The 106,397-nt window shown below is 62.4% G+C and carries 94 protein-coding genes, 5 tRNA genes and 3 pseudogenes (1 of these 102 running past the window's edge); 58 read left to right on the forward strand and 44 right to left on the reverse strand.

Translation table 11 applies throughout. From position 1 onward, the window contains the following. Both hrpA and CKW35_RS20705 read left to right on the forward strand, forming a co-directional pair. A protein-coding gene (gene hrpA / locus CKW35_RS20700; RefSeq protein WP_060519169.1) for an ATP-dependent RNA helicase HrpA crosses the window boundary here: on the forward strand, positions 1–2,159 show its 3' portion. The gene continues 1,747 nt to the left of window position 1, outside the view; the window shows 2,159 of its 3,906 coding nt (coding positions 1,748–3,906); its start codon lies off the left edge, out of view; its stop codon occupies positions 2,157–2,159. A gap of 174 nt (positions 2,160–2,333) precedes the next feature. After that, entirely contained in the window at positions 2,334–3,455 is a 1,122-nt protein-coding gene (locus tag CKW35_RS20705; RefSeq protein ID WP_016488556.1) for a beta-ketoacyl-ACP synthase III, read from the forward strand. A 214-nt stretch (positions 3,456–3,669) separates the two neighbouring features. Here the strand turns inward: CKW35_RS20705 and CKW35_RS20710 are convergent, their stop codons facing one another. Then, positions 3,670–4,914, reverse strand: a complete 1,245-nt coding sequence (locus CKW35_RS20710) for a putative porin (protein WP_016488555.1) — start codon at positions 4,912–4,914, stop codon at positions 3,670–3,672. Positions 4,915–5,176: 262 nt separating this feature from the next. On the opposite strand from CKW35_RS20710, the gene CKW35_RS20715 reads away from it, so the two are divergent. After that, the gene (locus CKW35_RS20715) at positions 5,177–6,304 is read left to right on the forward strand and encodes a GNAT family N-acetyltransferase (protein WP_016488554.1); all 1,128 of its coding nucleotides are present in this window, start codon (positions 5,177–5,179) and stop codon (positions 6,302–6,304) included. Positions 6,305–6,467: 163 nt separating this feature from the next. Here the strand turns inward: CKW35_RS20715 and CKW35_RS20720 are convergent, their stop codons facing one another. The 4 genes from CKW35_RS20720 to CKW35_RS20735 all read right to left on the reverse strand — a co-directional run bounded on the left by CKW35_RS20720 (position 6,468) and on the right by CKW35_RS20735 (position 10,664). Next, on the reverse strand, positions 6,468–8,300 hold the full coding sequence (locus CKW35_RS20720; RefSeq protein ID WP_016488553.1) for an ABC transporter ATP-binding protein: 1,833 nt from the start codon (positions 8,298–8,300) through the stop codon (positions 6,468–6,470). Between the two features lie 63 nt (positions 8,301–8,363). Next, the gene (locus CKW35_RS20725; RefSeq protein ID WP_095116776.1) at positions 8,364–8,921 is read right to left on the reverse strand and encodes a peptidylprolyl isomerase; all 558 of its coding nucleotides are present in this window, start codon (positions 8,919–8,921) and stop codon (positions 8,364–8,366) included. Continuing rightward, a complete protein-coding gene (locus tag CKW35_RS20730; RefSeq protein WP_016488551.1) occupies positions 8,915–9,727 on the reverse strand; it encodes an alpha/beta fold hydrolase in 813 nt (270 codons plus the stop codon). The genes CKW35_RS20725 and CKW35_RS20730 overlap by 7 nt, the downstream gene beginning before the upstream one ends. A gap of 13 nt (positions 9,728–9,740) precedes the next feature. After that, positions 9,741–10,664, reverse strand: coding sequence for a LysR family transcriptional regulator (locus CKW35_RS20735; RefSeq protein WP_016488550.1), 924 nt, complete (start codon positions 10,662–10,664; stop codon positions 9,741–9,743). Between the two features lie 48 nt (positions 10,665–10,712). Here CKW35_RS20735 and CKW35_RS20740 point away from each other — a divergent pair, with 48 nt between their 5' ends. The 4 genes from CKW35_RS20740 (at position 10,713) to CKW35_RS20755 (ending at position 13,776) form a co-directional block, all read left to right on the forward strand. Further along, positions 10,713–11,027: a hypothetical protein gene (locus CKW35_RS20740; protein WP_024717905.1), complete on the forward strand. Its 315-nt coding sequence runs from the start codon at positions 10,713–10,715 to the stop codon at positions 11,025–11,027. Positions 11,028–11,134: 107 nt separating this feature from the next. Then, positions 11,135–11,734, forward strand: a complete 600-nt coding sequence (locus tag CKW35_RS20745) for an FMN-dependent NADH-azoreductase (RefSeq protein ID WP_016488549.1) — start codon at positions 11,135–11,137, stop codon at positions 11,732–11,734. Positions 11,735–11,963: 229 nt separating this feature from the next. Continuing rightward, entirely contained in the window at positions 11,964–12,839 is an 876-nt protein-coding gene (locus tag CKW35_RS20750) for a carboxylate/amino acid/amine transporter (protein WP_016488548.1), read from the forward strand. Between the two features lies 1 nt (position 12,840). Next, positions 12,841–13,776, forward strand: coding sequence for an AEC family transporter (locus CKW35_RS20755; RefSeq protein ID WP_016488547.1), 936 nt, complete (start codon positions 12,841–12,843; stop codon positions 13,774–13,776). Between the two features lie 108 nt (positions 13,777–13,884). Here the strand turns inward: CKW35_RS20755 and CKW35_RS20760 are convergent, their stop codons facing one another. Next, positions 13,885–15,186 carry a mechanosensitive ion channel family protein gene (locus CKW35_RS20760; RefSeq protein ID WP_095116778.1) on the reverse strand — a complete coding sequence of 434 codons (1,302 nt, stop codon included), beginning with the start codon at positions 15,184–15,186 and terminating at the stop codon, positions 13,885–13,887. Between the two features lie 103 nt (positions 15,187–15,289). Here CKW35_RS20760 and CKW35_RS20765 point away from each other — a divergent pair, with 103 nt between their 5' ends. Next, positions 15,290–16,651: a DEAD/DEAH box helicase gene (locus tag CKW35_RS20765; protein WP_023047768.1), complete on the forward strand. Its 1,362-nt coding sequence runs from the start codon at positions 15,290–15,292 to the stop codon at positions 16,649–16,651. Positions 16,652–16,772: 121 nt separating this feature from the next. Here the strand turns inward: CKW35_RS20765 and CKW35_RS20770 are convergent, their stop codons facing one another. The 3 genes and pseudogenes from CKW35_RS20770 to CKW35_RS20780 form a co-directional block, all read right to left on the reverse strand. Beyond that, a complete protein-coding gene (locus tag CKW35_RS20770) occupies positions 16,773–17,045 on the reverse strand; it encodes a hypothetical protein (protein ID WP_060519159.1) in 273 nt (90 codons plus the stop codon). Positions 17,046–17,134: 89 nt separating this feature from the next. Next, a complete protein-coding gene (locus CKW35_RS20775) occupies positions 17,135–17,428 on the reverse strand; it encodes an addiction module antidote protein (protein ID WP_016488543.1) in 294 nt (97 codons plus the stop codon). Then, positions 17,421–17,685, reverse strand: a pseudogene (locus tag CKW35_RS20780) (type II toxin-antitoxin system RelE/ParE family toxin). The gene CKW35_RS20775 and the pseudogene CKW35_RS20780 overlap by 8 nt, the downstream one beginning before the upstream one ends. Positions 17,686–17,860: 175 nt before the next feature. On the opposite strand from CKW35_RS20780, the gene CKW35_RS20785 reads away from it, so the two are divergent. Continuing rightward, positions 17,861–18,256, forward strand: coding sequence for a hypothetical protein (locus tag CKW35_RS20785; protein ID WP_016498447.1), 396 nt, complete (start codon positions 17,861–17,863; stop codon positions 18,254–18,256). A 106-nt stretch (positions 18,257–18,362) separates the two neighbouring features. Continuing rightward, the gene (locus CKW35_RS20790) at positions 18,363–19,289 is read left to right on the forward strand and encodes a DMT family transporter (protein WP_016488540.1); all 927 of its coding nucleotides are present in this window, start codon (positions 18,363–18,365) and stop codon (positions 19,287–19,289) included. Between the two features lie 47 nt (positions 19,290–19,336). On the opposite strand, the gene CKW35_RS20795 is transcribed toward CKW35_RS20790, so the two are convergent. Next, positions 19,337–20,506 carry an MFS transporter gene (locus tag CKW35_RS20795; protein WP_095116780.1) on the reverse strand — a complete coding sequence of 390 codons (1,170 nt, stop codon included), beginning with the start codon at positions 20,504–20,506 and terminating at the stop codon, positions 19,337–19,339. Positions 20,507–20,612: 106 nt separating this feature from the next. Between CKW35_RS20795 and CKW35_RS20800 the strand changes: the two genes are divergently transcribed. Both CKW35_RS20800 and CKW35_RS28635 read left to right on the forward strand, forming a co-directional pair. After that, on the forward strand, positions 20,613–21,506 hold the full coding sequence (locus CKW35_RS20800) for a LysR family transcriptional regulator (protein WP_095116782.1): 894 nt from the start codon (positions 20,613–20,615) through the stop codon (positions 21,504–21,506). Positions 21,507–21,630: 124 nt separating this feature from the next. Continuing rightward, positions 21,631–21,759, forward strand: coding sequence for a PA1414 family protein (locus tag CKW35_RS28635; RefSeq protein WP_009683677.1), 129 nt, complete (start codon positions 21,631–21,633; stop codon positions 21,757–21,759). Positions 21,760–21,858: 99 nt separating this feature from the next. Here the strand turns inward: CKW35_RS28635 and CKW35_RS20805 are convergent, their stop codons facing one another. Together CKW35_RS20805 and speB are read right to left on the reverse strand one after the other, a co-directional pair. After that, a complete protein-coding gene (locus CKW35_RS20805; protein ID WP_016488537.1) occupies positions 21,859–23,238 on the reverse strand; it encodes a sodium:solute symporter in 1,380 nt (459 codons plus the stop codon). A 131-nt stretch (positions 23,239–23,369) separates the two neighbouring features. Beyond that, positions 23,370–24,320: an agmatinase gene (speB, locus tag CKW35_RS20810; protein ID WP_016498452.1), complete on the reverse strand. Its 951-nt coding sequence runs from the start codon at positions 24,318–24,320 to the stop codon at positions 23,370–23,372. Between the two features lie 225 nt (positions 24,321–24,545). Between speB and CKW35_RS20815 the strand changes: the two genes are divergently transcribed. The 3 genes from CKW35_RS20815 to CKW35_RS20825 all read left to right on the forward strand — a co-directional run bounded on the left by CKW35_RS20815 (position 24,546) and on the right by CKW35_RS20825 (position 27,805). After that, positions 24,546–25,439, forward strand: a complete 894-nt coding sequence (locus CKW35_RS20815; RefSeq protein WP_016488535.1) for a LysR family transcriptional regulator — start codon at positions 24,546–24,548, stop codon at positions 25,437–25,439. A 136-nt stretch (positions 25,440–25,575) separates the two neighbouring features. After that, positions 25,576–27,141, forward strand: coding sequence for a PAS domain-containing methyl-accepting chemotaxis protein (locus CKW35_RS20820; RefSeq protein WP_060519145.1), 1,566 nt, complete (start codon positions 25,576–25,578; stop codon positions 27,139–27,141). A gap of 64 nt (positions 27,142–27,205) precedes the next feature. Next, positions 27,206–27,805, forward strand: coding sequence for a tRNA-uridine aminocarboxypropyltransferase (locus tag CKW35_RS20825; protein ID WP_016488533.1), 600 nt, complete (start codon positions 27,206–27,208; stop codon positions 27,803–27,805). A 171-nt stretch (positions 27,806–27,976) separates the two neighbouring features. Here CKW35_RS20825 and CKW35_RS20830 read toward each other — a convergent pair whose 3' ends face one another. The 3 genes from CKW35_RS20830 to CKW35_RS20840 all read right to left on the reverse strand — a co-directional run bounded on the left by CKW35_RS20830 (position 27,977) and on the right by CKW35_RS20840 (position 30,607). Beyond that, entirely contained in the window at positions 27,977–29,335 is a 1,359-nt protein-coding gene (locus CKW35_RS20830) for a TolC family outer membrane protein (protein WP_016488532.1), read from the reverse strand. Between the two features lie 311 nt (positions 29,336–29,646). Then, positions 29,647–30,012 (reverse strand): YbaN family protein, encoded by a 366-nt coding sequence (locus tag CKW35_RS20835; RefSeq protein ID WP_016488531.1) that lies wholly within the window; start codon positions 30,010–30,012, stop codon positions 29,647–29,649. A gap of 7 nt (positions 30,013–30,019) precedes the next feature. Beyond that, positions 30,020–30,607 (reverse strand): YecA family protein, encoded by a 588-nt coding sequence (locus CKW35_RS20840; RefSeq protein ID WP_010955200.1) that lies wholly within the window; start codon positions 30,605–30,607, stop codon positions 30,020–30,022. Positions 30,608–30,852: 245 nt separating this feature from the next. On the opposite strand from CKW35_RS20840, the gene recQ reads away from it, so the two are divergent. Further along, the gene (gene recQ, locus CKW35_RS20850; RefSeq protein WP_016488530.1) at positions 30,853–33,000 is read left to right on the forward strand and encodes a DNA helicase RecQ; all 2,148 of its coding nucleotides are present in this window, start codon (positions 30,853–30,855) and stop codon (positions 32,998–33,000) included. 150 nt (positions 33,001–33,150) lie between these two features. Beyond that, positions 33,151–33,588: a MarR family transcriptional regulator gene (locus CKW35_RS20855; RefSeq protein WP_016488529.1), complete on the forward strand. Its 438-nt coding sequence runs from the start codon at positions 33,151–33,153 to the stop codon at positions 33,586–33,588. Between the two features lie 34 nt (positions 33,589–33,622). On the opposite strand, the pseudogene CKW35_RS20860 reads toward CKW35_RS20855, so the two are convergent. After that, a pseudogene (locus CKW35_RS20860) lies at positions 33,623–35,783 on the reverse strand (patatin-like phospholipase family protein). 67 nt (positions 35,784–35,850) lie between these two features. Here CKW35_RS20860 and CKW35_RS20865 point away from each other — a divergent pair. Beyond that, positions 35,851–36,132, forward strand: coding sequence for a SelT/SelW/SelH family protein (locus CKW35_RS20865; RefSeq protein ID WP_095116784.1), 282 nt, complete (start codon positions 35,851–35,853; stop codon positions 36,130–36,132). On the opposite strand, the gene CKW35_RS20870 is transcribed toward CKW35_RS20865, so the two are convergent. Together CKW35_RS20870 and CKW35_RS20875 are read right to left on the reverse strand one after the other, a co-directional pair. Beyond that, the gene (locus CKW35_RS20870; RefSeq protein ID WP_095116786.1) at positions 36,133–37,023 is read right to left on the reverse strand and encodes a DMT family transporter; all 891 of its coding nucleotides are present in this window, start codon (positions 37,021–37,023) and stop codon (positions 36,133–36,135) included. Between the two features lie 167 nt (positions 37,024–37,190). Next, positions 37,191–37,958 carry an AraC family transcriptional regulator gene (locus CKW35_RS20875; RefSeq protein WP_095116788.1) on the reverse strand — a complete coding sequence of 256 codons (768 nt, stop codon included), beginning with the start codon at positions 37,956–37,958 and terminating at the stop codon, positions 37,191–37,193. A 127-nt stretch (positions 37,959–38,085) separates the two neighbouring features. Here CKW35_RS20875 and CKW35_RS20880 point away from each other — a divergent pair, with 127 nt between their 5' ends. After that, positions 38,086–38,898 carry a UDP-2,3-diacylglucosamine diphosphatase gene (locus tag CKW35_RS20880; protein ID WP_016488524.1) on the forward strand — a complete coding sequence of 271 codons (813 nt, stop codon included), beginning with the start codon at positions 38,086–38,088 and terminating at the stop codon, positions 38,896–38,898. Between the two features lie 39 nt (positions 38,899–38,937). Here CKW35_RS20880 and CKW35_RS20885 read toward each other — a convergent pair whose 3' ends face one another. Further along, a complete protein-coding gene (locus CKW35_RS20885; protein ID WP_016488523.1) occupies positions 38,938–39,249 on the reverse strand; it encodes a DUF962 domain-containing protein in 312 nt (103 codons plus the stop codon). A 154-nt stretch (positions 39,250–39,403) separates the two neighbouring features. On the opposite strand from CKW35_RS20885, the gene CKW35_RS20890 reads away from it, so the two are divergent. Further along, positions 39,404–40,465: an AraC family transcriptional regulator gene (locus CKW35_RS20890; RefSeq protein WP_016488522.1), complete on the forward strand. Its 1,062-nt coding sequence runs from the start codon at positions 39,404–39,406 to the stop codon at positions 40,463–40,465. On the opposite strand, the gene CKW35_RS20895 is transcribed toward CKW35_RS20890, so the two are convergent. Next, positions 40,422–41,876, reverse strand: a complete 1,455-nt coding sequence (locus tag CKW35_RS20895) for a TrkH family potassium uptake protein (RefSeq protein ID WP_016488521.1) — start codon at positions 41,874–41,876, stop codon at positions 40,422–40,424. The two genes, CKW35_RS20890 and CKW35_RS20895, sit on opposite strands and share 44 nt — an antisense overlap. Positions 41,877–41,978: 102 nt before the next feature. Between CKW35_RS20895 and CKW35_RS20900 the strand changes: the two genes are divergently transcribed. Continuing rightward, on the forward strand, positions 41,979–42,536 hold the full coding sequence (locus tag CKW35_RS20900) for an NAD(P)H nitroreductase (RefSeq protein ID WP_060519140.1): 558 nt from the start codon (positions 41,979–41,981) through the stop codon (positions 42,534–42,536). A gap of 441 nt (positions 42,537–42,977) precedes the next feature. Here CKW35_RS20900 and CKW35_RS20905 read toward each other — a convergent pair whose 3' ends face one another. The 5 genes from CKW35_RS20905 to CKW35_RS20925 form a co-directional block, all read right to left on the reverse strand. Further along, entirely contained in the window at positions 42,978–44,318 is a 1,341-nt protein-coding gene (locus tag CKW35_RS20905; RefSeq protein ID WP_060519137.1) for a HAMP domain-containing sensor histidine kinase, read from the reverse strand. Between the two features lie 60 nt (positions 44,319–44,378). Beyond that, on the reverse strand, positions 44,379–44,795 hold the full coding sequence (locus CKW35_RS20910) for a Spy/CpxP family protein refolding chaperone (RefSeq protein WP_016488518.1): 417 nt from the start codon (positions 44,793–44,795) through the stop codon (positions 44,379–44,381). A 167-nt stretch (positions 44,796–44,962) separates the two neighbouring features. Continuing rightward, entirely contained in the window at positions 44,963–45,640 is a 678-nt protein-coding gene (locus tag CKW35_RS20915) for a response regulator transcription factor (RefSeq protein WP_016488517.1), read from the reverse strand. Positions 45,641–45,782: 142 nt separating this feature from the next. Then, the gene (locus CKW35_RS20920) at positions 45,783–46,082 is read right to left on the reverse strand and encodes a YciI family protein (protein WP_016488516.1); all 300 of its coding nucleotides are present in this window, start codon (positions 46,080–46,082) and stop codon (positions 45,783–45,785) included. 1 nt (position 46,083) lies between these two features. Next, positions 46,084–46,677: a septation protein A gene (locus tag CKW35_RS20925; protein WP_024717735.1), complete on the reverse strand. Its 594-nt coding sequence runs from the start codon at positions 46,675–46,677 to the stop codon at positions 46,084–46,086. A gap of 66 nt (positions 46,678–46,743) precedes the next feature. Between CKW35_RS20925 and CKW35_RS20930 the strand changes: the two genes are divergently transcribed. From CKW35_RS20930 to CKW35_RS20955, 6 genes are all read left to right on the forward strand, one after another. Then, the gene (locus tag CKW35_RS20930; RefSeq protein ID WP_016488514.1) at positions 46,744–47,604 is read left to right on the forward strand and encodes a PHP domain-containing protein; all 861 of its coding nucleotides are present in this window, start codon (positions 46,744–46,746) and stop codon (positions 47,602–47,604) included. 13 nt (positions 47,605–47,617) lie between these two features. Then, positions 47,618–48,247, forward strand: a complete 630-nt coding sequence (locus tag CKW35_RS20935; protein ID WP_060519139.1) for an L-threonylcarbamoyladenylate synthase — start codon at positions 47,618–47,620, stop codon at positions 48,245–48,247. A 125-nt stretch (positions 48,248–48,372) separates the two neighbouring features. Then, on the forward strand, positions 48,373–49,098 hold the full coding sequence (locus tag CKW35_RS20940) for a ScpA family protein (RefSeq protein WP_161775556.1): 726 nt from the start codon (positions 48,373–48,375) through the stop codon (positions 49,096–49,098). Further along, positions 49,085–49,852 carry an SMC-Scp complex subunit ScpB gene (gene scpB / locus CKW35_RS20945; RefSeq protein ID WP_024717734.1) on the forward strand — a complete coding sequence of 256 codons (768 nt, stop codon included), beginning with the start codon at positions 49,085–49,087 and terminating at the stop codon, positions 49,850–49,852. Before CKW35_RS20940 ends, scpB begins: the two co-directional genes overlap by 14 nt. Positions 49,853–50,125: 273 nt before the next feature. Then, the gene (gene rluB, locus CKW35_RS20950) at positions 50,126–51,193 is read left to right on the forward strand and encodes a 23S rRNA pseudouridine(2605) synthase RluB (RefSeq protein ID WP_095116790.1); all 1,068 of its coding nucleotides are present in this window, start codon (positions 50,126–50,128) and stop codon (positions 51,191–51,193) included. 729 nt (positions 51,194–51,922) lie between these two features. Then, positions 51,923–53,341 (forward strand): amino acid permease, encoded by a 1,419-nt coding sequence (locus CKW35_RS20955; RefSeq protein ID WP_161775555.1) that lies wholly within the window; start codon positions 51,923–51,925, stop codon positions 53,339–53,341. 75 nt (positions 53,342–53,416) lie between these two features. Here the strand turns inward: CKW35_RS20955 and CKW35_RS20960 are convergent, their stop codons facing one another. Then, complete coding sequence (locus CKW35_RS20960) at positions 53,417–54,301, reverse strand: LysR substrate-binding domain-containing protein (RefSeq protein ID WP_095116792.1); 885 nt, start codon at positions 54,299–54,301, stop codon at positions 53,417–53,419. A 152-nt stretch (positions 54,302–54,453) separates the two neighbouring features. On the opposite strand from CKW35_RS20960, the gene CKW35_RS20965 reads away from it, so the two are divergent. Further along, on the forward strand, positions 54,454–57,474 hold the full coding sequence (locus CKW35_RS20965) for an FAD-binding and (Fe-S)-binding domain-containing protein (protein ID WP_095116794.1): 3,021 nt from the start codon (positions 54,454–54,456) through the stop codon (positions 57,472–57,474). 137 nt (positions 57,475–57,611) lie between these two features. Here the strand turns inward: CKW35_RS20965 and CKW35_RS20970 are convergent, their stop codons facing one another. The 4 genes from CKW35_RS20970 to phhA all read right to left on the reverse strand — a co-directional run bounded on the left by CKW35_RS20970 (position 57,612) and on the right by phhA (position 60,507). Further along, the gene (locus tag CKW35_RS20970) at positions 57,612–58,811 is read right to left on the reverse strand and encodes an MFS transporter (RefSeq protein WP_016488506.1); all 1,200 of its coding nucleotides are present in this window, start codon (positions 58,809–58,811) and stop codon (positions 57,612–57,614) included. A 90-nt stretch (positions 58,812–58,901) separates the two neighbouring features. Next, the gene (locus CKW35_RS28640; RefSeq protein ID WP_016488505.1) at positions 58,902–59,030 is read right to left on the reverse strand and encodes a hypothetical protein; all 129 of its coding nucleotides are present in this window, start codon (positions 59,028–59,030) and stop codon (positions 58,902–58,904) included. A 292-nt stretch (positions 59,031–59,322) separates the two neighbouring features. Beyond that, positions 59,323–59,679 (reverse strand): 4a-hydroxytetrahydrobiopterin dehydratase, encoded by a 357-nt coding sequence (locus tag CKW35_RS20975; protein ID WP_016488502.1) that lies wholly within the window; start codon positions 59,677–59,679, stop codon positions 59,323–59,325. A 39-nt stretch (positions 59,680–59,718) separates the two neighbouring features. Then, complete coding sequence (gene phhA, locus CKW35_RS20980; protein ID WP_016488501.1) at positions 59,719–60,507, reverse strand: phenylalanine 4-monooxygenase; 789 nt, start codon at positions 60,505–60,507, stop codon at positions 59,719–59,721. Between the two features lie 257 nt (positions 60,508–60,764). Here phhA and CKW35_RS20990 point away from each other — a divergent pair, with 257 nt between their 5' ends. Then, on the forward strand, positions 60,765–62,324 hold the full coding sequence (locus tag CKW35_RS20990; protein WP_016488500.1) for a sigma-54-dependent phenylalanine hydroxylase transcriptional regulator PhhR: 1,560 nt from the start codon (positions 60,765–60,767) through the stop codon (positions 62,322–62,324). 151 nt (positions 62,325–62,475) lie between these two features. On the opposite strand, the gene CKW35_RS20995 is transcribed toward CKW35_RS20990, so the two are convergent. Next, on the reverse strand, positions 62,476–62,730 hold the full coding sequence (locus tag CKW35_RS20995) for a DUF2790 domain-containing protein (protein ID WP_003254526.1): 255 nt from the start codon (positions 62,728–62,730) through the stop codon (positions 62,476–62,478). Between the two features lie 397 nt (positions 62,731–63,127). On the opposite strand from CKW35_RS20995, the gene acs reads away from it, so the two are divergent. The 21 genes from acs to mgtE all read left to right on the forward strand — a co-directional run bounded on the left by acs (position 63,128) and on the right by mgtE (position 84,892). Continuing rightward, positions 63,128–65,089 (forward strand): acetate--CoA ligase, encoded by a 1,962-nt coding sequence (acs, locus tag CKW35_RS21000; protein WP_016488499.1) that lies wholly within the window; start codon positions 63,128–63,130, stop codon positions 65,087–65,089. A gap of 505 nt (positions 65,090–65,594) precedes the next feature. Beyond that, a complete protein-coding gene (locus CKW35_RS21005) occupies positions 65,595–66,380 on the forward strand; it encodes an ABC transporter substrate-binding protein (protein ID WP_016488498.1) in 786 nt (261 codons plus the stop codon). 88 nt (positions 66,381–66,468) lie between these two features. Beyond that, a complete protein-coding gene (locus tag CKW35_RS21010; protein WP_016488497.1) occupies positions 66,469–67,158 on the forward strand; it encodes an ABC transporter permease in 690 nt (229 codons plus the stop codon). Beyond that, complete coding sequence (locus CKW35_RS21015; RefSeq protein WP_016488496.1) at positions 67,155–67,853, forward strand: ABC transporter permease; 699 nt, start codon at positions 67,155–67,157, stop codon at positions 67,851–67,853. The genes CKW35_RS21010 and CKW35_RS21015 overlap by 4 nt, the downstream gene beginning before the upstream one ends. Positions 67,854–67,875: 22 nt before the next feature. After that, positions 67,876–68,640 (forward strand): ABC transporter ATP-binding protein, encoded by a 765-nt coding sequence (locus CKW35_RS21020; protein WP_016488495.1) that lies wholly within the window; start codon positions 67,876–67,878, stop codon positions 68,638–68,640. A gap of 98 nt (positions 68,641–68,738) precedes the next feature. Beyond that, entirely contained in the window at positions 68,739–69,719 is a 981-nt protein-coding gene (gene argR / locus CKW35_RS21025; protein ID WP_016488494.1) for a transcriptional regulator ArgR, read from the forward strand. A 343-nt stretch (positions 69,720–70,062) separates the two neighbouring features. After that, the gene (locus CKW35_RS21030; protein WP_016488493.1) at positions 70,063–71,283 is read left to right on the forward strand and encodes an aspartate aminotransferase family protein; all 1,221 of its coding nucleotides are present in this window, start codon (positions 70,063–70,065) and stop codon (positions 71,281–71,283) included. Between the two features lie 135 nt (positions 71,284–71,418). Continuing rightward, entirely contained in the window at positions 71,419–72,438 is a 1,020-nt protein-coding gene (aruF, locus tag CKW35_RS21035) for an arginine/ornithine succinyltransferase subunit alpha (RefSeq protein ID WP_095116796.1), read from the forward strand. Between the two features lie 78 nt (positions 72,439–72,516). Continuing rightward, complete coding sequence (gene astA, locus CKW35_RS21040; protein ID WP_016488491.1) at positions 72,517–73,545, forward strand: arginine N-succinyltransferase; 1,029 nt, start codon at positions 72,517–72,519, stop codon at positions 73,543–73,545. After that, positions 73,546–75,009 (forward strand): succinylglutamate-semialdehyde dehydrogenase, encoded by a 1,464-nt coding sequence (astD, locus tag CKW35_RS21045; protein WP_023047696.1) that lies wholly within the window; start codon positions 73,546–73,548, stop codon positions 75,007–75,009. It abuts the gene before it with no gap. A 23-nt stretch (positions 75,010–75,032) separates the two neighbouring features. Continuing rightward, positions 75,033–76,382, forward strand: coding sequence for an N-succinylarginine dihydrolase (gene astB, locus CKW35_RS21050; RefSeq protein WP_060519129.1), 1,350 nt, complete (start codon positions 75,033–75,035; stop codon positions 76,380–76,382). A 14-nt stretch (positions 76,383–76,396) separates the two neighbouring features. Next, the gene (locus tag CKW35_RS21055; RefSeq protein ID WP_016488488.1) at positions 76,397–76,687 is read left to right on the forward strand and encodes a hypothetical protein; all 291 of its coding nucleotides are present in this window, start codon (positions 76,397–76,399) and stop codon (positions 76,685–76,687) included. A 10-nt stretch (positions 76,688–76,697) separates the two neighbouring features. Then, on the forward strand, positions 76,698–77,705 hold the full coding sequence (astE, locus tag CKW35_RS21060) for a succinylglutamate desuccinylase (RefSeq protein ID WP_016488487.1): 1,008 nt from the start codon (positions 76,698–76,700) through the stop codon (positions 77,703–77,705). A 317-nt stretch (positions 77,706–78,022) separates the two neighbouring features. Further along, on the forward strand, positions 78,023–80,647 hold the full coding sequence (gene alaS / locus CKW35_RS21065; protein ID WP_024717733.1) for an alanine--tRNA ligase: 2,625 nt from the start codon (positions 78,023–78,025) through the stop codon (positions 80,645–80,647). Between the two features lie 147 nt (positions 80,648–80,794). Next, positions 80,795–82,030 carry an aspartate kinase gene (locus tag CKW35_RS21070; RefSeq protein ID WP_016488485.1) on the forward strand — a complete coding sequence of 412 codons (1,236 nt, stop codon included), beginning with the start codon at positions 80,795–80,797 and terminating at the stop codon, positions 82,028–82,030. A 166-nt stretch (positions 82,031–82,196) separates the two neighbouring features. Beyond that, the gene (csrA, locus tag CKW35_RS21075) at positions 82,197–82,385 is read left to right on the forward strand and encodes a carbon storage regulator CsrA (RefSeq protein ID WP_003254503.1); all 189 of its coding nucleotides are present in this window, start codon (positions 82,197–82,199) and stop codon (positions 82,383–82,385) included. A 72-nt stretch (positions 82,386–82,457) separates the two neighbouring features. Next, positions 82,458–82,548, forward strand: a tRNA-Ser gene (locus tag CKW35_RS21080). Between the two features lie 106 nt (positions 82,549–82,654). After that, a tRNA-Arg gene (locus tag CKW35_RS21085) sits at positions 82,655–82,731 on the forward strand. A 72-nt stretch (positions 82,732–82,803) separates the two neighbouring features. Next, a tRNA-Arg gene (locus CKW35_RS21090) sits at positions 82,804–82,880 on the forward strand. Positions 82,881–82,952: 72 nt separating this feature from the next. After that, a tRNA-Arg gene (locus CKW35_RS21095) sits at positions 82,953–83,029 on the forward strand. A 420-nt stretch (positions 83,030–83,449) separates the two neighbouring features. Continuing rightward, positions 83,450–84,892 (forward strand): magnesium transporter, encoded by a 1,443-nt coding sequence (gene mgtE, locus CKW35_RS21100; RefSeq protein WP_016488484.1) that lies wholly within the window; start codon positions 83,450–83,452, stop codon positions 84,890–84,892. A 219-nt stretch (positions 84,893–85,111) separates the two neighbouring features. Here mgtE and CKW35_RS21105 read toward each other — a convergent pair whose 3' ends face one another. Next, positions 85,112–85,438: an Arc family DNA-binding protein gene (locus CKW35_RS21105; protein ID WP_003254499.1), complete on the reverse strand. Its 327-nt coding sequence runs from the start codon at positions 85,436–85,438 to the stop codon at positions 85,112–85,114. A 344-nt stretch (positions 85,439–85,782) separates the two neighbouring features. On the opposite strand from CKW35_RS21105, the pseudogene phnN reads away from it, so the two are divergent. Together phnN and CKW35_RS21120 are read left to right on the forward strand one after the other, a co-directional pair. Beyond that, positions 85,783–86,376, forward strand: a pseudogene (gene phnN / locus CKW35_RS21115) (phosphonate metabolism protein/1,5-bisphosphokinase (PRPP-forming) PhnN). Positions 86,377–86,487: 111 nt separating this feature from the next. Continuing rightward, positions 86,488–86,564: transfer RNA gene (locus tag CKW35_RS21120), tRNA-Arg, on the forward strand. Here CKW35_RS21120 and CKW35_RS21125 read toward each other — a convergent pair. The 4 genes from CKW35_RS21125 to CKW35_RS21140 all read right to left on the reverse strand — a co-directional run bounded on the left by CKW35_RS21125 (position 86,543) and on the right by CKW35_RS21140 (position 91,594). Beyond that, the gene (locus CKW35_RS21125) at positions 86,543–87,955 is read right to left on the reverse strand and encodes an amino acid permease (RefSeq protein WP_095116798.1); all 1,413 of its coding nucleotides are present in this window, start codon (positions 87,953–87,955) and stop codon (positions 86,543–86,545) included. The genes CKW35_RS21120 and CKW35_RS21125 overlap by 22 nt on opposite strands. Before the next feature lie 315 nt (positions 87,956–88,270). Further along, a complete protein-coding gene (locus tag CKW35_RS21130) occupies positions 88,271–89,215 on the reverse strand; it encodes a dihydrodipicolinate synthase family protein (protein WP_095116799.1) in 945 nt (314 codons plus the stop codon). A gap of 37 nt (positions 89,216–89,252) precedes the next feature. Beyond that, entirely contained in the window at positions 89,253–90,626 is a 1,374-nt protein-coding gene (gene abaF, locus CKW35_RS21135) for a fosfomycin efflux MFS transporter AbaF (protein WP_095116801.1), read from the reverse strand. A 347-nt stretch (positions 90,627–90,973) separates the two neighbouring features. Then, entirely contained in the window at positions 90,974–91,594 is a 621-nt protein-coding gene (locus CKW35_RS21140; RefSeq protein WP_095116812.1) for a GntR family transcriptional regulator, read from the reverse strand. A 273-nt stretch (positions 91,595–91,867) separates the two neighbouring features. Between CKW35_RS21140 and CKW35_RS21145 the strand changes: the two genes are divergently transcribed. After that, on the forward strand, positions 91,868–92,866 hold the full coding sequence (locus CKW35_RS21145; RefSeq protein WP_095116802.1) for a diguanylate cyclase: 999 nt from the start codon (positions 91,868–91,870) through the stop codon (positions 92,864–92,866). Between the two features lie 115 nt (positions 92,867–92,981). On the opposite strand, the gene lpdA is transcribed toward CKW35_RS21145, so the two are convergent. From lpdA to CKW35_RS21165, 4 genes are read right to left on the reverse strand one after another with little or no spacing between them, the layout of a single operon-like run. After that, positions 92,982–94,361 carry a dihydrolipoyl dehydrogenase gene (gene lpdA / locus CKW35_RS21150; protein ID WP_095116804.1) on the reverse strand — a complete coding sequence of 460 codons (1,380 nt, stop codon included), beginning with the start codon at positions 94,359–94,361 and terminating at the stop codon, positions 92,982–92,984. 2 nt (positions 94,362–94,363) lie between these two features. Then, positions 94,364–95,635 carry a dihydrolipoamide acetyltransferase family protein gene (locus tag CKW35_RS21155; protein ID WP_016488477.1) on the reverse strand — a complete coding sequence of 424 codons (1,272 nt, stop codon included), beginning with the start codon at positions 95,633–95,635 and terminating at the stop codon, positions 94,364–94,366. After that, entirely contained in the window at positions 95,636–96,694 is a 1,059-nt protein-coding gene (locus CKW35_RS21160; RefSeq protein WP_016488476.1) for an alpha-ketoacid dehydrogenase subunit beta, read from the reverse strand. It abuts the gene before it with no gap. A gap of 1 nt (position 96,695) precedes the next feature. Beyond that, positions 96,696–97,928 (reverse strand): 3-methyl-2-oxobutanoate dehydrogenase (2-methylpropanoyl-transferring) subunit alpha, encoded by a 1,233-nt coding sequence (locus CKW35_RS21165; protein ID WP_016488475.1) that lies wholly within the window; start codon positions 97,926–97,928, stop codon positions 96,696–96,698. Between the two features lie 198 nt (positions 97,929–98,126). Here CKW35_RS21165 and bkdR point away from each other — a divergent pair, with 198 nt between their 5' ends. The 3 genes from bkdR (at position 98,127) to CKW35_RS21180 (ending at position 101,597) form a co-directional block, all read left to right on the forward strand. Further along, a complete protein-coding gene (gene bkdR / locus CKW35_RS21170) occupies positions 98,127–98,612 on the forward strand; it encodes a Bkd operon transcriptional regulator BkdR (RefSeq protein ID WP_012273540.1) in 486 nt (161 codons plus the stop codon). A 274-nt stretch (positions 98,613–98,886) separates the two neighbouring features. Beyond that, positions 98,887–100,128, forward strand: coding sequence for a glutamine synthetase family protein (locus CKW35_RS21175; protein WP_175444023.1), 1,242 nt, complete (start codon positions 98,887–98,889; stop codon positions 100,126–100,128). Positions 100,129–100,256: 128 nt separating this feature from the next. Further along, a complete protein-coding gene (locus CKW35_RS21180) occupies positions 100,257–101,597 on the forward strand; it encodes an MFS transporter (RefSeq protein WP_016488473.1) in 1,341 nt (446 codons plus the stop codon). 152 nt (positions 101,598–101,749) lie between these two features. Here the strand turns inward: CKW35_RS21180 and CKW35_RS21185 are convergent, their stop codons facing one another. The 4 genes from CKW35_RS21185 to flgA all read right to left on the reverse strand — a co-directional run bounded on the left by CKW35_RS21185 (position 101,750) and on the right by flgA (position 104,319). Continuing rightward, positions 101,750–102,493, reverse strand: coding sequence for a flagellar brake protein (locus tag CKW35_RS21185; RefSeq protein ID WP_095116806.1), 744 nt, complete (start codon positions 102,491–102,493; stop codon positions 101,750–101,752). Positions 102,494–102,572: 79 nt separating this feature from the next. Then, the gene (locus CKW35_RS21190) at positions 102,573–103,040 is read right to left on the reverse strand and encodes a flagella synthesis protein FlgN (RefSeq protein WP_016488471.1); all 468 of its coding nucleotides are present in this window, start codon (positions 103,038–103,040) and stop codon (positions 102,573–102,575) included. A 49-nt stretch (positions 103,041–103,089) separates the two neighbouring features. After that, positions 103,090–103,404, reverse strand: a complete 315-nt coding sequence (flgM, locus tag CKW35_RS21195; protein ID WP_023047021.1) for a flagellar biosynthesis anti-sigma factor FlgM — start codon at positions 103,402–103,404, stop codon at positions 103,090–103,092. 162 nt (positions 103,405–103,566) lie between these two features. Beyond that, positions 103,567–104,319: a flagellar basal body P-ring formation chaperone FlgA gene (gene flgA, locus CKW35_RS21200; protein WP_016488469.1), complete on the reverse strand. Its 753-nt coding sequence runs from the start codon at positions 104,317–104,319 to the stop codon at positions 103,567–103,569. Between the two features lie 76 nt (positions 104,320–104,395). Here flgA and CKW35_RS21205 point away from each other — a divergent pair, with 76 nt between their 5' ends. Together CKW35_RS21205 and cheR are read left to right on the forward strand one after the other, a co-directional pair. Then, positions 104,396–105,325, forward strand: coding sequence for a chemotaxis protein CheV (locus CKW35_RS21205; protein ID WP_016488468.1), 930 nt, complete (start codon positions 104,396–104,398; stop codon positions 105,323–105,325). A 51-nt stretch (positions 105,326–105,376) separates the two neighbouring features. Next, on the forward strand, positions 105,377–106,204 hold the full coding sequence (gene cheR, locus CKW35_RS21210) for a protein-glutamate O-methyltransferase CheR (RefSeq protein WP_016488467.1): 828 nt from the start codon (positions 105,377–105,379) through the stop codon (positions 106,202–106,204). Positions 106,205–106,397: the final 193 nt, after the last annotated feature.

A 106,397-nucleotide genomic window follows, 5' to 3' on the forward strand; every position in this document is an offset into this window, starting at 1 on the left:
AGAATTTCCTCAACTACCTGCGCTTGCGCGAGTGGCGCGATGCCCATCGCCAGTTGTCGTTGATCTGCCGCGAGCTGCAGCTGGTGGTCAACAAGGAGCCGTCTGACTACCAGAAGGTGCATAAGGCCATCCTTAGCGGCCTGCTCAGCCAGATTGGCCAGAAAACCGAAGAGGGCGATTACCAGGGCGCCCGCCAGCGGCGCTTCTGGGTGCATCCGTCTTCCGGCATCGGCCGCAAGCGCCCGCAGTGGGTAATGGCCGCGGAACTGGTGGAAACCACCAAGCTGTATGCGCGTATGGTCGCCAAGATCGAGCCTGACTGGATCGAGCCGCTGGCGACCCACCTGATCAAGAAGAATCACTTCGAACCGCACTGGGAAAAGAAGCGTGGGCAGGTGGTGGCCTATGAGCAGATCACCCTCTATGGCCTGATCCTGGTCGGCCGCCGGCCGGTACACTTCGGCCCGATCGACCCGGTGACCTCGCGTGAGCTGTTCATTCGCGAGGGCCTGGTTGGCGGTGAAATCCAGTCGCGGGCCAAGTGCCTGGCGGCAAACAAACGCCTGCTCGAAGAACTCGACGAGCTGGAGGCCAAGGCTCGTCGGCGCGACATTCTCGCCGATGAAGAAACCCTCTACGCCTTTTACGAAGCGCGCTTGCCGGCGGAGATCCACCAGACCGCGACCTTCGATGCCTGGTACCGCATGACCAGCCAGAAGGACCCGAACCTGCTGATCATGCGCGAGGAAGACGTGTTGGCCCGTGAGGCCAGCGAAGTCACCGCTGCGCAGTACCCGGACAGCCTGCAAGTCGGTGAACTGCGCCTGCCGTTGACCTACCACTTCGAACCAGGCCACCCGCGTGACGGCGTGACCGTGCGGGTGCCGGCACCGCTGCTGCCAAGCCTGCCCGGCGAGCGCCTGGAATGGCTGGTGCCAGGCCTGCTGGAGGCCAAGTGCGTGGCGCTGGTGCGCAACCTGCCCAAGGCGCTGCGCAAGAACTTCGTGCCGGTGCCGGACTTCGTCAAGGCCTCGCTGGCGCGCATGACTTTCGGTCAAGGGGCGCTGCCGCAGGCCCTGGGCCAGGAGTTGTTGCGCATGACCGGTGCACGGGTGTCCGATGAGGCCTGGGACGAATCGGTCAAGCTGGTCGAAGGCCACCTGCGGATGAACATCGAAGTGGTCGATGGCCAAGGCAAGTTCCTTGGCGAAGGCCGCGACCTGGCCGAGCTGACTGCACGCTTTGCCGCTGCCAGTCAGGCAGCGCTGGCGGTGCCGCGTGATGCCAAAAGCGAACAGCCGGTGCAGGCCAAAGCCTTCAGCGAAGTGAAACAGACCGCCCAGCAGAAGATTGCCGGCCTGTCGATGACCGTGTACCCGGCACTGGTCGAAGACAACGGCACCGTGCGTGAAGGGCGTTTCTCGACCCAGGCCGAAGCCGAGTTCCAGCACCGCCGCGCGTTGCAACGGCTATTGCTGCAGCAACTGGCCGAGCCGGCCAAGTTCTTGCGCGGCAAGTTGCCGGGGCTGACCGAGTTGGGCCTGCTGTACCGTGAACTGGGTCGGGTCGAAGCGCTGGTCGAAGACATTCTGCTGGCCAGCCTGGACACCTGCATCCTTGAAGGCGAACAACCGCTGCCGCGTGATGGTGCGGCCTTGGCCGGGCTGGCAGAGCGCAAGCGCGGCAGCTGGGCTGAGCATGCCGAGCGCCTGGCGCGGCAAACCCTGGAAGTGCTGAAGCTGTGGCATGGGTTGCAGAAGCGCTTCAAGGGCAAGATCGACCTGAGCCAGGCGGTGGCGCTGAACGACATCAAGCAGCAGCTGGGTAACCTGGTGTACCCGGGCTTTGTGCGCGAAACACCCGCGGCCTGGTTCAAGGAGCTGCCACGTTACCTCAAGGCGGTGGAACTGCGCCTGGAGAAGCTGGGTTCGCAAGTGCAGAAAGACCGGGTCTGGTCCGGCGAGCTGGCCAACCTGTGGGCGCAGTACAAGGCCCGTGCCGACAAGCATGCCCAAGAAGGCAAGCGTGATGAGCAACTGGCGTTGTACCGTTGGTGGCTGGAGGAGTACCGGGTGTCGTTGTTTGCCCAGCAACTGGGAACCAAAGTGCCGATTTCCGACAAAAGATTGAGCAAACAATGGAGCCAGGTGGAAGGCTAACCTCCCTTATTTGTGGCAAACTTTGGGGAGTTTGGGGCCGCTTGCGGCCCTTCGCGGGCGCGCCCGCTTCCACAGGGGTGAGCGTACGCCCCAAAATTGGTACTAAAGTGCCATTAATCTGTCATGTTTCCAGCCAGCGCCCCGTGGCGATGGCCTTTGACCAGAGGAACGACCGTGCATAACGTCGTGATCAGCGGCACCGGCCTGTATACCCCGGCCCAGAGCATTTCCAACGAAGAACTTGTGGCCTCCTTCAACGCCTGGTCGCAGCAGTTCAACCAGGACAACGCCGCTGCCATCGAGCGCGGTGAGGTCGAAGCGGCGCCGCTGTCCGACGCGGCGTTCATCGAAAAGGCTTCGGGCATCAAGAGCCGCTTTGTCATGGACAAGGCCGGCATCCTCGACCCGCAGCGCATGAAGCCACGCCTGCCAGAGCGTTCCAACGACGAACCGTCGGTGCTCTGCGAAATGGCCGTGGCCGCTGCCCGCCAGGCCCTGGAGCGCGCCGGCCGCACCGCTGCCGATGTCGATGGGGTAATCGTCGCATGCTCCAACTTGCAGCGCCCATACCCGGCCATTGCTATCGAAGTACAACAGGCGCTGGGCATCCAGGGCTTTGCCTTCGACATGAACGTGGCCTGCTCGTCGGCCACCTTCGGCATCCAGACCGCCGCCAACAGCGTGGCCCTGGGCCAGGCGCGCGCGGTGCTGATGGTCAACCCGGAGGTGTGCACCGGCCACCTGAACTTCCGTGACCGTGACAGCCACTTCATTTTCGGTGATGCCGCCACGGCGGTGCTGATCGAGCGTGCCGACCAGGCCACCTCGGCGCACCAGTTCGACATCGTCAGCAGCAAGTTGTGGACCGAGTTTTCCAACAACATCCGCAACAACTTCGGCTTCCTTAACCGTGCGGCGGAAGAGGGTGAAGGTGCGGCAGACAAACTGTTCATCCAGGAAGGCCGCAAGGTGTTCCGCGAGGTGTGCCCGAAAGTGGCCGAGCTGATCGGTGAGCACCTGCAGGAAAACGGCCTGCAACCGAGCGACGTCAAGCGCTTCTGGCTGCACCAGGCGAACCTCAGCATGAACCACCTGATCGTCAAGAAGCTGCTGGGGCGTGAAGTGGCCGAGGAAGATGCACCGGTGATTCTCGACCGTTATGCCAACACCAGTTCGGCGGGTTCGGTGATTGCCTTCCACTTGTACCAGGATGACCTGGCCAAGGGCTCGCTGGGCGTGTTGAGCTCGTTTGGTGCGGGGTATTCGATTGGTAGCGTGATCTTGCGCAAGCGCTGATTGCCTGGTCTGATCCGAGATAGCCGGGGGCCGCTTTGCGGCCCATTCGCGGCACAAGGCCGCTCCTACAAGGGATCGCGTCCCATTGTAGGAGCGGCCTAGTGCCGCGAATGGGCTGCGAAGCAGCCCCCTACAATTTCACAGGCAAAAAAAGCGGGAAACGCCGGATGGGGTCGGCGTTTCCCGCTTCAGCTTGAAGCAGAGAGGGTGACGCTTAGAACTTGGCTTCCAGGTCTACCTGCAGGGTGTCTACGTCAGCATCGCTGTTCGGCAGGTTGGAGTAGTCGGTCTTGGCCATCATGTAGGCCGCGCCCAGGGCGAAGTTCTTGTCGATTTCGTAACCCACCTTGAACTTGTGGCCACGGGAACCGGTGAAGCCGTTACCGAAGTCAGAGTCGGTGAACAGGCTCACTACACCGTTACGCTGTACGTCGCGGTAGTTGTAGTCCAGGCTCCAGGCGCCGATCTTGCTCTTCAGGCCGGCCAGCCAGGCCTTGTCCTTGCCGTCGGTGCTTTCGGTGTTCTTGACGAACTGGCCGTAAGCCGACAGCGGGATGGCGAAGCCGGTGAAGTCGACCTGGCCAAAACCTTCCACCAGTTGGAACTCGTTGGTGGTGTTGCCCAGCGAAGCCAGGGCAGCCGAGGCCTTGTCGTTGTCGTAGCCGTAAATGCTGCCGCCCACGGTAACCTTGACGGTGTCAGCCGCGTTGAACTTGGTACCCAGCTGGGCCGCGTACAGCTGCGCGTCGTGCTTGTACTGCACGCCGTCGCCGTCTACGTTGTCTTTCAGGTTGTAGTGGCCGATGCTGCCGAACACTTCGGCGGGGCCGAGGTTGGTCTTGTAGGTAGCCGCCACGCCTTCAGGGTTGATGTCGCTGTCCCAGATGATGTCGCCCATGCTCACCCATGGCTGCATCATCTTGCCGCCGATCAGGTGCAGGTTTGGCACGGCAGTCGGATGCCAGTCGAGGTAGGCCAGGTCGACCCACAGCGATTTCTTCTCGAAATAGTTGTCCAGGCTTTGGTTGGTCGAGCGAGCATCGGCGCTGCTACCGGTGGCCACACGCACGCCAGCGTCGACCTGCGGGTTGATCTCGCTGTAGAAACCGACACGGGCACGCACGCGCTCACGGTCCTGGTTGCCGCTACGGGAGATCGGGTTGTCAACGTTGACGTCTTCGTAACGCAGGCGCACATCACCCTTGATCTGGGTCTTGGCGGCCCATGCCACTTTTTGTTCAAAGGAGCTCATACGTTCGGACTGAGCTTTCTGGTCGGCCTTTTCCTTGGTTTCTTTTGCCAGGTCGCCCTGCAGTTCGTTGTACTGCGCCTGGTTGATCGAGCCATTGGCGCGGAGCATTTCGAGCAGCTTGGCGTCGACAGCAGCACTGGCCGGGGCGCTCAGAGCCAGCATCATGCCGGTGAGGCTCACTCCGGTAAGTGTAGAAACAAGACGCATAAGGTTCTCCCTACTGAAAAAAATGGGGGAGGCTCAAGCGCCTGCCCCTGCGTTGGCATGTCTTCGGAAAGGGCCTGAATAGACAGGTTCTGGGGTTCCGGAAAACAGGCGCAAGTATTGCGGGGGCCAATGACAGATTAATGTCTAATTAGTGGCACTGTTGTTAAGTAATTGAGAGTAAAAGGATCAGCCTGGCTTTCGTCATTTGAGTGCCGGGCCATCCTTGGGGATACTGAGGGCCTTCAGACAGCGAGCCGAAACCGTGACCAGCCTGTATAGCCTTGCCCATTTGCGTGATCTTCCGGCGGCCACCTGGGATGCCCTGGTGCCGGCGGGCCAACCGTTCCTGCGCCATGCCTTCCTCAGCGCGATGGAAGACAGCGGCAGCGTGCAGCGAAATACCGGCTGGGCCGCCGAGCACCTGGTGCTGGAGCGTGACGGGCAGGTACGGGCACTGTTGCCGGCATATCGCAAATGGCACTCGTTTGGCGAGTATGTGTTCGATCATGGTTGGGCGGAGGCCTGTGAGCGGGCTGGCATCGCCTACTACCCAAAGCTGCTCGGCGCTGTGCCGTTCAGCCCGGTCAGCGGCCCACGGCTGCTGGCGGCCGATCCGGCTGACGGCTTGCTGATGCTGCAGGCCTTGCCGGAGTATCTGGGCAAGGGTGGGCTTTCAGGTGCGCACATCAACTTCACCGACCCGGCGCTGGACGCGCAGTTGGCCGGCCTGCCTGGGTGGATGGAACGCTTGGGTTGCCAGTTCCACTGGCAAAACCGGGGGTATCGCGACTTCCAGGACTTTCTCGACAGCCTGAGCTCTCGCAAGCGCAAGCAGATGCGCAAGGAGCGAGAGCAGGTGGCAGGGCAGGGCATCGAATTCCGTTGGTACCGCGGTGATGAACTGGACGAGGCACAGTGGGATTTCGTCTTTCTGTGCTATGCCAACACCTATGCGGTGCGCCGTCGTGCCCCCTACCTGACGCGCGATTTTTTCAGCCTGCTGGCCGAGCGCATGCCCGAGGCGCTGCGGGTGGTGATGGCCCGTCAGGGTGGGCGAGATGTGGCGATGGCTTTGAGCCTGGTGGGGGGCGATAGCCTGTTTGGCCGCTACTGGGGTTGCCTGGATGAGTTCGACCGGCTGCATTTCGAAACGTGTTTCTACCAGGGCATGGATTTTGCCATTGCCGAGGGTTACCAGCGTTTCGATGCCGGGGCGCAGGGCGAGCACAAGCTGATACGTGGGTTTGAGCCGGTACTCACGCGGTCATGGCATTACCTGCTGCACCCGGGGTTGCGGCGGGCGGTGGAGGATTTTCTGCTGCAGGAGCGCGAAGGGGTGAGGGGGTATGCCGAGGAGGCGAGGGGGATGTTGCCCTACCGCCGGGCCTGATGCGTCTTCGGCTGCAGCGCGATCCCTGTAGGAGCGGCCTTGTGCCGCGAAAGGGCCGCAAAGCGGCCCCGGCAATTATTGCTGCGAAGCTGAAACCTGGGGCTGCTGAGCAGCCCTTTCGCGGCACAAGGCCGCTCCTACAAGAAGCGCGCCATAGCGCAGATCAGTCGGCCCCGACAAAGCCCCCGGTCTGGTGATGCCACAGCCGGGCATACAACCCTTGTTGCTCTAGCAACTGCGCATGGCTGCCACTTTCGACAATCCGGCCCTTGTCCAGCACCACCAGCCGGTCCATCCGGGCAATGGTCGACAGCCGGTGGGCAATGGCAATCACCGTCTTGCCCTGCATCAGCGTCTCCAGGCTCTCCTGAATGGCGGCCTCCACCTCCGAGTCCAGCGCTGAAGTGGCTTCGTCCATGATCAGGATCGGTGCATTCTTCAACAGCACCCGGGCGATGGCGATACGCTGGCGTTGGCCGCCCGACAACTTGACCCCGCGCTCACCCACATGGGCATCGAAACCGGTGCGCCCCTGGGCGTCCGACAGTTGCGGGATGAACTCGTCGGCGCGGGCGCGGCGAACCGCTTCGTGCAACTGCGCCTCGCTGGCATCGGGGCGGCCGTACAGCAGGTTGTCGCGGATCGAGCGGTGCAGCAACGAGGTGTCCTGGGTGATCATGCCGATTTGTGCGCGCAGGCTGGCCTGGCTCACCTTGGCAATGTCCTGGCCATCGATGAGGATGCGCCCGCCCTGCACGTCATACAGGCGCAACAGCAGGTTGACCAACGTCGACTTGCCCGCGCCGGACGGGCCGATCAGGCCGATTTTTTCGCCCGGGCGAATGTTCAGGTCGAGCCCTTCGATCACATTGGCAGCCTTGCCATAGTGGAAGTCGACATCATCGAAATGCACCGCGCCGCGGCTGACCTTGAGCGCCGGCGCGTTGGGCGGGTCGGTGACGGTAACCGGCTGAGCAATGGTCTGCAGGCCGTCCTGGACCATGCCGATGTTCTCGAAGATGCCGTTGACCACCCACATGATCCAGCCTGACATGTTGACGATGCGGATCACCAGGCCGGTGGCCAGGGCGATGGCGCCAACGGTGATCAGTGACTGGCTCCACAGCCACAGCGCCAGGCCTGTGGTGGCAACCACCAGCAGGCCGTTGAGTGTGGTGATGACCACGTCCATGCTGGTAATTACCCGCGAGGCCAGCTGGGTTTTTTCGGTTTGCTCGCGGATCGCCTCACGTGCGTACTGCTGCTCGTAGTCGGTGTGGGCGAACAGCTTCAGCGTCGCAATGTTGGTGTAGCCGTCGACGATCCGCCCCATCAGCTTGGAGCGGGCGTCGGAGGAGATCACCGAACGTTCCTTGACCCGTGGCACGAAGTAGAACAGCGCGGCGATGTAGCCAGCGATCCAGACCAGCAGCGGCAGCATCAGGCGCCAATCGGCTTCAGCAAACAGCACCAGCGAGGTGATCGCATAGATCAGCACATGCCACAACGCGTCCACCGCCTGCACGGCAGAATCACGCAGCGAGTTGCCGGTCTGCATGATGCGCTGGGCAATGCGCCCGGCGAAGTCGCTCTGGAAGAAATTCAGGCTCTGCTTGAGCACATAAGTGTGGTTTTGCCAGCGGATCAGGCTGGTCATGCCGGGGTTGATGGTCTGATGTACCAGCAGGTCGTGCAGGCCAAAAAACAACGGCCGCAGCAGCAGGATCACCACCAGCATCCAGATCAGTTCACCGCTGTGCTCGCTGAAGAAGCTGGCATTTGGCGTACCTTGGGCCAGGTCGATGATGCGGCTGAGGTAGCTGAACATCGCCACCTCGATCAGCGAGGCGAACAGGCCGACCACCAGCAGGGCAAGGAAGCTGGGCCACACCTGGCGCAGGTAATACAGGTAGAACGGCCACACGGTGGTGGGTGGCGATTCACTGGGGGCTTCGCGAAAGATATCGATCAGTTGTTCAAAACGACGGTACAGCATGGGTAACGACACTCCTGTTCCATCCGGCCCTCAGGCGGTTGCACGTCCCTGTGCAGCCTGCGGTCAGTCGATGCGTTTGGCCGACTTGATGTAGACCGGGTCGGCCGGTACATCACGCATGCCTTTTTTGGTGGTGGTTTGCGAGTTGACGATCTGGTCGACCACGTCCATACCCTTGGTCACCTTGCCGAACACGGCGTACCCGGCGTCGCGCCCCGGGTTAAGGAAATCGTTGTCGGCTACGTTGATGAAGAACTGGCTGGTGGCGGAGTTCGGGTTGGAGGTGCGCGCCATCGACAGGGTGCCGCGGGTGTTCAGCAGGCCATTGCTGGCCTCGTTCTTGATCGGGTCCTTGGTGTTCTTCTGTACCATCTGGTCAGTAAAGCCGCCGCCCTGGACCATGAAGCCGGGGATCACTCGGTGGAAAATGGTGTTGTTGTAGAAGCCGCTGTCGACGTACTCGAGGAAGTTCTTGGTACTGATCGGCGCCTTCTCGGCGTTCAGCTCGATTTCGACCTGGCCGAAGCTGGTGTCCAGCATGACGTGCGGGGTCTGGTCGGAGGCCATGACGCTGGTGGCGAAGGCGACCGAGCAGGCGGTGAGCAGGAGTTTTTTCAGCATGGGCTCAAAGATCCTTGAGAGGTGGAAGCGGCTGCGAGGAACTGCAGCAGGGTCTGGTTGAAGACCTCGGGTTGATCGAGGGGCGTAGCGTGCCGCGAATCGTCGATGACCACCAGCCTGGCGTTGGGCATCAAGGCAACGTAACGCTGTTTCAGTTGTATCGGGGTGTAATCGTGGTCGGCAGCGATGACCAGACTGGGACAGTGAATACGGCCGATGCGTTCCTGCACGCCCCAGTCGACGATGGCGTCGAAGCTCTTGAGGTAGGCGCGCTTGTCGTTGCGCGCCCAGCGTTGGGCCATCTTCTGCCGCAGGGCAGCCTGGTGAGGCTTGGGGAACAGTCGTTCGGCCAGGCCCTTGCCGACAGTTTCGACACTGAGGAGGCGTGCCAGGCCCCAGCGCTTGAGCCACCACAGCCAGTCGCTGCGGGTACGGCGCTTGACTTCGGGGGCGCTGTTGACGATGCACAGGCTGCGCAGCCATTGCGGGTGGTCGACGGCAAACTGGAAGCCGACCATACCCCCCATCGACAGGCCGACGAAGTGCACGGGCCCCGTGTGCAGGTGTTCGAGCAGGGCCAGCAGGTCGGCACTGAAGGTGGCTATGTGGTAGCCGTCGCGCGGTTTGTCGGAGCGACCGTGGCCGCGGATGTCCATGAGGATCACCCGGTAATGCCGGCTGAGCACCGGCACCTGCAACTCCCAGTCCTGGCAGCTGGAGCCCAGGCCGTGCAGCAACACCAACGGGTCGCCCTGGCCATATTCCTCGTAATGCAGTGCGCATCCTTCGTGTTCGAAATAGGCCATGGGCGCGGTCCTCTCAGGCTTGCGGGGGGGCTGCGAAGGGCACGTCCAGTGGCGCGGTGTCGAAGTTGCGCAGCAGCTCGATGAGAATCTGCGTGGCCGGGCCCAGGGTCTTCTCTTTGCTCGAATAAAGGTAGAACAGTGGGTGGCGGCTGCCACCCTGATCCAGCGGCAATGGTTTGAGCACACCTTCGCGCAGTTCGCGCTCGATCATGTGTCGGGGCAGCCAGGCAAAGCCCAGGCCGCTGCTGACAAAGGTGGAGGCGGTGCCCAGGCTGCCGACCGTCCAGCGCTGCTCTGCACCCAGCCAGCCAACGTCGCGTGGCTGCGCGCGGCCGGAGTCGCGGATGACCACCTGTAGCTGGCTTTCCAGGTCCTGGAAGGTGAGTTCCCTGCCCAGCCGGTGAAGGCTGTGTTCAGGGTGGGCGACGGCGACGAACTCCACCGCGCTCAGCTCGGCGCCCAGGTAGCCGCCAATGCTGTAGCTGCTGATGGCCAGGTCGGCGATGCCTTCGTGCATCACTTCCTCTACGCCAGACAACACCTCTTCACGCAGGCGCACCCGGCAGCCGCGGCTTTGCGGCATGAACGCGGCCAGGGCACGTACCAGGCGGGCACTGGGGTAGGCGGCATCGACCACCAGGCGCACCTCGGCTTCCCAGCCTTGTTCCATATGGTGGGCGAGGTCTTCGAGCTGGCTGGCCTGCTTGACCAGGTGGCGAGAGCGACGCAACAACACGTTGCCCGCCTCGGTGAGCACCGCCTTGCGGCCGTCGATGCGCAGCAGCGGCACACCCAGTTGTTCCTGCATGCGGGCCACGGTGTAGCTGACCGAGGACTGCGAGCGGTGCAGTGCCTCGGCGGCCTGGGCAAACCCGCCGTGATCGACCACTGCTTGCAGGGTTCGCCACTGGTCAAGGGTTACGCGCGGCGCTTTCATCTTTCGCTCCTGTTGTCCTAAGCTGCGCTCTTTCAAGGAGAGCGGCCCATGAAGAAATGTTGTGCGGCAATACTGATGTGCCTGCCCCTCGGGGCCATGGCCTATCCCATCGATGTGGAAAAGGAACTGACCGGGGTCAAGCTGGACTACACCGCCTATGACACGGCCTACGACATCGGCGCCATTACCCTCAACAACTATGGGCAAGTGCCGGCGGCGTGCAAGGTGACCTTCCGCAATGGCCCGGAGGCACCGCGGGTACGCCGGGTGAACGTGCCGGCCGGTAAAAGCGTGGATGTCACTGCCAAATTCAACAGGCAGATCATCAAACTACGGATCGCCGTGAACTGCAGCCCGGAATAAACTGATTAATCGATTGATTGAACCCACTTTTTACGCTTTTTTATCGATAGGTCAAGCCTTAATCTCACCTCCATCGAATCGCACCCTATTCGCCGATGGAGGCACCCATGTCCCGCGTACTGATCATCGAAAGCAGCGCCCGCCAGCAGGATTCCGTTTCTCGTCAGCTGACCCGTGATTTCATCCAGCAATGGCAGGCCGCTCACCCGGCTGATCAGATTACTGTGCGTGACCTGGCCGTGAACCCGGTGCCGCACCTGGACGCCAACCTGCTGGGTGGGTGGATGAAGCCGGAAGAACAGCGCAGCGCCGCCGAACTTGAGGCCCTGGCCCGTTCCAATGAATTGACTGATGAATTGCTGGCCGCCGACGTGCTGGTGATGGCTGCGCCCATGTACAACTTCACCATCCCCAGCACCCTCAAGGCCTGGCTGGACCACGTGTTGCGTGCCGGCATCACCTTCAAGTACACCCCCACCGGCCCGCAGGGCCTGCTGACCGGCAAGCGCGCCGTGGTCCTAACTGCCCGTGGCGGTATCCATGCGGGCGCCACCAGCGACCATCAGGAACCGTACCTGCGCCAGGTGATGGCGTTCATCGGCATTCATGATGTCGACTTCATCCATGCCGAAGGCCTGAACATGAGTGGCGAATTCCACGAGAAAGGCGTCAACCAGGCCAAGGCCAGGCTGGCGGCAGTGGCCTGAGGTTTACTGAATTCCCAACCCTGACACCTGTTTTTGCTCCTTTGGGTGTACTGCCCGGCCAATGGCCGGGCTTTTTTTGTGACTCTACTGAGCTTTGTAGTGCTCGCGATGCGCCGCGCGGGCGGCGCTCGATTTATGCCCTAACAAAAAAACCATGACAGGCACCTGAATGGTTGAACTCATTCGGCGCAACCCGCTAAGGTCGCGGCCTTGATTACGAGAGGCAACCATGGGCTACCTGATAATCGTCGCGCTGATCCAGGCGTTTTCCTTCAGCCTGATCGGCGAGTACCTGGCCGGGCACGTCGACAGCTACTTCGCCGTGCTCGCACGGGTGCTGCTGGCCGGCCTGGTGTTCCTGCCGCTGACCCGCTGGCGCCAGGTCGAACCGCGCTTCATGCGCTCGATGCTGCTGATCGGCGCACTGCAGTACGGCATCACCTACGTCTGCCTGTACCTGAGCTTCCGCGTACTCACGGTGCCTGAGGTGCTGCTGTTCACCATCCTCACGCCGTTGCACGTGACGCTGATCGAAGACGCCATGAACCGGCGTTTCAACCCATGGGCACTGCTGGCGGCGCTGGTGGCGGTAGCCGGTGCCGCGGTGATCCGCTTCGACAGCATCAGCGGCGAGTTTTTCATCGGGTTCCTGCTGCTGCAACTGGCCAACTTCACCTATGCCGCCGGCCAGGTGCTGTACCGCCACCTGGTCGCGCGCAACCCCAGTGACCTGCCGCACTACGCGCGTTTTGGCTACTTCTACCTGGGCGCCTTGCTGGTGGTGCTGCCGGCCTTCCTGCTGTTCGGCAATGCCCAGCACCTGCCGAGTACCGATGTGCAATGGCTGGTGCTGTTGTTCCTGGGCCTGTGCCCGACGGCGCTGGGCCTGTACTGGTGGAACAAGGGCGCGTGCATGGTTTCTGGCGGCACGCTGGCGGTCATGAACAACCTGCATGTGCCGGTGGGGTTGCTCCTGAACCTGCTGATCTGGAACCAGCACGAGCCGCTGGGGCGGCTGTTCATCGGCGGTGCGATCATCCTGGCGTCCGTGTGGCTGAGCCGGTTGGGCGCACGCGCGCAGGCACCGCTGGCCGGCAAGGCCTGACATGCACACCATCTTCGTGATTGTTGCGCCGATCTTCGCCCTGATCCTCGTCGGCTATCTGTGCCGCAAGACCAACAAGCTGGGTGACAAGGCCGCCGCCGAAATCAACAGGATGGTGGTATGGCTGTGCCTGCCGGCGTTGCTGTTCAAGGTGACGGCCACTGCCACCTGGAGCGAGATCTGGCACCCGGGGTTCATCGCGGCCTTTGGCACGGGCGCCCTGGCCATGTTCGTGGCCACGCTGTTGTGGCGTCTGAACAGCGGCCATGGCCTGGTGGCGTCGAGCATCGACGGGCTGAGTGCGGGGTATGCCAACACCGGTTACATAGGCATCCCGTTGTGCCTGCTGCTGTTCGGCCAGGCGGGCTTGCAGCCGGCACTGATTTCATCGTTGATCGTGGTGTGCCTGGTGTTCGCCATTTCGCTGACGCTGATCGAGGTCGGGCTACAAGCGGAGCGGCATATCGGTCGCGCCGTGGTGGTCGTTGGCAAGGCATTGGCGAAGAACCCGCTGGTGATTTCGCCGCTGGCGGGGGCTGGCTGGGCCATGAGCGGGTTGGGGCTGGCCGAGCCGGTGCTGCATTTTCTGGACATGCTGGCGTTGGCCACCACGCCGTGCGCGTTGGTATCGCTGGGTGCATTCCTGGCAGAAAAGCGCGCGGGTGCGCAAGCCAGCCCGTGGCCATTGGTGGGCTTGAAGCTGGTGGGGCAGCCGGCGCTGACCTGGGTGCTGGCATACAAGGTATTCAGCCTGCCGAGCATGTGGGCGGCTTCGGCGGTGCTGCTGGCAGCGCTGCCGACCGGCACGGGGCCGTTCATGCTGGCGGAGTATTACAACCGCGAGGCGGGGCTGATTTCGCGGACGATCCTGTTGTCGACAGTGGCGTCGCTGGTGACCTTGACCGGGCTGTTGTACCTGCTGGGTTATGCGGGGTAGCTACTGGCCCATTCGCGGGTTAACCCGCTCCCACAGAATCAGCATTTACGCGGTCATTGTAGGAGCGGCCTTGTGTCGCGAAAGGGCTGCAAAGCAGCCCCGGCAATCTCAAGCCTCGCTCATCTCTTCCAGCCGACGCGACACAGGCTCTTGCGCCGCACGCCCACTCAGCCCCACCCGCATGTCATTGCCACTGGGCTGCTGATACAGGCTCAACCCGAACTCCGGCAACACCGCCAGCAGGTAGTCGAAGATATCCCCCTGGATCCGCTCGTAATCCGCCCACACCGTGGTAGTGGTGAAGCAGTAGATCTCCAGCGGCACGCCTTCGGCCGTGGTCTGCATCTGCCGCACCATGCAGGTCATGTTCGGGTGCACGTTGGGGTGGTTTTTCAGGTAGGCCAGGGCAAAGGCGCGGAAGGTGCCGATGTTGGTCAGCTTGCGGCGGTTGGCCGACAGCTCGGCGACAGGCCCCAGCGCCTCGTTCCAGTTCTGCAGCTCCTGGCGCTTGCCGGCCAGGTAGTCGCCCAGCAGCTGCACCTGGCTCAGGCGCTGCTCCTCTTCGCGGGTCAGAAAGCGTACCCCGGCCGCATCGATGAACAGGCTGCGCTTGATCCGCCGGCCACCGGACTGCTGCATGCCGCGGTAGTTGCGGAACGACTCGCTCATCAGGCGCCAGGTGGGGATGGAGACAATCGTCTTGTCGAAATTCTGCACCTTCACCGTGTGCAGGGTAATGTCCACCACGTCGCCATCGGCACCCACCTGCGGCATTTCGATCCAGTCACCCACGTGCAGCATGTCGTTGCTGGTGAGTTGCACGCTGGCGACGAACGACAGCAGGGTGTCCTTGTACACCAACAGCAGCACCGCCGACATGGCACCCAGGCCCGACAGCAGCAGCAACGGCGAGCGGTCGATCAAGGTGGCGACGATGACGATGGAGGCGAAGATCCACAGCATCATCTTGGCCAGTTGCACATAGCCCTTGATCGAGCGGGTGCGGGCGTGTTCGGTGCGGGCGTAGATGTCGAGCAGGGCATCCAGCAGGCACGACAGCGCCATGGTCATGAACAGCAGGGTAAAGGCCAGGGCCATGTTGCCCAGGAAGTGCTGGGCAGTGTCGGACAGCTCCGGCACCAGCTTCAGGCCGAACTGGATCACCAGCGACGGCGTGGTTTGCGCCAGGCGGTGGAACACTTTGTTGTGGCGCAGGTCATCCAGCCATTTCAGCGCGGGCTGGCGGGCCAGCAGGCGGGCGCCATGCAGCATCAGGAAGCGCGCCAGGCGGCCGAGGATGAGGGAAATCAGCAGCAGCACCGCCAGGCCAATGGCGGCGTGCAGCATCGGGTGTTGGTCGAGGGTGCCCCACAGGTCGAGGGAGTCACGCCAGATTCGTTGTATATCCATGGGCTTGCATACAGTCTTGTTGCGAAACGAAGGGCCATTAGAGCGCGGATGGCGACAAAGTTGCCAAAAGAAATTCGGCTAAGGCGGCAGAAAACGTTACCCTATGCAACTGAATTTCCCGCACTTGCCTGAGGTTACCTCCGTGTTCTCCCAATTCGCCCTGCATGAACGCCTGCTTAAAGCCGTGGCCGAGCTTAAATTTGTCGAGCCAACCCCGGTGCAGGCCGCGGCCATCCCCCTGGCCCTGCAAGGGCGCGACCTGCGCGTGACCGCGCAGACCGGCAGTGGCAAAACGGCGGCCTTCGTGCTGCCGCTGCTCAATCGCCTGGTTGACCTGAAAGGCGGGCGCGTCGAGATCCGTGCGCTGATCCTGCTGCCGACCCGCGAGCTGGCCCAGCAAACCTTGAAGCAGGTTGAGCTGTTCTCGCAGTTCACCTATATCAAGGCGGGCCTGGTTACCGGCGGCGAGGACTTCAAGGAACAGGCCGCCATGCTGCGCAAGGTGCCGGACGTGCTGATCGGCACCCCGGGTCGCCTGCTTGAGCAGCTCAACGCCGGCAACCTTGACCTGTCCCACGTGCAGGTGCTTATCCTCGACGAAGCCGACCGCATGCTGGACATGGGCTTTGCCGAAGACATGGAGCGACTGTGCAAGGAGTGCGAAAACCGCGAACAGACCCTGCTGTTCTCCGCCACCACCGGTGGCGCGGCCCTGCGCGACATCATCGGCAAGGTGCTGAAAGACCCTGAGCACCTGATGCTCAACAGCGTCTCGCAGCTGGCCGAGGGCACCCGCCAGCAGATCATCACCGCCGACCACGACCAGCACAAAGAGCACATCGTGCAGTGGCTGCTGGCCAACGAAACCTTCGACAAGGCGATCATCTTCACCAACACCCGTGCCATGGCCGACCGTATCTACGGTCACCTGGTGGCCAAGGACGTGAAGGCTTTCGTGCTGCACGGCGAAAAGGACCAGAAAGACCGCAAGCTGGCCATCGAGCGCTTCAAGCAGGGCAGCTCCAAGGTGCTGGTGGCTACCGACGTGGCGGCTCGCGGCCTGGACATCGACGGCCTGGACCTGGTGATCAACTTCGACATGCCTCGTAGCGGTGACGAGTACGTGCACCGCGTGGGCCGTACCGGCCGTGCCGGTGGCGAAGGCCTGGCGATCTCGTTGATTACCCACAACGACTGGAACCTGATGTCGAGCATCGAACGCTACCTCAAGCAGCAGTTCGAGCGCCGTGTCATCAAGGAAGTGAAAGGCACCTACAGCGGGCCGAAGAAGGTCAAGGCCTCGGGCAAGGCTGTTGGCGCCAAGAAGAAGAAAGTTGATAAGAAAACCGGCGACAAGAAAGCTGCCGCCAAGCGCAAGCCAACCGCCAAACCGCGGGCCAACGCACCGCTGGCCAGCGCTGACGGCCTGGCGCCGCTAAAAAAGCGCAAGCCTGCTGCTGAATAAGTAGCGATCAAGGCCCTATTGCCGGCAAGCCAGCTCCCACAGGGAAACCACAGACGCTGAATTCAGCGGACCTGTGGGAGCTGGCTTGCCGGCGTTGGAGCTATCGAAGGCAACCCGTCAATCAATCGGCCTTCTTCTCCGCCGTTTTCAGTTCCTTGATCCGCTGGTCTATCAGCTGACACTTGTCGGGCAAGTCCTTGCTCGCCGTTCCTAGATCCATCCCTTGAAGCTCGTCGTTGATCTCCTTCGCCTTCTGCGGGTTCTGCTGGGTCAACTGGGTAACCAACCCGGCCAGCTCTTCACGTTTCTGCGTGGCTTCTTCCGGTGTGCAGGCCCAGGCGGGAAGGGCGCAGGACAGTGCAATGACGCAGGTAATCGGCAGCAGCGGTTTCATCCTTTTTACCTCTAGCGGTGGCTATGCGCGGTGGAACGATGCGGCGGCAAGCAAGTTCAACCTTGGCGACCGATGGCGCAGATGCGTTGTCAGCCAGCGAGGTGAGGCCGCGCCGTCATGTCTATTCCCAATGCCTTCATCACGGTCAGAAACGACTTCAGCGTGGGGTTGCCATGCTCGCTGAATGACCTGTAAAGCTGCTCTCGGGATAGCCCCGTCTCTTTCGCCAGTTCGCTCATGCCCTTGGCACGTGCAACCACGCCGACAGCTTTAGCGACATAGCTGGCATCGCCGGTTTCAAGTGCATCGGTCATGAACTGCGCGATTGCTTCAGGTGTAGTGAGGTACGCGGCAGGATCGAATTCAGAGAAGGTTTCAGTCATTTTGCATCCTCCACGAACGCAGAATCTGGTGGGCAACCTTGATGTCTCGCTTTTGACTGCTTCGTCTGATGGAAGTACACCCGATAGCCGGGACCATAGTGAATTTTGAGCTCACTCACGCCATGGCCTACCGGAGATACGTCGCCCGGCAGACCCTCCATCAACCGGTTGATCCGAGAAATGATTCGGGCTCTGGCGCTTAAGTCCCGTAGTCCGGTCACCCAATGCCTGAAACTGCTGGATTCGATTTTCTTCATCGAGTGAATGTAGTTTATAAACTACACCAGGCGAGGCAGCAAATGGTTTCTGTCTATTGCTACCTACGCAGCTTCAGACCGTGGCATCCATCCAGCCTTCATCTTTCGGAACACCGCTTGCGTCGGCAGGTCCCAACCTGTGTACCCCTTCCGTCCACAGCAGGAGCCCGTAGCCATGAGCATCGCTTACGATTGGGACCTGATCGAACGTTTGCTGCACGAAGTGCAGAACGGCGCCGGTCATAGCTTTACGCCACGCCCCTATGCCGAACAGCACGCCGCGGCCCAGGCCGCCAAGGGTGAGCCGGTGGGAGACCTGGACCACCTTAAAACCCATGCCTGCGAGTATGAAAAGCTGCTGTTCGAGCGTGGCTTCATCGAAAGCCGGCCTGAAGAAGAGGGCGGCAATGGTGAAAACTTTGTGCTGACCGAGCGTGGGTTACGCTTGTTGAGCCTGATCGACAGCAGCATCCCGGGCTTCGAACACCCGCGCCAGGTGCTGGACGAGCAGGCGGATGCGCTGGATGAAGCCACCTTCGAACAGGTGTCTTCGAAGGCGCAGATCGCTTGAGGTCGTTTTGAGGCTGGCAACAGCGGGTAGGGAAACCCGATAATCGGTAGCTTCTGAAGACTGCCGAGCCTATGCCCATGCCTGCGAACACCCCTGAGGCCCGCCTATGAGCGCGGTCCGCAAGAACCCAGACGCCTTTGCCTTTCAGGTGATGCTGGGGCTGTGCCTGATCTGGGGTTGCCAGCAGGTGCTGATCAAGACCGCCGCGGTCGACATTGCGCCGGTGATGCAGGCTGCGCTGCGCAATGGCATTGCCGCTGTGCTGGTGGCGCTGATGCTGTGCTGGCGCGGTGGCTGGGAGCAGGTTGGCATCACCTGGCGGGCCGGGTTGCTCGCGGGCGGGTTATTTGGCGTGGAATTCCTGTTCATTGCCGAGGGCCTGAAGCTGACGTCGGCGGCGCACATGTCCGTGTTCCTCTACACCGCGCCGGTTTTTACCGCGTTGGGCCTGCACTTTCGGCTGCCCAGCGAGCGCCTGCGGTTGTTGCAGTGGCTGGGCATTCTGTTGGCCTTCGGTGGCATTGCCATGGCGTTTGCTGGCGGCATGTCGTTCGAGGAAATGGATGGACGCATGCTGCTGGGTGATGCCTTTGGCGTGATCGCCGGGCTGGCCTGGGGCGCTACTACAGTCGTGGTGCGCTGCTCGCGGCTGTCGGAAGCACCGGCTACCTTGACCTTGTTCTATCAGCTGGCGGTGGGGTTTGCAGGCCTGTTGCTGATTGCCTTGCTTAGCGGGCAGATCGGCGCTGTATCGCTGACACCCTTGGCGATGGGCAGTGTGCTGTTCCAGGGCATTGTGGTGTCGTTCATCAGCTACCTGACCTGGTTCTGGTTGCTGCGCAAGTACCTGGCGTCCAACCTGGCGGTGTTTTCGTTCATTACACCGCTGTTCGGGGTGACCTTTGGGGTGCTGCTGCTGGACGAGCCGCTAAGCGTCAATTTCGTGATCGGCGCGCTGTTGGTGTTGCTGGGCGTGGTTCTGGTGAGTGCCGAGCCTTGGGTGAAGCAACAATTGCGCAAGCTGGTGGGTTGAAGGTTGCCTGTGCCGGCGATAGGGCCGGTACAGGCAAAACCAATTAATCAGGCTGAGCGGGTTGCCGCCTGGCAACCTTGGATACGCTGCCCGCTGGAGATCACCAGCACGCCCGCCAGCCCCAGCCCCATCGCCGCCAGCATCAACGCCGGCTGCAGGCCGCCGCTGTAATGGCTGCTGACCGCCGCCAGCAACGGCCCGCTCAACTGCCCCAGGGCAAAGCACGCAGTCAGCAGCCCGGCATTGCGCTGTGTGGCATGCGGGGCCAGCTCCCGCGAGCGTTGCATCACCAATTGCATGCAGGCCAGGAACGGCCCGCCACACAGCACCACACCCAGCGCCAACCCGATCCCGCCGCCCGCCAGGCAGGCCAGTACGCCCAGCCCTTGCAACCACAGGGTGGCGGTCAGCCAGGCCGAGGTGCGCCCGTTACGGCGCAAGCTCACCAGCACCACCCCCAGCGCTGCCGCCAGGCCAAACGCCGGCCAGAACAGGTCGGCCATCCACTGCCCGCGGAACTGCTGGTTGGCCATTTGCGACAGGAAAGTGGCCGGCAGGATGTAACCCACGCCGTACAGCGTATATACCAGCGCCAGGCGGCCAATGCCGGCGCTGCGGGCCGGGCCCGGGTGCGCTGGCGAGGGAGTGGGGGCAGCTTGCAGCGCGCGTGGCAGCCACGGCCGTACGGCCAGCAGCATCACCAGCGCAGCCACGGCGTAGATCAACCACAGTGCTGCCGAACCCAGCCCCAGCAGATGCGCCAGCAGTGCCAACAGGCCGGTCAGCGCAATGCCCAGGCCGGGGCCTGCAAACACCAAGGCACCCCGCCGTTGGCGGTTGTGGGCGTTGGCTACCTGCTGGCTGAGGCTGGTGATCATCACCAGCACCCAGGCACTGGCCACGCCGGTGCCAAAGCGCAGCAGCAGGTGGCTCCAGAAACCGTCGGCGGCCCATGAGGCCAGGGTCAGCAGTACGCACAGCCACAGCCCGCCGTGCAGGCGCAGGCGCACCTGGCCGGGTGTGCGGGCGAACATGGCGTCCACCGCGCCAATGAAATAGCCCAGGTAGTTCGCGGCCGCGACCAGCCCGGCGACCGTCAGATCGAACTGGCCTTCGGCGATCAGGTGCGGCAGTTGCGGTGTGAGGGCGAAACGGCCGATGCCCATGGCCATCATCAACGCCACGGCGCTGGCCAACAGTTGAGTGAGTGGCGACATGACAGGTCTCCTGCGTGGAACTAAGCGATGACTGGCAGGTTAGGGCGGTTTCACTTTCAATAAAATTGAATAATGATGATCAAGTTGTTCTGTTTTGGAGAATGCTGTGGAATTCAGCCAGCTGCGTATCTTTCAGGCTGTGGCCGAGGAAGGCTCAGTCACCCGTGCTGCAGAGCGCCTGCATCGGGTGCCGTCCAACCTGTCCACGCGCCTTCGCCAGCTTGAGGAGCAACTGGGTGTCGAGTTGTTCCTGCGCGAGCGCCAACGGCTGCAGCTGTCGCCGGCGGGCAAGGTGCTGCTGGAATACGCCAACCGCCTGTCGGCCTTGCGCGACGAGGCGCTGGCCGCTATACGCGGCGGCGAGCCGGCCGGCGACTTCGTGCTGGGGACCATGTACAGCACGGCTGCCACCCACCTGCCAGCGTTGCTGGCGCGTTATCACCAGGCCTACCCCGCAGTAAACCTGCAGGTGCGCGCAGCGCCCAGCGGCGAGCTGCTGGAGGGCCTGCTTGGCCACACCCTGGACGCTGCCCTGGTGGATGGCCCGCCGAACCTGGCCGGGCTGGATGGCGTGCCGTTGTGCGAGGAGCAACTGGTGCTGATCACCAGCCCCGAGCACCCGGCGGTGCAAACCGCCAGGGATGTGGCGGGCAAGGCGGTGTTCACTTTCCGCCAGGGCTGTTCTTACCGCATGCGTCTGGAGGCGTGGTATGCCCATGCCCACACGCCCATGGGCCGGGTGATGGAGATCGAGTCGTACCAGAGCATGCTGGCCTGCGTGATCGCGGGCGCAGGCGTGGCGATGATGGCCCAATCGATGCTCGACAGCCTGCCTGGGCGTGACCGGGTGAGGGTGCACCGGCTGCAGCAGCCGTTCGATCAGGCGGTCACCTGGCTGATGTGGCGTCAGGGCATGCGTGGGGCGAATCTGCAGGCATGGATCGACCTGCAACAAAGCGAAACGATTAACCAGTCGTCGGAATGCGGCGCCAGGGCTTGATCCGCGTCAAAATGGCCCTTATCTGTAAGAGCATTGGCATGCGTAATACAGGACATCAGGCTATGATCTGTATGAACCATCCCAGGATTGATTCGCCGTGAGGCTGACCCGTCAAGGGGGCATTATGAATAAACCACTGTCCAACTGGCTCCACGACCTGGCGGTCGCCCTGGGGCTGATTCCACCACCCTTGCAGCCGGTGCCGATCCCGACTGATGAAGAGCAGCGCAAACGCCAGCCGCGTCGCCGCTGATATAAGACAAAGGCCGCAGCACCTGGGTGGGTGCTGCGGCCTTTTTTGTGTCTTGGAGTTTAGTGTTATCCCTGCCGGCGATAGGGCTTGAGGCTAATGTCAGGCCAGATTCACCGCACCGACTGTTTTGCGAGACATCAGGCTAACCGCCACAAAGCTCACCAAGCCGATCGCCAGGCTGTAGTAGATCGGCGTATTGGCCTCCAGCCCGTCTTTGAACATGAACAGCAGCGCGGTGGCAAAGCCCAGCGACATGCTGGCAATCGCGCCAGCGGTGGTTGCACGCTTCCAGAAGATCGCCCCGATCAGCGGGATCAGCATGCCGCCGACCAGCAGGTTGTAGGCCAGGGTCAGCGCGTTGATCACATCGTTGACCATCAGCGCGATGCCCAGCACCACCAGGCCGGTGAGCAGGGTGAACAGGCGGCTCATGCCCAGGCTCGACTGCTTGCCGCCACGCAGCTTGGGCAGCAGGTCCTCGGTCACAGTGGTCGAGGCCGCCAGCAGGCCGGCGCTGGCGGTGGACATCATGGCCGCCAGGGCCGCGGCCATCAGCAAGCCACGGATGCCATCGGGCAGGGTGCTCTTGATCATCTCGGCAAAGGCATTGTTCGGGTTGGCCAGGTCGGGCATCAGCACATGCGCGGCCATGCCGATGGCGGCGCAGGCCAGGCCGTACACCACACAGTACACACCGGCGACGGTACCGGCACGCTGGCAAACCTTTTCGTCACGCGCAGTGAACACCCGCTGCCAGATGTCCTGGCCAATGAGGATGCCGAAGAAGTAGATCAGGAAGTAGGTGATGATGGTGTCCCAGCCAATGGTGGTCAGCTGGAAGCTGGCCGCTGGCAACTTGGCCACCAAGGTGTCCCAGCCACCTGCCTTGTACAGGCACACGGGCAACAGGATGAACATCAGGCCGACTGTCTTGATCACGAACTGGACGATGTCGGTAAGGGTCAGCGACCACATGCCGCCAATGGTGGAGTACAGCACCACCACACCGCCGCCGAGCAGCAGCGAAGCCCAGAAGGGCAGGTCCAGCAGCACCTGCAATACGGTGGCCATGGCCAGTGTCGAGGTGACGCCGATCATCAGCGCATAGGCCAGCATGATCACGGCGCTGGCCTGGCGTGCGGTCGGGTTGTAGCGTTGCTCAAGCACCTGGGTCACGGTGAAGATGCGCAGGCGCAGCAGCGGTTTGGCCAGGAACAGGTTGATGGCGATGATGCCCAGGCCAAGGGCCGCGCATAGCCAGAAGCCGGAGATGCCATGGACGTAGCCCAGGCGCACGGTGCCCACGGTAGAAGCACCACCAAGCACGGTGGTGGCCATGGTGCCCATGTACAGCACAGGGCCCAGGTTGCGCCCGGCTACCAGGTAGTCTTCATGGGTTTTTGCACGTCGCATGCCGTACCAGCCAAGCCCGAGCATGCCGGCGGTGTAGATCATTACAACAATGATGTCCAAGGCCATTGGGGTTCTCCCGATTATCTTTATTATGGCGAGATCGACCACGCGGGCGGCCACGGCCGCCGGCGGTCTTGTCGTGTTGTTGGCGGGCCTCTGTGGCCCTCCCTCATGGCTCCTGCCGGGGTGTAGCGGTGTTAACGACGCACGACGCCCGGAAGCACGCAGAGCATCTCGAACAGCAGGTTGGCACCGAGCAGCGAGGTATTGCCGGTGGTGTCGTAAGGCGGGGAGACTTCGACGAGGTCACAACCGATCAGGTCCAGGCCGTGGCAGCCGCGAATGATCTCCATCGCCTGGATGGTGGTCAAGCCGCCGATTTCCGGGGTGCCGGTACCGGGCGCCCAGGCCGGGTCGATGCCGTCGATGTCGAACGACAGGTACACCGGGCCGCCGCCGACCTTTTCCCGCACTTCGGCCATCAGCGGTTCCAGCGACTTGTGCCAGCACTCTTCGGCCTGGACCACGCGGAAGCCCTGGCGGCGGCTCCAGTTGAAGTCATCGGCGGTGTAGCCCTGGGCGCGCAGGCCGATCTGTACCACACGGTCGCAATCGAGCAGGCCTTCTTCCACGGCGCGGCGGAAGGTGGTGCCGTGGGCGATCTTCTCGCCGAACATGTGGTCGTTGACGTCGGCGTGGGCGTCGATGTGCACCAGCCCGATCTTGCCGTGCTTCTTGTGCAGCGCCCGCAGGATCGGCAGGGTGATGGTGTGGTCGCCGCCCAGGGTCATCGGGATGACATTGTGCTCGACGATTTCGTCGTAGGCTTCTTCGATGATGCGTACGGCGTCCAGCAGGTTGAAGGTGTTGATCGCCACGTCACCGATGTCGGCCACCGACAGCGAGTCGAACGGTGCGGCCCCGGTGGCCATGTTGTAGGGGCGGATCATCACCGACTCGGCGCGGATCTGCCGCGGGCCGAAACGGGTGCCGGAACGCAGCGAGGTACCGATGTCCAGGGGCACGCCGATGAAGGCAGCATCCAGGCCTTGGGCACTTTGCAGGTGGGGGAGACGGAGCATGGTGGCGATGCCGCCGAAACGCGGCATTTCGTTGCCGCCCAGTGGTTGGTGGAGAGTCTTGTCCACGGTGGGCCTCATCAGTCGGTCGATTGTTGTGTTTGTTCGAACCTGTGCCGCCGCGCGCCTCTCACGTGTGGTTTTGCCGGCGGGCAGGGACATTTCGGCCAAGTCTGCTGAAGGTAGTGCCGGGGAAGAATCGCTACCGACAAATACTTAGTTCAGGAATTTCTGAACTAAAGACGGGCAGAGCGGTTAGACTGCGCGCAAATACACCTGCGGAACCGTTGCACCATGGCCTCGACCTTGCCCGACCTGAAACTGCTGCGCATCTTTGTCAGCGTGGTGCGCCACCAGGGCTTCGCCAACGCCCAGCGCGAGTTGAACCTGTCGACCTCGGCCATCAGCACCTACATGAGCCAGTTGGAGGGCGCGCTGGGCATCGTGCTGTGCCACCGCGGCCGTGGCGGTTTCAGCCTGACCAGCAAGGGCGAGCTGTTCCACCAGGAGACCCTGCGGCTTCTGGCCGAACTGGATGGCTTCGAGCAGTATGCCGCTGCCCTCAAGGGCGAGTTGCGTGGCACCCTCAACCTCGGGGTTATCGACTCCACGGTCGGCGACCGGGCCTTGCCGTTGGCCGAAGCCATCGGCGCCTACAGCCAGGAGCACCCGGCGGTGCACCTGCACCTGTCGGTGTCCAGCCCTTACGAGCTGCAACTGGGCGTGCAGGACAACCGACTGGACCTGGCCATCGGTGCGTTCTCCTCGCGCATGAGCGGCCTGCTCTACCAGCCGTTGTACCGTGAACAGCACTGGCTGTATTGCAGCAGCCGCCACCCGTTGTATACCGAGCGGCGCATCCCCGAGCCGGTAGTGACGCAGCAGCGCATGGTCGGGCGCGGCTACTGGAGCCAGGCCGAGCTGGCCCGGCATGGCTTCAAGCACAGCGCGGCGACGGTGGAGAGTATGGAAGCGCAGTTGATCCTGATCCTGTCCGGCGCCTATATCGGGTACTTGCCCGAGCACTATGCCCAGGCTTGGGTCGACAAGGGGGATTTGCGCGTGTTGTCGCCGTCCACCTTTGGCTACCAGGCGCCGTTCTCGCTGATCATTCGCCGTGGGCGTAGCCGTGAACCGCTGATCCAGACCTTCCGTGATCTGTTGAAAAGCCAGTTGAACGTGGGCTGAGCAGCGACGCATTCATGCATTCCGTCGGGCGACGTTAAATTCCGGCAAAAGCTGACCGCTAACCTGATAGCGCTCTGCTACATATCAACTTGCGCTGATGATTTTCCCCTTATTTCATCCTGCAAGGATCGCCCCGATGCGCATGAATTTGCCCGTCACTGAGCACGAAAGAACCTTCTCAAGCGATCAACGCCTGATTTCCACGACTGACCTCAACAGCCGCATCACCTATTGCAACGAAGCCTTCGTGGCGATCAGCGGATTTACCTATGACGAGCTGGTCGGCCAACCGCACAACCTGGTGCGTCACCCGGACATGCCTGCATCGGTGTTCGGGCATATGTGGGACACGATCAAGCAGGGCAAGCCGTGGATGGGGGTGGTCAAGAACCGGGCGAAGAATGGTGATTACTACTGGGTCAGCGCTTACGTCACGGCCATCTACGAGCAGGGCCGCATCAGTGGTTACGAGTCGGTGCGCTCGGTGCCCACGCGTGAGCAGATCCGCCGCGCCGAGGCGCTGTATGCGCGCCTGCGGGCCGACCGCGCAGCTGTGCCCTGGGCGGCGCGGCTGGGGCACGGGTTAGCCCATGGCTGGCCGTTGATAGCCGCAGGTCTGGTATCGGCAGGCGGTTACTTGTGGCTGCCGGCCTATGCAGCGCTTGGGGTGCTGATGGCCAGCCTGCTGTTGGCCTGGTACCTCGTCGAGCACCGGCAGAACCAGGCCATCCGCCGCACGTTGGCCGAGCATCCCAAAGCCTTCACCAGCCCGCTGGTGGCGCTGACCTACAGCGACAACCCGGGCCTGCAGGGCCAGCTTGACCTGGCCATCATCAGCGAGGAAGCGCGCTTGCAAACAGCCCTGACCCGCCTGGTGGACGCTGGTGTCGGGGTAAAGTCGCGGGCTGCGCAGTCCTCAGATTTGTCCGATGCCCAGGCGCAGATGCTTGACCGCCAGCGCAGCGAAACCGACCAGTCGGCCACGGCCATTGCGCAGATGGCCGCAACCATCCAGCAGGTCACTCACAACGTGCAGAGCACGGCGCATGCGGCTGGCGATGCCGACCAACTGGCGCAGCATGGCAGCGAGCTCGCGCTGCAGAGCCTCAAGGCCATGGGCAGCATGAGCGATGCCGTCAACGACATCGGTCAGGCGGTCAATGCCCTGGCCGAGCAGACCCAGTCCATCGGCAGCGTGGTCGATGTGATTACCTCGATTGCCGAGCAGACCAACCTGTTGGCGCTCAACGCTGCCATCGAGGCGGCGCGCGCGGGTGAGCAGGGGCGGGGTTTTGCCGTGGTGGCCGATGAAGTGCGTTCGCTGGCACAACGTACCCGTGCATCGACCGACGAGATTCACCACATCATTGCTTCGTTGCGCGCGGGCGCGGAACGGGCGGTTAGCACCGCCAGCCGGGGTGAGCAGATCTCGCGGGACAGCGTGCACAGCGTCGAGGCGGTGCAGACGGCGTTGAGCGGGATTGCCCAGGCGGTCAGCCGCATCACCGGCATGAGCCAGCAGATGGCGACGGCGTCGGAGCAGCAAAGCCATGTGGCCGAGGACATCAACCAGCAGATCGTGAGAATTGCCCAGCTGTGTGACCAGAGTGCCGGGCAGGCCAGGCAGGGTGCAGAAATCAGCCAGGACCTGGAGCGCATGGCGGAGTACCTGCATAGCCTGGCGGAGCGCTTCAACCGCTGAGATCGCTGGGGCCGCAAAGCGGGCCCCGGTTCTGTGGCACACTGTTCCCGCCAAGGAGAACCCCATGCCCAGACCCCGCTGCGAGCGCTGCCAGCGCCCGCTCGACCATTGCCTCTGCCCACTGATCCCCGCGCTCGACAGCCGCACCCGCGTCATCCTGCTGCAGCACCCCAGTGAAACCGCCCATGCCCTGAACACTGCGCGCCTTGCTGCCCTTGGCCTGAACAACGCCGAGCTGCGGGTGGGCGAGGTATTCGATGATCTGGGTGAATTGCTGGCAACGCCTGGTTACCGGCCGGCCTTGCTGTTCCCGGGCGATGACGCTCAGGTGCTGACAGCCTATGGCAAGGTCGATGACACGCCGTTGCTGCTGATCGTGCCCGACGGCACCTGGCGCAAGGCGCGCAAGCTGCTGTACATGAACCCGCTGCTGGAAGGGTTGCCGAGGGTGACGCTGGGGGCAGTCGCGCCTTCACGTTATCGGCTGCGCAAGGCGCCGGAGGCGGGGGCGCTATCGACCATAGAGGCAGTGGTGGGGGCTTTGAATGCGTTGGAGCAACCTGCCAGCTTCGATGCGCTGCTGGCGCCGTTCGAGGCGTTGATCGAGGGGCAGATCAGGGCCATGGGGGTGGAGACGTTCCAGCGTAACCATGGTGAGGGTTGAGGTGCCCGTGAGGGCCCTATCGCCGGCAAGCCAGCTCCCACAGTTACAGTGTCAAGGCTCATGCTTTTATTCCCACAGGCAACTGCACAAAGTTTGAAGCCTATGCAGTACCTGTGGGAGCTGGCTTGCCGGCGAAAGGGCCGCAAAGCGGCCCCCAGAACTTGAAGCCGATCAACGCATCTCAGGTAGACGCGCCTCGGTACGCACTTCCGTGGTAGCCAGCGCCTCTGGCGGCAGCGAAATACGCTGTTTGCTCAACAGCTCACCCATGGTCGCCAGCACGCGGTAGCGCGAGAATTCCTCGGTATAGCGGACTTCGGTGTAACGGCGGTCGGCGTTGTACAGCTCGTTTTCACTGTCAAGCACGTCCAGCAGGGTACGCTGGCCCAGGCCGAACTGGTCCTGGTAAGCGGCGCGCACGCGCTTGGTGGTCTCGGCGTATTCACGCGCGGTAGGCAGCTGCTTGCTGGCATTGTTCATGGCGTTCCACGCCAGGCTCAGGTTTTCGGTCAGCTCACGCAGGGCGTTGTTGCGGATGTCCAGGGCCTGGTTGATCTTGTGCGCGTCAGACTGCAGGCGGGCCTTGTCGCTGCCGCCGCGGAACAGGTTGTAGTTCATCTCTACGCCGGCCTGCCAATCGTTGTTGTTGTGGCCTTTTTCGCCACCGGTGTTGTTGTTGGCACCGGTTGCAAGAATGGCGTCGAAGCGCGGGTAGAAGGTCGACTTGCCCACTTCGTATTGCTGCTCGGCGGCGTTGACGTCAGCCTGTGCCGATTTGATGTAGGGGTTGTTCTGGCGCATGCTGTCGCGCGCGCCGTCGAGGGTCTCAGGCACCTCGCCCTTGATGGTCGGCGGGCTTTCCAGTTCGTCCGGGGCACGGCCGATCACGCTGAAGAAGTTGGCCTCGGCATCGGCCAGGTCCACTTCGGCGGTATCCAGGTTGTTTTCCGCCAGGGCGCGACGGGCGCGGGACTGGTCGAGGTCGGCGGTGCTGCCAACGCCGCGCTCGTTACGCAGGCCGATCTGGTCGTTGACGCGCAGGTGGGCTTGCAGGTTGTTCTTGGCCAGGGTTACCAGCTCACGGCGCTTGAGCACTTCCAGGTATACCTCGATCGCACGCAGGGCGACATCCTGGGCAACTGCCTGGGTGTAGTAGGCGCGGGAGGTAGAAACCGCTTCGGTGCGGCCCACTTCGTTCGCGGTGTTGAAACCGTCGAAAATCATCTGCCGCAGGCGTAGCTCGGACTGGGTGTAGTTGAGGGTTTCCTTGTTGTGGTTACCCTCGGCACGGGTGGTGGCATTGTCCGAACGCTGGCGGCCATAGCCAGCAACCAAATCCACGGAAGGGTAGTAGCCACCACGCGCAAACTTGACGTCTTCATCGGCCGACAGCTTGCTGTTACGGTTGGAGCTTACCTGCGGGTGGTAGTCCACGGCGCTCTGGACGGCCTCGGTGATCGACATCGCCTGTACGTTGGCACTCGCCAGGGCCAACAGTAATGCACTGGTGATGGGGTTCAAAACGCGCATGGTACATCTCCCTGATCCTGGAATTGATCCTGCTGCTCGCCAAAAAAATGACGATAAAATTATCGCGTATAGTGTTGCAGGTTTTTAACAACACAGCTAAGTACATTCAACGCGATAGATAAGAAGATTTCTTCATATCAAATAGCCATATAAGACATATATTGTCTAACAAGGGCAGCGAAACTTTGTGCTGGCAAGCGCGCGAAAAGGCAAAAAAGCCAATGAATACAAGGCTTTTGTGTGGTTCCAGAACCATTTCGGATAAAGAAAACGACCGTTAGGCGAAAGTGATATTTGGCGACAAAAAAATGTCACTTCGGTGTGTGCAGGGTTTTCTGCCTGACGATATAGAGGCTTACCAATACAGCGCTGGTCAACATGAAGGCGCGTGCCCAGAACAGGGGCACCAGATAGCACGACAGGCCAATGCTGGCCCACATCAGGCCGATGGCGTAGACCTTGCCCTTGAGGGGGATGCCTTCACCACTGAGGTAGTCGCGGATCCATGGCCCGAGCTTCGGGTGATGGACCAGCCAGTGGTGAAAGCGCGGCGAACTGCGGGCAAAGCAGGCTGCCGCCAAAAGCAGGAAAGGGGTGGTGGGCAATACCGGAAGGAATATCCCCAACACCCCCAGCGCAACGCTGAGCCAGCCGATGGCCAGCAGCAGGTAGCGCACAGGCGACTCAGTGGTGGCGTGGCTTGAGCAGCGCCGGTTTTTCGTCAGGGGCGTGCAGCAGCAGGAACAATGCGCTCAGCGCCTCGGGGATCTGGACGATCATGTCATCCTGCAGGTTGGCGTTGCTGGCGATGTCGGCGAACTCTGGCTGTTCGTCGAACAGGCCCGAGCCCACCATGATCGGCAGCAACATTTCGCTGACTTCTTCTTCGGCGTTCTCGAACCAGGCCTCTTCACGCAGGAACACGCCTTCCATGAAGCCAATGCACCAGCCGCGCAGGTCGGAATCATCCGGCTCGTCGGTCAGGTCGAGGTCGCATGGCAGGTCGAATTCTTCGTCGCTGGCCAGCTGGCGGGCGATGTGCGCTTTCAACGCCACCAGGGTGGCTTCGATCTCGGTGCGCTGGGCCTCGCTGGCGTAGTGCGGCTCTTCGGCGAACAAGGCGTCGATCCATTCGCGCTCGGGCACGTCCTCGGCGTTGATCGACAGGGCGGTCAGGTAGCCGTGGGCGGCGACGTAGTCCAGCGCCTCTTCGTGCAGCTCGTCGGCGTCGAGGAAGGCTTGCAGGCGGGTCAGTTGCTCGGCGAAGGACATTACAGGGCTACCTTGGGGAATAAACGATACCGAATTCTAGCACCAAGCAAGGGTAGCGGGGTAAAGGGAACGTCTATCACCATGGTGCCCTGTGCAGTGCGGTGCTGCGGTATACTCCGCGATTTTTCATGCAGGGGCAGATTTTATCGGCCCCTGGCAAAAACCGCTTACGCATTTGGCGTGTGCGGAGCGGGTTTTTCGTCCAGCCTGTATGCAGGGTGGTACGGCGATTTGTGGAGTTGCACATGCTCGAACAGGCTCAGCGCGTTCTCAAGGACATCTTCGGCTACGACAGTTTCCGTGGGCGCCAGGCAGCAATCATCGAATGCGTGGCCAATGGCGGCGATGCCCTGGTGCTGATGCCCACTGGTGGCGGCAAGTCGCTGTGTTTCCAGGTGCCGGGGCTGCTGCGCCCGGGCCTGACGGTGGTGGTCTCACCGCTGATTGCGTTGATGGACGACCAGGTCGCCACGCTGGACGAACTGGGCGTGTCGGCTGCCGCGCTGAACTCTACCCTGACGGCGGAGCAGCAGCGTGAACTGGCCGGGCGCCTGCGCCGTGGCGAAGTGAAGATGCTGTACCTGGCGCCGGAGCGCCTGGTGCAGCCGCGCATGCTCGATTTCCTGCGCGATCTGGACATCTCGCTGTTTGCCATCGACGAGGCGCACTGCGTGTCGCAGTGGGGCCACGATTTCCGCCCCGAATACCTGCAACTGGGGCAATTGGCCGAGCTGTTCCCGCATGTGCCGCGCATTGCGCTGACCGCCACCGCCGATATGCGCACCCGCGAAGAGATTGTCCAGCGCCTGCACCTGCAAGGCGCCGAGCGCTTCCTGTCGAGCTTTGACCGGCCGAACATCTTCTATCGCATCGTACCCAAGGAAGCGCCGCGCAAGCAGCTGATGGCCTTCCTTGGCGAGCGCCGCGGCAACGCGGGCATTGTGTACTGCCTGTCGCGCAAGAAGGTCGACGAAACGGCAGCCTTCCTCTGTGATCAGGGTTTCCCGGCATTGCCTTATCATGCCGGCCTGGCTGCCGAGACCCGTTCTGCCAACCAGCACCGCTTCCTCAATGAGGAAGGGTTGATCATGGTCGCCACCATTGCCTTCGGCATGGGTATCGACAAACCCAACGTGCGCTTCGTTGCCCACCTCGACCTGCCCAAGTCGCTTGAGGCCTATTACCAGGAAACCGGCCGTGCCGGCCGGGACGGCTTGCCATCCGATGCCTGGATGGCCTACGGCCTGCAGGACATGGTCATGCTCAAGCAGATGCTGCAGAACTCCGAAGGAGACGAGCGCCACAAGCGCATCGAGCAGCACAAGCTCGACGCCATGCTGGCGTTGTGTGAAGAGACCCGCTGCCGCCGCCAGTCGTTGCTGGCCTATTTCGATGAAATCCTCGAGCAGCCGTGCGGGCACTGCGACAACTGTGTCGACAACATTCAGACCTGGGACGCCACCGAGCCGGCCCGTCAGGCGCTGTCGGCGGTTTTCCGCACTGGCCAGCGCTATGGTGTCGGCCACCTGGTCGATGTGCTGTTGGGCAAGGACAACGAGAAGGTGCGCAATTTCGGCCACGAGAAGCTGTCGGTGTTCGGCGTCGGCAAGGGCCTGGCCGAGGTCGAGTGGCGTTCGTTGTTCCGCCAGCTGGTGGCGCGTGGGCTGGTCGACATCGACCTGGAGGGCTATGGCGGCCTGCGCCTGTCCGACAGCTGCCGGCCACTGCTGCGCGGCGAGGTGACCTTGCAACTGCGTCGCGACCTCAAGCCGCAGACCACGGCCAAGACCTCATCGTCCAGCGGTGGCAGCCCGGCCAGCCAGTTGGTGCGTGCCGAGGAGCGCGAGCTGTGGGAAGCGCTGCGTACCCTGCGGCGCAAGCTGGCGGAGGAGCACAGTGTGCCGCCCTATGTCATCTTCCCCGACTCGACGCTGCTGGAAATGCTGCGCAGCCAGCCGGTCAGCCTCAGCGATATGGCCCAGGTCAGCGGTGTGGGGGCGCGCAAGCTGGAGCGTTATGGCCAGGCGTTCCTCGAGGTACTGAACAACAGCGGTGGCACCGAAGAGGCGCCGAAAGTGGTACTCGACCTGCGCCACGAACTGGTCAGCCTGGCCCGGGCCGGCATGACCCCGGCGCAGATCGCCGGGCAGCTCAACTGCAGCGAGAAGAACGTGTATAGCCTGCTGGCCGAGGCGTTGGGCCGCCAGGAGCTTAGCCTTGACCAGGCCCTCGACCTGCCGGAAGACCTGCTGATGGAAGTACAGGACGCCTTCCTGGATGGCGAGGGTGAACTGCCGCCGGTGTCGGCCATTGCGCCCCAGTTCGGGGCACGGGTGCCGGAGGGTGTGCTGTATTGCGTGCGTGCGGCGCTGGCGGCCGAGTTCGAGATGTGACGGGCAGTCAGATCGAGGGCAGAACCGCCATCTGCTGACCTTTGTCATGCTTTTTGACGATTATCGAACGGCGAAGGGCGCGCGAGCCTTGCCTCGTCGGAAAGGGCATGGTTAGCTGCCTAATAATTAGATCTGTTCAATGAGTTGCTTATGCCCCTGACCGACAACCAACACCGCTTCGGCATGCAGCTGGCCCAGATGTCCCGGGGCTGGCGTGCCGAACTGGACCGCCGCCTGGCCGGGCTCAACCTGTCCCAGGCGCGCTGGCTGGTGTTGCTGCACCTGGCGCGTTTCGAAGAAGCCCCTACTCAGCGTGAGCTGGCCCAGAGCGTGGGCGTTGAAGGCCCGACCCTGGCGCGCCTGCTCGACAGCCTGGAAGCACAAGGGCTGGTGCGCCGGCAGGCGGTGGTGGAAGACCGGCGGGCCAAGAAGATCTTGCTGTGCCCGCCGGCCAAGCCGCTGATCGACCAGATCGAAACCATCGCCAACCAGCTGCGGTTGGAGCTTTTCACCGGGGTGGACGAGGCAGAGTTGCAGGTGTGCATGCGGGTGCATGCCACGATCCTGTCCAACCTCGAGAAGTCCTGAGGGCCCCTGGGGTCGCTTTGCGGCCCCCGGCGAATCAGAAGGTATGCCCCAGGTTCAGGTACACCGCCTGCTCATGCGCACTGTTGGTGCCGTAGCTGAAGTTCAGCGGCCCCAGAGGCGTTTCCAGCCCCAGGAAGATGCTCGCCGCATTGATGTAGCCGCTGTCGAACTCGTTGTCGTTGTTCCACGCGCGCCCACGTTCCAGCGACCCGCCAATGTACAGCGGGAAGTCCAGCGGTACGTAGGCCCGTGGCGTCAGCCGGCGGTAATAGACCATGCGCAGCAGGCTCACGTTCTGCCCCGACACCGAGTCCTGGCGAAAGCCAGACAGCTCTCGTGCCCCACCCATCACGAAGCTGGACGTCACCACTTCGGTAGCGTCCAGGGTGCGCCCGTAGCGTCCGCCCAGCACGAAGGTGTTCGGCCCGCTACTGATGGCCTTGTCCAGGTTGAACAGCCACTGCCGGTAATCCTGGTCGGAGTCCAGCGATTTGTCGTACTTGCGCAAGGTCAGGCCAATGTCCTCACCGCTGTGCGGGAAATACACGTTGTCGAGGGTGTCGAACGAATACTTCAGTTCATAGAAGCCCTCGTTGAAGCTGACCTTGGGCAGGTCCTGGTCGCCAATGCGTACCTCGGCCTCGCCCCAGGCCTTGCCCACGCCCAGGCGTACTTCACCGTTGGTGCCAATCTGGCGGCCGAGGTTCAGGCCAAAGCCGTAGCGTTCCAGGCGGTACTCTGCGACGGGGTCGTTGTCCAGGGTGGCTTCGATGTTCTGTGAGCTGAAATCCAGGTACGGCGCAATGAAATAGCGCGAGCCAACGTCCAGCGGCTGGTAGAACTCGCTGTACAGTTCTTGCTGGTCGCCGATCTGGCCACGGGTCAGCCACTCGGCACCCAGGCTGTTGATGCCATTGACCCGGTAGCTGGCGCCCAGGTTGAAGGCGCTGTCACCGCGCAGGTCGTCCGAAAGGTTCAGGCCCAGGCGCAGGTAGTCGGTGCCGCCGCGTCGACCGCGGGCGTTGATCACCAAGGTGTTGTCGTTGCCCTTGTGCACCACGCGGTACTGCACCCGGTCGAAGTAGTCCAGGCCGTAGAGCGTGCCCATGTCGGTCTGCAGGCGGTCCAGCTCAAGGGGGGCGTCGATCGGCTGACGGATGTAAGAGCGGATCACGTCGTCGCTGACCTTGGAGTCGTTCTCGATCCGGATCGCGGTGATCACCGGCGTGCGCTGGCGTGGCGAGCGGGCCACGGCCAGGTTGCTGTCACCCTCAGGCTCGCGCAGGGCAGCCAGGCGTTGGTCGAGCAGGCGGGTGGCGCGGTAACCGGCGTCGATCATGTCCCGGGCACGGCCGAAGTCGGTCACGCCGAAGGCAGCTAGCGATGGCTGGGGCCAGTTGTTCTTCCGAATTGCGCCGTGTCATCAGGGTAATCGACTGGTTAAGCACGTCGACCACGGTCAGCAGTTGCTTGCGATCGCGCAGCGGGGTACCGATGTCGACCACGATGGCCAGGTCCACGCCCATTTCGCGGGCCACGTCGACGGGGATGTTGTCGACCATGCCGCCGTCCACCAGCAGGCGGCCGTCCAGTTCGACCGGGGCAAACACGGCGGGGATCGACATGCTGGCACGGATGACCTGGGGCAGATGGCCGTGGCGGAACACCACCTTTTCGCCACTGGCGATGTCGGTGGCTACAGCGCGAAAGGGGATGGGCAGCTTGTCGAAATCGCGGGTATCGGCGGTGTGCGCCAGTTTGCTTTCCAGCAGCAGTGACAGGTTCTGCCCCTGGATCACCCCCAGCGGCAGGCCCAGGCTGCCGTCGTCGCGAAAGCTGAGCTTTTGCTTGACCAGGAAATCGCGATCATCCTGCTTGCGCCGGAACGGCACGTCCTTGCGCGGCGGGGCATCGGACAGCGCCTGTTGCCAGTCCAGGGTGGTGGCGAGCTTTTCCAGTTCTGCGACACTGTAGCCCGAAGCGTAAAGCCCGCCGACCACTGCGCCCATGCTGGTGCCGGCGATGGCGTCGATGCGCACGCCCTGTTCCTCCAGTGCCTTGAGCACGCCGATGTGGGCCAGGCCACGGGCCGCACCCCCCGACAACACCAAGCCGACCTTGGGCCTGGCAGGTTCCGCAGCGGCAGCCATGAAGGAGGTGAGGGCGAGCAGCAAACAGCACAGCAAACGGCGCATCGTGAGTCTCAAACCGTGGGCTAAAGACCGCTAGTATAAGCGGCCCCTTACCTGGAGATGCCTCAGCATGGCCGACAACAAGCCCGAAATCGTCATCACTTATTGCACCCAGTGCCAGTGGCTGCTGCGCGCTGCCTGGCTGGCCCAGGAACTGCTCAGCACGTTTGCCGACGACCTTGGCCAGGTCGCGCTGGCACCGGGCACCGGCGGGGTCTTCTGCATTACCTGCAATGGCGTGCAGATCTGGGAGCGCAAGGCCGACGGCGGCTTCCCCGAGGCCAAGGTGCTGAAACAGCGGGTACGCGACCAGATCGACCCGCAGCGTGACCTTGGCCACAACGACCGCTGATCAGGCGCCCTCGGCCAGTGGCCGCTGCTTGGGTGGTTGTTCGCGGGTCATGCGGCTGGACAGCACGATGGCGAAGATGATCAGCGCGCCGCCCAGCAGCATGCGCAAGGTCGGGGTTTCGGCGAACACCACCCAGGCCACGGCAATGCCATAGACCGGCTCCATGCCGAACACCACGGCGGCGGTGCGCGCCTTGATCACCGCCAGGCTGGCGACGAACAGGCTGTGCGCCACGCCGGTGCAGAAGATGCCGAGCAGGGCGATCCACAGCCAGTCCATGGCCGCCACGCCTGCCAGACCTGGTGCGGCGAACGGCAGCAGGCACAGGCCTACCACCAGGTTCTGCCACAGGGCAGCCTGTACTGCTGGCAAACGCCCGGAGCCGGCGCGGTTGGTGAGGGACAGCAGCGAGAACAGCAGCCCTGACAGCAGTGCCCAGAGCAGGCCGCCAGTGGCCTCGCTGGCCAGGTCGAAATCTGGCGTGACCAGTATCAGGCCGATGCTGACCAGCAGCACCAGCACGGCCTCGTTGCGGCGGATGTGCTCGCGGAACAGCAGGCCTTCGAGGATGACGGTGAAGGCCGGGAAACTGGCGAAACCGAGGGTGGCGATGGCCACGCCGCCAACTTTGACGGCAATGAAGAAACTGACCCAGTGGCCGGCCAGCAGCACACCGCCGAGCAGCAGGCGACGGATATCCTGGCTGCTCAGGCGTTGCCAGCCCGGGCCGGTCAGGCTGGCGAACAGGGCCAGGGCGAGTACGGCGAAGGCGGCGCGGCCGAAGACGATGATCGCCGGGCTGGCAGTGGCGGCCAGTTTGCCGAAGACGCCGGTCAGGCCGAAGAATAGCGCGCCAATGTGCAGGGCGCCGAGGGCGGTGCGGTGGTTCATGGTGGTCCTTGCTCAAGATCTTTATCGACGTTGCCGGCCTCTTCGCAGCACAAGGCTGCTCCTACAGGGACTGTGCGTATTCTGTAGGAGCAGCCTTGTGCTGCGAAGAGGCCGGCACTGGCAAAGTGTAAAACCACAGGCCAACGATTTCTGTCGCAAGACTGCTGTCAGTTGTCGCCAGGCTCTCGCCGCAAAGCCATTGGCGTACACCCGAACGCCCGCAACATCGCCGCTGAAAACGCACTCTGCGAGCAATACCCCACCTGCGCCGCAATTTCACTCATCGGTAGCACGGTCTGCACCACCAGCCGCCGCGCCTTGAGCAAGCGCCGCTGGCGAATGTAGTCCATCGGCGTCATCGCGCATTCGGCAGTAAACCGCGCATGCAGCCGGGCGCTGGACAGCCCGGCGATGCGCGCCAGGTCGGCGACCTGCAACGGGTAGGCAGCATGCTGCTCGATATGGGCATCGAAGGCTGCATAGGGTAGGCGCTGGCTGGGGCGCACGTTGGCTGCTGCCGTGCAGTTGAGGCTGGCCAGCAACAGCGCTGCGCCTTGCCGGGCAATCAGCGGGTCGTCCATGGGGCTGGCCGCCAGCCAGTCCACCAACTGTTGCTGACGGTCGTCCAGGCCCAGCGCGGCGTGGCGGTCGAGCAGGCGGCGGCTGGCATCGGCATGCTCGCCCAGCTGCTCGTGCAGCCACTGCTCCCCAGGCACATCAAGCACCAGGCAGTGGCTGCCGCCATCGCTGGCGCAGGTGTGATGCGCGCCTGCCGGGACCACGACCAGCCCTTGCCGGTCGATCCCGGCGCCTTGCCCCTGTACCTCGAACTCCAGGCGGCCACGCAGGCCGAACACCAGTTGCGGGTGTTCGTGGCTGTGGGCGATCAGGCTGTCGCGGTAATGGCGCAGCGAGAGTATCGGGCCGGCGGTCATGGGGGCGTCCTCGCAGGGCAGATCCGCATTGTGCCTCATTCCCGGCAGGCGATCACCGGTAACCGTTTTGCCACGGCGCTGTCATGCGCGCCTGCCAGTCTCCAGCAAACTGCGCCGGAGCCTGTCCATGACCCATGCCGAACTCTCCCGTCCCTCGCGCAAGCAACGCGTGCGTACCCTGTGGATCTCCGATGTCCACCTGGGGACACGCGACTGCCAGGCCGAACACCTGTCGCAGTTCCTCAAGGGCTACCAGGCCGACCGCGTGTACCTGGTAGGCGACATCATCGATGGCTGGAAACTGCGCGGTGGCATTTACTGGCCACAAGCCCACACCAACGTGATCCGCCGCTTGCTGACCATGAGCAAGCGCGGTACCGAGGTGATCTACGTCACCGGCAACCATGACGAATTCCTGCGCCGCTACTCGAAGCTGATCCTGGGCAACATCCAGCTGGTGGATGAGGCCGAACACCTGACCGCCGATGGCCGCCGCCTGCTGGTGATCCATGGTGACCAGTTCGACGTGATTACCCGTTACCACCGCTGGCTGGCGTTTCTCGGTGATCGTGCCTACGGGTTCACGTTGGTGCTCAACCGTTGGCTCAACCACTGGCGTGCGCGGTATGGCTATGGTTACTGGTCGCTGTCGGCGTACCTGAAGCACAAGGTCAAGGGCGCGGTGAACTTCATCAGCGACTTCGAGGATGCCATTGCCCATGAGTGCACCCGGCGTGGTTTGCACGGGGTGGTGTGTGGGCATATCCACCATGCCGAGATCCGCAAGGTGGGCGAGGTGGACTACCTCAATTGCGGAGACTGGGTGGAGTCGTGCACGGCGCTGATCGAGCATTGGGATGGCCGTATCGAGCTGTATCGGTTGGCCGATGCCCAGGCGCGGGAAGCGCAGGCAGTGGCGGCGTCGCGTGAGCCGGCTTAGAGGCTGCAGAACCATGGGGCCGCAACCCGCCCTCAATGTCTACAGCCGGATCTTGCCCAGCAAGATATCCCGGAACATCACGAAATCCCCGGCCAGGCTGTACAGCGGGTAGGTGAAGGTCGCCGGCCGGTTCTTTTCGAAAAAGAAGTGCCCGACCCAGGCGAAGCCATAGCCGAACAGCGGCACTGCCAGCAAAAGCAACCACTTGCCACTGCCAATGGTGTAGGCCAGCAGCGCTATTACCAAGCTGGTGCCGACAAAGTGCAGGCGGCGGCAGGTGGGGTTGCTGTGCTCCCCCAGGTAGTAAGGATAGAACTCGGCAAAACTGCGATACTGCGCTGTGCGGTTCATGGCAGTGCTCCGGGATTAATACTTCTGGACAAGATGCACGGCGTGGAGCCTGATTCGAGTCTAGAGTGACTGACGGGGCCTACCAGTGACAATAGGCGCCAAATGAGTATCCTTGGGGTTCACCGCAGGAGCGGTCGGTAAAAAGAAGCCTGTCATGAGCGAAAGAACCACGTCAGCCAGCTGGGCATCAGGGATTGTGAAGGCGCTCGAACTGGAAGGGCTGGATTGCCCGTCCATGTTCAAGCAACTGGGGCTGGACTTCGCTGCCCTCGACGACCCCGATGCACGTTTTCCGCAAGATTCCATGACCCGGCTGTGGCAGCTGGCGGTGGAGCTGTCAGGCAATGAAGCCATTGGCCTGAACATGGCCCGCGTGGTACGGCCGGCTTCGTTCCATGTGGTGGGCTATGCATTGATGTCCAGCCGCACCCTGGCAGAAGGCTTCCAGCGCCTGGTGCGGTACCAGCGCATCATCGCCGAAAGCTCCGATCTCAGTTTTGTCCTTGGCGACGAGGGCTATTCGCTGATCCTGACGGTGCATGGCGACCATCTGCCCCCGACCCGGCACAGTGCCGAAGCATCGCTGGCCTGTGCGCTGGCGCTGAGCAAATGGCTCAGTGGGCGGCCGGTACAGCCGCGCCGGGTACTGGTGCAGGGGCCGCAGCCAAAGAATGTCGAGCCGTACAAAGTGGCGTTCCATTCGCCCCTGGTGTTCGGCGCGCCGCACGATGCGCTGGTGTTCGAACGGGCCGACATGGAGGCGCCGCTGCCGACTGCCAACGAGGCCATGGCGGTGCTGCACGACCGTTTTGCCGGGGAGTACCTGGCACGATTTTCCGAAAGCCGGGTTACCCACCGCGTGCGGCAGGTGTTGTGCCGCATCTTGCCGCAGGGGGAACCCAAGCGCGAAACCCTGGCCCAGGCCTTGCACTTGTCGCAGCGCACCTTGCAGCGGCGTCTGCAGGAGGAGGGCACCAGTTTCCAGAGCTTGCTTGATGACACCCGTCGCGAGCTGGCCGAGCAATACCTGGCCCAGCCGGGCATGACACTGCTGGAAACCGCCTACCTGCTGGGCTTTGCCGACCCCAGCAATTTCTACCGGGCATTCCGCCGCTGGTTCGATGCCACCCCAAGCGAGTACCGCGCCCGCCTCGGCACGGACGCCGAGGGGGTCAGTGACGCCAGAACGCCGGCATACACAGCACCAGCACCGTAATGATTTCCAGGCGGCCAAGCAGCATGCCGGCCGCCAGGATCCACTTGGCCGCGTCCGGCAGCGTGGCATAGTTGCCCGACGGGCCGATCACTTCACCCAAGCCCGGGCCTACACCCGAAACTGTGCCGGCAGCGCCGGTCAATGCGGTCATCCAGTCCACGCCCAGCAACGACAGCAACAGGGCCATGACGCAGATGGTGATGGCGAAGAAGAACGAGAACGTCAGAATCGAGCGCACGATGTCTTCGTCGAGGCGGTGGCCGTTGTATTTCTGCTTGATCACCGCACGCGGGTGGATCAGTTGGTTGAGGCTGGCCTTGAGCAGGATGTAGGCCACCTGGAAGCGGAAAATCTTGATACCGCCTGCGGTCGAGCCGGAGCAGCCGCCGACGAAGCCCAGGTAGAAGAACAGCATCAGCGAAAAGTTGCCCCACAGGCTGTAGTCGCCCAGGGCGAAGCCGGTGGTAGTGACCACCGAGGTCACGTTCAAGGCTACGTGGCGCAGGGCATCGAGCCAGTGCAGGTTGGTGCTGTACCAGTACCAGGTGCCCAGGACCAACCAGGTAACCACCAGCATGCCCAGCAAACCTTGCACCTGCTGGTCACGGATCAGCGCCCTGCGGTTGCCACGCAGGGTCGCGACGTAAAGGGTGAACGGCAGGCTGCCCATGATCATGACCACCACCGCGACCCAGTGCACGGCCGGGATATCCCATTTTGCCAGCGACTGGTCGGAGGTGGAGAAGCCGCCGGTGGAGATTGCCGACATGGCGTGGTTGATTGCATCGAACGGGCTCATCCCCGCCCACCAGAAGGCCAGCGAGCCGAGGATAGAGAAGCCGACGTACACCCCCACGATCGACTTGGCCACCATGTGCGAGCGTGGCATGACCTTTTCCGAGCGGTCGGACGATTCGGTCTGGAACAGGCGCATGCCGCCGATGCGCAGCAATGGCAGGATTGCCACCGCCATGGCGATGAAGCCGATGCCGCCGAGCCAGTGAAGCATCGAGCGCCACATGAGAATACCCGGCGACATGTTATCGAGCCCGCTGAGTACGGTAGCGCCGGTAGCGGTGATGCCCGACATGCTCTCGAAGAAGGCGTCGGTGTAGCTGATGTGCTGGGTCAGCAGGAACGGCAGGGCGGCAAACACGCACACCACCAGCCAGCTGCTGACCGTGAGCAGGTACATGTCACGCGGGCGCAGGTGGACATGCTCGGGGCGGCCCTGTACTACCAGGGCCAGGCCGGCGATGAAGGTGATCAGGCTCGACCAGAGGAAGGAGGGCATGTCACCAGTGCGCTCGAAGATCACCAGGGTCGCCATGGGCACAGCCATGCCGACGGCGAGGGTAATCAGGAAGATGCCGATGATGAAACCAATGATCCTTAAGGTCGGCAACGCCATGTGATCTGCTCTGACTCGAAACGGAAGGGCGCCATTCTACCTATGGGTCTGGTGATGTAAACGCTAGAATGGCCGCACATTCAACTGCCAGGAGGGTAGCCGATGGAGGCTCTCGACGCATTGCTCAACCGTGTTTCCGTGCCACGCCTGACTGACCCGGCACCCAATGCCGCACAGCGCGAGGCGCTGTTCCAGGCTGCCTTGCGCGCCCCGGATCATGGCCAGCTGCGACCATGGCGCTTCCTGACCATCGAGGGCCAGGGCCGTGAAAAGCTGGGTGAGCTGTTCGCTGAAGCGGTGCAGAACAAGGGCGAAGCCAGCCAGGCTGCGCTGGACAAGGCCCGCGCCATGCCGCTGCGGGCGCCGCTGCTGATCGTGGTGATCGCCAAGCTGCAGGACCACTTCAAGGTGCCCAAGTCCGAGCAGCGTCTGGCAGCCGGCTGTGCGGCGCACGGCATTCTGATTGCCGCGCATGCGCAAGGCATCGGGGCGGTGTGGCGTACCGGGGACATGGCCTTCGATGCCCATGTGCACAAGGGCCTGGGTCTGGCCCAGAATGAAGAGTTGATCGGTTACCTGTATGTCGGCACGCCGCTGACCGAGCCGCGCACTGCGCCGGTGCTGGACACTGCCGAGTTCGTCAGCGCCTGGGGCGAGTAACGCAGCCTGGGGCTGATTTATTGCATCAGGGCCACTGGCCTCTTCGCGGGGCAAGCCCGCTCCCACAGGTACTGTGCGCTGCCTGATACCTGCACCGTACCTGTGGGAGCGGGCTTGCCCCGCGAAGAGGCCAGTGGCCTTTACATCACATCAACTGCCAGTAGCTTCAGCCAAGGGCAACTCCAACCTGGCCACAAAGCCCCCCTGTGGATGGTTGTCCGCGCTGCCTGATACCTGCACCGTACTTGTGGGAGCGGGCTTGCCCCGCGAAGGGGCCAGTGGCCCTTACATCACATTAACTGCCAGCAGCTTCAGCCAAGGGCAGCACCAGCCTGGCCACAACGCCCCCCCTGTGGATGGTTGTCCGCGCTGCCTGATACCTGCACCGTACCTGTGGGAGCGGGCTTGCCCCGCGAAGAGGCCAGTGGCCTTTGCATCACATCAACTGCCAGTAGCTTCAGCCAAGGGCAACTCCAGCCTGGCCACAAAGCCCCCCTGTGGGTGGTTATCCAGCACCAGTCTCCCGCCATGGCGCTCCGCCGCTTTGCGCGCAATCGCCAGCCCCAGGCCATGCCCTGGCGCGTCCTGCCCCGGCGCGCGGAAGAACGGCTCGCCCAGCTGCGCCAGATGCTCCGCTGCCGCCCCGGGCCCATGGTCACGCACGCTGATCACGATGTGGTCCTGCTCACGCACGGCGCTGACCTCGACCGGCTGCCCCACCGGGTTGAAGCGCAGGGCATTGCGCAGCAGGTTGTCGACGGCGCGCTCGATCAGCGTCGGCCAACCTTGCAGGGTCAACCCCGGCTGCGCCTCCAGGCGCACGTCCTGGTCCGGTGCGCTGAGCAAGGCGTCTTTGCGCACGCTGCCGAGCAGGGCATTGAGGTCGACCGGCTCGGCATGAGCCTGCTCCGCATCGACCCGGGCCAAGGCAAGGATTTCGCTGATCAGGTCTTCCAGCCGGTCGCACTCGCGGGTCAGGCGCGGCCACAAGGTCTCCCGCTGCTCAGGCCCGGCGCGCTCGGCCAAAGCCAGGGCAATGCGCAGCCTGGCCAGCGGCGAGCGCAACTCATGGGACACATCGCGCAGCAACTGGCGCTGGCTGCCAATGGTGCTTTGCAGGCGCGCGCCCATCTTGTTGAAGTCCTTGGCCAGCACGCCAAACTCGTCACGCCGTGCAGCCAGCTGCGCCAGGCTGTTCTGCTGGTAAGTGGTCTGCCCCAGGTCATGCACCGCGCTGCGCAGGCGGCTTAGCGGGCGGGTAATGGACAGGGTGACCAGCAGGCTGAACAGGGTCAGTACCACCAGCGCAATGCCCAAGGCACTGAGCGGCCACATCAGGCTTTCGCGGTGCCAGGCGTCCAGTGCAGGGTGGGGGATGCGGTAGATCAGCAGGTAGGTTTCGCCGGTCTCCGGGCTGGTGTATTCCTCGGTCAGCCGACGCCATGGCAGGCGCCGCTCGTCATTGTGCTGGCGTGCCTCGAAGGCCGCCGCACGGCGTGGGAAGGTGCCGGGCACCACGGCCTCGCCACTGTCATCGAGTACCTGCACGTCGATCTTGTAGCGATCTTTGCGCCGTTCCAGAAAGTGCTGTGCCGCATCCAGGCCTTGCTGCTCGTAATGCTTGGCCCACTTGCTGGCCAGGGTATTCAGGCCCGGGTGGCGGCTAAGGATCCAGGCATCCTGGTTGAGCATGTGGCCCAGCAGGATAGACAGGCCTGCGACCAGGGTGATAGCCAGCCAGAAACTGGCCAGGATGCGCCAGAACAGTGAACGCAAGTGCACCTCCTGTAAACGGTAAAAGCCCGGCCCGCGGGGAGGCGGGCCGGGCATCGGGCGGACAGCTTACTGAGCCTTGGTGCCTTTTTCAGCTTTCCAGGCCTGGAACTCCTGCCACTCGGCTTTCTTGGCGGCGCGTTCCTTTTGCAGTTCGTCGAACTTTTTCTGCTGTTCAGGTTTGAGCAGGTTGCGCACCGCAGTGTCGGTCTTGTCGCGGCTGGCTTGCAGCTCGTCTTTCATGGCTTTCTGGTCGGCGGCTGGCAGCTTGGCCAGGTAGCGCTCGGTGATGTCACGGCGCTGCTGCATCTGCTCGCCCATCAGCTTGCCGATCTGCTGGCGCTGGTCGCGGCTCAGGTCCAGTTGATGGAAAGGCGCATCACCGCGATGATGCGGGCCGTCGTGACGCGGGCCGCCTTCAGGCATGGCCATGGCCACGGTCGGCAGGGCGGCGGCGAACATCAGGGCGATAAGGGTCTTGCGCATGGTGTCTCTCCTTTCATAGGCCGGTGGTTACCGGATGAGCACAGTCTAGGGAGATCACCGTCAAGCGCAGTCAGGGGATGGTAAAGGCACTGTAAAGAACAGTTCCAAGCTCCAGGCTGCAAGTGAAGCCGATTGCGATCTTGCGCCTTCTTGTAGCTTGCAGCGAGTTACAGGCAGTAGTAATAGCCACGGCTACGCAGCGCCACGATACGTGGCCTGCCATCGGCATGCGGCCCGATCTTCTTGCGCAGGTTACTGACATGCATGTCCAGGCTGCGGTCGTACAGGGTCAGTTTGCGCCCCAGGCCGATTTGCGCCAGCTCCTGCTTGTCCAGCGGTTCGCCAGGCTGGCGCAGCAGGGCTTCAAGAATGCGGCTTTCGGACAGGGTCAGGGTCATTTCACGGCCGTCGATGCTGGCCACGCCGCGCGCAGGGCTGTACACCAGGTCGCCCAGTTCCACCTGGCTGGTGGTGGCGGTGGGGTGGCTGCGGCGCAACACTGCTCGCAGACGGGCCGTGAGCTCGCGCGGGTCGCAAGGTTTGGCCAGGTAGTCGTCGGCGCCCAGCTCCAGGCCAAGAATGCGGTCCAGCGGCTCGCCCCGTGCAGAGAGCATCAGCACCGGCAGCTCGGTGTGCTCGCTGCGCAATTGCTTGAGCAATTCCAGGCCGCTGCCATCGGGCAGCATCACATCCAGTACCACGGCCGCCGGAGCGTGCTCGGCCAGGGCCTGGCGTGCGCTCAGGCCATCATGGCACGCACGCACGGTGAACCCTTCCTGGGTCAGCCAGCTGCCGAGCAGCTCGCACAGTTCCTGGTCATCATCAATCAGTAACAGCTCGCTCATGACTCACTCAATTCAACCATTGACGGCGGCTATTCGGCCCGCCAGTGGCAAAGATACCGCAGACTGATGGCAGCCGTATAACTACTGGTGCCGCGTCAGCTTCTTCGCGGGCTTGCCCGCGAGGAAGCGACTCGGTCTCAGATCAAGGCAATACTTGCTTGAACGGCTTGACGACGACGTTGTCGTACACGCCCGCCGCAATGTAAGGATCGGCATCGGCCCAGGCCTGCGCCGCGGCCAGCGATTCGAATTCGGCAACGATCAGGCTACCGCTGAAACCGGCTTCGCCCGGGTCGTTGCTGTCGATGGCCGGGTGGGGGCCGGCCAGCACCACGCGGCCTTCGGCCTTGAGCTGCTGCAGGCGTTCGATGTGCGCCGGGCGGGCAGCCAGGCGCTTTTCCAGGGAGTTTGCGACGTCGCTGGCGATGATGGCGTAGAGCATGTCAATCCTTGGGTTTGGTAGTAGAAGGGTCGTCGTGCAGGTGGCGCGACAGGTACACGCCTTGCGCCACCAGGAAGATCACGGTCATGCCCAGGCTGCCGAACACCTTGAAGTCCACCCAGAAGTCCTGGAAGGTAAAGGCGACGAACAGGTTGGCCGCGCCGCAGAACAGGAAGAAACCGATCCAGGCAACGTTCAGGCGGGTCCAGATGGCATCTGGCAGGGTCAGGGCGTGGCCCATGATGCGCTTGATCAGCACCCGATCGCCGATGAAATGGCTGCCGGCAAAGCCCAGGGCGAACAGCCAGTTCACCACCGGCGCTTTCCACTTGAGGAAGGTTTCGCTATGGAAGGTCAGGGTCAGGCCGCCGAATACCAGGCAGGCCACCAGCGTCAGCCATTGGCCCTTTTCCAGCCTGCGTTGGCGCAGGAACAGCGCACCGTACACCACCAGCGAGCTGATGATCAGCATGGCCGTGGCACTGTAGATGCCGCCGAATTCGAAGCTGTGGCCGGCGACTTCCATGGGGCGCGGGTCAAGCTTGTAGACGATGAAGAACAGCAGCAGCGGGATGAAATCGATGAATTGTTTCACAATGGCAGCCAGAATCGGGATGTGACGGCATAATAACAAACATCGATTCCAGCGAAAGCGCTCTCCATGAATGTTGATCTGCACTGTCACAGCACGGCCTCCGACGGCGCCCTGTCGCCCTCGGTACTGGTTGCCCGGGCCCATGAGCACGGGGTGCAAACGCTGGCACTGACTGACCACGACACCCTCGAAGGCCTGCCCGAAGCCCGCCAGGCCTGCATTGAGCGGGGCATGCGCTGGGTCAGCGGGGTGGAATTGTCGTGCACCTGGGGTGGCGCGACCATCCATGTGCTGGGTTATGACTTCCCGCTGGACGCGCCGCCCTTGCTGGCGGCCATTGAAGCGCTGCACCGTGGCCGCTGGCTGCGCGCCGAAGAAATAGACAAACGGCTGGCAGCCAAGGGCATGCCCGGCACACTCGAGGGCGCCCGCGCCGTACAGCACGAGCTGGGCGACAGCGGCAACGCCCCGGCGCGCCCCCATTTTGCCGAGTACCTAGTGCGTGCCGGGCACGTCAAGGACCGCGGCGAGGCGTTTCGCAAGTGGCTGGGTGCCGGCAAGCTGGGCGACGTCAAGCAGCATTGGCCGACCCTCGACGAAACTGTCGCCACCCTGCGGCAGTCCAAAGCGTGGGTGAGCCTTGCACACCCCATGCACTACGACCTGACCCGCAGCAAGCGCAGAAGGCTGATTGCCGACTATATTCAGGCAGGCGGGCAGGCACTTGAGGTGGTCAACGGGATGATGCCGGCCGAGCAGGTGGGCACGATGTCCATCCTTACTCGTGAGTTCGGCCTGCTGGCAAGCGCTGGCAGTGACTTCCACGGCCCCGGCACCTGGGGAGAGATCGGTGCCTACCGGCCTTTGCCCGAGGATCTGCCACCTCTGTGGCGTCGATTCAGCCATGAACAGCCTTTGGCGCTATGAACAGGATGACTACGTGAGCCAATTTTTCCAGATTCATTCGGAGAACCCACAAGCGCGCCTGATAAAACAGGCCGTCGAGATCATCCGCAAGGGTGGCGTGGTGGTTTACCCGACCGACTCGGCCTACGCGTTGGGCTGCCAGATTGGCGATAAAAACGCCATCGAGCGGGTTCGGCGCTTGCGCCAGTTGGACAAGCAGCACAACTTCACGCTGCTGTGCTGCGACTTGTCGCAAATGGGGTTGTTCGCCAAGATCGATACGTCTACGTTCCGCCTGCTCAAAGCGCACATTCCGGGGCCTTATACCTTCATTCTCAATGCCACCCGCGAGGTACCGCGGTTGCTGATGCACGAGAAACGGCGGACCATTGGATTGCGCGTGCCATCCAACCCGATCGTGCTGGCTCTGCTAGAAGAGCTGGGCGAGCCGTTGATGAGCGTGAGCCTGATCTTGCCGCCCGAAACAGAGCCGATGACCGACCCCCACGAGATCCGTCAGCGCCTTGAGCACCATGTCGATCTGATCATCGATGGCGGTTTTGGCGACCTCAAGGCGTCGACCGTCATCGACCTCACTGGCGATGAGCCCGCGCTGATCCGCGAAGGCTGCGGCGACCCCACGCCGTTTATGGTCAACGCGTGAGCCAGATGGAAGCGCCCGAGGCACCGGCTGAGCAGGCCGAGTCGCCTCGGCAGTTGCAACTGGCCCTGGTCTACGGCGAAGCCCTGACCGAAATGCCGCTGGACCTGTACATTCCGCCGGATGCCCTGGAAGTCATCCTGGAAGCCTTCGAAGGGCCGCTCGACCTCTTGCTGTACCTGATCCGCAAGCAGAACATCGACATCCTTGACATCCCGGTGGCGGAAATCACCCGCCAGTACATGGGCTACGTGGAACTGATGAAAAGCGTGCGTCTGGAGTTGGCCGCCGAGTACCTGGTGATGGCCGCCATGCTCGCCGAGATCAAGTCGCGCATGCTGCTGCCGCGTTCGGCCGATGTCGAGGAGGAGGAGGGCGACCCGCGCGCCGAGCTGATCCGCCGTCTGCAGGAGTACGAACGTTTCAAGGCCGCAGCCGAGGGCATTGACGACCTGCCAAGGGTGGGCCGCGAGGTCGTTGTGCCGCGTCTGGAAGCACCGCAGGCCAAGGTCCGCAAGCTGTTGCCGCAGGTCAGCCTGGAAGAGTTGCTGATGTCCATGGCCGAGGTCATGCGCCGCAACGACCTGTTCGAAAGCCATCAGATCAGCCGTGAGACCTTGTCCACCCGTGAGCGCATGAGCCAGGTGCTGGAGCGCCTCAAGGGCGGTGCTTTCGTGCCGTTCGGCGACCTGTTTGCCGCCGAAGAGGGCAAGCTGGGTGTGGTGGTGACCTTCATGGCGGTTCTCGAACTGGTGAAGGAATCGCTGATCGAACTGGTGCAGAATGAACCCTTCGCCGCTATCCATGTGCGGCTTCGCCCAGCGCTTGTTGAAGAACCTGATGAACCTGAATGACCCCCGCGACCTGGCGTCACTGATCGAAGCTTTTTTGCTGGCTTCGGGCAAGCCGCAATCCCTGGAGCGCCTGTACGAACTGCTCGAAGAGGCCGAGCGCCCCGAGCCCCAGGTGTTCAAGCAGGCCCTTGAGGTGCTGGGCAAGTCGTGCAGCGGCCGTGCCTTCGAGCTCAAGGAAGTGGCCAGCGGCTACCGCCTGCAGATTCGCGAGGACTTTGCGCCCTGGGTCGGGCGCCTGTGGGAAGAGCGCCCGCAGCGTTATTCGCGCGCGCTGCTCGAAACCCTGGCCCTGATCGCCTACCGCCAGCCCATCACCCGTGGCGAGATCGAAGACGTGCGGGGCGTGGCGGTGAACAGCAATATCATCAGGACCATGGTCGAGCGCGAGTGGATTCGCGTGGTTGGCTACCGCGAAGTGCCCGGGCGGCCAGCGATGTTTGCCACCACCAAGGCGTTTCTCGACCATTTCAACCTCAAGAGCCTGGATGAGCTGCCGGCCCTGGCCGAGCTGCGCGAAATGGAGCCGGAGCCGCTGCTCGACCCGGATGATGCGCCAGTGCCCGCGCACCTGCAGGCGTTGGCAGATGCCAGCCTTGGGGAAGAAGACGTTTCTGAGCCAAAGGACGAAACCAGCTTCCGTAGCTTGCTGGTGGAGCTGGATGCCATGGAAGAGGGGCTGAAGATCGATTTTGATGACTTGCGCGAGGAGGAGCCAGAGGCTTCTCTGGGGGAAGAGGGCAAGTTACAGCCCTGATTCTTCTCTTGGCAACCTGGCCCTGTCGCCGGCAAGCCAGCTCCCACTGGGGTTCCACAGGTCTTGGAAGGGGTGCTGTGCTTGTGGGAGCTGGCTTGCCGGCGACAGGGCCAGTGAGATCAACACAAGACCACTAGGCTGAAACCTCTCCCAATGCGTGCAAAACCCTCTAACCTCCAGTGCGTTCCATTGCCGAACCGCGTATGATGCGCGGCCTTTTGGCGCGTTCGTCGCCAAGAACCTGTTTTCATTCCTACACCGGGAGGTGCCCAGATGAGTGAGCAAGACCTGCAAGATACCGAGATCACCCCACCCGCTGGCGAAAAGCTGCAGAAAGTGCTGGCGCGCATTGGCGTGGGTTCGCGCCGTGACGTCGAGGCCTGGATCAGCCAGGGCCGCATCAAGGTCAACGGCGTCGCAGCCACCCTTGGCCAGCGCGTCGACCTGCACGACGCCATTGCCGTAGACGGCAAGCTGATCAAGCGCGAAGAGGCCGCCGAGGCCACTCGCCGGGTGATCATGTACAACAAGCCTGATGGTGAAATCTGCACCCGCGACGACCCTGAAGGCCGCCCGACCGTGTTCGACCGCCTGCCACGGCCAAAAGAGGGCCGCTGGATCAACATCGGCCGCCTCGACATCAACACCACCGGCTTGCTGCTGTTCACCACCGACGGTGAGTTGGCCAACCGCCTGATGCACCCGTCCTACGAGATGGACCGAGAGTACGCGGTACGGGTGCGTGGTGAAGTCGACGACGACATGATCGAGCGCCTGAAAGCCGGCGTGATGCTGGAAGATGGCCCGGCGAAGTTCACCGACATCCAGAAGGCACCGGGTGGCGAAGGTTTCAACCACTGGTACCACTGCGTGGTGATGGAAGGCCGTAACCGTGAGGTGCGTCGCCTGTGGGAATCCCAGGGCATGGTGGTCAGCCGCCTGAAGCGCGTGCGTTTCGGCCCGGTGTTCCTCAACTCTGACCTGCCGATGGGCCGCTGGCGTGAAATGACCCAGGGCGAAATCGACATCCTGGCCGCCGAAGTGGGCCTGCAGCCAGTAGCGCTGCCTGCCATGAAGCTCAAGGCCAAGGACAAGATGGAGCGCCTGCAGCGCAAGTCGACCCGCCCGCTGGGCCGTGGCGAGCGCGTGCGCAACCTGCGCCCGGCTCACGAAGGTGCTGCTACCGGCGAGCGTCCGGCGCGTCAGCCGCGTGAAGAGGCCCCGCGTAAACCTAACCGTGGCAGCACGGTGGCCGAGCGCCCGAGCGAGATGCGCAAGCGTACCGGCAAGCCTGAGGGTGACAAGCCGGCAGGCCGTGGTCGCGGCAAGCCGCGTGGCTGATAAGCCAGTGTGGTAATCAAGAAACCAGCCTTCGGGCTGGTTTTTTTATGCCTGTAGGGGCGCGGCCGCTTCGACAGCTACCGCGTCAATTTGAGGTCTTGCGCGGTCCTTGTAGCGGCCTTGACGAGGCACTGGACCGGTCGGAAAGGGCCGCATAGCGGCCCCAAGATATTGAACAAAAAAGATTTTTCGGACGACTGGCAAGTTCCTGAACCGCCGTGTAAAGAAATTTATACGAATGTAGCCGTTTTCAGTCCGCATTTCACATCGCGCCCGGTCGTGTAAACAAACCTTGCCGGCGTCCATGTGCCAAAGCCGCGCCCCTGGCCCGACCCACCCTTGCCCAAACCCCCGTCCCCACGGTGTTATAGCCACCATTGCCGTGTGCAACAGCCCGTCCACAGCGCCGGGCTGACAAAACAACAAATGGAGGCGCCATGTACGCCGATCACTCCGCCTTTCAAGGCCCACACCACAGGATCGCTGCGTTTTTTCCGGATGGAAGGACGCAACGCGTTGACGCCTGCGCGTTTGCAGGGGTATACAGTGCGCCGCGTTTTACCTGTGACCCTCTTGCGTACCGCGCACTCTTGATCACGCCTGGTTGACCCGCTCCGGCGGCACCTGAGGTCAAGAAACCCAAGGTAACCACCTTGCCCATTCCGCTGCGCCACGAGCGCGGTGGGTCCGATTCCGTCACAGATAAAAACAATGCAGGTGACTTCGTTCATGAGTGGACAAAACATGCATTCAGGCGAGCTCAAGCGGGGCCTGAAGAACCGCCATATCCAGTTGATCGCCCTTGGTGGTGCGATTGGTACCGGCCTGTTCCTCGGCTCGGCAGGCGTGATGAAATCCGCCGGCCCGTCAATGATCCTTGGCTACGCCATTTGCGGCTTCATCGCTTTCATGATCATGCGCCAGCTTGGCGAAATGATTGTTGAAGAGCCGGTGGCCGGCTCGTTCAGCCATTTTGCCCACACCTACTGGGGTGGTTTCGCCGGCTTCCTGTCGGGCTGGAACTGCTGGGTGCTGTACATCCTGGTCGGCATGTCGGAGCTTTCGGCGGTCGGCAAGTATGTTCACTACTGGTGGCCGGAGATCCCGACCTGGGTCACGGCGGCGGCGTTCTTCGTGCTGATCAACGCCATCAACCTGATGAACGTGAAGTTCTTCGGTGAAGCCGAATTCTGGTTTGCCATCATCAAGGTCGTGGCCATCGTCAGCATGATCGGCCTGGGTGCCTACCTGCTCACCAGTGGCAGCGGTGGCCCGGACGCCACCATCGCCAACCTGTGGTCGCATGGCGGTTTCTTCCCGAACGGTGTCAGCGGGCTGGTAATGGCCCTGGCGTTCATCATGTTCTCCTTCGGTGGCCTGGAAATGCTCGGCTTCACCGCTGCCGAGGCTGACAAGCCGAAGACCGTGATCCCCAAGGCGATCAACCAGGTCATCTACCGCATCCTGATCTTCTATGTCGGTGCGCTGGTGGTGCTGCTGTCGTTGACCCCGTGGGACAACCTGGTTGCCAGCATCGATGCCTCGGGTGGCAGCTATGGCAGCAGCCCGTTCGTGCAGGTGTTCTCGCTGCTGGGCAGTGATGTGGCCGCCCACTTGCTGAACTTCGTGGTGCTGACCGCAGCGCTGTCGGTGTACAACAGCGGCACCTACTGCAACGCCCGCATGCTGCTGGGCATGGCCGAGCAGGGCGATGCTCCGGCGTCGCTGGCCAAGGTCGACAAGCGTGGCGTGCCAGTGCGTTCGATCCTGGTGTCGGCCGCGGTGACCTTTGTCGCCGTGCTGCTCAACTACCTGATGCCTCAGAACGCCCTGGAGCTGCTGATGTCGCTGGTAGTGGCCACCCTGGTGATCAACTGGGCGATGATCAGCTATTCGCACCTGAAGTTCCGTCAGCACATGGACCGTACCGGCCAGAAGCCGCTGTTCAAGGCGCTGTGGTACCCCTACGGCAACTATGTGGTACTGGCCTTCGTGGTGCTGATTCTGGGCATCATGCTGATGATCCCGGGCATCCAGGTTTCGGTGTATGCGATCCCTGTGTGGCTGTTTGCGATGTTTGTTGTCTACATGGTCAAGCCGCGCCGCAGGATGAATGCCGGTGGGGTGGCGGGTACCGCAGCCAAGTAAGCAACCCAACGTAGTAAGAAGAAACCCCAAGCCAGGTGACCGGCTTGGGGTTTTTTATTGCCTGTGCCGGCCTCTTCAGATCTGTTCCAGCAACCAGCCCCTGAATGCCCGTAACGACGGCAAGGCCTCATTCCTGGGCGGGTAGATCAGGTAGTAACTGCGCTGGCTGGCAAACGCCACCCCAGGGCTGTACAGCTCTGCCTTGGCCAACTCCTCCTCTACCAGAATGCGCGGCACCAGGCCAATGCCAATCCCGGCGCGCACTGCCTGAATCAGGTGCGAAGTCAGCTCAAAGCTCGGCCCCAGGCGCATCGACCGGTGCGGCAGGCCATGGTGCGAGAACCACTCGCCCCAGGCGTGCGGGTTGTTCGCCACATTCAGCAGCACCTCTTCGCTTATCCTTGCCGGGCTCCAGGCCTGGCTAACCGCGGCGGCCTCCGGCGGCAGGATCACCACCAGTTCCTCGGCATGCAGGCGATGGCAGATGAGCCCCGGCAGATCGTGGCTGGCCACACCGATGGCCGCATCGATTTCGCTGGTGTCGAAGTTGATGGCTTCGATGCGTGAATGAATGTGCACCAGCATGCCTGGGTGGGCGTTATAGAACGCATGCAACCTCGGCAGCAGCCATTTCGAGCCGAAGGTAGGCAGCGTGGCCAGGCGCAAGGTGCCTACCCCTGACTGGTAGGCCAGTGCCTGCAGGGTGGCGCTGCGGATGCGCCCCAGTGCCTCACTGAGCTCGCGCTGGTACAGGCGGCCGACATCGGTCAGTTGCACCTGGCGGCCCTCGCGGCGGAACAGGGTCAGGCCCAGTTGCTGTTCCAGCGCCTGCACCTGGCGGCTGACCGCGCTCTGGGTCAGTGACAGCTCGGCCGCGGCGCGGGTGTAGCTTTCATGCCGGGCGGCGGCCTCGAATGCCAGCAGCAGCGACATGGAAGGTGTCAGGTGGCGGTAATTCATTCATGAAAGTCATTGATAGCGGCAGGATTATCCGTTTGCCCTTGAGGCGAAACTACAGGAACATTGGCCTATACGTCATCCCCGCATGGCAACACTTATGCTGCGGTGACAGGAATCCCGTGAATTAGCCAATATCAAGAGGCCATCCTTCGATGATCGCCCAGCTGCCGACCGTTGCACCGAGCGCCGACTACCCAGAATTCCTCGAAGCCTTGCGCAACAGCGGCTTCCGTGGCCAGATCAGTGCCGACTACGGCACCCGCACCGTACTGGCCACCGATAACTCGATCTACCAGCGGTTGCCCCAGGCGGCGGTGTTCCCGCTGGACGCCGATGATGTGGCGCGGGTTGCCACGCTGATGAGCGAGGCGCGCTTCCAGCAGGTCAAGCTGACCCCGCGCGGCGGTGGCACCGGCACCAACGGCCAGTCGCTGACCGATGGCATCGTCGTCGACCTGTCGCGGCACATGAACAAGATCCTCGAAATCAATGTCGAGGAGCGCTGGGTACGGGTGCAGGCCGGTACGGTGAAGGACCAGCTCAATGCTGCGCTCAAACCGCACGGTCTGTTCTTCGCCCCCGAGCTGTCCACCTCCAACCGCGCCACCGTTGGCGGCATGATCAATACCGACGCCAGCGGGCAGGGCAGTTGCACCTATGGCAAGACCCGCGACCACGTGCTGGAGTTGCACAGCGTGCTGCTCGGTGGCGAGCGCCTGCACAGCCTGCCGATTGACGATGCCGCGCTGGAACAGGCCTGTGCCGCCCCCGGCCGGGTCGGCGAGGTCTACCGCATGGCCCGCGACATTCAGGAAACCCAGGCTGAGCTGATCGAAGCCACCTTCCCCAAGCTCAACCGTTGCCTGACCGGCTACGACTTGGCGCATCTGCGCGATGAGCAGGGCCGTTTCAACCTCAACAGCGTGCTGTGTGGCGCTGAGGGCTCGCTGGGCTATGTGGTTGAAGCCAAGCTCAACGTGCTGCCGATCCCCAAGTACGCGGTGCTGGTCAACGTGCGCTACACCAGTTTCATGGATGCCCTGCGCGACGCCAACGCGCTGATGGCGCACAAGCCGCTGTCGATCGAAACCGTCGACTCCAAGGTGTTGATGCTGGCGATGAAAGACATCGTCTGGCACAGCGTTGCCGAATACTTCCCGGCCGACCCCGAACGCCCGACCTTGGGTATCAACCTGGTGGAGTTCTGTGGCGATGAGCCGGCCGAGGTCAACGCCAGGGTGCAGGCCTTTGTCGAACACTTGCAGGCGGACACCAGCGTCGAGCGGCTGGGGCATACCTTGGCCGAAGGCGCCGAGGCGGTCACCCGTGTCTACGTCATGCGCAAGCGCTCGGTGGGCCTGCTGGGTAACGTCGAGGGCGAGGTGCGCCCGCAGCCGTTTGTCGAAGACACCGCGGTGCCGCCGGAGCAGCTGGCCGACTACATCGCCGACTTCCGCGCGCTGCTCGATGGCTACGGCCTGGCCTACGGCATGTTCGGCCACGTCGATGCCGGCGTACTGCACGTGCGCCCGGCGCTGGACATGAAAGACCCCGCGCAGGCTGCGTTGGTCAAGCCGATTTCCGATGCAGTGGCGGCGCTGACCAAAAGTTACGGTGGCTTGCTGTGGGGCGAACACGGCAAAGGCCTGCGCTCCGAGTACGTGCCGGAGTACTTCGGCGAGCTGTACCCGGCGCTGCAGCGCCTGAAAGGTGCCTTCGACCCGCACAACCAGCTCAACCCGGGCAAGATCTGCACTCCGCCGGGCAGCACCGAGGGCCTGACCCCGGTCGATGGCGTGACCCTGCGCGGCGACCTCGACCGCACCATCGATGAGCGTGTGTGGCAGGATTTCCCCAGTGCCGTGCACTGCAACGGTAACGGCGCCTGCTACAACTACGACCCCAACGACGCCATGTGCCCGTCGTGGAAGGCTACCCGCGAACGCCAGCATTCGCCCAAGGGCCGTGCTTCGTTGATGCGCGAGTGGCTGCGCCTGCAGGGCGAGGCGAACATCGACGTGCTGGCCGCGGCGCGCAACAAGGTGTCGTGGCTCAAGGACCTGCCAGCGCGGCTGCGCAACAACCGCGCACGCAGCCAGGGGCAGGAAGATTTCTCCCATGAAGTGTACGACGCCATGGCCGGTTGCCTGGCGTGCAAGTCGTGCGCCGGGCAGTGCCCGATCAAGGTCAACGTGCCGGATTTCCGTTCACGCTTCCTTGAGCTGTACCACGGCCGCTACCAGCGCCCGCTGCGTGACTACCTGATCGGCTCGCTGGAGTTCAGCATTCCGTACCTGGCCCACGCGCCAGGGCTTTACAACGCGGTGATGGGGTCGAAGTGGGTAACCCGGCTGCTGGCCGACAAGATCGGCATGGTCGACAGCCCGCTGATCAGCCGTTTCAACTTCCAGGCCACCCTGACCCGCTGCCGCGTTGGTGTGGCCAGCGTACCGGCCCTGCGTGAACTGACCCCGGCCCAGCGCGAGCGCAGCATCGTGCTGGTGCAGGACGCCTTTACCCGCTATTTCGAAACGCCGCTGCTGTCGGCCTTCATCGACCTGGCCCATCGCCTCGGTCATCGGGTGTTCCTGGCGCCGTACAGCGCCAACGGCAAGCCGCTGCACGTGCAGGGTTTCCTTGGCGCATTCGCCAAGGCGGCGATCCGCAACGCCACCCAGCTCAAGGCCCTGGCCGACTGTGGCGTGCCGCTGGTGGGCCTGGACCCGGCGATGACCCTGGTGTATCGCCAGGAATACCAGAAAGTGCCGGGGTTGGAAGATTGCCCTAAGGTGCTGTTGCCGCAGGAGTGGCTGATGGATGTGCTGCCCGAGCAGGCGCCGACCGCGCCGGGCAACTTCCGCCTGATGGCCCATTGCACCGAAAAGACCAACGTACCGGCCAGCACAAGGCAGTGGGAGCAGGTGTTTGCCCGGTTGGGCCTGAAGCTGGTGACCGAGGCGACGGGTTGCTGCGGCATGTCCGGTACCTACGGGCATGAGGCGCGTAACCAGGAAACATCGCGGACCATCTTTGAGCAGAGCTGGGCCACCAAGCTGGACAAGGAGGGGGAGCCGCTAGCAACGGGCTACTCGTGCCGTAGCCAGGTCAAGCGCATGACCGAGCGCAAGATGCGCCACCCGCTGGAAGTGGTGTTGCAGTACGCCCAGCGTTAACCTTCAGGGGCTCGGGGCTGCTTTGCAGCCCATCGCCGGCAAGCCAGCCCCCACAGGATCACCACAGGCCTGAACTTTGTGGTGATCCTGTGGGGGCTGGCTTGCCGGCGATAGGGCCAGTGCAGGCAATGCAAGGGTCAGGCTTCTTGCCCCCGATCTCTAGGCCGCCGCGCCTGCCTGTACAAATACAGGCTCAACACCAGCCCGCAAGCCGCGGCAGCCGCCGCAAACAGAAACATCGAAGCAAACCCGAACCCCGCCGCCACCGCGCCCACCAGTGGCCCGGTCACCCCCAGCGACAAATCGATGAACAGCGAATACGCCCCCACCGCCGCGCCGCGGTTGGCCGCCGACACCTGGTTCACCGCCTCCACGCCCAATGCCGGGAACACCAGCGAGAAACCAAACCCGCTCAGTGCTGCACCCGCCAATGCCAGTTCGGCACTGGGGGCCAGCCACAGCATCAGCAGCCCGAGTGTTTCCACCGACAGGCAGGCAATCGCCACCCGGAACCCGCCAATCCGGTTGATCAGGTTGCCGAACAGCAATCGCGCGCTGATGAAGCTGGCGCCGAACAGGCTCAGGGTCAACGCCGCATCGGCCCAGCCACGGCTGGCGTAGTACAGGGTGATGAAGGTGGCGATGGTGCCAAAGCCGATTGAGCCCAGGGCCAGTCCCGAGCCATGCGGGAACACCTTGCCCAGCACCCGCAGGAACGGCAGGCGTACACCGCTGACAATAGGCGCGGCCCGCTTGGGCCAGGCCAGCAGCAGGCCGAGGGCGCACAGCAGGATGATGCTGACGCCCATGCTCCACAGCCCCAGGCTCTTGACCATCAGTACGCCCAGCGGAGCGCCGATGGCCAGGGCGCCATAGCTGGCGATGCCGTTCCAGGAGATGACCTTGGCGGTGTTTTCGGCGCCTACCCGGCCGATGCCCCAGCCAATAGCGCCCGAGCCCACCAGGCTTTCGGCGCTGCCCAGCACCAGGCGGCCAACCAGCAGGCAGGTCAGGCTCAGCCAAGGCAGGTGGGTAAGGAAGGCGCACGCCAGCATGAACACCCCGCTAAGCCCGCAGCCGACCAAGCCATACATGACTGCTTTCTTGCTGCCATGGTTGTCGATGATGCGGCTGGCGGTAGGGCGGCTGAGCAGGGTGGCGAGGTACTGCACGCTGATCACCAGGCCGGCGACTACGGCGCTGAAACCCAGGTCGTTATGCACATAGCCGGGCAACACGGCCAGTGGAATGCCGATGTTCAGGTAGCCGATGAAGGTGAAGAGGACGATGGAGACGACTTGCAGGGTGACCGCAAGGGGGCGCGGTGAGTCGGGCATGGGGACCTACGTGTGTTCAGGACGGTGTGAAAACGTGATGACGGGGGTAGCCCGCAGGTCAGCCGTTTTCACACAGTCGGGGATGCGCAGTTATTCCTGGTCAGCGCTGGATTGATCGTCACCATCCTGCTCGACGGCAGCTGCCGGTTCGGCGTGAACGGTCACGGATGGCTCTTCTGGGTTCAGGCTTGGGAAGGGAAGATTCGGGATTTCGTGCATCTCGTCGTTCCTCGCAAGTGTGAGTGAAAAGTCTGCGCCAGGCGCGGTTGAAGCTTCGCAAAGCTGGGGCAGGATACACAAGTCTGGATGACAGTTTGGATTTTTTACCGGTCGCTTGTCGGTTTTGCGGGCGAACAGCGCACATTTTTCCTGCAAATAATTGGGGCCGCTTCGCGCCCCTTCGCGGGCTTGCCCGCTCCCACAGGGGCCGCGAAAACCAGGGGCGCGCGCCGTCTTTGTGGGGGCGGGCAAGCCCGCGAAGGGGCGCGCAGCGGCCCCACTTCCTAAGCGATTACTTACGGCCTTCAGCCGTTTCAGCCACTTTGTCAGTGCGTGCGCACATGATGAAGTCGTTGCGGTGCAGGCCTTTGATCGAGTGGCTCCACCAGGTCACGGTAACTTTGCCCCACTCGGTCAGCAGCCCCGGGTGGTGGCCTTCGGCTTCGGCGATTTCGCCCACGGCGTTGGTGAACGCCAGGGCGTGCTTGAAGTTCTTGAACAGGAACACGCGCTCAAGCTCCATGTGGCCGTCACGCACTTCGATGTTCCAGTCCGGGATTTCGCGAATCAGTTCGGCCAGCTCGTCGTCGGAGACTTTCGGTGCGTCGGCGCGGCAGGCTTCGCAATGGGCTTGATTCAAGGCATTCATGAGATGTTTTCCGGTTCGAGTTGTTATCGGCAAGGTTGATCAGGCAGCGACCTTGGGTGGAAACTTCGGCGCGTGCAGGCCCAGCTGCATGGCTTTGTGGACCATGCCCATGATGTCTTCGTGGGCCAGGTCGAACAGGCGCTTCATGTTCGGCAGCACGAAATACACCGGCTGCAGGATGTCGATGCGGTATGGCGTACGCATGGCTTCGATCGGGTCGAAGGCCTGGTGCTCAGGCGCGTCAGACAGACTGTAGACGGTCTCTTTCGGCGACGAGAGAATGCCGCCGCCATAGATCTTGCGGCCTTGCGGGGTTTCCATCAGGCCAAACTCGATAGTCATCCAGTACAGGCGCGCAAGGTAGACGCGTTGTTCCTTGGTCGCGGCCAGGCCGAGCTTGCCGTAGGTATGGGTGAATTCGGCGAACCATGGGTTGGTCAGCAGCGGGCAGTGGCCGAAGATCTCGTGGAAGATATCGGGCTCTTGCAGGTAGTCCAGCTCCTCCGGGGTACGAATGAAGGTGGCAACCGGGAAGCGCTTGCTGGCCAGCAGTTCGAAGAAGGTCTGGAAGGGGATCAGTGCCGGTACCCGGGCAACTTGCCAGCCGGTGGTGGCGCCCAGCACCTTGTTGACCTCGCCCAGTTGCGGGATACGGTCATGGGGCAGCTTGAGCTGGTCGATGCCGTCCAGGTATTCCTGGCACGCGCGGCCCTCGATCACTTTCAGCTGGCGGGTGATCAGGGTGTTCCATACCGCGTGCTCTTGCTGCGGGTAATCGATAAAACCATGCGCATCGGGCTCGCGTGCCACGTATTGCGTCTGTTTCATGAGGCTCTCCTGGTGAGGGCTTTTCTTGTTATGTGCAGGACATGACTCAGTAATATCCCCGCCCGGATCGGTTTGCACGATGGACCGCACGCCCTATCGCGCGTTATCACCCTCATTTTCGTAACGATAATTTTACAAAATGCGGCAGGTGTCGGAAAATCCAAGGCATCTGGCTGATGGTTACACTGTTTTTGTCAGCTTATCTTTACAACTTTTCTGCGCGGTGTTGAAAAACATTGGCGTTTCGCGGGCCCCACATGCGTATCAAAGTCCATTGCCAGAACCGGATTGGCATTCTGCGCGACATCCTCAACCTGCTGGTGGAGTACGGCATCAACGTGCTGCGTGGCGAGGTGGGCGGTGACCATGGCAACGCCATCTACCTGCATTGCCCGAACCTGATCAATCTGCAGTTCCAGGCATTGCGGCCCAAGTTCGAGGCGATTGCCGGCGTGTTCGGCGTTAAGCGCGTAGGGCTGATGCCCAGCGAGCGCCGCCACATGGAGCTGAATGCGCTGCTGGGGGCGCTGGATTTCCCGGTGCTGTCGATCGACATGGGCGGCAGTATCGTCGCCGCCAACCGCACGGCGGCGCAGCTGCTGGGGGTGCGGGTGGATGAGGTGCCGGGCATGCCGCTGGCACGCTATGTGGAAGACTTTGACCTGCCGGAGTTGGTGCGAGCCAACAAGTCGCGCATCAATGGCATGCGTATCAAGGTCAAAGGTGATGTGTTTCTGGCCGATATCGCGCCGCTGCAGTCCGAGCACGATGACAGTGAGGCGTTGGCGGGTGCGGTACTCACCCTGCACCGTGCAGACCGCATCGGCGAGCGTATCTACAACGTGCGCAAGCAAGAGCTGCGCGGCTTCGACAGCATCTTCCAGAGCTCGCGGGTGATGGCCGCCGTGGTACGTGAGGCGCGGCGCATGGCACCGCTGGATGCACCCTTGCTGATTGAAGGCGAGACCGGCACTGGCAAGGAGCTGCTGGCGCGCGCCTGCCATTTGGCCAGCCCGCGCGGGCAGTCGCCGCTGATGGCGCTCAATTGCGCCGGGTTGCCCGAGTCGATGGCCGAGACTGAACTGTTCGGTTACGGTCCCGGCGCGTTCGAAGGGGCGCGGGCCGAGGGCAAGCTGGGGCTGCTGGAGCTGACCGCCGGCGGCACGCTGTTTCTTGACGGAGTAGGGGAGATGAGCCCGCGCCTGCAAGTGAAGCTGCTGCGCTTTCTGCAAGACGGCTGCTTCCGCCGGGTAGGCAGCGATGAAGAGGTGTACCTGGATGTGCGGGTGATTTGCGCGACCCAGGTGGATTTGTCGGAACTGTGTGCCCGTGGCGAGTTTCGCCAGGACCTGTATCACCGCCTGAACGTATTGTCGCTGCACATTCCGCCTTTGCGTGAATGCATGGATGGGTTGGAAGGGCTGGTACAGCACTTTCTCGATCAGGCCAGCCGGCAGATCGGCTGCGCCATGCCCCGCCTGGCGCCAGCAGCAATGGAAAAACTTGGGCAATACCATTGGCCGGGTAATGTAAGGCAGTTGGAAAACGTATTGTTTCAGGCGGTTTCTTTATGTGAGGGCGGCGTGGTCAAAAGCGAGCATATTCGCTTGCCGGATTATGGCGTGCGGCAACCGTTGGGGGAGTTTTCGCTGGAAGGGGATCTTTCGCAGATTGTCGGGCGCTTTGAAAAGGCGGTACTGGAAAGTTTGATGGGGGAGTTTTCGAGTAGTCGGGCTTTGGGGAAAAGATTGGGTGTTTCGCACACGACAATTGCCAACAAGTTGAGGGATTACTCGCTTAACAAGTCTGCGGATTAGTTGTCAGGCAAAGAACTTGGGACTGCTTCGCAGTCCTTTCGCGGCGCAAGGCCGCTCCTACAGGTACGGCGCGGGTTTTAGGATTGCGCCATACCTGCAGGAGCGGCCTTGTGTCGCGATAGGGGCCCGCAGGGCCCCGATTCACAAGGTATCAGCCGTTGGAGCAGCCGTTCCCCATCACGCGGTATTCGAGAATGTGCTTCTGGCCCTGGGAGTCCTCGTAGGTCATGCGGGCTGGCACGACTTCGCACACATTGGGCACTTCGCTCATGGAGATGACGCGGGCAATGTCCAGGTGTTGCGAGTAACTGTATTGTTCAACCGGAATCTGCTCGGCATCTTTGGCTTCGCCGGCCATCGCCGCGCCGCAAAGACTGCCAAGTACCAATACCAGTAAAGCTTTCATTTTCTATTTACCTGTCTAAGGTCGTGAGGGGGCACGCGGCGCTTATGGCGCCGCGAGTACAGCGAGTTTTAACTATCGGGATGAAATGGAGATTAACGCTTGCCTTCGTGGGGGCTGTTACCAGTTGTTAATCGCCTTGCCGTTGCTGGCGAGGTGAATTTTATGGCGGTGGCCAAGGCTGAAACAGTGGGTCTTTTGATAAAGTGTTTTGACAGAATCTGTAACAATCCCCTGTTAACCGCCTCTTTTTTTCGACGCAGGGTCTGTAATGCCCGGGCCAGAGCGCTTGGGCGGAACGGGCGTACCAAATTACTACCAACGTCGAATGGCTTTTGTCGCTCTGGTACAGTTACAAACGGTTCCATACAAAAACAACTATTACACCGAGGTAACACAGATGAGTGCGGCTCCACTGTATCCCGTTCGTCCCGAGGTTGCGGCCACTACCCTGACCGACGAGGCCACCTACAAGGCCATGTACCAGAAATCGGTGATCAACCCGGACGGCTTCTGGCGCGAGCAGGCCCAGCGTATCGACTGGATCAAACCGTTCACCAAGGTCAAGCAAACCTCCTTTGATGACCATCACGTCGATATCAAATGGTTCGCCGACGGCACTCTGAACGTTTCCTCCAACTGCCTGGACCGCCACCTTGAAGAGCGTGGCGACCAGCTGGCAATCATCTGGGAGGGCGACGACCCTTCCGAGCACCGCAACATCACTTACCGTGAGCTGCACGAGCAGGTCTGCAAGTTCGCCAACGCCCTGCGTGGCCAGGACGTGCACCGTGGTGATGTGGTCACCATCTATATGCCGATGATCCCCGAGGCCGTGGTCGCCATGCTGGCCTGTGCCCGTATCGGTGCGATCCACTCGGTGGTCTTCGGTGGCTTCTCCCCTGAGGCCTTGGCTGGCCGCATCATCGATTGCGAGTCCAAAGTGGTGATCACCGCCGACGAAGGCGTACGTGGCGGCCGTCGTACCCCGCTCAAGGCCAACGTCGACCTGGCGCTGACCAACCCTGAAACCAAAAGCGTACAGAAGATCATCGTGTGCAAGCGCACCGGTGGTGAGATTGCCTGGCACCAGCACCGCGACATCTGGTACGAAGACCTGATGAAAGTGGCCTCCAGCCACTGCGCGCCAAAAGAAATGGGTGCTGAAGAAGCGCTGTTCATCCTTTATACCTCCGGCTCTACGGGCAAGCCCAAGGGTGTGCTGCACACCACCGGTGGTTACCTGGTGTATGCCGCGCTGACCCACGAGCGCGTGTTCGACTACCGCCCGGGCGAGGTCTACTGGTGCACCGCCGACGTCGGCTGGGTCACTGGCCACAGCTATATCGTCTACGGCCCGCTGGCCAATGGCGCCACCACCTTGCTGTTCGAGGGCGTGCCAAACTATCCGGACATTACCCGCGTGTCGAAGATCGTCGACAAGCACAAGGTCAACATCCTCTACACCGCCCCAACCGCCATTCGCGCGATGATGGCGGAAGGGCAGGCCGCCGTTGAGGGGGCCGATGGTTCCAGCCTGCGCCTGCTTGGCTCGGTGGGCGAGCCGATCAACCCTGAGGCCTGGAACTGGTACTACAAGACCGTTGGCAAGGAGCGTTGCCCGATCGTCGACACCTGGTGGCAGACCGAGACCGGCGGCATCCTGATCAGCCCGCTGCCGGGCGCTACCGGCCTCAAGCCGGGCTCGGCAACCCGTCCGTTCTTTGGCGTGGTGCCTGCGCTGGTGGACAACCTGGGTAACCTGATCGAGGGCGCGGCCGAAGGCAACCTGGTGATCCTCGACTCCTGGCCGGGCCAGTCGCGTTCGCTGTACGGCGACCACGACCGCTTCGTCGACACCTACTTCAAGACGTTCCGTGGCATGTACTTCACCGGTGACGGTGCGCGCCGCGACGAAGATGGCTACTACTGGATCACTGGCCGTGTGGATGACGTGCTCAACGTGTCTGGCCACCGTATGGGTACTGCCGAAATCGAAAGCGCCATGGTGGCGCACTCGAAAGTTGCCGAGGCGGCAGTGGTTGGCGTGCCGCACGACATCAAGGGCCAGGGCATCTATGTGTATGTCACCCTGAATGCCGGTGTCGAGGCCAGCGAGCAACTGCGCCTGGAGCTGAAGAACTGGGTGCGCAAGGAAATCGGCCCGATTGCCTCGCCGGACGTGATCCAGTGGGCGCCGGGGTTGCCGAAGACGCGTTCGGGCAAGATCATGCGCCGTATCCTGCGCAAGATTGCCACCAGTGAGTATGATGCTTTGGGCGATATCTCCACCTTGGCCGACCCGGGTGTGGTGCAGCACCTGATCGATACCCACAAGGCCATGAGCCTGGCTTCGGCCTGATAGCCTCGCCGCTTACGCGGTGGGAGCGCCACGACCAGACTAAACCCCGCCCGGGCAACCGGCGGGGTTTTTGCTTTACTGTTACCCGACATTCATCGGTAACTGTTCTGTCACCGGTCCCGCACAGGTTCGGGGCGCGAAGAAACACATCTGGCCCGTTTTGGTGCATTTGCGTAGCCAATTTATGCAACACAGCACGCTCCACTTGCCGTAGTACAAGGCTTTGCCAATAATAGGCCCAGGAATTGCTAGGTCTATAGGTTCTATTTCTTGCGCTCTTGCATATTTTGCATTGGCTGTCAACATCGCCCGCAGCGGTTTCAGGCGCTTCTGTAAGTAGTTGTCGCTTTGAAGAAATATCGACTACCGGGCTGTCGCTAAAATGCCACTCACTCGCTCGTGGTCTGCGACCTTGGTCGAACCCTGCGCGGCTCGCGTTGTACCCATTCGCATATCGGGCAGTTGTTACCTGCCTTGTATTGCCCCGTACCGATGGAGTTACCTGATGAAGAAGCTCGCACTGCTTGGCGCCCTGGCGCTGTCTGTGTTTTCCCTGGTGTCGCAGGCCGATGAAAAACCACTGAAAATCGGCATTGAAGCCGCCTACCCACCCTTCGCCTTCAAGCAGCCTGACGGCAGCATCGCCGGCTTCGACTACGACATCGGCAACGCCCTGTGCGAAGAGATGAAGGCCAAGTGCACCTGGGTCGAGCAGGAGTTCGACGGCCTGATCCCTGCGCTTAAGGTGCGTAAGATCGACGCCATTCTGTCCTCCATGTCGATCACTGAAGACCGTAAGAAGTCGGTCGACTTCACCAAGCGCTACTACCTCACCCCGGCGCGCCTGGTCATGAAGGACGGCACCGCTGTCAGCGACAGCCTGGATGAGCTCAAAGGCAAGAAGATCGGTGTGCAGCGTGGCTCGATCCATGACCGCTTCGCCAAGGAAGTGCTGGGCGCCAAAGGGGCCACCGTGGTGCCTTACGGCACCCAGAACGAAATCTATCTGGACGTGGCGGCCGGTCGCCTCGACGGCACCGTGGCTGACGCCACCCTGCTGGAAGACGGGTTCCTCAAGACCGACGCCGGCAAGGGCTTCGCCTTCGTAGGCCCGGCTTTCACCGACGCCAAATACTTCGGTGACGGCATCGGCATTGCCGTACGCAAGGGCGACAAGGCCAACGTCGACCGCATCAACGCGGCTATCGACGCCATCCGTGCCAACGGCAAGTACAAAGAAATCGAGAAGAAGTACTTCAACTTCGATATCTACGGTCCAGACTCGAACTAAGACGTCGGGTTTCACCTGTGCAATGGTGCAAACAGCAGAAGCTCTGAGGTTTGCACCATTTTTCATTCTCTAGGTCGAGGACCTCATCATGTTGAAAGGCTACGGGGCAGTCATCCTCGACGGGGCGTGGCTGACGCTGCAGCTCGCCCTGTCGTCGATGGCCCTGGCCATCGTGCTCGGCCTGATCGGTGTGGCGCTGCGCTTGTCGCCGGTGCGCTGGCTGGCCTGGCTGGGCGATCTGTATTCCACGGTGATCCGTGGTATTCCGGACTTGGTCCTGATCCTGCTGATCTTCTACGGCGGGCAAGACATCATCAACCGGGTGGCGCCGTTGCTCGGCTACGAAGACTACATCGACCTCAACCCGCTGGTTGCGGGTATTGGCACGTTGGGCTTCATCTTTGGCGCGTACCTGTCGGAAACCTTCCGCGGTGCCTTCCTCGGCATTCCCAAAGGCCAGGCCGAAGCGGGCGTGGCGTATGGCATGAGCAACCGCCAGGTGTTCTTCCGCATCCAGGTGCCGCAAATGATTCGCCTGGCGATCCCGGGCTTCACCAACAACTGGCTGGTGCTGACCAAGGCCACCGCGCTGATCTCGGTAGTCGGCCTGCAGGACATGATGTTCAAGGCCAAGCAGGCGGCCGACGCCACCCGCGAGCCTTTCACCTTCTTCCTGGCGGTGGCGGCCCTGTACCTGGTGCTGACCAGTGTCTCGCTGCTGGCCCTGAAGTATCTCGAGCGCCGCTACTCGGTAGGCGTCAAGGTGGCTGAACTATGATCTTCGACTACAACGTCGTCTGGGAGGCATTGCCGATGTACTTCGGCGGCCTGCTGACCACCCTCAAGCTGCTGGCGATTTCGCTGTTCTTCGGCCTGCTGGCGGCCATTCCGCTGGGCCTGATGCGCGTGTCCAAACAGCCTGCGATCAACCTCGTGGCATGGCTCTACACCTACGTGATTCGCGGCACGCCAATGCTGGTGCAGCTGTTTCTGATCTACTACGGCCTGGCGCAGTTCGAGGCGGTACGCGAAAGCTTCCTGTGGCCGCTGTTGTCCAGCGCCACGTTCTGCGCCTGCCTGGCGTTCGGTATCAATACCAGTGCCTATACCGCCGAAATCATCGCCGGCAGCCTCAAGGCCACGCCGCACGGCGAGATCGAGGCGGCCAAGGCCATGGGCATGTCACGCATGAAGATGTACCGGCGCATCCTGCTGCCGTCGGCCCTGCGCCGCGCGCTGCCGCAGTACAGCAACGAAGTGATCATGATGCTGCAGACCACCAGCCTGGCGTCGATCGTCACCCTGATCGACATCACCGGTGCCGCACGCACGGTCAATGCCCAGTACTACCTGCCTTTCGAGGCCTATATCACGGCGGGCGTGTTCTACCTGTGCCTGACCTTCATCCTGGTGCGCCTGTTCAAGATGGCCGAACGCCGCTGGCTCGGCTACCTGGCGCCGCGCAAGCACTGACCGCTTTGTGAGAATCGACAGCATGTACAAACTCGAAGTCCAAGACCTGCACAAGCGCTACGGCAGCCATGAAGTGCTAAAGGGCGTGTCCCTGGCGGCCAAGGCCGGCGACGTCATCAGCATTATCGGCTCCAGCGGTTCGGGCAAGTCGACCTTCCTGCGCTGCATCAACCTGCTGGAGCAGCCGCACGCTGGCAAGATCCTGCTCAACAACGAAGAACTCAAGCTGGTCGCCGCCAAGGACGGTGCGCTGAAGGCCGCCGACCCTCGCCAGCTGCAGCGCATGCGCTCGCGCCTGTCGATGGTGTTCCAGCACTTCAACCTGTGGTCGCACATGACGGCGCTGGAGAACGTGATCGAAGCGCCGGTCCATGTACTGGGTGTGAACAAGAAAGAAGCCCTTGAAAAGGCCGAGCACTACCTGGCCAAGGTGGGGGTGGCCCACCGCAAGGACGCTTTCCCCGGGCATATGTCGGGCGGTGAGCAACAACGTGTGGCAATTGCCCGGGCCTTGGCCATGGAGCCGGAGGTCATGCTGTTCGATGAGCCGACTTCGGCGCTCGACCCGGAGCTGGTGGGGGATGTGCTCAAGGTCATGCAGGCGCTGGCTCAGGAGGGCCGGACCATGGTGGTGGTGACTCACGAAATGGGGTTTGCTCGTGAGGTGTCCAACCAGCTGGTGTTCTTGCACAAAGGCCTGGTGGAAGAGACCGGCTGCCCTCGCGAAGTACTGGCCAACCCGCGGTCGGAGCGCCTGAAGCAGTTCCTCTCGGGCAGCCTGAAGTAAAAGCTGCATTTTTGCACCAGAATAGGGCATGCTGCGCTGCGAGCGCAGCCTGACCCGGCGCACAGACTCGAACGACCTCAGGTTTCGGACCGCACCCTATGACCACCCAGCGAATCGGTTTTCTCATCTGGCCCAGCACCAAGCCCTTGACCCTGGCGCTGGCCGAGGAAGTGTTGCAGGTGGCGCAGCGGGTGCATCCGGATGTGGTTTACGAACTGGCCTTTCTACAGGCGGAGCCAGCGCAAGAAGGCGGTTGGCGCCTGCCCGGCGAGCCGTGGGCCGGCCGCCTGGAGGGGTGCCACAAACTGTTCCTGGTTGCTGATGAGCCGCCTGCGGCGGTAGGGGCGTCCCTGTCGACTGCGCTCAAGCAGCTGGCGCGCAGTGGCTGCATGATCGCCGGCTTGTCTGCAGGGGTTTATCCGCTGGCGATGCTGGGCCTGCTCGACGGTTACCGGGCTGCGGTGCACTGGCGCTGGCAGGACGATTTTGCCGAACGCTTCCCCAAGGTCATCGCCACCAGCCACCTGTTCGACTGGGACCGTGATCGCCTGACGGCCTGTGGCGGCATCGCCGTGGCCGACCTGCTGCTGGCAGTGCTGGCCCGTGACCACGGGGCGGAGCTGGCGGGTGCGGTGTCGGAAGAACTGGTGGTGGAGCGCATCCGTGAGGGTGGCGAGCGTCAGCGCATTCCGCTGCAAAACCGCCTGGGTTCGAGTCATCCCAAACTGACCCAGGCGGTGCTGTTGATGGAAGCCAACATCGAAGAACCGCTGACCACCGACGAGATTGCTCAGCATGTGTGCGTGTCGCGTCGCCAGCTGGAGCGTATCTTCAAACAGTACCTGAACCGCGTGCCTAGCCAGTACTACCTGGAGCTGCGGCTCAACAAGGCGCGGCAGATGCTGATGCAGACCAGTAAGTCGATCATCCAGATCGGCTTGTCCTGTGGCTTCTCCTCGGGGCCGCATTTTTCCAGTGCCTATCGCAACTTCTTTGGCGCCACGCCACGGGAAGACCGCAACCAGCGACGCAGCAGCAGCCCGTTCGAACTGAGCTCGGCGCCTGCCGAAAAGGGCTGAAACGTTGCTGTCAGTGCTGGCCCTTTCGCGGGGCAAGCCCGCTCCCACAGATGCTCGTTGCCATCTGATTCAGTAGTGAATCTGTGGGAGCGGGCTTGTCCCGCGAAAGGGCCGGTGCAGGCAGCGTTCAATCCCAATGTGAACACCCGTTCACCCAGCATCCTCTCTCCCGTACACTGCGCGATTGCGACAGTGTTTGTCGCATTGCCGAAAGCCTTGTCAAAACTGGGTTTTGCGCTGTAACAAGTTGTCGCTTGGCCGCAAGGACAGGCGCGGATCAGTCCTTACAATCCCCCCATCGCTCGCCCACTTCCAGGCCAGCGTTCCTCTTCAGGAGACTCAGATGTCCGTTGAGCAAGCCCCGGTGCAACGTGCCGATTTCGACCAGGTCATGGTCCCCAACTATTCTCCGGCGGCCTTCATTCCTGTGCGAGGCGAGGGTTCCCGTGTGTGGGACCAGTCGGGTCGCGAGCTGATCGATTTTGCCGGTGGCATCGCGGTAAACGCCCTGGGCCACTGCCACCCGGCACTGGTCAAGGCCCTGACCGACCAGGCCAACACGCTCTGGCACGTATCCAACGTGTTCACCAACGAGCCGGCCCTGCGCCTGGCTCACAAGCTGGTGGACGCTACCTTTGCCGACCGGGCGTTCTTCTGCAACTCCGGCGCCGAGGCCAACGAGGCCGCTTTCAAGCTGGCCCGTCGCGTCGCCCATGACCGCTTCGGCCCGGAAAAGCACGAAATCATCGCCACGGTGAACAGCTTCCACGGCCGCACCTTGTTCACCGTCAGCGTTGGTGGGCAGCCGAAGTACTCCGACGGTTTCGGTCCGAAGATCACTGGCATCAGCCACGTGCCGTACAACGACCTGGAAGCGTTGAAGGCAAAGATTTCCGACAAGACCTGCGCCGTGGTGATCGAGCCGATCCAGGGCGAGAGCGGCGTGGTGCCGGCCGACAAGGCCTACCTGGAAGGCGCGCGCAAGCTGTGCGACGAGCACAACGCCCTGCTGATCTTCGACGAAGTGCAGACTGGCGTGGGCCGCACCGGTTCGCTGTATGCCTACCAGCACTACGGCGTGACGCCCGACATCCTGACCAGCGCCAAGAGCCTGGGCGGGGGCTTCCCGATCGGCGCCATGCTGACCACCACCGAACTGGCCAAGCACCTGGCGGTCGGTACACACGGCACCACCTACGGCGGTAACCCGCTGGGCTGCGCCGTCGCCTGCGCGGTGTTGGATGTGGTCAATACCCCTGAAACCCTGGCCGGCATCAAGGCCAAGCACGCACGCTTCAAAACCCGCCTGGAACAGATCGGCCAGAAGTACAACCTGTTTACCCAGGTACGTGGTGTTGGTCTGCTGATCGGCTGCGTACTTGCCGAGGCCTGGCAGGGCAAGGCCAAGGACGTGCTCAACGCTGCCGAGAAAGAAGGCGTAATGGTGCTGCAGGCCGGCCCGGACGTGGTCCGTTTTGCGCCAAGCCTGGTGGTTGAAGACGCCGACATCGATGAAGGCCTGGACCGCTTCGAGCGCGCTGTGGCTGCCTTGACCAAAGGCTGATCCGCCTGCGGTCCCGTTGCCGGCCCAGGCCACTAGCGGGCCTGGCCGGCGATAACCGATTCCACTGCAGGTGCCTGTGTACCTGCCGTTTTTCCGTGCCGCGGTGAGCGGCCCGTATTCCAAAGGAGTGACACCATGCTGGTGATGCGCCCCGCGCAAATGGCTGATCTGAACGAAGTGCAGCGCATGGCTGCAGACAGCCCCATTGGTGTCACCTCGCTGCCGGACGACGCTGCTCGCCTGGGCGACAAGATCGCCGCTTCCGAGACTTCCTTCGCCGCCGAGGTCAGCTTCAACGGCGAGGAAAGCTACTTTTTTGTGCTTGAAGACAGCGAGACCGGCAAGCTGGCCGGCTGCTCGGCCATTGTCGCTTCGGCTGGCTACTCCGAGCCGTTCTACAGTTTTCGTAACGAAACCTTCGTGCATGCCTCGCGCGAACTGAAGATCCACAACAAGATCCACGTGCTGTCGCTGTGTCATGACCTGACCGGCAACAGCCTGCTGACCAGCTTCTATGTATTGCCGGAGCTGGTGAACAGCGGCTGGGCCGAGCTCAATTCGCGCGGTCGCCTGCTGTTCATGGCCGCGCACCCGGAGCGTTTCGCCGACTCGGTAGTGACCGAAATCGTCGGTTACAGCGACGAGAATGGCGAATCGCCGTTCTGGGATGCCATCGGCCGCAATTTCTTCGACCTTAACTACTCCGACGCCGAGCGCCTGTGTGGCCTGAAGAGCCGCACTTTCCTCGCCGAACTGATGCCGCATTACCCTATCTACGTGCCGCTGCTGCCCGATGAGGCGCAGGAAGCCATGGGGCAGGTGCACCCGCGCGCGCAGATCACCTTCGACATCCTCATGCGCGAAGGCTTCGAGACCGAGCATTACATCGACATTTTCGACGGCGGCCCGACTCTGCATGCGCGCACTTCGGGCATTCGCTCGATTGCCCAGAGCCGCTCGGCGCCGGTGAAAATCGAGGCCGCGCCGGGCAAGGGGGGGCGCCCGTACCTGGTGTGCAACGGCCAGTTGCAGGACTACCGCGCAGTGCTGCTGGACCTGGACTGGGTGCCCGGCAAGCCGGTGTGCCTGAGCCTGGCTGCGGCCGATGCGCTGGGTGTGGGCGAGGGTGGCAGTGTGCGCCTGGTCGCAGTCTGAGGTCTGGTAACAGACGTTTCGGGATTGATGCGTTAGAAGAGTTTTGCGCCGGCCGCCGCCGCCGCACAAGGAGATAGCATGATCGTTCGTCCTGTACGCAGCAGCGATTTGCCTGCGTTGATCGAATTGGCACGCAGCACCGGCACCACCGGGCTGACCACGCTGCCGGCCAACGAAGAACGCTTGGGGCATCGCGTTGGCTGGGCGGAAAAGAGCTTCCGTGGCGAAGCCGAGCGTGGCGACACCGACTACCTGTTCGTGCTGGAAAACGACGAAGGCTTGGTGGTGGGCATCAGTGCCATCGCGGGTGCCGTCGGCCTGCGCGAGCCGTGGTACAACTACCGGGTCGGCTTGACCGTCAGCGCCTCGCAGGAGCTGAAGATCTATCGCGAAATCCCCACCCTGTTCCTCGCCAACGACCTGACCGGCAACTCTGAACTGTGCTCGCTGTTCCTGCGCAGCGACTACCGCTCCGGGCTCAATGGCCGCCTGCTGTCGCGCGCGCGCATGCTGTTCATTGCTGAGTTCCCGGAGCTGTTCGGCAAAAAGATCATCGCCGAAATGCGTGGCATGTCCGACGAGCATGGCCGTTCGCCTTTCTGGGAAAGCCTTGGCCGGCATTTCTTCAAGATGGAGTTCAGCCAGGCGGACTACCTGACCGGCGTAGGCAACAAGTCGTTCATCGCCGAGCTGATGCCCAAGTTCCCGCTGTACACCTGCTTCCTGTCCGAGGCGGCGCGCGAGGTGATCGGCCGCGTGCACGTCGACACCGAGCCGGCGCTGGCCATGCTCAAGCAGGAAGGTTTCAACTATCAGGGCTATGTCGACATCTTCGACGCAGGCCCCGCCATCGAGTGTGATACCGCCAAGATCCGCGCCGTGCGCGAGAGCCAGACCTTGGTGCTGGCAGTCGGCACGCCGGGCGATGACGCCACCCCTTACATCATCCACAACCGCAAACGCGACGATTGCCGCATCACTGCCGCTCCGGCGCGGCTGGCCGCCGGTACCCTGGTGGTCGACCCGTTGACCGCCAAGCGTCTGCGCATGGGGGCTGGCGACAACGTGCGTGCCGTGCCGCTGTCGGCCAGCCGGGAGGCCCAATAAATGACCACGCATTACATCGCAGGCAATTGGCTGGCGGGGCAGGGCGAAGCCCTGCAGTCGCTGAACCCGGTAACCCAGGCTGTCATCTGGCAAGGGCAGGGCGCTGACGCCAGCCAAGTGGAGGCCGCTGTGCAGGCAGCGCGCCGGACCTTCCCAGCGTGGGCACAACTGAGCCTGGAAGCGCGCATCGATGTGCTGGAGAAGTTCGCCGAACAGCTGAAAAAGCATGCCGAAGCGTTGGCACAGTGCATCGGTGAGGAAACCGGAAAGCCCCTGTGGGAGTCGGCGACCGAAGTCACCAGCATGATCAACAAGGTGGCGATCTCGGTACAAAGCTACCGCGAGCGCACCGGGGAAAAGAGCGGCCCGCTGGCCGACGCCACGGCCGTGCTGCGGCACAAGCCTCATGGCGTGGTGGCGGTGTTCGGCCCCTACAACTTCCCCGGTCACTTGCCCAACGGCCATATTGTGCCGGCGCTGCTGGCGGGTAACTGCGTGGTGTTCAAGCCCAGCGAGCTGACGCCCAAGGTCGCCGAGCTGACCGTCAACTGCTGGATCGCCGCCGGCCTGCCGGCGGGCGTGCTGAACCTGGTGCAAGGCGCGCGTGAAACCGGTGTGGCACTGGCCGCCAACCCGGGGATCGATGGCCTGTTCTTCACAGGTTCCAGCCGCACCGGCAACTTGCTGCACCAGCAGTTCGCCGGTCGCCCGGACAAGATTCTGGCCCTGGAAATGGGGGGCAACAACCCGCTGGTGGTAGACGAGGTCAAGGACCTCGACGCTGCGGTGTACACCATTATCCAGTCGGCGTTCATTTCTGCCGGGCAGCGTTGCACCTGCGCGCGGCGCCTGCTGGTGCCGCAAGGCGCCTGGGGTGATGCGCTGATCGCACGCCTGGTCGAGGTGTGCAAAACCATCACGGTGGGTGCATTTGACGATCAGCCAGCGCCGTTCATGGGCTCGGTCATTTCGCTGCAGGCGGCGCGGGCGCTGATTGCGGCCCAGGCCGAACTGGCCGCCAAGGGTGGCGTGAAGCTGCTGGAAATGACCCAGCCGCAGGCCGATGCCGCGCTGCTGACCCCGGGCATTGTCGATGTCACAGGCGTGGCCGAGCGCCCGGACGAGGAGTTCTTTGGCCCGCTGTTGCAGGTGATCCGTTACGCCGACTTCGATGCCGCCATCGATGAAGCCAACAACACCCAGTTCGGTCTGGCCGCCGGCTTGCTGTCCGACTCGCGTGCCCGCTACCAGTACTTCTGGCTGCGAAGCCGCGCCGGCATCGTCAACTGGAACAAGCAACTGACCGGCGCCGCCAGCAGCGCGCCGTTCGGTGGCGTGGGTGCCAGTGGCAACCACCGCGCCAGTGCCTACTACGCGGCTGACTACTGTGCTTACCCCGTGGCTTCGCTGGAGACCGCCAGCCTTGCCTTGCCGGCGACACTCACGCCGGGCGTCACCCTATAACAACAGGTCACGGAGCCTAGCCGATGAAATCCTATGAAGTGAATTTTGATGGCCTGGTGGGGCCTACCCACAACTATGGCGGCCTGTCTTACGGCAACGTGGCTTCACAGAGCAACAGCCAGCAGGGTTCCAGCCCGCGCGAAGCCGCGCGTCAAGGTCTGGCAAAAATGAAAGCGCTGGCCGACATGGGCTTCAAGCAGGGCGTGCTGGCGCCGCAAGAGCGCCCGGATGTGGCCGCGCTGCGCCGCCTGGGGTTTAGCGGCAGCGATGCCGAGGTCATCCAGCGTGCTGCGAAAGACGCCATGCCGTTGCTGGTGGCCAGCTGCTCGGCCTCGAGCATGTGGGTGGCCAATGCGGCCACGGTCAGCCCCAGTGCCGACACGGCGGATGGCCGCGTGCACTTCACCGCCGCCAACCTGAACTGCAAGTACCACCGCAGCATCGAGCACCCGACCACCAGCCGTGTGCTGGGCGCCATGTTCAACAACGAGAAACACTTTGCCCACCACGCAGCATTGCCGGCCGTGGCACAGTTCGGTGACGAGGGCGCGGCCAACCACACGCGCTTCTGCCGTGCTTATGGTGACCCCGGCGTGGAGTTTTTCGTTTACGGCCGCAGTGCCTTCGACAGCCGTTACCCGGCGCCGCAGAAGTACCCGGCCCGGCAAACCCTGGAGGCTTCGCAGGCCGTGGCCCGGTTGCATGGGTTGAGCGATGGCGGTGTGGTCTACGCTCAACAGAACCCCGCCGTGATCGATCAGGGCGTGTTCCATAACGACGTGATTTCGGTGGGCAACGGCGAAGTGCTGTTCTATCACGAGGACGCGTTCCTCGAGACTGACGCGGTGCTTGGTCAGCTGCGCGCTAAACTGGCCAACAAGGGCGGCCACTTCCAGGCCATCTGTGTGCCACGTGCGGCGGTGGCGGTAGAGGATGCCGTGCGCTCTTACCTGTTCAACAGCCAGTTGCTCAGCCGCGATGACGGCTCCATGCTGCTGGTGGTGCCGGAGGAGTGCCGCAACAACGAGCGGGTCTGGGCCTACCTGGGCCAGCTGACCAGCCAAGGTGGCCCGGTCAGGGAGGTCAAGGTATTCGACCTCAAGCAAAGCATGCAGAACGGCGGTGGCCCGGCTTGCCTGCGTCTGCGCGTGGCGTTGAAGGAATCGGAACTGGCGGCGGTGAACCAAGGCGTTATCATGACCGCCCCGCTGTACGACACCCTGGTGCAGTGGGTCGACAAGCATTACCGCGATCGCCTGGGCGAAGCGGACCTGGCCGACCCGCAGTTGCTGGTGGAATGCCGTACGGCACTGGACGAATTGACCCAGATCCTGAAGTTGGGCTCGGTATACCCGTTCCAACGCCAACCTTGAAGAGAGACTTTGCAATGACCGATGCCCTGCGCCTGATCCTTGAAGATGAAGACGGCACCCAGCTGGAAACCTCCTGCACCCGTTTTGCCGTGGTCTGGCAAGGTAAGGAAGTGTGGATTCAGCAGGACGGCCGTGGCCAGCTGCTGATCGGTGTAGATGTCGATGAAGATGACACCGAGTACGCCAACCTGCTGCTGCGCCCGATGGCCACCAACCTGGTCAGCCTGCAGCTGGAAATGGAGCCGGCCGAGGTTGGCGAAGACGACGATCACGTCCATGGCCCTGACTGCGGCCACCACCACTAAGGAAGCCCCTATGCTCGCCCTTGGCAAATTGCTTGAGCTGACACTCACCGATCACGAACCGGCCGAGAAGACCCAAGTGACACCCAAGGGCGCGCGTTTGCGCTGGCTGGGGGAGGGCGCGCTCGAAGTGCGCCCCGCCGAAAGCGATGATTGCGGGCTGGACTTGTTATTGTCTGCGGGCATTCATGGCAACGAAACGGCGCCGATCGAATTGCTCGAACGGCTGTTGCACGGTGTGGCCAACGGCAAGATCAAACCCAAGGCACGGCTGCTGTTCCTGTTTGGCAACCCGGCGGCGATCCGCAAGGGCGAACGGTTCATCGAGCAGGACATCAATCGGCTGTTCAACGGCCGCCATGAGCTTTCCAGTGGCTTCGAGGCATTACGTGCCGCCGAGCTGGAACAGTTCGCCCGGGTGTTCTTCAGCAAGCCGGAGCGCAGCCGCCTGCACTACGACCTGCATACCGCCATCCGCGGTTCGAAGATCGAGCAATTTGCCTTGTACCCCTATAAAGAAGGGCGCAAGCACTCCCGTCGTGAACTGGCGCGCCTGGCAGCGGCAGGCATGGAAGCGGTGCTGCTGCAGAGCAAATCCTCCATCACCTTCAGTGCCTTTACCTACGAACAGCTGGATGCCGAAGCTTTCACTCTGGAACTGGGCAAGGCCCGCCCGTTTGGCCAGAACGAGCAGGTCAACCTCGACCGGCTCGAAGAGCGCCTGATCCAGATCATCGAAGGCACCGAGCCAGAGGGTGAAGGCTCGCTGGATGGCCTGCAACTGTTCAGCGTTTCGCGTGAGATCATCAAGCACAGCGACAGCTTCCACCTGCACCTGCCAGCGGACATCGAAAACTTCTCAGAGCTGAGCAAGGGTTACCTGCTGGCCGAAGACCTGGCCGAAATGCGCTGGGTGGTCGAGGAGGAGGGGGCGCGCATCATTTTTCCCAATCCCAAGGTCAGGAACGGCTTGCGGGCCGGCATCCTGATTGTGCCGGATTCGGGGCAGCGGCTGGGCTGATTGCCTGTCTTCCTGCCCCGGCGATAGGGCCTTGACAGGATGAATTGGATCCTTCATTCCCCATGAAACTCTTTTAATTCACCGCCTGTTCCATTTTCCCTTCCCATCGGCGGTAATTGGCTTGCCAGTGGCGAAAGACAGGATTTAGCATCCGGTCATGTCATTTTCGTTTGCATAGCCCGAAAAACCGTCCAAACGATGGTTTCTATCGTATAAACACACTGCATCGAGATTGCAGGACCGATATAATGCGGCCCTTTGCCGTCGTTTCGTCGACGCGTTTGCCCGACAGGGCCGCCGTTTCCGTGGAAGAACCTATGAAAAGCGCAGAAATCCGTGAAGCCTTCCTTCGCTTCTTCGAAGAGCAGGGACACACCCGAGTCGCCTCCAGTTCGCTGATCCCGAACAACGACCCAACCCTGCTGTTCACCAATGCCGGCATGAACCAGTTCAAAGACTGTTTCCTCGGCGCGGAGAAGCGTGCCTACACCCGGGCTGTCAGCAGCCAGAAGTGCGTGCGCGCCGGTGGTAAGCACAACGACCTGGAAAACGTCGGTTACACCGCGCGTCACCATACGTTCTTCGAAATGCTGGGCAACTTCAGCTTCGGCGACTATTTCAAGCGTGATGCCATCACCTACGCCTGGAACTTCCTGACCTCGGACAAGTGGCTTAACCTGCCCAAGGAAAAGCTCTGGGTCACCGTCTACGCCACTGACGACGAAGCCTACGACATCTGGACCAAGGAAATCGGCGTGCCGGCCGAGCGCATGGTGCGCATCGGCGACAACAAGGGCGCCCCTTACGCCTCCGACAACTTCTGGACCATGGGTGACACTGGCCCGTGCGGCCCGTGCACCGAAATCTTCTACGACCACGGCGCTGACATCTGGGGCGGCCCGCCCGGCTCGCCAGAAGAAGACGGCGACCGCTACATCGAGATCTGGAACAACGTCTTCATGCAGTTCAACCGCACCGCCGACGGCGTGCTGCACCCGCTGCCAGCGCCGTCGGTGGACACCGGCATGGGCCTGGAGCGCGTCAGCGCCGTGCTGCAGCACGTGCACTCGAACTACGAGATCGACCTGTTCCAGAACCTGCTGGCGGCTGCGGCCAAGGCTATCGGTTGCAGCAATGACGGCCAGGCGTCGCTGAAGGTGGTCGCCGACCATATTCGCTCGTGCGGCTTCCTGATCGCCGACGGTGTGCTGCCGTCCAACGAAGGCCGTGGCTATGTGCTGCGGCGCATCATTCGTCGCGCCTGCCGCCACGGCAACAAGCTGGGAGCCAAAGGCAGCTTCTTCTACCAGATCGTTGCCGCACTGGCCGCCGAAATGGGCGAGGCCTTCCCTGAGCTGAAGAGCCAGCAAGCGCACATCGAGCGTGTGCTGAAGGCTGAAGAAGAGCAGTTCGCCAAGACCCTGGAGCAAGGCCTGCGCATCCTCGAGCAGGACCTGGCCCAGCTGAAAGGCGACGTGGTACCGGGCGATGTGGTGTTCAAGCTGTATGACACCTACGGGTTCCCGATGGACCTGACGGCCGACATTGCCCGTGAGCGCGAGCTGACCATCGACGAAGCCGGCTTCGAGCGCGAGATGGACGCCCAGCGTGAGCGTGCGCGTTCCGCCAGCGCCTTCGGTATGGACTACAACAGCGTGGTCAAGGTCGACAGCGCCACCGAGTTCCTCGGTTACGACGCCACCGAAGGCCAAGGCAAGATCATCGCCCTGTACAAAGACGGCCAGGCCGTCGACCAATTAGGTGAAGGCGAGCAGGGCGTGGTCGTGCTCGACCGCACGCCGTTCTATGCCGAATCCGGTGGTCAGGTGGGTGACACCGGCTTCCTGCAGGCCGGCGCTGCGCGCTTCGATGTGCGCGACACCACCAAAACCGGCGGTGCCTTCCTGCACCACGGCGTGGTCGCCAGCGGTGCGTTGGTGATCGGTTCGCCGGTCGTGGCCAAGGTCGATGCCGAGGTGCAGCACGCCACTTCGCTCAACCACTCTGCTACCCACCTGCTGCACGAAGCGCTGCGCCAGGTGCTGGGCGAACATGTACAGCAGAAGGGCTCTCTGGTGGATAGCCAGCGCCTGCGTTTCGACTTCAGCCACTTCGAGGCGCTGAAGCCAGAGCAGATCAAGGCCCTGGAAGACATCGTCAACCGCGAAGTGCGCAAGAACACTCCGGTGCAAACCGAACTGACCGACATCGAAACCGCCAAGGCCAAAGGTGCCATGGCGCTGTTCGGCGAGAAGTACGGCGACACCGTGCGTGTGCTGAGCATGGGCGGTGATTTCTCGGTAGAGCTGTGCGGCGGTATCCACGCCAAGCGCACCGGTGACATCAGCCTGTTCAAGATCATCAGCGAAGGCGGCGTAGCCTCTGGTGTGCGCCGTATCGAAGCCGTGACCGGCGCTGCTGCGCTGGCCTACCTGAATGCTGCCGAAGAGCAGGTCAAGGAAGCCGCGCAACTGGTCAAGGGCAACCGCGACAACCTGATCGACAAGCTGTCGGCTGTGCTCGAGCGCAACCGTCAGCTGGAGAAGCAGCTGGAACAGTTGCAGGCCAAGGCTGCCAGCGCCGCCGGGGACGATCTCTCCAACGCGGCTGTTGAGGTCAAGGGTGCCAAGGTTCTCGCCGCCCGCCTGGATGGGCAGGACGGCAAGGCCTTGCTGGCCCTGGTCGATCAGTTGAAAAACAAGCTCGGCCACGCAGTGATCCTGCTGGGCAGCGAGCATGAGGGCAAGGTTGTGCTGGTGGCCGGCGTGACCAAGGACCTCTCCAGCCAACTCAAGGCTGGCGATCTGATGAAACAAGCCGCTGCGGCGGTGGGTGGCAAGGGCGGTGGTCGTCCGGACATGGCCCAGGGTGGTGGCGTCGACGTCGCTGCACTGGACCAGGCCCTGGCGCTGGCCGTGCCATTCGCAGAGCAGGGACTTTGAGATGAAGGGGTGGGTGGTCTGGTGGCCTGTACGGCTAATTCGTGCGCTCAGTCTCGGGTGCAAGGCTTAGCCACACAGGCCACTCCCGTCCACTCCTTCATGTTGGATTGTTTTTTGAGGCCCTGTATGGGCTGAGGCACCATTGAAATGGCGTTGATCGTACAGAAATTTGGCGGCACCTCTGTCGGTTCCATCGAGCGGATCGAGCAGGTTGCCGAAAAGGTCAAGAAACACCGTGAGGCAGGCGACGACCTGGTGGTTGTGCTGTCGGCCATGAGCGGTGAAACCAATCGCCTGATCGACCTGGCCAAGCAGATCACCGATCATCCGGTTCCGCGTGAACTGGACGTGATCGTGTCGACCGGTGAGCAGGTCACCATTGCCCTGCTGACCATGGCCTTGATCAAGCGTGGTGTGCCAGCCGTGTCCTACACCGGCAACCAGGTGCGCATCCTCACCGACAGCTCGCATAACAAGGCGCGCATCCTGCAGATCGACGACCAGAAGATTCGTGCCGACCTCAAGGAAGGCCGCGTGGTCGTGGTAGCAGGCTTCCAGGGCGTCGACGAGCACGGCAGCATCACCACCCTGGGCCGTGGCGGCTCCGACACCACGGGTGTGGCCCTGGCGGCAGCGCTGAAAGCTGACGAGTGCCAGATCTACACCGACGTCGATGGCGTCTACACCACTGACCCGCGCGTCGTGCCACAGGCCCGACGCCTGGAGAAGATCACCTTCGAAGAGATGCTGGAAATGGCCAGCCTCGGTTCCAAGGTGCTGCAGATCCGTTCGGTGGAGTTCGCCGGCAAGTACAACGTTCCGCTGCGCGTGCTGCACAGCTTCAAGGAGGGTCCGGGTACCCTCATTACCATTGATGAAGAGGAATCCATGGAACAGCCGATCATTTCCGGTATCGCCTTCAACCGTGATGAAGCCAAGCTGACCATTCGCGGCGTGCCGGACACCCCGGGCGTGGCCTTCAAGATCCTCGGCCCGATCAGCGCTTCGAACATCGAAGTCGACATGATCGTGCAAAACGTTGCCCACGATAACACCACCGACTTCACCTTCACCGTACACCGCAACGAGTACGAGAAGGCGCAAAGCGTGCTGGAAAACACTGCCCGCGAAATCGGTGCCCGTGAAGTGATCGGCGATACCAAGATCGCCAAGGTCTCGATCGTTGGCGTCGGCATGCGTTCGCACGCCGGTGTTGCCAGCCGCATGTTCGAAGCCCTGGCCAAGGAGAGCATCAACATCCAGATGATCTCCACCTCCGAGATCAAGGTTTCGGTCGTGATCGAAGAGAAGTACCTGGAGCTGGCCGTGCGTGCGCTGCACACCGCGTTCGAGCTCGACGCACCTGTCCGACAGGGCGAGTAAGGCGCTGCCAGGAAGGGCGCGGCTTGCCGCGCCCTTCGCGTTTCTGCTCGCCACGCATGGCCTGTCCTGCCCTGTGTGGCGAGTAACCGGGGCCTGGTCGTCGTCCACGACCAGGCCCTGATACCAAAGACTGTTACCCCTGAATGTTTTGCGTAAGGAGAAAGCTATGTTGATTCTGACTCGTCGGTGCGCCGAGAGCCTGATCATTGGAGACGGCGAGATCACCGTGACGGTGCTTGGCGTCAAAGGCAACCAGGTGCGTATTGGCGTCAGCGCCCCTAAAGAAGTGGCCGTTCACCGCGAGGAAATCTACCTGCGGATCAAGAAAGAGAAGGATGAAGAGCCAAGCCTTTAATTTTTTTGAAGTTTTTTTCAAAAAAAGGGTTGCAAAGGTGAAAGAGGTTCTTTAATATTCGCCTCGTGTTGCGGTGAGGTGGCCGAGTGGCCGAAGGCGCTCCCCTGCTAAGGGAGTATACCTCATAAGGGTATCGGGGGTTCGAATCCCCCCTTCACCGCCATTATTCGCTTAGGGCGCTGTAAACGGTAAGAACGCTAAGTAGTTGATTTTAAACGAAAAAGTTCTTGCAAAAATGTTTCAGCGACCTATAATGCGCGGCAAGACACGGACTCATAGCTCAGCTGGATAGAGTACTCGGCTACGAACCGAGCGGTCACAGGTTCGAATCCTGTTGAGTCCGCCACTTTTTGAAGTGGCTTTGTTTGCAAGGCTGCTTCAAGAAACCAGTGGTAATCTGGTCTAAAACTACCAATGCGGACTCATAGCTCAGCTGGATAGAGTACTCGGCTACGAACCGAGCGGTCGCAGGTTCGAATCCTGCTGAGTCCGCCACTTTTTGAAGTGGCTCTGCTTGCAAAGCTGCTTCAGTCAACCAGTGGTAATCTGGTCTAAAACTACCACCACGGACTCATAGCTCAGCTGGATAGAGTACTCGGCTACGAACCGAGCGGTCGCAGGTTCGAATCCTGCTGAGTCCGCCATACCCCATCAAGAAGCCCGCTCAATTGAGCGGGCTTTTTGTTTTTTGCGCCACTGAATTGTTGGCGATGTCGATCTAAGCTCTTCTGTAATGAGCAGGGTGTAGCGTGTGGCTGTAAGGCAGCCCCAAATTGATCAGGCGCAGCGTACCTGAACTTCAATGTGCTTCCCCATCCACAACAATCGTCGCACTCATAGCTTCGAGCGTTGTCCCACCTTTATCACGCAAACGATTGTTCTGACCAAAATTTTAAGCGATCTGACAGCTTGAGCAGTGTATGATTGCGCCCGTCAGCCCCGCCGGGGCTTGTGGAAAACCACCATGGACTTACCCAGTAGTTACTCGCTAACAAGATTCATACAGAAAGATCTGACCGATTGATTCTCCCGGCGTGCTCCGCTGCTGGGAGTGGAGTTCGCCTATGACTGAAGTAGAAGTAAAAAAAGCGCAAGAAAGCCTGCAGGATCGCCTGGCCCAGGTGGTCGAACTGCTGCAACGCCAGCGTGTGGTCGAGGACCTGACGCACCGCCAGGAAGGCGCGCACAATGACCTGGTAGAAAACCTGGTCCACCGCCAGAACCTCGTCGAGCTGCAGCGCAAGCTTGATGACCTGCACCCCGCCGACATCGCCTATATCCTCGAAGCCTTGCCCCTGGAAGACCGCCTGACGGTCTGGCAGCTGGTGCGCTCGGATCGCGATGGCGACATCCTGCTGGAAGTTTCCGACTCGGTTCGTCAATCGTTGATCGCCGACATGGACGATCACGAGCTGCTGGCCGCCGCCAAGGAAATGGACGCCGACGAGCTGGCCGACCTGGCCCCTGAGCTGCCGCGTGACGTTGTTCACGAGCTGATGGAAACCCTCGATGCCCAGCAACGCGAGCGTGTGCGCTCGGCGCTGAGCTACGACGAGGAGCAGGTCGGTGCGCTGATGGACTTCGAGATGGTCACCATCCGCGAAGACGTCAGCCTGGAGGTGGTACTGCGCTACCTGCGCCGCCTGAAAGAACTGCCCAACCACACCGACAAACTGTTCGTGGTCGATTATGACGGCATCCTGAAAGGGGTATTGCCGATCAAGCGCCTGCTGGTCAACGACCCAGAGAAGAAGGTAGCGGAGGTCATGGCGACCGACCCGGTGTCCTTCCAGCCTGAGGAAGATGCCTATGATGCGGCGCAGGCTTTCGAGCGTTATGACCTGGTATCGGCACCTGTAGTGGACAAGAGCGGTCGTCTGATTGGCCGTTTGACCATTGACGAGATGGTCGACCTGATCCGTGAGGAGAGCGAGAGCGAAGTCCTCAACATGGCGGGTCTGCGTGAAGAGGAAGATATCTTTGCCTCGGTCTGGCGCTCGTTCCGCAACCGTTGGGCATGGCTGGCGATCAACCTGATCACCGCCTTTGTTGCCTCGCGCGTGATCGGGCTGTTCGAAGGCTCGATCGAAAAGCTGGTGGCGTTGGCGGCGTTGATGCCGATCGTTGCGGGTATTGGTGGCAACTCGGGTAACCAGACCATCACCATGATCGTCCGCGCCATGGCGCTGGACCAGGTGTCGCCGGGCAACACCAGTCGCCTGATGCGCAAGGAGCTGGCGGTGTCGCTGATCAACGGCCTGGTTTGGGGAGGCGTGATTGGTGCGGTGGCTTTCTGGTTGTATGGCAGCTGGTCACTGGGTGTGGTGATGACCGCAGCGATGACCTTGAACCTGTTACTGGCGGCGCTGATGGGTGTGCTCATCCCGATGACGTTGGCCCGCCTGGGGCGCGACCCGGCGATGGGGGCGAGTGTGATGATCACTGCCGTGACGGACAGTGGCGGCTTCTTCATCTTCCTTGGCCTGGCTACGCTGTTCCTGCTGTAAACCCCTTTTCTTGCAGTTGCGCGGCCCTGTGGGAGCGGCCTTGTGTCGCGAAAGGGCTGCGAAGCAGCCCCAGAAATCTGTGCATTGCTGCTGATGCCCCGGGGCTGCTTTGCAGCCCTTTCGCGACACAAGGCCGCTCCCACAGGGGCTGCAGCGCGGCTAGTCAGGCGCCCACAAAAAAGCCAGCTTACGCTGGCTTTTTCATGTTCGCTGCACGCCTCAGGAAGCGTCGGCGGCCATTTCCACATCGTGAGCGATGAGGGCAACCAGGGCGTTCTGCTGTCGGTGGGACAGTTGGCGGAAGCGCTGCAGCAACTCGCGCTCATGCAGGGACAGCTCAGGGCTGTCCAGGCGCATGCTCAGCTCGTCACCCAACGCACCTTCCTGGATAAGGCTCTGTTCCAGGCGCGCGATAATTTCAGAGTTCATGCTGCGGTGATGGTTGCGCGCTACCTCGGCAATGCGCTCACGCATCCCGTCTGGCAGGCGGACGACAAATTTGTCAGCGGTGCGGCTTGAATAAATAGCCTGTTTCATTGGGCGCATATAAATTGACCAGATTTTGGTTCAGGGGAAGCGGTTCTCAAATTGGCCGCACGGGGTGGAAATACGACCGTGGCGACGACAAAATGTTCAACCGTCAGTAAAAATGGATGCTCATCTTGCCTTATGGTCGCCGTTTCCTTGGCGTCAATTCTGTGACAAATAGTGAGCCGGATAAAGGCTTTATGCCAGTACCAATTATCAGAAATGAGCACTGGTTTGAAAAGTTTTACATGCTCCGGCTTGCCCAACCGTCAGACTTTTGCCGTCAAAAACAGGTAAAACGCAGCAAAAGGCCAGGAAAACACCTAGAATGCGGCGGTTTCCCTTCATAGAGCATAGTGGCTATGCAACATGACGCAAGCGACCGTCGATCAGGGGCAGGCCGGTTGATATTTCTGGTAGGACCGTCGGGTTCGGGGAAAGATTCCCTGATCGACGCTGCACGTGAGCGGCTGGCGGCTGCCGGGGTAGAAATTGCCCGGCGTGTCATTACCCGTTCGGCCGAAGCCAAGGGCGAAGCCGCCCATGGTGTCACGCCTGAACAGTTCGAGACCCTGCGCGTGCAGGGTGCTTTTGCCATGCACTGGCACGCCAACGGCCTGGACTACGGGATTCCCCGGCAGGTGGACGACTGGCTGGCGGAGGGCCGGGCAGTGCTGGTGAACGGCTCGCGCGCTTACCTGGCCGAAGCGCGTCAGCGTTATCCGGGCCTGTTGGCGGTGCTTGTGCAGGTCAGGCCGCAGGTGTTGCGCCAGCGCCTGGTGGCCCGTGGCCGCGAAACCGCCTAGGAAGTCGAGCAGCGCCTGGCTCGCAGCGCCCGCTTGCAGGCACTGCCTGATCCGTCGGTGCACCTGCTGGACAACTCTACAACCCTGGAGGCTGCGGTATCAGCCCTGTTCGGGGTGCTTCGCGATGAAGGTGTGCTGCCGCAGGTGTAGCAGTGCCAGAAAAGGATTACGCGAAAAAGCCCGGTAGGTGCATGACAAATGCCAGCATGCTGGTTAACATGCTGGCCGTCCCGCTGTGCAGCGCTCGCTGCCGGTCGTAGCGTCTCAGTAGCTCAATTGGATAGAGCATCCCCCTCCTAAGGGGAAGGTTGCAGGTTCAATTCCTGCCTGGGACGCCATTTCTTGTCTCTCCTGTCTTGACCTCCGCCTCCTTTGCAGCGGCCGCCGTTTGCTGGCGCATCAGGAAGTACCCCGCCACAACCAGCAGTAGCGTCAGCACCGTGAACCAGAACTGGAAACGCGACGCCGGGTCGAACGCCTGGGTGCCAATCACTGCCAGCAGGGCGAACAGCGCAACGATGTTGGCGTACGGGAACAGCCAGGCGCGAAAGGCCTTGGGGTCGACCGCTTCGTGACGGGTTCTCCAGCGCATGGCCACGTGGGCGATGATGATGAAGATCCATACGACCATCACCAGGCTGCCGGTACTCTTGGCCAGGGTCATGAACAGGTCACCGGCGCTGATAAAGTGCACGGTCAGGATCATCGTGCAGATCGACAGGCTCAGCAGCAGTGCATTGATCGGCACGCCCTTGGCGCTGGTGCGCGAGAACAGCTTGGGCGCGTGCCCGCGCTGGCTAAGCGAGAACAGCATGCGCGAGTTGGAGAACATGAACGAGTTCATCACCGACATGAACGAGACGAACAGCACCAGTTTCATGGCCACCGCAGCACCGCCGAACCCGGCCAGGGTGAAGAGCGAAACATAGGGCGAGGCCAGGTTGGCCTTGTCGGTCCATGGCAGGCACAGGATCAGGATCGACACGGAGCCAACGTAGAACAACATCACTCGCAGGATCACGCTCTTGATCGCGCGAATCACGTTCTGCCGCGGGTTCTCTGATTCACCTGCGGCCACCGCGGCAATTTCGCTGCCGCCCAGGGAGAATATCACCACGATGACACCCGCCATGACGGGCGACAGGCCATTGGGCATGAACCCGTCGTGGGCGGTGAGGTTGACCAGGCCAGGCGAAGGAATGTCGTTGTGCAGGCCCAGCAGGATCGAGATGCCCAGCAGCATGAAGATGAGGATGGTGGCGACCTTCATGGCCGCCAGCCAATACTCCACTTCGGCAAACGAACGCACCGAGTAGGCGTTGCTGGCCATCAGTGTCACCAACATCAGGAAGGCGCCTGCCCAGATCGGCAGCCAGGGTAGAAAGTCATGCAGGATGGCGCCCAGCAGTACCGCTTCGAGGGTGATGGTCATCATCGACTTGAACCAGTACAGCCAGCCGACTGAAAACCCTGCCCAGTCGCCGAGCCAGGTGTTGGCATAGGTCGAGAACGACCCCGCATCCGGGTTGCGACAGGCCATTTCGCCCAGCATGAACATCACCAGAGTGACCACCAGGCCACCAATGAAATACGACAGGATGGCCGCAGGCCCTGCCGATGCGATCAGTGCGCCCGAGCCCATGAACAGCCCTGCACCGATCACCCCACCCAGTGCGATCATGGTGATGTGCCGCTGCTTGAGGCTTTGCTTCAAACCGTTGGATTGCATTTCCTTGTCCTCTCTTATTGTTGGGGGGATCCGACAACGTCCCCCAACGCAGGCATCGTCATGCGCCTGCGTCCACGCGTGGCAAATAGCTACCAGCCTGCCACCATGGACAATAAGGCCAAGGACCTCAAACGAATTCTCTGCACAACATCCTGCCGATTTTTCCTGAGGCGTGTTGCCTCAGGCGCTGCTGCACCGCCATCCCTGTGGGAGCGGGCGTGCCCGCGAACACCGGCAAAGCCGGTGCCAGACACCGCGTCGCCTGCTTCGCGGGCCAAGCCCGCTCCCACAGAGAACGCGGCGGGGCCTTGGTAATCAGGCGATGTTCTGCTCGGCCGACCAGTTGGCGTACCAGCTGCGGAACAGCGCGTATTGCTGCTCGGCATAGTTGCGCTGGGCGTCGGTCAGCACGTCGGTTTCGTTGAAATGCAGGCTGTACTCGCTGTCGCCGTTCAGCACCATCAGGTGCTTGTAATACAGCACCAGGTCGCAGCCCTCATCGAACGACGACAGCACCGCCAGCGCCGCTTCCAGTTCGCGCGCCAGGCGACGGGCCTTGGCATCGCCTTTGGCCGCCTGCTTGCTCAGGCTCACCAGGTGCAGCACCTCACGCGGAAGGGCGTTGCCGATGCCGGTGATGGCGCCGGTGGCGTTGCAGTTGACGAAGCCATGCACCACCTGGGTGTCCACGCCGACCATCAGGGTCACGTCGTCATCCTTGGAGGTGATGTGCTCGGCGGCATAACGCAGGTCGGCACCACCGCCGAACTCCTTGAAGCCGATCAGGTTGGGGAATTCGCGGCGCAGCTCGAAGAACAGATCGGCGCGGGTGGCGAAGCCGTAATAGGGGCTGTTGTAGATCACCGCTGGCAGCTTGGGCGCGGCGGCGAGGATGGCCGAGAAGTGGTGCTTCTGGGCGATCAGCGAGGCACCGCGGCTGAGCACGCGAGGGATGACCATCAGGCCGGCGGCGCCGACCTTGGCGGCGTGGGCGGCATGGGATACCGCTTCACGGGTGTTCACCGCGCCAGTGCCGACAATGGTCGGGATGCCGGCGGCCACCAGGCGCGCCACGCCTTCCTGGCGCTCGGCCTCGGTCAGCAGTGGCCAGTCGCCCATCGAACCGCAGTACACCACGGCGCTCATGCCGGCCTCGATCAGCTGGTGGCCCATGCGCACCAGGGCGTCGAAGTCCGGTTTGCGCTCGGCGGTGCACGGGGTCATCAGGGCGGGCATGGTGCCGTTGAAGATATTGCTCATGGTGGTTACCTATTGTTGTGTGATTTTTATGGGTTGCTTAACGGCCGGCGTTGCGGGCCGCGGATTCTTCGTCAACGGCGCGCAGCGACTTGCCGCGGGTTTCCTTGGCTGCCGCCACGGCAACAATCGAGATCGCTGCCGCGCCCACCAGGTACCAGGCAATAGGCGTGGAGCTGTTGTATTCCTTCAGCAAGGTGACGGCGATCAGCGGGGCCAGCGAGCCAGCCAGGATTGGCGCCACCTGGTAGCACAACGACAGGGCGGTGTAGCGCACGTGGGTGGGGAACAGTTCGGCCATCAAGGCCGAGTACGGCGCATAGGTCATCGACTCGATGGCCAGGCCCAGCGTGATGGCCGCCATGATCAGCCAGTCGTTGCCGGTGTCCATCATCGGGAAACCGACAAAGCCCCAGAACGCGGTGAGCACGGCGCCGATCAGGTACACCGGCTTGCGGCCGATGATGTCTGAGAGGTAGCCCATGGCCGGGATCATGAAGAAGTGCAGCAGGTGAGCGCCGAACATCAGCAGCAGAATTTGCGAAGTGTCTTTGTGCACCACCAGTTTCAGGTAGGTGATGGAGAACGTGACCACGGTGTAGTAGAGGATGTTTTCCGCAAAGCGCGCGCCAATGCCGATCAGCACTTCGCGCCAGTATTTGGTGACCACCTCCACTACGCCCAGTTGCTGGCTTTCCAGCTTCTGCTGCTTGGCCTGGGCTTCCTTGAAGATGGGGGCATCATCGACTCGGGTGCGGATCCAGTAACCGATCAGCACCACCACTGCCGAGAACCAGAAGGCCACCCGCCAGCCCCAGTCCAGGAACTGCGCCTCGCTAAGGTTGGACGACAACAACAGTAGGATGATGGTGGCGATCAGGTTGCCGGCCGGCACGCCCGCTTGCGGCCAGCTGGCCCAGAAGCCGCGGCGGTTGTCCGGGCTGTGCTCGGACACCAGTAGCACCGCGCCGCCCCATTCGCCGCCGAAGGCGAAGCCCTGGATCAGCCGCAACACCACCAGGAGGATGGGCGCGGCATAGCCGATGCGCTCGAAGGTGGGCAGGCAGCCCATCAGGAAGGTGGTTATCCCGACCACGATCAGGCTGATCTGCAGCAAATGCTTGCGGCCGACCTTGTCGCCGTAATGGCCAAACACCAAGCCACCGATGGGGCGGGCGAGAAAGCCCACTGCGTAGAGGGCAAAGGCGGCAATGATGCCGTCCATGGCGCTGCCGGTCTGGCGGAAGAACAGCTGGCCGAACACCAGCGCCGAGGCGGTGCCGTAGAGGAAGAATTCGTACCACTCGGCGACTGCGCCGGCCATGGCCGCCGCTACCACACGCTTGATGCCCGCAGGGGCCTTGTCTGTTGTGTTTGCGACATTCGCTGATGCCGCCGAATAGGGTGTGGCCATGGTTTTGCACTCCGATACGTAATTATTGGAAGAAGGAGTAGGCAGGGTGGCGCCGGGGAAATCGGAGCCGCCGATTCCTTATATGGTATTTCGTATACGATATCTAGATAAGCAAAAACGAAGCCAGAAAGGGAGATTTCCAATCGAGCCATTGGCAGGATAGAACGGGGTCATTGTGGGAGCGGGCTGGTCCCGCGAAGGGGGCCACGGGGTGTATGGCACCGGCTTTGCCGGTGTTCGCGGGGCAAGCCCGCTCCCACAGCGTCCCCGTTAAATCAATACGTCATGGTTTTTCTGTAAGGGCCGCAGGAGGCTGCTCCTGCACGGGGCGGTGATAGCCTGTCGGGTCAGTTATGGGGCAGGTGCTCGTACAGGCTCTGGCACACGCCATTGATGTGTTCTTCTATCAGCCGCGCCGCCAGTTCTACATCCCGCGCCCGGCAGGCGGCAACGATATCCCGGTGCTCGTGATCCGCGCGCAGCTTGCCCGCTGACAGGCTCATTTGCATGCGCAGGTAGCGTTCCACCTTGTCATGGATCGAGCGGATAAGGCCGACCAGGTAAGGCCGCCGCGCCGGTTCGTACATGCAGGCGTGCAGCGCCCAGTTCAGGTCGGCCCAGCGGCCCACATCGTCCTCGCCGATGAACTCCGCGCAGATGGCTTCGGCCTGGGCAAAATGTGCTTCGGTCATGTTCGGAATCGCCAGGCGAATCGCTTGCACTTCCAGCAACACACGTACCTCGAACATCTGCGCCAGTTCAGGTTCCGAGATGCGGGTAACCAGCGCGCCACGGTTGCGCTGAAAATCCACCAGGCCTTCGGCTTCCAGGCGCTTCAGGGCTTCGCGCACCGGGATCTTGCTGACGTTGAACGCCTGCGCCACTTCGTCCTGACGCACCGGTTCGCCTTCGGCCAGCTGCCCCGAGATAATTGCCTCGCGCAGGTGTTTGGCGATGATTTCCGACATCGAGGGCGTTGCACCCAGGTCGGTAGCTTTGAAAGACGGCAACGGCACGGGAAATTCCAGAATCAGGCGGTGCGGATATCTTATACGAAACACTTCGGCAGCCATACCGCCTGCAGCGGTGGGCGAAAATAGCGCGTTGCGACTATTTCCGGTGGCAGCACGGGAGGCATATGCTTGCCGGTTCAAGCATCCTCTTGCCGCCTGCGGCAATTACCACCACTGTCGGCAGCCCCGTGAACGGGGCGCAGTTGCTGGGCATCAGGGAGAGCGTCCATGAATCAGGAAACCGGGCCGGCACCCGCCGGCTTCAGTGAACAGCAATTGGACACCTTGTTCGAGTTGATCAGCGATGGCATCTGGGACTGGAATGCCAATACCGGCTACGTCTATCGCAACCCGGGCTGGTACGCCATGCTCGGCTACACCAGCCATTCAATGGCCAATTCAGTCCTCACCTGGGAAAGCGTGATCCATCCGGAGGACTACCCGCGGGTAATGGCGCATTTCGAGGCGTATATCAACCAGCGCAACGAGCGCTACCTCATCGAATACCGCTGTCGTTGCCAGGATGGCAGCTATCTGTGGATCGAAGACAGCGGCTACATCATTGCCCATAACCAGGACGGTTCGGTGGCGCGCATGCTTGGGGCGCACCGTAATATCGATGCCGGCAAACGCCGGGTGGCCCAGTTGGAACAGAAGAACCAGTCGCTGGAGTGCCTAGTGGCCGAGCGCACTCGCGAGCTGTCCTGGGTGAACCAGCAGTTGCAGCGGCAACTGGACGAAAACCGCGAGTTGGCCGAGCGCGATGCATTGACCCGCATTGCCAACCGCTATCGGTTGGACAAGACCCTGCAACTGGAGTGCGAGCGGGCCAAGCGCTTCCGCCAGCCGTTGTCGCTGATCGCCATGGACATGGATGACTTCAAGCCGATCAACGACCGCTACGGCCATGCTAGGGGCGATGCGGCGCTGGTGCGGGTGGCCGAAAACCTGCGCACCTGCCAGCGTGAACTGGACCTGTTGGCCCGCTGGGGCGGGGATGAGTTTGTCCTTGTACTGCCGCAGACCACGCTGAGGGATGCACTTGAGGTGGCGGTACGCTTGCGTCAGGTGATTGAGCAGCTGGAGCCTGTGGGCGATTGCCGGCTGACCCTGAGCTATGGCGTGGTCCAATGGCAGGAAGGAGAGGACCAGCCTGCGCTGCTGGCGCGCGCCGACAAGGCGCTGTACCGGGCCAAGGCGGCAGGCAAGAACGCCATAGCCGAGTAGCGCGCGGTGATTGTGGGAGCGGTGCCTGTTACTGGATCGTCCTGTGGCCTGAATGAAAAAAGACCCGCGGCGCCTCTCGGCGCAGCGGGCCAAATCGGCCTCGGCCGCTTCAGTGTCAGATATGCAGGGCGTGGCCCAGGGCGCGCAATGCCGCTTCCTGTACCGCCTCACCCAGCGTCGGGTGGGCATGGATGGTGCCGGCCACATCCTCCAGGCACGCGCCCATCTCCAGCGACTGGGCAAACGCCGTAGACAGTTCGGAAACCGCCACGCCAACCGCTTGCCAGCCCAGGATCAGGTGATTGTCCCGGCGCGCCACCACGCGCACGAAACCGCTCTTCGATTCCAGGCTCATTGCCCGGCCGTTGGCGGCAAACGGGAAGTGCGCGACGATGCAGTCCAGCCCTTGCTGGTTGGCCTGCTCCGGGGTTTTGCCGACCACTACCACTTCCGGGTCGGTGAAGCACACAGCAGCAATCGCGGCAGGCTCGAAGCGGCGTGCCTTGCCGGCGACGATTTCGGCCACCATCTCGCCCTGGGCCATGGCCCGGTGTGCCAGCATCGGTTCGCCGGCCACGTCGCCGATGGCCCACACGTTGTGCATGCTGGTCTGGCAGCGTTCGTCGATGGCAATGGCGGCGCCGTTCATTTTCAGGTCCAGGCATTCCAGGTTGAAGCCTTGGGTGCGTGGCCGGCGGCCCACGGCCACCAGCACCTGATCGGCTTCCAGGCGCAGTTGCCCGCCCTTGCCGTCGTTGGCCAGCAGGCAACCGTTTTCGTAACCTTCGACGCTGTGGCCAAGGTGCAGGGCGATGCCCAGCTTCTTCAACGACTCGGCCACCGGGGCGGTCAATTCGCTGTCGTAGGTCGGCAGGATGCGCTCACGCGCCTCCACTACGCTGACCTGCGCGCCCAGTTTGCGGTAGGCAATGCCCAGCTCAAGGCCGATATAGCCCCCGCCCACCACCACCAGGTGTTGCGGCAGTGCCGTCGGTGCCAGCGCTTCGGTTGAGGAAATCACTGGCCCACCCAGCGGCAGCATCGGCAGTTCGACGCTGCTGGAACCGGTGGCCAGCAACAGGTGTTCGCACTGGATGCGCTGGCCATCAACCTCGACCTGCTTGCCATCGAGCACCTTCGCCCAGCCGTGAATCACCTTGACCCCGTGCTTCTTCAGCAGGGCAGCTACCCCGGTGGTCAGGCGGTCGACGATGCCGTCCTTCCAGGCCACGCTCTGGCCGATGTCCAGGCGCGGCGAAGCAACGCTGATGCCCAGGTCCGACGGCCCGGCAAAGCGTGAAGTCTGGTGGAACTGCTCGGCAACATGGATCAGCGCCTTGGACGGAATGCAGCCGATGTTCAGGCAGGTACCGCCCAGTGCCTGGCCTTCCACCAGCACGGTAGGGATGCCCAGTTGCCCGGCGCGGATGGCGGCCACGTAGCCACCAGGGCCACCGCCGATGATCAACAGGGTAGTCTGGATAGTCTGTTGCATGCTCACTCCACGAACAGGCAGGCGGGTTGTTCGAGCAGGCCACGCACGGCCTGGATGAACAGCGCGGCGTCCATGCCGTCGACCACGCGGTGGTCGAACGAGCTGGACAGGTTCATCATCTTGCGCACGACGATCTGGCCGTCGATCACCACCGGCCGCTCAACCATGCGGTTGACGCCGACAATTGCCACTTCCGGGGTGTTGACCACCGGAGTGCTGACGATGCCGCCGAGGGCGCCCAGGCTGGTCAGGGTGATGGTTGAACCCGACAGCTCCTCGCGGTTGGCCTTGTTGGTGCGCGCAGCGTTGGCCAGGCGCGAAATCTCGCCGGCATTGGCCCACAGGCTGCCCGCTTCGGCATGGCGCAGCACTGGCACCATCAGGCCGTTGTCACCCTGGGTAGCAATGCCTACATGCACCGCGCCATGGCGGGTGATGACCTGCGCTTCGTCGTCGTAGGTGGCGTTGATCTGCGGGAAGTCACGCAGCGCCACGACCAAGGCACGCACCAGGAACGGCAGCAGCGTCAGCTTGCCGCGGCTGTCGCCGTACTTGCTGTTGAGCTGCTGGCGCAGGGCTTCCAGGGCGGTGACGTCGATTTCTTCCACATAGCTGAAGTGCGCGACCCGGCGCTTGGCATCCTGCATGCGCTGGGCGATCTTGCGGCGCAGGCCGATCACCGGCACCTGCTCGCTGTCGGTGCGCTTGGCATAGCCATTGGGGGCTTGCCCGGCGGCGCTCTGCGGCTTGCTCATGAAGGCGTCAAGGTCTTCGTGCAGGATGCGCCCGGCCGGGCCGCTGCCGTGCACATAGCGCAGTTCGATACCGGTATCCAGCGCACGCTTGCGCACCGCCGGTGAGGCCAGCGGCTTGTCGCCCGGCTGGCGCGGCACGATGGGCGCAGCTTCGTGGTTGACGGGTGCCTGGTACGCAGCGGGTTTTACGTCTTTCTGCAGTTCCGGCTTGGCTGCCACAGGGGCGGCGGGCGTTTCTATCTGTTTGGCCTGAGGCACATCCACATGGTTGCCGCTGCCTTCCACTTCGATGCGGATCAGTTCGCTACCGACCGCCATCACTTCACCGGGCTGGCCGCCCAGTGCCAGCACCTTGCCGCTGACCGGCGAAGGGATTTCCACAGTGGCCTTGTCGGTCATGACGTCGGCCACCACCTGGTCCTCGGCGATCATGTCGCCGACCTTGACGAACCATTCCACCAACTCGACCTGTGCGATGCCTTCGCCAATGTCCGGCATCTTGATGACGTGCGTGCCCATTCAGACCTCCATGACCTTTTTCAATGCCGCACCTACCCGCGAAGGCCCTGGGAAATACGCCCATTCCTGCGCGTGAGGGTAGGGGGTGTCCCAACCGGTGACGCGCTCGATGGGCGCCTCCAGGTGGTGGAAGCAGTGCTCCTGCACCAGCGACACCAGTTCGGCACCGAAGCCGCAGGTACGGGTGGCCTCGTGCACCACCACGCAGCGGCCGGTCTTTTTCACCGACTCGACGATGGTGTCCAGGTCCAGCGGCCACAGGCTGCGCAGGTCGATCACTTCGGCATCGACGCCGCTTTCCTCGGCGGCCACCTGGGCCACGTACACCGTGGTGCCGTAGGTGAGCACGGTCACGTCATTGCCGGGGCGGGTAATGGCGGCCTTGTCCAGCGGTACGGTGTAGTAGCCGTCTGGCACAGCACTGTGCGGGTGCTTCGACCACGGCGTTACCGGGCGGTCGTGGTGGCCGTCGAACGGGCCGTTGTACAGGCGCTTGGGCTCCAGGAAGATCACCGGGTCGTCGCATTCGATCGAGGCAATCAGCAGGCCTTTGGCGTCATACGGGTTGGATGGCATGACAGTGCGCAGGCCGCACACTTGGGTGAACATCGCTTCCGGGCTCTGGCTGTGGGTCTGGCCGCCATAGATGCCACCGCCGCACGGCATGCGCAGGGTCAGCGGGGCGATGAACTCGCCGGCTGAGCGGTAACGCAGGCGCGCCATTTCCGAGACGATCTGGTCGGAGGCCGGGTAGAAGTAGTCGGCGAACTGGATTTCCACGACCGGGCGCAGGCCGTAGGCGCCCATGCCCACGGCGGTACCGACGATACCGCTTTCGGAGATTGGCGCGTCGAACACGCGGGACTTGCCGTACTTGTTCTGCAGGCCTTCGGTGCAGCGGAACACGCCACCGAAGTAGCCGACGTCCTGGCCGTAGACAACCACATTGTCGTCGCGCTCAAGCATGACATCCATGGCCGAGCGCAGGGCCTGGATCATGGTCATGGTAGTGGTGGCCATGGCGGTTTCCGGGTTGATGCTGTTGTTGTGATCGTTCATCTCAAACCCCTAGTTCCTGGCGTTGACGGCGCAGGTGGTCGGGCATCTCCTTGTACACGTCCTCGAACATCGAGGCGGCGCTCGGGATGTGACCGTTGGCCAGGGTGCCGTACTGCTCGGCTTCTTTTTGTGCGGCAATGACCGCAGCCTCGAATTCGGCCGTGGTGGCCTGGTGCTCTTCCTCGGACCAGTGGCCGATCTTGATCAGGTGCTGCTTCAGGCGGGCGATCGGGTCGCCCAACGGGAAGTGGCTCCAGTCATCGGCAGGGCGGTACTTGGAGGGGTCGTCCGAGGTCGAGTGCGGGCCGGCACGGTAGGTGACCCACTCGATCAGACTTGGGCCTAGGCCGCGGCGGGCGCGTTCGGCTGCCCAGCGCGAGGCGGCGTAGACAGCGACAAAGTCGTTGCCGTCCACCCGCAGCGAGGCAATGCCGCAGCCCACGCCACGGCCGGCGAAGGTGGTCGATTCACCACCGGCGATGGCCTGGAAGGTAGAAATGGCCCACTGGTTGTTGACCACGTTGAGGATTACCGGGGCGCGGTACACGTGGGCAAAGGTGAGGGCGGTGTGAAAGTCTGACTCGGCCGTGGCACCGTCGCCGATCCACGCCGAGGCGATCTTGGTATCGCCCTTGATCGCCGAGGCCATGGCCCAGCCGACCGCCTGCACGAACTGGGTCGCCAGGTTCCCGCTGATGGTGAAGAAGCCAGCCTCGCGTACCGAGTACATGATTGGTAGCTGGCGCCCCTTGAGCGGGTCGCGTTCGTTGGACAACAGCTGGCAGATCATTTCGACCAGCGACACGTCTCGCGCCATCAGGATGCTTTGCTGGCGGTAGGTAGGGAAGCACATGTCGGTACGGTTCAGCGCCAGCGCCTGGCCGCTGCCGATGGCTTCTTCGCCCAGGCTCTGCATGTAGAAGGACATCTTCTTCTGGCGCTGGGCAACCACCATGCGGCTGTCGAAAATCCGCGTCTTGAGCATGGCACGCATGCCTTGGCGCAGGACTTGCGGGTCGATGTCTTCAGCCCAAGGGCCTTGGGCGTCGCCCTGCTCATCGAGCACGCGGACCAGGCTGTGAGCCAGGTCGGCAGTGTCGGCAGCCTCGACATCGACGGGGGGTTTACGGGCTTGACCTGCGTCGTTGAGGCGCAGGTAGGAAAAATCGGTCTGGCAGCCTGGCCGGCCGGTGGGCTCGGGCACATGCAAACGCAGGGGGGCGTACTCGTTCATGCTTTTTACGCTCGCTCGGGTATTTGTTTTTGTGAGCTCTGAAGCGGCCGCCGCTGAACACCGGCTTGTGACTGGTAGGTCAGCGTCATCTACATCTTAGTGGTCCGGCAGGAGAATTTTTCTCTCAAGTTGATTGCCTTTGCCGAGCGGTGCAGATAAACATTCCGCATAAACACAAAAAACCGGTGATTTTGTCTCATGCGCAAACTCGATCGTACCGATATCGGCATTCTCAACAGCCTGCAGGAAAACGCCCGCATTACCAACGCCGAGCTGGCCCGCTCGGTCAACCTGTCGCCCACGCCCTGTTTCAACCGCGTGCGGGCCATGGAGGAACTTGGGGTAATCCGCCAACAGGTGACGTTGCTGTCACCCGAAGCGCTGGGGCTGGATGTAAACGTGTTCATCCATGTCAGCCTGGAAAAGCAGGTGGAGCAGTCGTTGCACCGCTTCGAGGAGGAAATTGCCGAACGGCCCGAGGTGATGGAGTGCTACTTGATGACCGGGGACCCGGATTACCTGTTGCGGGTACTGCTGCCGAGCATTCAGGCGCTGGAGCGGTTTCTTGACTACCTGACGCGGTTGCCGGGGGTGGCGAATATCCGGTCGAGTTTTGCCTTGAAGCAGGTGCGGTACAAGACGGCTTTGCCGCTGCCGGCCAACGGCATGACCTTGCGGGAATAGAGGTTGCCAGTGCTGGCCTCTTCGCGGGCGCGCCCGCTCCCACACGGATCTCGCTAACTTCAAGGGCGGCGCCGTACCTGTGGGAGCGGGCATGCCCGCGAAGGGGAGCACGCGGTGTTGAAAGCGGGTGCTTGATATTTTAAACACCCCCAGCCTATGTTGTTGTCAGCGTACAACAACAAGGACAAGCGTCATGAGCACTGCTCAGCTTCACGGCATCGATGAAATCGAATGCGTCACCCCCGACCTCAACGGCGTCCCGCGCGGCAAGGTGATGACTGCCGAAGGCTTTTTGGAGGGCCGCCGCCTGCAGATGGCCCGGGGAGTGTTGCTGCAATGCATCATGGGCGGTTACCCACCGGCGAAATTCTACGGCAGCGACGACGGTGACCTGGCGCTGGTGGCCGAACCCAGCCAGGTGCATCGCCTGCCCTGGAGCAGCGACGGCCGCGCCCTGGCCATCTGCGATGCCAATGAACTGGATGGCCGGCCCTCGGCACTGTCCACCCGGGGCCAGCTCAAGGCGGTGATCGCCCGCTATGCCGCGCTGGGGTTGGCGCCTGTGGTGGCGACCGAGCTCGAATTCTTCGTGTTTGCCCCCAACAGCGACCCGCAGCAGCCGTTCCAGCCTCCCGTTGGCAGCGATGGCCGCCGCGAGCTAGGCCATTCGGCGTTCAGTGTCAGCTCCAACAACGGCCTGCGACCGTTCTTCAAAGAGGTGTACCACTGCATGGCTGCGCTCGGCCTGCCGCGCGACACGTTCATGCACGAAATGGGCGTCAGCCAGTTCGAGATCAACCTGTTGCACGGCGACCCGCTGGTGCTGGCTGACCAGACCTTCCTGTTCAAGCACCTGCTCAAGGAAGTGGCGCTCAAGCATGGGCTGACCGTGGTGTGCATGGCCAAGCCGTTGGCGCGCACGCCTGGCAGTTCCATGCACATTCACCAGAGCCTGGTCGAAACCGGCAGCGGGCGTAACGTGTTTAATGACGAGCAAGGCCGGCCGACCGACACCTTCCACCATTTCATCGGTGGCCTGCAGGCGTGCATGGCCGACTTCACCGCGCTGTTCGCGCCCAACGTCAATTCCTATCAGCGCCTGTGCCACCCCTATGCCTCGCCAAACAATGCCTGCTGGTCCGAGGACAACCGTGCCGCCGGCCTGCGCATTCCGGCCAGTGCACCGGCAGCGCGGCGGGTCGAAAACCGCCTGCCCGGCGCCGACGCCAACCCCTATCTGGCCATCGCCGCCAGCCTGGCCGCCGGGTTGCACGGCATCGTGCAGCGCCTGCAGCCATCGCCGGCCATCCAGGGCGAGTTCGAAGTGCCCGAGCACCTGAGCCTGCCATGTACCCTGCATGCCGCCCTCGAACGGCTCAAGCGCAGCGCGCTGGCACGGGAACTGTTCGGCAGCGAGTTCATCGAAGGCTACATCGCCAGCAAAACCCTGGAGCTGACTGATTTCTTCGACGAGATCACCCCGTGGGAGCGCCGGGTGCTGGCGGCGCAGGCCTGATCGCGACATCACCTGCACCGGACACGCCCTGGCAGCGCTATTTCGCTGCCGGGGCCTGCGCGACACAATTTTTGCCCGTATGCTTCTAGCACCCAACCGTCACCTGATCAGGGAGCTTCTCGGTACGTATGCGAAATGTATGGAAGCCGTTTCAGTCGTTGTATTTCGCCGCGCTGATGATGTTGATCGGTTCTGGCCTGCTCAGTACCTACCTGGCCCTGCGCCTGGCGGCCGACCATGTCGACAGCCTGTGGGTGGGTGCGTTGATGGCGGCCAACTACTTTGGCCTGGCCGTCGGCGGCAAGGTCGGCCACCGGCTGATTGGCCGGGTAGGGCACATTCGCGCTTATGCCACCTGCGCCGGTATCGTCGGCGCGGCGGTACTTGGCCATGGCATGACCAGTTGGCTACCGGCCTGGGTCGGGCTGCGGATGATCGTCGGCCTGGGGATGATGTGCCAGTACATGGTCATTGAAAGCTGGCTCAACGAGCAGGCCGATGTGAAGCACCGCGGCGCGGTGTTCAGCGGCTACATGATCGCCTCGTACCTGGGGCTGGTGCTCGGTCAGCTGATTCTGGTGGTGCACCCTGAGCTTGGCCCGGAGCTGCTGATGCTGGTGGCGATGTGCTTTGCCCTGTGCCTGGTGCCGGTGGCAATGACCCGGCGCATTCACCCGGCACCCTTGCGCCCGGCACCGATGGAGCCGAAGTTCTTCATCAAGCGCGTGCCGCAGTCGCTCAGTACGGTATTGGGCTCGGGGTTGATCGTTGGCTCGTTCTACGGCCTGGCGCCTTTGTATGCCTCAAGCCAAGGGATGACGACCGAGCAGATCGGTCTGTTCATGGGTAGCTGCATTTTTGCCGGCCTGCTGGTGCAGTGGCCGCTGGGCTGGTTGTCTGACCGTTACGACCGGGCGGTGCTGATCCGCAGCGTGGCAATAGGCCTGGCGCTGGCCGCTGCGCCATTGGCGATACTGCCCAGTGTGCCGCTGGAGTTGCTGTTCGGGTTCGGCTTCCTGATTTCGTTGCTGCAGTTCTGCCTGTACCCGCTGGCGGTGGCGTTTTCCAACGACCACGTGGAAAGCGAGCGGCGGGTGTCGCTGACGGCCATGTTGCTGGTCACCTACGGCGTAGGCGCGTGCATCGGGCCACTGGCGGCGGGCGTGCTGATGAAGGTGCTGGGCGCGCAGATGCTGTATGCGTTCTTTGTATTTTTCGCCTTGGTGCTGGTGTGGCGCATTCGGCCGAAGGCGGTTACCGGGCTGCACCAGGTGCAGGATGCGCCGCTGGGCCACGTGGCGATGCCGGCAGCCGGTTCGCCCTTGTCGGCAGCGCTGGACCCTCGGGTGGATGAGCAGACCGTGCAGGACGTGATGCAGGCGCCGGTGGCGGCTGAGGATACCGAGGAAGAAGATAAAGGTGCTGAGCAACAGGCTGCTGAACCGGAGGAGGTCAGCAAGTCGGTATAAGCCTGCACTGGCCTCTTCGCACAGGTACTGTATAGCCTCAGGTTTGACGCTACCACTGTGGGAGCGGGCTTGCCCCGCGAAGAGGCCGGGGCAGGAAGAACGCAAATGAAAACGCCACCTCAGCAGGTGGCGTTTTCGCATTCAGGCGACGATCAATAGTCGTCTTTGTCAAACCGCCGCGCCTCACGCTGCAGCTGATACACAAAGCTCTCGATCTTGCGCTGTGCCTGCCCGCTCAGGTTGTGGAAGCGCACGCCGGCAAAGGTGGTATTGATGCGCTCTTCATAGTGCAGGTGCCGCAGTTCGACCATGGTGTCCACCAGGCCCAGCGGGTTACCCGCCTTGAAACGTTCGTACACCTGGCCCAGCTGCAGGCGATCTTCGACATTGCCTTCGAAGCGCAGTTTGCACCCGGTGGCCGAGATGTCCAGCAGCTTGCCACGCAGGGCGCCGTTACCCTTCAGGTGGGTGCCATCGAGCATGATGTCGACCAGTTGCGACAGCTTCAGCGCGGCGCGGAAGGCGTTGCGGCGCTGGTGGTAGGTCATCTCCTGCGGCATGGCACCGCTGTAGCAGCGGTGGCCGTTGACTTCGGTGATCTTCAGCGCGTGGTCGCATTCCCAGGCGATGCGTACGCCATCGTGAAAGCCCTCAACGCGGAAGTGCTCGCCGTTTTCGATGAATTTTTCACCGTCGCGCGGGATCATCTCGTCCAGTGCCAGGGTGTTGCTTTCACGGTCCACGTGCACCACATAGCTCTGGAAGCGCTGGCTGCGGTCATGGAAGGTGATGATCAGGGGGTCGTGGCTTTCCTGCAGCTGCCGCAAGTTGGCCGCAATCTCCAAGGGGGTGTTCAGCACCTTTGGCGGTTGCGGGGCTTCGGTTTCATTGAACACGGCTTATCGTTCTCCAGGCAAAAGCGACACACGCAAGTAACGGCATTTTGCCAGTATGTTCCGTGCCTTGATAGAAAAATCACACTTGGCTGAGGGCCCGTGGCTTGGCCAGCGGCGAGGTGCTGCCTCGGCTATCGTAGAGCGACGGTGAGTCGCCGCCCATGAGGATTCGGATCTGGTTGTTGGTGACGTGTTGCTGCACCTGGATGATCCGGCCGTTGGTCTGGTTGACCTGCTGGCAGTCGTCCATCAGTTTCGACAGCATGTCGAGCCGCTGCAGCATCGCGTCGCCATGGGGCGATTGTGCGGCTACCGCCTGCACGCCAGTGCGATCGGCACTCAGGCCCAGGCTGCCGAGCAACTGGCTGCGGCGCTGGCCATGCTGCTCGAGCAAGATGATCAGCGACTGCTTGCGCGCCAGGATCTGTTCCAGCAGCGGCATGTCGCGGCCATGCAGGGCGATCGCTTCTTTATTCAGAAGGTCGAGCAGTTCCTGCATCGGGGCAATGTCATCTTCGATCAGTTGCAGCAAGGTGGTGTCGTGCATGGCTAACTCTTGGCTTTTCTAGCGTCCGTGAAGTCAGCGCGCCGAAGGGTCAGCGCTGGGCTTCGAAATCGAGCAGTTTGCTGGCGACCCGGCCGGCATCGACCTGGTAGCTGCCGTCGGCGATCGCCTGTTTCAACTGGGCCACACGGGCACTGTTGACAACCGGCTCGTCGCGCAGCTTGTCGCTGATCTTTTGCAACTGCTGTGCCTCTTGGCTGAGGTGTACCGCTTCTCCGCTGGCGCTGGTGTCTTTCACCGCTTCCTGGCTGGCTGCCGGTTTTTCGGCATTGCCCGCCGCGGTGTTGCCGCGCACGCCGCCCGTGACGGACGGAGAGTTATTCAAACGACTGAAGTCGATGACCATGATCAGGAACCTCTGGGTATTTGGACGCTTGCCTTGTTTTCGGCCAGCCCGAAAGAAACTTTAGGCACAAATGCTTGGCCGCCTGTCAGCAAGCTCGCCAACCCGTTCTCTGACACAGTTTAGGAAAAGCGGTTCCTCCCTGCCAGCGCAATCTGTGGCGGGCTACATGCTCACCTCGACCTGGCCCGGGCCCGTCACCCTGGCCTTGACCACCCGTTTGGAATTCAGGTTGCGTACCCGTATCTGTTCGCTCAGGCCGCCTTTGCTAAGGGCCTCGCCCGGCATGCGCACGCTCAGGCTGCCGCTGCGGGCGATGATCACCACCTGGTCGCCCTTGCGCACCACCTCGGCCTGCTCCAGATGTTGCGGGGTAAGTACCTGGTCGATCACCGTGGGGCGCAGCATCTTCATGCCCACCGCCTGGTCCAGTTCGGTCAGAAAACCCTGGCCAAGGGTGCCGACATCGCGCTCGCGCAGGGCCACGTCGCCTTCGCCCACTGTGTTGTCGCGCTTGAGCGGGCGGGTGACCACCACCACGTCGCGGAACAGCCGTACCGTGGCCGGGACAAACACCGTCCACGGGGCCGCACTGTCGCAGCGCACCCGTACCGTTACCCGGCCAAGTGGCAGGGAAGGGCTTTCCAGCGAGGCGTCCAGCTGCTGGCTGCACAACGGCATGCGCAGGCGTGGGTCCAGCGGGTTGACCTGGATTTCATAGCGGCCGGGGGTCTGGGTGGTAGCCAGGTAATCTTCGACGGTGAATTCAAGAAACCCTTGGGTGACACCGATAAGCTGTTCAGGCAAGGTGAGCGCGTCCGCTACCGTGCGAACGCCGGGCACCAGCAGGCACAACGTGGCCAGCGAGCCCGTCAGCAGGCGCGTCAATCGTCGGAAAAATGTCGTTTTCGTATGCATGACGCTCAAAAAAGCAAAGCCCGTGCCGACTCGTAACCTGAGTTGCAACGAAAGGCTGAAAGATAAGGAGTCTGGCATGGCGGGTGTTATGGATTCGGTCAACCAGCGCACGCAGCTGGTGGGGCAGAATCGCCTGGAATTGCTGCTGTTCCGCCTCAACGGCGAACAGCTTTACGGCATCAACGTGTTCAAGGTCAGGGAAGTGCTGCAATGCCCTGCGCTGACCCTGCTGCCCAAGGCGCACCCGGTGGTGCGTGGCGTTGCCAACATTCGCGGGGCGACCATCCCGATCCTCGACTTGTCGATGGCCACCGGGTTGCGGCCGCTGCAGGAAGAGACGCGCAACAGCTTCGTGATCATCACTGAGTACAACACCAAGACCCAGGGCTTTCTGGTGCACTCGGTGGAGCGCATCGTCAACATGAACTGGGAAGAGATCCATCCGCCACCCAAGGGCACCGGCCGTGACCACTACCTGACGGCGGTCACCCGGGTGGACAACCGCATGGTCGAGATCATCGATGTGGAGAAGGTGCTGGCCGAAGTGTCGCCGTCGTCCGAGTCGGTCTCGGCCGGGGTGATCGATGCCGAGACGCAGGACAAGGCCGTGCTGATGCGGGTGCTGACCGTGGACGATTCGTCGGTGGCACGCAAGCAGGTCAGCCGCTGCCTGCAGACCGTGGGGGTGGAGGTGGTGGCGCTCAATGATGGCCGTCAGGCCCTGAACTACCTGCGCCAGCTGGTGGAGGAGGGCAAAAAGCCGGAAGAAGAGTTCCTGATGATGATCTCGGACATTGAAATGCCGGAAATGGACGGCTATACGCTAACGGCGGAGATCCGCAGCGACCCGCGCATGCAAAAATTGCACATCTGCCTGCATACTTCGCTTTCCGGGGTGTTCAACCAGGCAATGGTCAAGAAGGTCGGTGCCGATGACTTCCTGGCCAAGTTCAAGCCGGACGACCTGGCCCAGCGGGTGGTCGACCGGATCAAGGCAGCGCATTGAAGCAGCCGGGGGCACGCCCCCGGCACCAGTGATTGAAAAGAGGCGGCAAGAGTGTCTACGGGTAATTTGGATTTCGAACAGTTCCGGGTATTCCTGGAGAAAGCCTGTGGCATCCTGCTGGGCGAGAATAAGCAGTACCTGGTTTCCAGCCGTCTCAACAAGCTGATGGAGCAACAGGGCATCAAGAGCCTGGGCGAACTGGTGCAACGCATCCAGGCCCAGCCGCGCGGTGGTTTGCGTGAGCAGGTGGTGGATGCGATGACCACCAACGAAACCCTGTGGTTTCGCGATACCTACCCGTTCGAAGTGCTGAAGAACAAGGTGATTCCCGAGTTCATCCGCAACAACCCCGGCCAGCGCCTGCGCATGTGGTCGGCGGCCTGTTCGTCGGGCCAGGAGCCGTATTCCATTTCGATGGCCATCGACGAGTTCGAGCGCAGCAACCTTGGCCAATTGAAGATGGGCGCGCAGATCGTTGCCACCGACCTGTCCGGCACCATGCTGACCAACTGCAAGACCGGTGAGTATGACAGCCTGGCCATCGCCCGCGGCTTGTCCCAGGAGCGCCTGCAGCGCTACTTCGACCCCAAGGGGCCGGGGCGCTGGGCGGTCAAGCCGGCGATTCGCAGCCGCGTCGAGTTCCGCTCGTTCAACCTGCTCGACAGCTATGCCGCCCTGGGCAAGTTCGACATCGTGTTCTGCCGCAACGTGCTGATCTACTTCTCGGCGCAGGTGAAACGGGACATCCTGCTGCGCATTCACAGCACACTGAAGCCAGGTGGCTACCTGTTCCTTGGTGCTTCGGAAGCGCTGAACGGGTTGCCGGACCATTACCAGATGGTCCAGTGCAGCCCGGGGATCATCTACCAGGCCAAGTAATCAAGAAGGCTGGCAGCGAAAACTGCCGGCCTTTTTGCTGTATGTGCCGGCCTCTTCGCGGGTAAACCCGCTTGTGTCTTGGAGAAGGAATAGAATCTGAAGTGAGAGCGGTGAATGGCAAGCTGATAGCCCGAGGTGCCCAGAGCACGTGTGGGAGCAAAAGCTGCCATTCACCGTTCCACTTTGGCGAGAG

Source organism: Pseudomonas sp. Irchel 3F3 (assembly GCF_900187545.1).
GTDB classification, from domain to species: Bacteria; Pseudomonadota; Gammaproteobacteria; order Pseudomonadales; family Pseudomonadaceae; genus Aquipseudomonas; species Aquipseudomonas fortuita.

Coding starts and splice junctions, on each gene's coding strand:
- CKW35_RS20830 (WP_016488532.1), bottom strand. CDS start 29,335: ATGCGCGTTTTGAACCCCATCACCAGTGCATTACTGTTGGCCCTGGCG.
- CKW35_RS28635 (WP_009683677.1), top strand. CDS start 21,631: ATGAATAAACCACTGTCCAACTGGCTCCACGACCTGGCGGTCGCCCTG.
- astA (WP_016488491.1), top strand. CDS start 72,517: ATGATCGTTCGTCCTGTACGCAGCAGCGATTTGCCTGCGTTGATCGAA.
- CKW35_RS21105 (WP_003254499.1), bottom strand. CDS start 85,438: ATGCGCCCAATGAAACAGGCTATTTATTCAAGCCGCACCGCTGACAAA.
- CKW35_RS21205 (WP_016488468.1), top strand. CDS start 104,396: ATGGCGGGTGTTATGGATTCGGTCAACCAGCGCACGCAGCTGGTGGGG.
- CKW35_RS20775 (WP_016488543.1), bottom strand. CDS start 17,428: ATGACTGAAACCTTCTCTGAATTCGATCCTGCCGCGTACCTCACTACA.
- CKW35_RS20815 (WP_016488535.1), top strand. CDS start 24,546: ATGGCCTCGACCTTGCCCGACCTGAAACTGCTGCGCATCTTTGTCAGC.
- CKW35_RS21030 (WP_016488493.1), top strand. CDS start 70,063: ATGTCCGTTGAGCAAGCCCCGGTGCAACGTGCCGATTTCGACCAGGTC.
- flgM (WP_023047021.1), bottom strand. CDS start 103,404: ATGGTCATCGACTTCAGTCGTTTGAATAACTCTCCGTCCGTCACGGGC.
- CKW35_RS20900 (WP_060519140.1), top strand. CDS start 41,979: ATGGAGGCTCTCGACGCATTGCTCAACCGTGTTTCCGTGCCACGCCTG.
- flgA (WP_016488469.1), bottom strand. CDS start 104,319: ATGCATACGAAAACGACATTTTTCCGACGATTGACGCGCCTGCTGACG.
- CKW35_RS20995 (WP_003254526.1), bottom strand. CDS start 62,730: ATGAAAGCTTTACTGGTATTGGTACTTGGCAGTCTTTGCGGCGCGGCG.
- CKW35_RS20920 (WP_016488516.1), bottom strand. CDS start 46,082: ATGCTCTACGCCATCATCGCCAGCGACGTCGCAAACTCCCTGGAAAAG.
- CKW35_RS20885 (WP_016488523.1), bottom strand. CDS start 39,249: ATGAACCGCACAGCGCAGTATCGCAGTTTTGCCGAGTTCTATCCTTAC.
- lpdA (WP_095116804.1), bottom strand. CDS start 94,361: ATGCAACAGACTATCCAGACTACCCTGTTGATCATCGGCGGTGGCCCT.
- CKW35_RS21070 (WP_016488485.1), top strand. CDS start 80,795: ATGGCGTTGATCGTACAGAAATTTGGCGGCACCTCTGTCGGTTCCATC.
- phhA (WP_016488501.1), bottom strand. CDS start 60,507: ATGAAACAGACGCAATACGTGGCACGCGAGCCCGATGCGCATGGTTTT.
- CKW35_RS20790 (WP_016488540.1), top strand. CDS start 18,363: ATGAGCGCGGTCCGCAAGAACCCAGACGCCTTTGCCTTTCAGGTGATG.
- csrA (WP_003254503.1), top strand. CDS start 82,197: ATGTTGATTCTGACTCGTCGGTGCGCCGAGAGCCTGATCATTGGAGAC.
- CKW35_RS20990 (WP_016488500.1), top strand. CDS start 60,765: ATGCGTATCAAAGTCCATTGCCAGAACCGGATTGGCATTCTGCGCGAC.
- astB (WP_060519129.1), top strand. CDS start 75,033: ATGAAATCCTATGAAGTGAATTTTGATGGCCTGGTGGGGCCTACCCAC.
- CKW35_RS20840 (WP_010955200.1), bottom strand. CDS start 30,607: ATGTCCTTCGCCGAGCAACTGACCCGCCTGCAAGCCTTCCTCGACGCC.
- CKW35_RS21055 (WP_016488488.1), top strand. CDS start 76,397: ATGACCGATGCCCTGCGCCTGATCCTTGAAGATGAAGACGGCACCCAG.
- CKW35_RS20760 (WP_095116778.1), bottom strand. CDS start 15,186: ATGGATATACAACGAATCTGGCGTGACTCCCTCGACCTGTGGGGCACC.
- CKW35_RS21155 (WP_016488477.1), bottom strand. CDS start 95,635: ATGGGCACGCACGTCATCAAGATGCCGGACATTGGCGAAGGCATCGCA.
- CKW35_RS20875 (WP_095116788.1), bottom strand. CDS start 37,958: ATGACCGCCGGCCCGATACTCTCGCTGCGCCATTACCGCGACAGCCTG.
- CKW35_RS20750 (WP_016488548.1), top strand. CDS start 11,964: ATGGGCTACCTGATAATCGTCGCGCTGATCCAGGCGTTTTCCTTCAGC.
- CKW35_RS20785 (WP_016498447.1), top strand. CDS start 17,861: ATGAGCATCGCTTACGATTGGGACCTGATCGAACGTTTGCTGCACGAA.
- CKW35_RS20795 (WP_095116780.1), bottom strand. CDS start 20,506: ATGTCGCCACTCACTCAACTGTTGGCCAGCGCCGTGGCGTTGATGATG.
- scpB (WP_024717734.1), top strand. CDS start 49,085: ATGAACCTGAATGACCCCCGCGACCTGGCGTCACTGATCGAAGCTTTT.
- CKW35_RS28640 (WP_016488505.1), bottom strand. CDS start 59,030: ATGCACGAAATCCCGAATCTTCCCTTCCCAAGCCTGAACCCAGAAGAG.
- CKW35_RS21125 (WP_095116798.1), bottom strand. CDS start 87,955: ATGCAATCCAACGGTTTGAAGCAAAGCCTCAAGCAGCGGCACATCACC.
- argR (WP_016488494.1), top strand. CDS start 68,739: ATGACCACCCAGCGAATCGGTTTTCTCATCTGGCCCAGCACCAAGCCC.
- CKW35_RS20910 (WP_016488518.1), bottom strand. CDS start 44,795: ATGCGCAAGACCCTTATCGCCCTGATGTTCGCCGCCGCCCTGCCGACC.
- CKW35_RS21140 (WP_095116812.1), bottom strand. CDS start 91,594: ATGTCGGAAATCATCGCCAAACACCTGCGCGAGGCAATTATCTCGGGG.
- CKW35_RS20735 (WP_016488550.1), bottom strand. CDS start 10,664: ATGAAAGCGCCGCGCGTAACCCTTGACCAGTGGCGAACCCTGCAAGCA.
- aruF (WP_095116796.1), top strand. CDS start 71,419: ATGCTGGTGATGCGCCCCGCGCAAATGGCTGATCTGAACGAAGTGCAG.
- alaS (WP_024717733.1), top strand. CDS start 78,023: ATGAAAAGCGCAGAAATCCGTGAAGCCTTCCTTCGCTTCTTCGAAGAG.
- astD (WP_023047696.1), top strand. CDS start 73,546: ATGACCACGCATTACATCGCAGGCAATTGGCTGGCGGGGCAGGGCGAA.
- CKW35_RS20915 (WP_016488517.1), bottom strand. CDS start 45,640: ATGAGCGAGCTGTTACTGATTGATGATGACCAGGAACTGTGCGAGCTG.
- CKW35_RS21130 (WP_095116799.1), bottom strand. CDS start 89,215: ATGAGCAATATCTTCAACGGCACCATGCCCGCCCTGATGACCCCGTGC.
- CKW35_RS20970 (WP_016488506.1), bottom strand. CDS start 58,811: ATGCCCGACTCACCGCGCCCCCTTGCGGTCACCCTGCAAGTCGTCTCC.
- CKW35_RS20955 (WP_161775555.1), top strand. CDS start 51,923: ATGAGTGGACAAAACATGCATTCAGGCGAGCTCAAGCGGGGCCTGAAG.
- CKW35_RS21015 (WP_016488496.1), top strand. CDS start 67,155: ATGATCTTCGACTACAACGTCGTCTGGGAGGCATTGCCGATGTACTTC.
- recQ (WP_016488530.1), top strand. CDS start 30,853: ATGCTCGAACAGGCTCAGCGCGTTCTCAAGGACATCTTCGGCTACGAC.
- CKW35_RS20865 (WP_095116784.1), top strand. CDS start 35,851: ATGGCCGACAACAAGCCCGAAATCGTCATCACTTATTGCACCCAGTGC.
- CKW35_RS20825 (WP_016488533.1), top strand. CDS start 27,206: ATGCCCAGACCCCGCTGCGAGCGCTGCCAGCGCCCGCTCGACCATTGC.
- CKW35_RS21190 (WP_016488471.1), bottom strand. CDS start 103,040: ATGCACGACACCACCTTGCTGCAACTGATCGAAGATGACATTGCCCCG.
- CKW35_RS20765 (WP_023047768.1), top strand. CDS start 15,290: ATGCAACTGAATTTCCCGCACTTGCCTGAGGTTACCTCCGTGTTCTCC.
- CKW35_RS20855 (WP_016488529.1), top strand. CDS start 33,151: ATGCCCCTGACCGACAACCAACACCGCTTCGGCATGCAGCTGGCCCAG.
- mgtE (WP_016488484.1), top strand. CDS start 83,450: ATGACTGAAGTAGAAGTAAAAAAAGCGCAAGAAAGCCTGCAGGATCGC.
- CKW35_RS20745 (WP_016488549.1), top strand. CDS start 11,135: ATGTCCCGCGTACTGATCATCGAAAGCAGCGCCCGCCAGCAGGATTCC.
- CKW35_RS20965 (WP_095116794.1), top strand. CDS start 54,454: ATGATCGCCCAGCTGCCGACCGTTGCACCGAGCGCCGACTACCCAGAA.
- CKW35_RS20725 (WP_095116776.1), bottom strand. CDS start 8,921: ATGCTGAAAAAACTCCTGCTCACCGCCTGCTCGGTCGCCTTCGCCACC.
- CKW35_RS20710 (WP_016488555.1), bottom strand. CDS start 4,914: ATGCGTCTTGTTTCTACACTTACCGGAGTGAGCCTCACCGGCATGATG.
- CKW35_RS20770 (WP_060519159.1), bottom strand. CDS start 17,045: ATGAAACCGCTGCTGCCGATTACCTGCGTCATTGCACTGTCCTGCGCC.
- astE (WP_016488487.1), top strand. CDS start 76,698: ATGCTCGCCCTTGGCAAATTGCTTGAGCTGACACTCACCGATCACGAA.
- CKW35_RS20890 (WP_016488522.1), top strand. CDS start 39,404: ATGAGCGAAAGAACCACGTCAGCCAGCTGGGCATCAGGGATTGTGAAG.
- rluB (WP_095116790.1), top strand. CDS start 50,126: ATGAGTGAGCAAGACCTGCAAGATACCGAGATCACCCCACCCGCTGGC.
- CKW35_RS20975 (WP_016488502.1), bottom strand. CDS start 59,679: ATGAATGCCTTGAATCAAGCCCATTGCGAAGCCTGCCGCGCCGACGCA.
- CKW35_RS21020 (WP_016488495.1), top strand. CDS start 67,876: ATGTACAAACTCGAAGTCCAAGACCTGCACAAGCGCTACGGCAGCCAT.
- CKW35_RS20820 (WP_060519145.1), top strand. CDS start 25,576: ATGCGCATGAATTTGCCCGTCACTGAGCACGAAAGAACCTTCTCAAGC.
- abaF (WP_095116801.1), bottom strand. CDS start 90,626: ATGGCCACACCCTATTCGGCGGCATCAGCGAATGTCGCAAACACAACA.
- CKW35_RS20720 (WP_016488553.1), bottom strand. CDS start 8,300: ATGCTGTACCGTCGTTTTGAACAACTGATCGATATCTTTCGCGAAGCC.
- CKW35_RS21175 (WP_175444023.1), top strand. CDS start 98,887: ATGACTGCCGAAGGCTTTTTGGAGGGCCGCCGCCTGCAGATGGCCCGG.
- CKW35_RS21180 (WP_016488473.1), top strand. CDS start 100,257: ATGCGAAATGTATGGAAGCCGTTTCAGTCGTTGTATTTCGCCGCGCTG.
- bkdR (WP_012273540.1), top strand. CDS start 98,127: ATGCGCAAACTCGATCGTACCGATATCGGCATTCTCAACAGCCTGCAG.
- acs (WP_016488499.1), top strand. CDS start 63,128: ATGAGTGCGGCTCCACTGTATCCCGTTCGTCCCGAGGTTGCGGCCACT.
- CKW35_RS21160 (WP_016488476.1), bottom strand. CDS start 96,694: ATGAACGATCACAACAACAGCATCAACCCGGAAACCGCCATGGCCACC.
- CKW35_RS20740 (WP_024717905.1), top strand. CDS start 10,713: ATGAAGAAATGTTGTGCGGCAATACTGATGTGCCTGCCCCTCGGGGCC.
- CKW35_RS20960 (WP_095116792.1), bottom strand. CDS start 54,301: ATGAATTACCGCCACCTGACACCTTCCATGTCGCTGCTGCTGGCATTC.
- CKW35_RS21005 (WP_016488498.1), top strand. CDS start 65,595: ATGAAGAAGCTCGCACTGCTTGGCGCCCTGGCGCTGTCTGTGTTTTCC.
- CKW35_RS20880 (WP_016488524.1), top strand. CDS start 38,086: ATGACCCATGCCGAACTCTCCCGTCCCTCGCGCAAGCAACGCGTGCGT.
- CKW35_RS20930 (WP_016488514.1), top strand. CDS start 46,744: ATGAATGTTGATCTGCACTGTCACAGCACGGCCTCCGACGGCGCCCTG.
- CKW35_RS20870 (WP_095116786.1), bottom strand. CDS start 37,023: ATGAACCACCGCACCGCCCTCGGCGCCCTGCACATTGGCGCGCTATTC.
- CKW35_RS21145 (WP_095116802.1), top strand. CDS start 91,868: ATGAATCAGGAAACCGGGCCGGCACCCGCCGGCTTCAGTGAACAGCAA.
- CKW35_RS20730 (WP_016488551.1), bottom strand. CDS start 9,727: ATGGCCTATTTCGAACACGAAGGATGCGCACTGCATTACGAGGAATAT.
- CKW35_RS21010 (WP_016488497.1), top strand. CDS start 66,469: ATGTTGAAAGGCTACGGGGCAGTCATCCTCGACGGGGCGTGGCTGACG.
- CKW35_RS20755 (WP_016488547.1), top strand. CDS start 12,841: ATGCACACCATCTTCGTGATTGTTGCGCCGATCTTCGCCCTGATCCTC.
- CKW35_RS20805 (WP_016488537.1), bottom strand. CDS start 23,238: ATGGCCTTGGACATCATTGTTGTAATGATCTACACCGCCGGCATGCTC.
- CKW35_RS21165 (WP_016488475.1), bottom strand. CDS start 97,928: ATGAACGAGTACGCCCCCCTGCGTTTGCATGTGCCCGAGCCCACCGGC.
- CKW35_RS20895 (WP_016488521.1), bottom strand. CDS start 41,876: ATGGCGTTGCCGACCTTAAGGATCATTGGTTTCATCATCGGCATCTTC.